105 protein-coding genes, 2 pseudogenes and 2 riboswitches (2 of these 109 only partly in view) are annotated in these 112,545 nt (G+C 69.6%); of the genes and pseudogenes, 39 read left to right on the forward strand and 68 right to left on the reverse strand.

Annotation, left to right across the window (positions count from 1 at the left end; translation table 11 throughout):
* The 5 genes from ACWDX9_RS00540 to ACWDX9_RS00560 form a co-directional block, all read left to right on the forward strand.
* On the forward strand, window positions 1-66 hold the 3' portion of the coding sequence (locus ACWDX9_RS00540) for a transglycosylase domain-containing protein (RefSeq protein WP_449947292.1). 2,076 nt of this gene lie to the left of the window's left edge; only the last 66 of its 2,142 coding nucleotides appear in the window; its start codon lies off the left edge, out of view; its stop codon occupies window positions 64-66.
* Window positions 67-268: 202 nt separating this feature from the next.
* On the forward strand, window positions 269-1,240 hold the full coding sequence (locus ACWDX9_RS00545; protein WP_449947295.1) for a LacI family DNA-binding transcriptional regulator: 972 nt from the start codon (window positions 269-271) through the stop codon (window positions 1,238-1,240).
* Window positions 1,227-2,489 carry a serine/threonine-protein kinase gene (locus ACWDX9_RS00550; protein WP_449947298.1) on the forward strand — a complete coding sequence of 421 codons (1,263 nt, stop codon included), beginning with the start codon at window positions 1,227-1,229 and terminating at the stop codon, window positions 2,487-2,489. The genes ACWDX9_RS00545 and ACWDX9_RS00550 overlap by 14 nt, the downstream gene beginning before the upstream one ends.
* A gap of 241 nt (window positions 2,490-2,730) precedes the next feature.
* A complete protein-coding gene (locus ACWDX9_RS00555) occupies window positions 2,731-3,798 on the forward strand; it encodes a lytic polysaccharide monooxygenase (RefSeq protein WP_449947300.1) in 1,068 nt (355 codons plus the stop codon).
* Complete coding sequence (locus ACWDX9_RS00560; protein ID WP_449947303.1) at window positions 3,795-4,322, forward strand: hypothetical protein; 528 nt, start codon at window positions 3,795-3,797, stop codon at window positions 4,320-4,322. The genes ACWDX9_RS00555 and ACWDX9_RS00560 overlap by 4 nt, the downstream gene beginning before the upstream one ends.
* Before the next feature lie 121 nt (window positions 4,323-4,443).
* On the opposite strand, the gene ACWDX9_RS00565 is transcribed toward ACWDX9_RS00560, so the two are convergent.
* From ACWDX9_RS00565 to ACWDX9_RS00575, 3 genes are all read right to left on the reverse strand, one after another.
* Window positions 4,444-6,027 carry a cellulase family glycosylhydrolase gene (locus tag ACWDX9_RS00565; RefSeq protein WP_449947306.1) on the reverse strand — a complete coding sequence of 528 codons (1,584 nt, stop codon included), beginning with the start codon at window positions 6,025-6,027 and terminating at the stop codon, window positions 4,444-4,446.
* Between the two features lie 65 nt (window positions 6,028-6,092).
* Window positions 6,093-8,657 carry a glycoside hydrolase family 9 protein gene (locus tag ACWDX9_RS00570; protein ID WP_449947724.1) on the reverse strand — a complete coding sequence of 855 codons (2,565 nt, stop codon included), beginning with the start codon at window positions 8,655-8,657 and terminating at the stop codon, window positions 6,093-6,095.
* A complete protein-coding gene (locus tag ACWDX9_RS00575; RefSeq protein WP_449947309.1) occupies window positions 8,600-11,473 on the reverse strand; it encodes a glycoside hydrolase family 48 protein in 2,874 nt (957 codons plus the stop codon). The genes ACWDX9_RS00570 and ACWDX9_RS00575 overlap by 58 nt, the downstream gene beginning before the upstream one ends.
* A 339-nt stretch (window positions 11,474-11,812) precedes the next feature.
* Here ACWDX9_RS00575 and ACWDX9_RS00580 point away from each other — a divergent pair, with 339 nt between their 5' ends.
* Window positions 11,813-14,167, forward strand: coding sequence for a glycoside hydrolase family 6 protein (locus ACWDX9_RS00580; RefSeq protein ID WP_449947311.1), 2,355 nt, complete (start codon window positions 11,813-11,815; stop codon window positions 14,165-14,167).
* Window positions 14,168-14,298: 131 nt separating this feature from the next.
* Here ACWDX9_RS00580 and ACWDX9_RS00585 read toward each other — a convergent pair whose 3' ends face one another.
* The 5 genes from ACWDX9_RS00585 to ACWDX9_RS00605 form a co-directional block, all read right to left on the reverse strand.
* On the reverse strand, window positions 14,299-14,694 hold the full coding sequence (locus ACWDX9_RS00585; protein WP_449947314.1) for a DnaJ family domain-containing protein: 396 nt from the start codon (window positions 14,692-14,694) through the stop codon (window positions 14,299-14,301).
* A gap of 10 nt (window positions 14,695-14,704) precedes the next feature.
* Complete coding sequence (folP, locus tag ACWDX9_RS00590; RefSeq protein ID WP_449947317.1) at window positions 14,705-15,604, reverse strand: dihydropteroate synthase; 900 nt, start codon at window positions 15,602-15,604, stop codon at window positions 14,705-14,707.
* 45 nt (window positions 15,605-15,649) lie between these two features.
* The gene (locus tag ACWDX9_RS00595) at window positions 15,650-16,120 is read right to left on the reverse strand and encodes an ATP-binding protein (protein WP_449947320.1); all 471 of its coding nucleotides are present in this window, start codon (window positions 16,118-16,120) and stop codon (window positions 15,650-15,652) included.
* Window positions 16,121-16,202: 82 nt separating this feature from the next.
* Entirely contained in the window at window positions 16,203-17,258 is a 1,056-nt protein-coding gene (locus ACWDX9_RS00600) for an NAD-dependent epimerase/dehydratase family protein (RefSeq protein ID WP_449947323.1), read from the reverse strand.
* A 52-nt stretch (window positions 17,259-17,310) separates the two neighbouring features.
* Entirely contained in the window at window positions 17,311-18,492 is a 1,182-nt protein-coding gene (locus ACWDX9_RS00605) for a zinc-dependent alcohol dehydrogenase (RefSeq protein ID WP_449947325.1), read from the reverse strand.
* 195 nt (window positions 18,493-18,687) lie between these two features.
* Between ACWDX9_RS00605 and ACWDX9_RS00610 the strand changes: the two genes are divergently transcribed.
* The 4 genes and pseudogenes from ACWDX9_RS00610 to ACWDX9_RS00625 all read left to right on the forward strand — a co-directional run bounded on the left by ACWDX9_RS00610 (window position 18,688) and on the right by ACWDX9_RS00625 (window position 24,357).
* Window positions 18,688-19,737, forward strand: coding sequence for a polyprenyl synthetase family protein (locus ACWDX9_RS00610; protein WP_364245343.1), 1,050 nt, complete (start codon window positions 18,688-18,690; stop codon window positions 19,735-19,737).
* Between the two features lie 7 nt (window positions 19,738-19,744).
* Window positions 19,745-20,692, forward strand: a pseudogene (locus ACWDX9_RS00615) (4-hydroxy-3-methylbut-2-enyl diphosphate reductase); the annotation flags it as partial.
* A 30-nt stretch (window positions 20,693-20,722) separates the two neighbouring features.
* Window positions 20,723-22,141, forward strand: a complete 1,419-nt coding sequence (locus tag ACWDX9_RS00620; RefSeq protein ID WP_449947329.1) for a family 2B encapsulin nanocompartment shell protein — start codon at window positions 20,723-20,725, stop codon at window positions 22,139-22,141.
* A 68-nt stretch (window positions 22,142-22,209) separates the two neighbouring features.
* Complete coding sequence (locus ACWDX9_RS00625) at window positions 22,210-24,357, forward strand: terpene synthase family protein (protein ID WP_449947332.1); 2,148 nt, start codon at window positions 22,210-22,212, stop codon at window positions 24,355-24,357.
* On the opposite strand, the gene ACWDX9_RS00630 is transcribed toward ACWDX9_RS00625, so the two are convergent.
* Together ACWDX9_RS00630 and ACWDX9_RS00635 are read right to left on the reverse strand one after the other, a co-directional pair.
* Window positions 24,342-24,683: an STAS domain-containing protein gene (locus ACWDX9_RS00630; protein WP_449947333.1), complete on the reverse strand. Its 342-nt coding sequence runs from the start codon at window positions 24,681-24,683 to the stop codon at window positions 24,342-24,344. The two genes, ACWDX9_RS00625 and ACWDX9_RS00630, sit on opposite strands and share 16 nt — an antisense overlap.
* 299 nt (window positions 24,684-24,982) lie before the next feature.
* Window positions 24,983-25,249, reverse strand: a complete 267-nt coding sequence (locus ACWDX9_RS00635; RefSeq protein ID WP_363977835.1) for a hypothetical protein — start codon at window positions 25,247-25,249, stop codon at window positions 24,983-24,985.
* 427 nt (window positions 25,250-25,676) lie between these two features.
* Between ACWDX9_RS00635 and ACWDX9_RS00640 the strand changes: the two genes are divergently transcribed.
* On the forward strand, window positions 25,677-26,198 hold the full coding sequence (locus ACWDX9_RS00640) for a C40 family peptidase (protein WP_449947336.1): 522 nt from the start codon (window positions 25,677-25,679) through the stop codon (window positions 26,196-26,198).
* A 178-nt stretch (window positions 26,199-26,376) separates the two neighbouring features.
* Here ACWDX9_RS00640 and ACWDX9_RS00645 read toward each other — a convergent pair whose 3' ends face one another.
* A complete protein-coding gene (locus tag ACWDX9_RS00645; protein ID WP_350723666.1) occupies window positions 26,377-26,643 on the reverse strand; it encodes a hypothetical protein in 267 nt (88 codons plus the stop codon).
* Between the two features lie 405 nt (window positions 26,644-27,048).
* Between ACWDX9_RS00645 and ACWDX9_RS00650 the strand changes: the two genes are divergently transcribed.
* A complete protein-coding gene (locus tag ACWDX9_RS00650; protein WP_397368520.1) occupies window positions 27,049-27,513 on the forward strand; it encodes a hypothetical protein in 465 nt (154 codons plus the stop codon).
* A 229-nt stretch (window positions 27,514-27,742) separates the two neighbouring features.
* Here the strand turns inward: ACWDX9_RS00650 and ACWDX9_RS00655 are convergent, their stop codons facing one another.
* Both ACWDX9_RS00655 and ACWDX9_RS00660 read right to left on the reverse strand, forming a co-directional pair.
* On the reverse strand, window positions 27,743-28,189 hold the full coding sequence (locus tag ACWDX9_RS00655) for a MarR family winged helix-turn-helix transcriptional regulator (protein ID WP_449947339.1): 447 nt from the start codon (window positions 28,187-28,189) through the stop codon (window positions 27,743-27,745).
* On the reverse strand, window positions 28,186-28,803 hold the full coding sequence (locus tag ACWDX9_RS00660) for a type 1 glutamine amidotransferase family protein (protein ID WP_449947340.1): 618 nt from the start codon (window positions 28,801-28,803) through the stop codon (window positions 28,186-28,188). Before ACWDX9_RS00660 ends, ACWDX9_RS00655 begins: the two co-directional genes overlap by 4 nt.
* 61 nt (window positions 28,804-28,864) lie before the next feature.
* On the opposite strand from ACWDX9_RS00660, the gene mads6 reads away from it, so the two are divergent.
* Complete coding sequence (gene mads6 / locus ACWDX9_RS00665) at window positions 28,865-30,211, forward strand: methylation-associated defense system protein kinase MAD6 (RefSeq protein WP_364245366.1); 1,347 nt, start codon at window positions 28,865-28,867, stop codon at window positions 30,209-30,211.
* Complete coding sequence (locus tag ACWDX9_RS00670; RefSeq protein ID WP_449947345.1) at window positions 30,208-30,726, forward strand: GNAT family N-acetyltransferase; 519 nt, start codon at window positions 30,208-30,210, stop codon at window positions 30,724-30,726. Before mads6 ends, ACWDX9_RS00670 begins: the two co-directional genes overlap by 4 nt.
* On the opposite strand, the gene ACWDX9_RS00675 is transcribed toward ACWDX9_RS00670, so the two are convergent.
* On the reverse strand, window positions 30,723-33,401 hold the full coding sequence (locus ACWDX9_RS00675; protein WP_449947348.1) for a BTAD domain-containing putative transcriptional regulator: 2,679 nt from the start codon (window positions 33,399-33,401) through the stop codon (window positions 30,723-30,725). The genes ACWDX9_RS00670 and ACWDX9_RS00675 overlap by 4 nt on opposite strands.
* Before the next feature lie 107 nt (window positions 33,402-33,508).
* Between ACWDX9_RS00675 and ACWDX9_RS00680 the strand changes: the two genes are divergently transcribed.
* Window positions 33,509-34,405 carry a M23 family metallopeptidase gene (locus ACWDX9_RS00680; protein WP_449947351.1) on the forward strand — a complete coding sequence of 299 codons (897 nt, stop codon included), beginning with the start codon at window positions 33,509-33,511 and terminating at the stop codon, window positions 34,403-34,405.
* A 38-nt stretch (window positions 34,406-34,443) separates the two neighbouring features.
* On the opposite strand, the gene ACWDX9_RS00685 is transcribed toward ACWDX9_RS00680, so the two are convergent.
* Window positions 34,444-35,250 carry an FKBP-type peptidyl-prolyl cis-trans isomerase gene (locus ACWDX9_RS00685; RefSeq protein WP_449947354.1) on the reverse strand — a complete coding sequence of 269 codons (807 nt, stop codon included), beginning with the start codon at window positions 35,248-35,250 and terminating at the stop codon, window positions 34,444-34,446.
* A gap of 114 nt (window positions 35,251-35,364) precedes the next feature.
* Between ACWDX9_RS00685 and ACWDX9_RS00690 the strand changes: the two genes are divergently transcribed.
* Both ACWDX9_RS00690 and ACWDX9_RS00695 read left to right on the forward strand, forming a co-directional pair.
* On the forward strand, window positions 35,365-36,396 hold the full coding sequence (locus tag ACWDX9_RS00690) for a DUF2293 domain-containing protein (RefSeq protein ID WP_449947357.1): 1,032 nt from the start codon (window positions 35,365-35,367) through the stop codon (window positions 36,394-36,396).
* On the forward strand, window positions 36,393-36,773 hold the full coding sequence (locus ACWDX9_RS00695; protein ID WP_350723684.1) for an MmcQ/YjbR family DNA-binding protein: 381 nt from the start codon (window positions 36,393-36,395) through the stop codon (window positions 36,771-36,773). The genes ACWDX9_RS00690 and ACWDX9_RS00695 overlap by 4 nt, the downstream gene beginning before the upstream one ends.
* On the opposite strand, the gene kynU is transcribed toward ACWDX9_RS00695, so the two are convergent.
* From kynU to ACWDX9_RS00720, 5 genes are read right to left on the reverse strand one after another with little or no spacing between them, the layout of a single operon-like run.
* Window positions 36,766-37,962: a kynureninase gene (gene kynU / locus ACWDX9_RS00700; RefSeq protein ID WP_449947726.1), complete on the reverse strand. Its 1,197-nt coding sequence runs from the start codon at window positions 37,960-37,962 to the stop codon at window positions 36,766-36,768. The two genes, ACWDX9_RS00695 and kynU, sit on opposite strands and share 8 nt — an antisense overlap.
* Entirely contained in the window at window positions 37,963-39,051 is a 1,089-nt protein-coding gene (locus ACWDX9_RS00705; RefSeq protein WP_449947360.1) for an ABC transporter substrate-binding protein, read from the reverse strand.
* Window positions 39,052-39,068: 17 nt separating this feature from the next.
* Window positions 39,069-39,500, reverse strand: coding sequence for a RidA family protein (locus ACWDX9_RS00710; protein ID WP_355193617.1), 432 nt, complete (start codon window positions 39,498-39,500; stop codon window positions 39,069-39,071).
* A complete protein-coding gene (locus ACWDX9_RS00715) occupies window positions 39,497-40,294 on the reverse strand; it encodes a 2-keto-4-pentenoate hydratase (RefSeq protein WP_449947362.1) in 798 nt (265 codons plus the stop codon). The genes ACWDX9_RS00710 and ACWDX9_RS00715 overlap by 4 nt, the downstream gene beginning before the upstream one ends.
* A complete protein-coding gene (locus ACWDX9_RS00720) occupies window positions 40,287-41,696 on the reverse strand; it encodes an aldehyde dehydrogenase family protein (protein ID WP_449947365.1) in 1,410 nt (469 codons plus the stop codon). The genes ACWDX9_RS00715 and ACWDX9_RS00720 overlap by 8 nt, the downstream gene beginning before the upstream one ends.
* A gap of 124 nt (window positions 41,697-41,820) precedes the next feature.
* Between ACWDX9_RS00720 and ACWDX9_RS00725 the strand changes: the two genes are divergently transcribed.
* The 3 genes from ACWDX9_RS00725 to ACWDX9_RS00735 all read left to right on the forward strand — a co-directional run bounded on the left by ACWDX9_RS00725 (window position 41,821) and on the right by ACWDX9_RS00735 (window position 44,022).
* The gene (locus tag ACWDX9_RS00725; protein ID WP_449947367.1) at window positions 41,821-42,534 is read left to right on the forward strand and encodes a dienelactone hydrolase family protein; all 714 of its coding nucleotides are present in this window, start codon (window positions 41,821-41,823) and stop codon (window positions 42,532-42,534) included.
* 40 nt (window positions 42,535-42,574) lie between these two features.
* Entirely contained in the window at window positions 42,575-43,117 is a 543-nt protein-coding gene (locus ACWDX9_RS00730) for a VanZ family protein (protein WP_449947369.1), read from the forward strand.
* A gap of 152 nt (window positions 43,118-43,269) precedes the next feature.
* The gene (locus ACWDX9_RS00735; protein WP_449947372.1) at window positions 43,270-44,022 is read left to right on the forward strand and encodes a GntR family transcriptional regulator; all 753 of its coding nucleotides are present in this window, start codon (window positions 43,270-43,272) and stop codon (window positions 44,020-44,022) included.
* A gap of 634 nt (window positions 44,023-44,656) precedes the next feature.
* Here the strand turns inward: ACWDX9_RS00735 and ACWDX9_RS00740 are convergent.
* Entirely contained in the window at window positions 44,657-45,619 is a 963-nt protein-coding gene (locus ACWDX9_RS00740) for a hypothetical protein (protein WP_397372027.1), read from the reverse strand.
* A gap of 149 nt (window positions 45,620-45,768) precedes the next feature.
* Here ACWDX9_RS00740 and ACWDX9_RS00745 point away from each other — a divergent pair, with 149 nt between their 5' ends.
* Window positions 45,769-46,290, forward strand: a complete 522-nt coding sequence (locus ACWDX9_RS00745) for a gamma carbonic anhydrase family protein (RefSeq protein ID WP_185069301.1) — start codon at window positions 45,769-45,771, stop codon at window positions 46,288-46,290.
* Here the strand turns inward: ACWDX9_RS00745 and ACWDX9_RS00750 are convergent.
* A complete protein-coding gene (locus tag ACWDX9_RS00750) occupies window positions 46,262-47,164 on the reverse strand; it encodes a hypothetical protein (protein WP_449947374.1) in 903 nt (300 codons plus the stop codon). The two genes, ACWDX9_RS00745 and ACWDX9_RS00750, sit on opposite strands and share 29 nt — an antisense overlap.
* A 53-nt stretch (window positions 47,165-47,217) precedes the next feature.
* On the opposite strand from ACWDX9_RS00750, the gene ACWDX9_RS00755 reads away from it, so the two are divergent.
* The gene (locus tag ACWDX9_RS00755; RefSeq protein ID WP_449947376.1) at window positions 47,218-48,543 is read left to right on the forward strand and encodes a hypothetical protein; all 1,326 of its coding nucleotides are present in this window, start codon (window positions 47,218-47,220) and stop codon (window positions 48,541-48,543) included.
* A 483-nt stretch (window positions 48,544-49,026) separates the two neighbouring features.
* Here ACWDX9_RS00755 and ACWDX9_RS00760 read toward each other — a convergent pair whose 3' ends face one another.
* From ACWDX9_RS00760 to ACWDX9_RS00790, 7 genes are all read right to left on the reverse strand, one after another.
* The gene (locus ACWDX9_RS00760) at window positions 49,027-49,308 is read right to left on the reverse strand and encodes a metal-sensitive transcriptional regulator (RefSeq protein ID WP_138670633.1); all 282 of its coding nucleotides are present in this window, start codon (window positions 49,306-49,308) and stop codon (window positions 49,027-49,029) included.
* Between the two features lie 42 nt (window positions 49,309-49,350).
* A complete protein-coding gene (locus tag ACWDX9_RS00765) occupies window positions 49,351-50,418 on the reverse strand; it encodes a glycosyltransferase (RefSeq protein ID WP_350723706.1) in 1,068 nt (355 codons plus the stop codon).
* Window positions 50,415-51,221 (reverse strand): hypothetical protein, encoded by an 807-nt coding sequence (locus ACWDX9_RS00770; RefSeq protein WP_449947729.1) that lies wholly within the window; start codon window positions 51,219-51,221, stop codon window positions 50,415-50,417. Before ACWDX9_RS00770 ends, ACWDX9_RS00765 begins: the two co-directional genes overlap by 4 nt.
* A 147-nt stretch (window positions 51,222-51,368) precedes the next feature.
* On the reverse strand, window positions 51,369-53,474 hold the full coding sequence (locus tag ACWDX9_RS00775) for a (Fe-S)-binding protein (protein WP_449947379.1): 2,106 nt from the start codon (window positions 53,472-53,474) through the stop codon (window positions 51,369-51,371).
* A gap of 138 nt (window positions 53,475-53,612) precedes the next feature.
* On the reverse strand, window positions 53,613-54,197 hold the full coding sequence (locus tag ACWDX9_RS00780) for a TetR/AcrR family transcriptional regulator (protein WP_449947381.1): 585 nt from the start codon (window positions 54,195-54,197) through the stop codon (window positions 53,613-53,615).
* Window positions 54,198-54,309: 112 nt separating this feature from the next.
* Entirely contained in the window at window positions 54,310-55,080 is a 771-nt protein-coding gene (locus ACWDX9_RS00785) for a class I SAM-dependent methyltransferase (RefSeq protein WP_449947384.1), read from the reverse strand.
* Window positions 55,077-55,886, reverse strand: a complete 810-nt coding sequence (locus ACWDX9_RS00790; protein WP_449947387.1) for a sugar phosphate isomerase/epimerase family protein — start codon at window positions 55,884-55,886, stop codon at window positions 55,077-55,079. The genes ACWDX9_RS00785 and ACWDX9_RS00790 overlap by 4 nt, the downstream gene beginning before the upstream one ends.
* An 84-nt stretch (window positions 55,887-55,970) precedes the next feature.
* Between ACWDX9_RS00790 and ACWDX9_RS00795 the strand changes: the two genes are divergently transcribed.
* The 5 genes from ACWDX9_RS00795 to disA all read left to right on the forward strand — a co-directional run bounded on the left by ACWDX9_RS00795 (window position 55,971) and on the right by disA (window position 60,111).
* The gene (locus ACWDX9_RS00795; RefSeq protein WP_449947390.1) at window positions 55,971-56,669 is read left to right on the forward strand and encodes a class I SAM-dependent methyltransferase; all 699 of its coding nucleotides are present in this window, start codon (window positions 55,971-55,973) and stop codon (window positions 56,667-56,669) included.
* Window positions 56,670-56,850: 181 nt separating this feature from the next.
* A complete protein-coding gene (locus ACWDX9_RS00800; RefSeq protein WP_350723717.1) occupies window positions 56,851-57,219 on the forward strand; it encodes a MerR family transcriptional regulator in 369 nt (122 codons plus the stop codon).
* Window positions 57,220-57,221: 2 nt separating this feature from the next.
* A complete protein-coding gene (gene trxA, locus ACWDX9_RS00805) occupies window positions 57,222-57,527 on the forward strand; it encodes a thioredoxin (RefSeq protein ID WP_357738041.1) in 306 nt (101 codons plus the stop codon).
* A gap of 60 nt (window positions 57,528-57,587) precedes the next feature.
* Window positions 57,588-58,994, forward strand: a complete 1,407-nt coding sequence (radA, locus tag ACWDX9_RS00810; RefSeq protein ID WP_449897365.1) for a DNA repair protein RadA — start codon at window positions 57,588-57,590, stop codon at window positions 58,992-58,994.
* Window positions 58,995-59,034: 40 nt separating this feature from the next.
* Complete coding sequence (gene disA / locus ACWDX9_RS00815; RefSeq protein ID WP_364245427.1) at window positions 59,035-60,111, forward strand: DNA integrity scanning diadenylate cyclase DisA; 1,077 nt, start codon at window positions 59,035-59,037, stop codon at window positions 60,109-60,111.
* A 2-nt stretch (window positions 60,112-60,113) separates the two neighbouring features.
* Here disA and ACWDX9_RS00820 read toward each other — a convergent pair.
* The 5 genes and pseudogenes from ACWDX9_RS00820 to ACWDX9_RS00840 all read right to left on the reverse strand — a co-directional run.
* A pseudogene (locus tag ACWDX9_RS00820) lies at window positions 60,114-60,662 on the reverse strand (IS701 family transposase); the annotation flags it as partial.
* Window positions 60,663-60,806: 144 nt separating this feature from the next.
* Window positions 60,807-61,031, reverse strand: a complete 225-nt coding sequence (locus ACWDX9_RS00825) for a hypothetical protein (protein ID WP_449947393.1) — start codon at window positions 61,029-61,031, stop codon at window positions 60,807-60,809.
* Window positions 61,032-61,083: 52 nt separating this feature from the next.
* Complete coding sequence (locus ACWDX9_RS00830) at window positions 61,084-61,848, reverse strand: MerR family transcriptional regulator (RefSeq protein ID WP_449947395.1); 765 nt, start codon at window positions 61,846-61,848, stop codon at window positions 61,084-61,086.
* 120 nt (window positions 61,849-61,968) lie between these two features.
* Window positions 61,969-62,484, reverse strand: coding sequence for a hypothetical protein (locus tag ACWDX9_RS00835; protein ID WP_449947398.1), 516 nt, complete (start codon window positions 62,482-62,484; stop codon window positions 61,969-61,971).
* 87 nt (window positions 62,485-62,571) lie between these two features.
* Complete coding sequence (locus tag ACWDX9_RS00840; protein ID WP_449947400.1) at window positions 62,572-63,246, reverse strand: hypothetical protein; 675 nt, start codon at window positions 63,244-63,246, stop codon at window positions 62,572-62,574.
* Window positions 63,247-63,325: 79 nt separating this feature from the next.
* Here ACWDX9_RS00840 and ACWDX9_RS00845 point away from each other — a divergent pair, with 79 nt between their 5' ends.
* Entirely contained in the window at window positions 63,326-64,207 is an 882-nt protein-coding gene (locus ACWDX9_RS00845) for an A/G-specific adenine glycosylase (protein ID WP_449947403.1), read from the forward strand.
* On the opposite strand, the gene ACWDX9_RS00850 is transcribed toward ACWDX9_RS00845, so the two are convergent.
* A complete protein-coding gene (locus ACWDX9_RS00850; RefSeq protein WP_449947405.1) occupies window positions 64,200-64,619 on the reverse strand; it encodes a cupin domain-containing protein in 420 nt (139 codons plus the stop codon). The genes ACWDX9_RS00845 and ACWDX9_RS00850 overlap by 8 nt on opposite strands.
* Before the next feature lie 60 nt (window positions 64,620-64,679).
* On the opposite strand from ACWDX9_RS00850, the gene ACWDX9_RS00855 reads away from it, so the two are divergent.
* Window positions 64,680-65,144 carry a MarR family winged helix-turn-helix transcriptional regulator gene (locus ACWDX9_RS00855; RefSeq protein WP_449947408.1) on the forward strand — a complete coding sequence of 155 codons (465 nt, stop codon included), beginning with the start codon at window positions 64,680-64,682 and terminating at the stop codon, window positions 65,142-65,144.
* 485 nt (window positions 65,145-65,629) lie between these two features.
* Here the strand turns inward: ACWDX9_RS00855 and ACWDX9_RS00860 are convergent, their stop codons facing one another.
* The 6 genes from ACWDX9_RS00860 to ACWDX9_RS00885 form a co-directional block, all read right to left on the reverse strand.
* Window positions 65,630-66,568 carry a TIM barrel protein gene (locus ACWDX9_RS00860; protein WP_355193579.1) on the reverse strand — a complete coding sequence of 313 codons (939 nt, stop codon included), beginning with the start codon at window positions 66,566-66,568 and terminating at the stop codon, window positions 65,630-65,632.
* A 679-nt stretch (window positions 66,569-67,247) separates the two neighbouring features.
* Complete coding sequence (locus ACWDX9_RS00865; RefSeq protein ID WP_350723733.1) at window positions 67,248-69,749, reverse strand: ATP-dependent Clp protease ATP-binding subunit; 2,502 nt, start codon at window positions 69,747-69,749, stop codon at window positions 67,248-67,250.
* A 1,083-nt stretch (window positions 69,750-70,832) separates the two neighbouring features.
* A complete protein-coding gene (locus ACWDX9_RS00870; RefSeq protein ID WP_319714331.1) occupies window positions 70,833-71,165 on the reverse strand; it encodes a histone-like nucleoid-structuring protein Lsr2 in 333 nt (110 codons plus the stop codon).
* Between the two features lie 516 nt (window positions 71,166-71,681).
* On the reverse strand, window positions 71,682-72,170 hold the full coding sequence (locus tag ACWDX9_RS00875; protein WP_363977735.1) for an RDD family protein: 489 nt from the start codon (window positions 72,168-72,170) through the stop codon (window positions 71,682-71,684).
* A gap of 110 nt (window positions 72,171-72,280) precedes the next feature.
* A complete protein-coding gene (locus tag ACWDX9_RS00880; protein WP_449947411.1) occupies window positions 72,281-73,666 on the reverse strand; it encodes an RDD family protein in 1,386 nt (461 codons plus the stop codon).
* Window positions 73,667-73,751: 85 nt separating this feature from the next.
* Window positions 73,752-74,321 carry an amino-acid N-acetyltransferase gene (locus ACWDX9_RS00885; protein WP_449947414.1) on the reverse strand — a complete coding sequence of 190 codons (570 nt, stop codon included), beginning with the start codon at window positions 74,319-74,321 and terminating at the stop codon, window positions 73,752-73,754.
* Between the two features lie 276 nt (window positions 74,322-74,597).
* Window positions 74,598-74,746: riboswitch (cyclic di-AMP (ydaO/yuaA leader) on the forward strand.
* 95 nt (window positions 74,747-74,841) lie between these two features.
* Between ACWDX9_RS00885 and ACWDX9_RS00890 the strand changes: the two genes are divergently transcribed.
* On the forward strand, window positions 74,842-75,792 hold the full coding sequence (locus tag ACWDX9_RS00890; protein ID WP_449947417.1) for a C40 family peptidase: 951 nt from the start codon (window positions 74,842-74,844) through the stop codon (window positions 75,790-75,792).
* A 26-nt stretch (window positions 75,793-75,818) separates the two neighbouring features.
* On the opposite strand, the gene ACWDX9_RS00895 is transcribed toward ACWDX9_RS00890, so the two are convergent.
* The 3 genes from ACWDX9_RS00895 to lysX all read right to left on the reverse strand — a co-directional run bounded on the left by ACWDX9_RS00895 (window position 75,819) and on the right by lysX (window position 78,641).
* Window positions 75,819-76,031 (reverse strand): LuxR C-terminal-related transcriptional regulator, encoded by a 213-nt coding sequence (locus tag ACWDX9_RS00895; protein ID WP_043615366.1) that lies wholly within the window; start codon window positions 76,029-76,031, stop codon window positions 75,819-75,821.
* A gap of 642 nt (window positions 76,032-76,673) precedes the next feature.
* Window positions 76,674-77,075, reverse strand: a complete 402-nt coding sequence (locus ACWDX9_RS00900; protein WP_449947420.1) for a winged helix-turn-helix transcriptional regulator — start codon at window positions 77,073-77,075, stop codon at window positions 76,674-76,676.
* Window positions 77,076-77,159: 84 nt separating this feature from the next.
* A complete protein-coding gene (gene lysX / locus ACWDX9_RS00905; protein ID WP_449947423.1) occupies window positions 77,160-78,641 on the reverse strand; it encodes a bifunctional lysylphosphatidylglycerol synthetase/lysine--tRNA ligase LysX in 1,482 nt (493 codons plus the stop codon).
* A 146-nt stretch (window positions 78,642-78,787) separates the two neighbouring features.
* Between lysX and ACWDX9_RS00910 the strand changes: the two genes are divergently transcribed.
* A complete protein-coding gene (locus ACWDX9_RS00910; protein ID WP_449947426.1) occupies window positions 78,788-79,279 on the forward strand; it encodes a hypothetical protein in 492 nt (163 codons plus the stop codon).
* 66 nt (window positions 79,280-79,345) lie between these two features.
* Here the strand turns inward: ACWDX9_RS00910 and ACWDX9_RS00915 are convergent, their stop codons facing one another.
* From ACWDX9_RS00915 to ACWDX9_RS00935, 5 genes are all read right to left on the reverse strand, one after another.
* Window positions 79,346-80,128, reverse strand: a complete 783-nt coding sequence (locus ACWDX9_RS00915) for a type III pantothenate kinase (protein ID WP_364245461.1) — start codon at window positions 80,126-80,128, stop codon at window positions 79,346-79,348.
* Between the two features lie 3 nt (window positions 80,129-80,131).
* Window positions 80,132-82,657 carry an L-aspartate oxidase gene (locus tag ACWDX9_RS00920; protein WP_449947430.1) on the reverse strand — a complete coding sequence of 842 codons (2,526 nt, stop codon included), beginning with the start codon at window positions 82,655-82,657 and terminating at the stop codon, window positions 80,132-80,134.
* A 458-nt stretch (window positions 82,658-83,115) separates the two neighbouring features.
* Complete coding sequence (gene panC / locus ACWDX9_RS00925; RefSeq protein ID WP_449947433.1) at window positions 83,116-83,952, reverse strand: pantoate--beta-alanine ligase; 837 nt, start codon at window positions 83,950-83,952, stop codon at window positions 83,116-83,118.
* Window positions 83,953-83,968: 16 nt separating this feature from the next.
* Window positions 83,969-84,859, reverse strand: coding sequence for a Rossmann-like and DUF2520 domain-containing protein (locus ACWDX9_RS00930; protein ID WP_350723753.1), 891 nt, complete (start codon window positions 84,857-84,859; stop codon window positions 83,969-83,971).
* Between the two features lie 442 nt (window positions 84,860-85,301).
* Entirely contained in the window at window positions 85,302-85,529 is a 228-nt protein-coding gene (locus tag ACWDX9_RS00935) for a chaplin family protein (protein ID WP_350723755.1), read from the reverse strand.
* A gap of 186 nt (window positions 85,530-85,715) precedes the next feature.
* Here ACWDX9_RS00935 and ACWDX9_RS00940 point away from each other — a divergent pair, with 186 nt between their 5' ends.
* On the forward strand, window positions 85,716-86,678 hold the full coding sequence (locus ACWDX9_RS00940) for an SAM-dependent methyltransferase (RefSeq protein ID WP_449947436.1): 963 nt from the start codon (window positions 85,716-85,718) through the stop codon (window positions 86,676-86,678).
* Here the strand turns inward: ACWDX9_RS00940 and ACWDX9_RS00945 are convergent.
* Together ACWDX9_RS00945 and ACWDX9_RS00950 are read right to left on the reverse strand one after the other, a co-directional pair.
* Window positions 86,662-87,855 (reverse strand): cytochrome P450, encoded by a 1,194-nt coding sequence (locus ACWDX9_RS00945; RefSeq protein WP_449947439.1) that lies wholly within the window; start codon window positions 87,853-87,855, stop codon window positions 86,662-86,664. The genes ACWDX9_RS00940 and ACWDX9_RS00945 overlap by 17 nt on opposite strands.
* Before the next feature lie 9 nt (window positions 87,856-87,864).
* Window positions 87,865-88,602 carry a TerC family protein gene (locus ACWDX9_RS00950; protein WP_449947441.1) on the reverse strand — a complete coding sequence of 246 codons (738 nt, stop codon included), beginning with the start codon at window positions 88,600-88,602 and terminating at the stop codon, window positions 87,865-87,867.
* 112 nt (window positions 88,603-88,714) lie between these two features.
* Window positions 88,715-88,830, forward strand: a riboswitch (SAM riboswitch).
* A 45-nt stretch (window positions 88,831-88,875) separates the two neighbouring features.
* On the opposite strand from ACWDX9_RS00950, the gene ACWDX9_RS00955 reads away from it, so the two are divergent.
* Window positions 88,876-90,168 (forward strand): aminotransferase class V-fold PLP-dependent enzyme, encoded by a 1,293-nt coding sequence (locus ACWDX9_RS00955; RefSeq protein ID WP_449947444.1) that lies wholly within the window; start codon window positions 88,876-88,878, stop codon window positions 90,166-90,168.
* 8 nt (window positions 90,169-90,176) lie between these two features.
* Here ACWDX9_RS00955 and ACWDX9_RS00960 read toward each other — a convergent pair whose 3' ends face one another.
* Window positions 90,177-90,827 carry a DoxX family protein gene (locus tag ACWDX9_RS00960; protein ID WP_449947447.1) on the reverse strand — a complete coding sequence of 217 codons (651 nt, stop codon included), beginning with the start codon at window positions 90,825-90,827 and terminating at the stop codon, window positions 90,177-90,179.
* A 123-nt stretch (window positions 90,828-90,950) separates the two neighbouring features.
* Here ACWDX9_RS00960 and ACWDX9_RS00965 point away from each other — a divergent pair, with 123 nt between their 5' ends.
* Both ACWDX9_RS00965 and ACWDX9_RS00970 read left to right on the forward strand, forming a co-directional pair.
* Window positions 90,951-92,096 (forward strand): NADH-quinone oxidoreductase subunit D, encoded by a 1,146-nt coding sequence (locus ACWDX9_RS00965; RefSeq protein WP_449947450.1) that lies wholly within the window; start codon window positions 90,951-90,953, stop codon window positions 92,094-92,096.
* Window positions 92,093-93,169, forward strand: coding sequence for an acyltransferase family protein (locus ACWDX9_RS00970; protein ID WP_449947452.1), 1,077 nt, complete (start codon window positions 92,093-92,095; stop codon window positions 93,167-93,169). Before ACWDX9_RS00965 ends, ACWDX9_RS00970 begins: the two co-directional genes overlap by 4 nt.
* Before the next feature lie 102 nt (window positions 93,170-93,271).
* On the opposite strand, the gene ACWDX9_RS00975 is transcribed toward ACWDX9_RS00970, so the two are convergent.
* From ACWDX9_RS00975 to dacB, 11 genes are all read right to left on the reverse strand, one after another.
* Entirely contained in the window at window positions 93,272-93,727 is a 456-nt protein-coding gene (locus ACWDX9_RS00975) for a DUF3180 domain-containing protein (RefSeq protein WP_350723765.1), read from the reverse strand.
* Window positions 93,724-94,227: a 2-amino-4-hydroxy-6-hydroxymethyldihydropteridine diphosphokinase gene (folK, locus tag ACWDX9_RS00980; RefSeq protein ID WP_449947455.1), complete on the reverse strand. Its 504-nt coding sequence runs from the start codon at window positions 94,225-94,227 to the stop codon at window positions 93,724-93,726. The genes ACWDX9_RS00975 and folK overlap by 4 nt, the downstream gene beginning before the upstream one ends.
* Window positions 94,224-94,589, reverse strand: coding sequence for a dihydroneopterin aldolase (gene folB / locus ACWDX9_RS00985; protein WP_435054215.1), 366 nt, complete (start codon window positions 94,587-94,589; stop codon window positions 94,224-94,226). The genes folK and folB overlap by 4 nt, the downstream gene beginning before the upstream one ends.
* A complete protein-coding gene (locus ACWDX9_RS00990; protein WP_364245492.1) occupies window positions 94,579-95,025 on the reverse strand; it encodes a nuclear transport factor 2 family protein in 447 nt (148 codons plus the stop codon). Before ACWDX9_RS00990 ends, folB begins: the two co-directional genes overlap by 11 nt.
* Entirely contained in the window at window positions 95,022-95,828 is an 807-nt protein-coding gene (folP, locus tag ACWDX9_RS00995) for a dihydropteroate synthase (protein ID WP_364245495.1), read from the reverse strand. Before folP (ACWDX9_RS00995) ends, ACWDX9_RS00990 begins: the two co-directional genes overlap by 4 nt.
* 108 nt (window positions 95,829-95,936) lie before the next feature.
* Entirely contained in the window at window positions 95,937-96,515 is a 579-nt protein-coding gene (gene folE, locus ACWDX9_RS01000) for a GTP cyclohydrolase I FolE (RefSeq protein WP_357738099.1), read from the reverse strand.
* Window positions 96,512-98,506, reverse strand: a complete 1,995-nt coding sequence (gene ftsH, locus ACWDX9_RS01005; protein WP_449947461.1) for an ATP-dependent zinc metalloprotease FtsH — start codon at window positions 98,504-98,506, stop codon at window positions 96,512-96,514. Before ftsH ends, folE begins: the two co-directional genes overlap by 4 nt.
* 238 nt (window positions 98,507-98,744) lie before the next feature.
* Window positions 98,745-99,296 carry a hypoxanthine phosphoribosyltransferase gene (hpt, locus tag ACWDX9_RS01010; protein ID WP_350723776.1) on the reverse strand — a complete coding sequence of 184 codons (552 nt, stop codon included), beginning with the start codon at window positions 99,294-99,296 and terminating at the stop codon, window positions 98,745-98,747.
* Window positions 99,297-99,306: 10 nt separating this feature from the next.
* Window positions 99,307-100,311 carry a tRNA lysidine(34) synthetase TilS gene (tilS, locus tag ACWDX9_RS01015; protein WP_449947731.1) on the reverse strand — a complete coding sequence of 335 codons (1,005 nt, stop codon included), beginning with the start codon at window positions 100,309-100,311 and terminating at the stop codon, window positions 99,307-99,309.
* Between the two features lie 241 nt (window positions 100,312-100,552).
* Window positions 100,553-101,629 carry a zinc-dependent metalloprotease gene (locus ACWDX9_RS01020; RefSeq protein WP_449947464.1) on the reverse strand — a complete coding sequence of 359 codons (1,077 nt, stop codon included), beginning with the start codon at window positions 101,627-101,629 and terminating at the stop codon, window positions 100,553-100,555.
* Window positions 101,630-101,805: 176 nt separating this feature from the next.
* Window positions 101,806-103,203 (reverse strand): D-alanyl-D-alanine carboxypeptidase/D-alanyl-D-alanine endopeptidase, encoded by a 1,398-nt coding sequence (gene dacB / locus ACWDX9_RS01025; RefSeq protein WP_449947733.1) that lies wholly within the window; start codon window positions 103,201-103,203, stop codon window positions 101,806-101,808.
* Between the two features lie 161 nt (window positions 103,204-103,364).
* Here dacB and ACWDX9_RS01030 point away from each other — a divergent pair, with 161 nt between their 5' ends.
* Window positions 103,365-103,856, forward strand: coding sequence for an inorganic diphosphatase (locus ACWDX9_RS01030; RefSeq protein ID WP_364245509.1), 492 nt, complete (start codon window positions 103,365-103,367; stop codon window positions 103,854-103,856).
* Window positions 103,857-103,861: 5 nt separating this feature from the next.
* On the opposite strand, the gene ACWDX9_RS01035 is transcribed toward ACWDX9_RS01030, so the two are convergent.
* The 5 genes from ACWDX9_RS01035 to ACWDX9_RS01055 form a co-directional block, all read right to left on the reverse strand.
* Entirely contained in the window at window positions 103,862-104,965 is a 1,104-nt protein-coding gene (locus ACWDX9_RS01035) for an NlpC/P60 family protein (RefSeq protein WP_449947467.1), read from the reverse strand.
* A gap of 97 nt (window positions 104,966-105,062) precedes the next feature.
* A complete protein-coding gene (locus tag ACWDX9_RS01040; protein WP_449947470.1) occupies window positions 105,063-106,472 on the reverse strand; it encodes a hypothetical protein in 1,410 nt (469 codons plus the stop codon).
* An 84-nt stretch (window positions 106,473-106,556) separates the two neighbouring features.
* Window positions 106,557-107,276 (reverse strand): hypothetical protein, encoded by a 720-nt coding sequence (locus ACWDX9_RS01045; RefSeq protein WP_350723786.1) that lies wholly within the window; start codon window positions 107,274-107,276, stop codon window positions 106,557-106,559.
* 154 nt (window positions 107,277-107,430) lie between these two features.
* Window positions 107,431-109,041 (reverse strand): ABC-F family ATP-binding cassette domain-containing protein, encoded by a 1,611-nt coding sequence (locus ACWDX9_RS01050; protein ID WP_449947473.1) that lies wholly within the window; start codon window positions 109,039-109,041, stop codon window positions 107,431-107,433.
* Window positions 109,042-109,193: 152 nt separating this feature from the next.
* The gene (locus ACWDX9_RS01055) at window positions 109,194-110,153 is read right to left on the reverse strand and encodes a phage baseplate protein (RefSeq protein WP_449947475.1); all 960 of its coding nucleotides are present in this window, start codon (window positions 110,151-110,153) and stop codon (window positions 109,194-109,196) included.
* 175 nt (window positions 110,154-110,328) lie between these two features.
* Here ACWDX9_RS01055 and ACWDX9_RS01060 point away from each other — a divergent pair, with 175 nt between their 5' ends.
* The 3 genes in view from ACWDX9_RS01060 to ACWDX9_RS01070 are tightly spaced (each overlapping or abutting the next) and all read left to right on the forward strand, a layout consistent with a single transcriptional unit that may run on beyond the window.
* Window positions 110,329-111,498 carry a DUF4185 domain-containing protein gene (locus tag ACWDX9_RS01060; RefSeq protein WP_449947478.1) on the forward strand — a complete coding sequence of 390 codons (1,170 nt, stop codon included), beginning with the start codon at window positions 110,329-110,331 and terminating at the stop codon, window positions 111,496-111,498.
* On the forward strand, window positions 111,495-112,505 hold the full coding sequence (locus ACWDX9_RS01065) for a DUF4432 family protein (RefSeq protein WP_449947480.1): 1,011 nt from the start codon (window positions 111,495-111,497) through the stop codon (window positions 112,503-112,505). The genes ACWDX9_RS01060 and ACWDX9_RS01065 overlap by 4 nt, the downstream gene beginning before the upstream one ends.
* A protein-coding gene (locus ACWDX9_RS01070; RefSeq protein ID WP_364245533.1) for an SDR family NAD(P)-dependent oxidoreductase crosses the window boundary here: on the forward strand, window positions 112,502-112,545 show its 5' portion. It continues 727 nt past the right edge of the window; the window shows 44 of its 771 coding nt (coding positions 1-44); the start codon lies at window positions 112,502-112,504; its stop codon lies beyond the right edge, outside the window. The genes ACWDX9_RS01065 and ACWDX9_RS01070 overlap by 4 nt, the downstream gene beginning before the upstream one ends.

Consider the following 112,545-nt stretch of genomic DNA (forward strand, 5'->3'; position numbering starts at 1 on the left):
CCCCAGCCGGACGACACGGACGGCGGACTCGACGAGGCACAGATCGACACAACGGTGACCCACTGACCGGATACGGCGAAATCAGACACGCAAATATTGCGCGATCAACGTTCGGCACAAAAACAACTGTCGGTTATCAGGGCCTCTAGCTGAGCAAATTCGGAGTGCGTCCGCACAGTGGGACGCACTCCCAGCAAAGGCCCTATTAACAGCGACGAAACATTGGTAACGTGGGAGCGCTCCCAGGATCTTTTCCGCGAGGTGCTCCATGACCGAGCAGCCCACACTGGCACAGGTGGCGGCCGCTGCAGGGGTTTCCCCCGCGACCGCATCTCGAGTCCTCACGGGCTCGGTGCGGGTCAGTACCTCGACCCGCCGGCAAGTCTACGACGCCGTGTCCCGCATGGGATACGTCCGCCAACGAGCCCCCCGGGGAACGGCCGCCAAGACCATGGCCGACGGCGTCACGGCGGTGATCTGCGACCACCTCCCACGCCTGTTCTCCGAACCCTACTACGCACGGCTCCTGTCCGCCGCAGGGGCCGTGATCGCCGAACACGGCACCCATCTCATGGTGACCACCGTCACGCCCACGTCGTCCGTACTGCCGGTGCTGTCCGGCGCGGTGCTGATCGTGGGCGCGCGCGAGCGCCACCCCCTGGCGATCAAGTTGTCCACCTCGGGCGTCCCTGTCCGCAACATCGGCCGCCCGCCACACGATCTCAAACTCCCGTACGCCGACGTGGACAACCTCGACGGCGGCCGCCAGGCGGCGGAGCACTTCCTGTTATCCGGCCGCCGCAACGTCGCCGCCATCGGCGGACCACCGTCCTTACCCGGCGCGCGCGACCGATTAGAGGGCCTGGTACGCACCCTGCAGGCGGCGGGCGCACCCGACGTTCCCGTGGCCTACGGGGACTTCACCGCGGCCTCCGGCACCCACGCCATGCAGTGGCTGTTACGCCACGCCCCAGGTCTGGACGCCGTCTTCGTCGCCTCGGACCTGATGGCGGCAGGCGCGATCCAGGCACTGCGCAGGGCCGGGCGCAAGGTGCCGGCGGACGTGGCGGTGATCGGGTTCGATGACGCCCCGGTCGCCAGGCACACCGTCCCGGCCCTGACCACCATCCGCCAGCCCGTCGAGGAGCTCGCCACCGTCGCCACCCGGCTGCTCCTGTCGGGGGCCGCGGGGATCGACCCCATACTCCCTACGGAACTGGTCGTCCGTGAGTCGGCTTGAGCCGGGGGACATACTGGCCCGCAGGTATCTGTTGCTGGATCCGCTGGCCCGCGGGGGCATGTCGGTCATCTGGCGTGCCTTCGACCAGTCGCTGCACCGGATGATCGCCGTCAAGGTGCTCACCGCCTCACTTCATGCCGGCGGCGGCGAGCGCATGAGCGCCCGCAGCGAGGCGCGCGCCGCCGCCCGGTTCATCCATCCCGACTCCATCGACATCTACGACTACGGCGAGACCGTCACCACGAACGGCGGCGTCGCCGCCTACGTGGTGATGCCGCTGCTCGACGGCACGCCGCTGGCCGAGCGCATCGAGCAGGGGCCGCTGCCGTGGACCGAGGCGGCGGCCATCGCGCTGCGGCTGGCCCGGGTCCTGATGGCCGGGCACGCCCGCGGCCTGGTCCACCGGGACGTCACGGCCGAGAACGTGCTGCTCACCGCAGACGGACCCAAGCTGCTCGACTTCGGCATCGCGGCCTGGGCCGGAGACCCCGACGACGACCGCGGCACCCCTCCCTACGTCGCCCCCGAACGGCTGCTCGGCGCGCCGACCCATCCCGCGGTCGACGTGTACGCCCTCGGCGTGCTGCTGCACACCATGCTCACCGGGCGGACGCCGTACCCGGAGACGACGTGGGAGGAGATCGAGGCCGCGCGCAGGACGTATCCCCCGCCCCGCGTCGCCGGCGTGCCGTACTCCGTGGCCACGCTCTGCCAGCGTTGCCTGGCGGACCGGCCGGACCGGCGGCCGACCGCGGCCGAGATCGTCTCGGCGCTGACCTCGGCGCTGAGTGCGGCGAGCCTCGGGCGGCACGTCAGGCGTGGCCTCACTGTCGCCGGTTCGGCGGCCGTCGCGCTCTCGGCCCTGCTGTGGTTCCAGCAGACGGGACTCCAGCAGCAACAGCAGGAGCAGCAGAAGCCGCAGCCGGAGGTGACGGTCAAGACGCTGCCGACCGCCAGGCTGATCGAGAGCATGCCGGCCACGGCCGCCACCGTCGAGCAGGCCGTGGACGGCTTCAACACGGTGCTGGAGGCCAGGACGCCGTGCGGCGCGACCGACGCGGACGTGGTGCTGGACCTCAAACAGGTGCTGCACGCCGCGGTGGGACCGCACGGCCCGTCGGTGTCGAGGACGGACAACCTGCGCCAGAAGCTGTCCGACCGCTTCGGCGAGGGGCGGCTCGCACCCGCCTGCCTGAGCGAGCTGCAGGCCAGGCTCGACGACATCGACGCCGCGCTGGATCGTGATTGAGGAGGGGTACGGCAGCACCCGCCGTACCCCTCCTACGCGGTCCGTACCCCTCGCAAAGCACGCCGCGTGCCACATCCCCTGATGGGAGCGCTCCCAGAGTAGCGCCTGCACCGGCCATGACCAAGATCGAATGAAACTTTCACAGCGCGTTGTCGAGGTCGTGCGCGGCGTGATTCAATGCGCTGGCCGGGCGGGCTGCTCGTGGGCAGGTTTCCTCATTCGTCAGCGCAAGGGAATCCCCATGAGGTTATTCAAGTCGGCGGCGATCACCGCCGTCATGGTTCTGATCACGACTGTTCTGATGGTGCCCACGCAGGCACTGGCGCACGGGGTGTCGATGTTCCCCGCGGCGAGGACGTTCCTGTGCTGGCAGGACGGCCTGCGGGAGAACGGCCAGATCACCCCCTACAACCCCGCGTGCGCGGCGGCCGTCGCGCAGAGCGGCACGACCCCGCTGTACAACTGGTTCGCGGTGCTGCGTTCCGACGGCGGGGGCCGGACCACCGGGTTCATCCCCGACGGGCAGCTCTGCAGCGGCGGCACCGGCGGTCCCTACGACTTCTCGGCCTACAACGCGGTGCGCAGCGACTGGCCGCTGACCCACCTGACCTCGGGCGCCACCATCCAGATGCGGCACAGCAACTGGGCCAAGCACCCCGGCGTCTTCAACTACTACGTCACCAAGAACGGCTGGAACCCCAACGGGCCGCTGAAGTGGTCCGACCTGGAGCCGTTCGGCAGCGCCACCAACCCGCCGGACACCGGCCCCGCCGGCGCGCTCAACTACTACTACTGGAACGCCCAGCTCCCGTCCGGCAAGACCGGCCGGCACATCATCTACACGATGTGGGTCCGCTCCGACAGCAACGAGAACTTCTACAGCTGCTCCGACGTCGTCTTCGACGGCGGCAAGGGCGAGGTCACCGGTGTCGGCCCGGGCCAGAGCACCCCCACCGCCACCCCGACGGTGACCCCGACGGTGACCCCGACGGCCAACCCGGGCGCCTGCACCGCCACGTGGAAGGCCACGGACACCGGCTGGGCCGGCCACTTCCAGGGCGAGGTGACCGTGAAGAACACGAGCATCTCGTCGATCAACGGCTGGACGGTCAAGTGGACCTACTCCGGCGGCCAGGGCTTCGACGGCTCGCCATGGAACGGCGTGCTGTCCGGGCAACCGCCCAACGTGGTGGTCAAGAACGCCACCTACAACGGGCAGCTCGCACCGAACGCGACCACCTCGTTCGGTTTCAACGCCACCGGTTCGATCCCCAACCCGGCCCCGGCCCTGACCTGCACCAGCCCGTGATCAAATCACGTCGCGGGCTTGCCGCGGCACTCGTCACCCTGGCCGGCCTGACCCTGGCCGGGGTGATGTTTTTCGCCGCCCGCCAGCCGTCCTCCCAGCTGAACCAGGAGCTCGCCGCCCAGGTGACGCTCATCCTCGAGCAGTCCTCGCCCGACGAGCACCACGCGCACGGCCACGACTTCGACTCGCGCGTCGTGTGCGCCGTGGAGCCCTTCGGGTTCGATCCGCCCGACGCGACCTCCCTCGTCGAGGTGAAGTGGGTCTACGCCCGCCACATGTGCGCGATCACCGGCGCGGGCACCGACTGGGCCACCTCCGTACGGGCCGCGGGCCCGATCGCGGTGCGCGTCGGCATCCCTCCCCTGGTCCGGGTGCCGGAGCCGGGCGTGGGCTATCCGGACCGCGTCAAGCGGCTCATCCCGGCCCGCTACCACGAGGCGGCCTTCGCCGAGTTCCAGGACGAGTCGGCGATCGACGCCGCCCGCGAGCGCTTCGCTGAAGCCGTCAAGACCCAAGCCAAGTAACACAACGGACGCGGCCGGCTGGAGGTACCGGCCGCGTCCGTCCCATCCGGGCGGGATGGTGTCGTGGGGCAGGGTGGATGTTTCGCCTCACCTCCTCATACGCAGCGGTACGACGGGCGGTTCAGTTGGCACACGTGTAGCCGGACGGCACGGACGTGTTGCCGCTGGGCCGGCTCGCCTGCACCCCGAAGCTCGTGCCGGCGTTGGGTGCGAGTGTGCCGTTGTAGCTCAGGTTCTTGGCCGTCACGGTCTGGCCGCTGACCGTCACCGCGGCGTTCCAGGAGCCGGTGAGCGTGTGGCCGGCCGGCAGCGTGAAGGTCACCGTCCAGCTCGACTTGGTCGAGGTGCTGGTGTTGGTCACGGTCACGGGCTGCACGACGTACCCGGTGCCCCACTGGCTCTGCACGGTGCCGGTGGCGGTGCAGCCGCCGCCGGTGCCGCCGCCGCTGAGCGTGGTGAACGACGCCGTCGGCGAGGCGGCGGACTGGTTGCCGGCCGCGTCCCTGGCCTTGACGTACACCTGGTACGTGGTCGCCGGCGACAGCCCGGTCAGCGTGATCGAGTTCGTCGCGGTCGAGCCGAGCGAGGTCCCGGTCGAGGTGTAGACGTCGTAGCCGGTCACGCCGACGTTGTCCGTGGAGGCCGTCCAGGACAGGTTCGCCCCCGACGAGGTGATGCCGGACGCCGACGGGGTGCCCGGCGTGCTCGGCGGGGTCGGGTCGGTGGTGCCGCCGCCGTAGATCGAGGCCTGCTTGGAGGTGGCGGCGATGCCGTTGGCGCCGTTGAACAGCCGCCGGCCCCAATCCGTGAGCTGGGTGACGTCGAAGTTGGTGACCTGGTCGAGGTATTCGACGCCGCCGCCGTTGCCGCTCCACGACCAGCCCAGGTAGCCGAGGCCGCGGCTCACGGACTGCGCCATGATCGTGTCCTCGTCCGGGTTGCCGTCGGAGTGGTTGAAGCCGAACTCGCCGACGACCAGCGGCAGCCCCGCGGTCTTGAACGCGTCCATGTACGCGTTGATCTCCGCGGCCGTGTCGAAGACGCCGTACATGTGGATGGAGAAGATCGTGTTCTTGTTCGGGTCGCTGTCGAAGACCGCCCGCGCGTTGTCGCGCATGCCGAACTGCCAGTCCTGACCCCAGTTGGGCGCGTCCACCATCAGCGCGTGCTGGAAGCCGTTGCTGCGCAGCTTCTGGATCGCGGCCGTGGTGGCGGCGGCCCAGCCCGGAGTGACGGCGTTGTTGCCGATCGGCTCGTTGCCGATGTTGACGATGACGTAGTCCTCCTGGCCGACCAGGGCGGACTTGACGCTGATCCAGTAGTTGGCGGCCTGGTCGAGGGTGTAGGCGCCGCTCTGCTCGCCGTACCCGGTGGTGTCGTGGTTCTCCAGCACGCAGATGAGCTTGTTCTGCTTGCAGAGGGAGACGACGTTGGCCACGTCGGAGACGCTGTTGGGGGTCCAGCGGCCGCCGCTCAGCACGACCCGCACGGTGTTGGCCTTCAGCGACTTGATGTCCGCGAACGCCTTGGTCTGCGTCGCGTACCACGTGTGCGCGTGGCTGGTGCCGCGCATGACGAACTCCTGGCCGTTGGCCTCGACGATCTTCGTACCGCTCACGTGAATGCCGACGGCGGCGTTCGCGGGGGCGACGGGGGCGACGAAGAAGGCGAGGAGGCAGGCCAGCGCGGTGATCACTGATCTCATGTGCTGCCTTTCACTGAGCTGTGGAACCGCCCCCGCCGCTACCGCGGCGGGGGCGGAGTCTTCACTCAGGCGGGAGTGCAGGTGATGGGGTCGGGGACGGTGGGTGTGCCGTTGGCGATGAAGCCGAACGTGGTGGTGGCGCCCGGCGCGAGCGCCCCGTTGTACGCCTCGTTCTTGACGGTGACGCCGGACCCCGACTGGGTGTGCCTGCCGCCCCAGAGCTGGGTGATCTGGTTCGCCGACGTCCAGGCGACCGTCCATCCGGTGGTCGCCGAGGTGCCGTTGTTCTTCACCGTCACCTCGGCCTGGAAGGCGCCGCCCCACGAGCTCGTCACCTTGTACGTCGCCGCGCACCCGCCGGTCGGCGGCGGCGTCGTGTTCGTCGTGGTGAACGAGGTGCCGTCGGACGACGCCGAGGCGTTGCCCGCCGCGTCCCGCGCCACCACGGAGGCGGTGTAGGAGGTGCTAGGGGTGAGCCCGCTCAGGTTGAAGGACGCGCTCGTGGCCGTGCCTACCTTTTGGGACCCCAGGTAGACGTCGTAGCCGCTCACGCCCACGTTGTCCGTGGAGGCGGTCCAGCTCAGCTTGGCCGTCGAGCCCGTGATCTCGGAGACCGCGGGCTTGCCCGGCTTGCTGGGCGCTGTCGTGTCCTGCTCCTCCGGACCCGGGGGCTCACCCCAGATCTTGGTCGCGCCGCTGTAGAGAGTGATGTTCCCGGTGCGCACCGGCGTCGCGCCGGGCGTGGTGGGGATGTTCCGGTACGACCAGTCGTTCGCCGCGTCCCACGTGCCCGCGCTGGTGATCCTGAACTGCACCTCTCTGCGGTGCTGCGACTGCCCGGCCGGGGCGATGGCCTGCCCGGAGCAGTCGATGTTCACGTAGTACGTGGTGCCGCTCGCGGTTTGATGCAGCGTGGGCGCCTTGCACTGCGTGTAAGCCGACGACACGGTGATCTGCGAGGCCGTCGTCGTGCCGTCGAGCGTGAAGTAGTAGCGGAACGAGCCGTCGGACAGGACCCTGGCGGGCCAGGCCGACTGGTTGCGGACGATGGCCTTGATCTCCGTGAAGCCGGCGCCCGAGGCGTTCACACCCGCCTCGACGAAGAGCTCGGGACCGTCCGGGGTCTCCGCCACCGGGAAGTTCGCCGCGGGAGCGCCGCCGTACTCCTTGTAGAGCCGGGCCAGCGCGCTGGTGAAGCCGGCGTTGTAGTCGGTGGCGACCTCGTTCATGACGTAGTCGTCGCGCTTGTCGGTGTAGGCGTCGTTCGGGTCGGGCGGTCCGCCGACGAGCGCGCCGTACAGGGTGTGGCGGGTCTGCTCGGGGTTGGTGATCTGGTCGGTCCACGAGCCGTGCGCCGTGCGGTGATGCGGGTTCTTGGGCGGGTTGGCGCCGAACCCGATCAGGTACGAGGAGTTGCGCGGGTTGTCACCGAGCGCGTAGTTGATCTGCCGCACCGCGAAGTCGTGGTAGCGGGCCTTGCGTGCGGCGTCGGTGATGGTGTCGCTGTGCACGAGCGCCGCGAACGAGGTGTTGGCCGCGTACCGCAGCGAGCCCCACCGGTCGAGCACGGCCTGGCCGCCCGGCGAGTACGCCACCTTCGCGCCGTTCACGCCGACGGTCCACCAGTCGAGCCAGCGGTTGGCGTCGTCCAGGTAGCGCTGCTTGCCGGTCAGCTTGTACAGCAGCACGTACGCGCCGTACGACTTGTCGTCCCACGCGATCGTCCACTTGTACGACTTGGTGGTGGTCTGCGGCTCGTTGCCGAGGTTGTCGTACCCGGTCTCGGCCTTGGCCAGGTAGGAGGCGTCGTTCGTGGCCCGGTAGAGCCAGATCGCACCCCACACCAGCTCGTCGTTGTAGCCGCTCCACGAGTTGTAGTAGCCCTGCGCGTCGGTGATGCAGTCGGTGTACTTCTTCCTGACCGTGTCGGCGAAGGAGTACAGCTGCTTGGCGTGCGTCAGGAGCGTGTCAGCATAAGTCGGATTTGTCGGGCGGAAGACGATCGAGGAGGCGGCCATCGCCGCCGCCGTCTCGCCCGCCAGGTCCGACCCGCCGCACGACGCGTCGATCTTGTACGCGGGCCGCGTCATCTGCATGGCCTCGGCCGGGCCCCACCAGGCGTGGTCCGTGCCGCCGTTGCCGACCTGCCCGTAGAGCACGTTCGCCGACGGGTGGGCCTTGATGAAGTAGTCGTTGACGAACTTGAGGTTGTCGAGCAGGTGCGTGAGCTGCCCGGAGTTCGCGTACGCGTCGCGGTACTCGACCGCGCCCCAGGCCAGCATGGTCGTGGAGAACGCCATCGGGAAGCCGAACTTGACGTGGTCGCCCGCGTCGTACCAGCCGCCCGTGAGGTCCACGCCCACGTCCTTGCCGTCGTTCATGCCGGAGTCGCCGCGCCAGCCGACGCGGTTCCAGCTCGGCAGGTCGCCCGACTGCTGGGCCTCGTAGAACCACAGCGCCTTCTGCAGCGCCTCACCGTACGCGAACGCCGGCGCGGCGGCGTGGGCCGCCGGCCCCGCCCCCATCGAAATGAGGGGCAGGACCAGCGACGCCACGGCGATCAGTGCTTTTCTCACGGGAAGAGCCGTCCGTACTCGCCCAGGGCGACGGCGACGTCCACCTGTGCCCAGAACCGGTGGTAGTTGAAGACCGGCGCGGGGCCCGTGCCCTTCAGGAAGGCGTCGACCTTCGGCCAGTCCGGGTCGTTCTTGTAGAAGGACCTGATCGAGATGAACGTCGAGCTGGAGTTGATGGCGTCGCCGTTGGGCATCTTGCCGCTCCAGCCGGACGGCACGTAGACCGGGTCGTCAATGCGGTTGTAGTCGGTCTTGGTCTCGGGGACCGACACGCCCTTGGCGTCGCGGTTCTTCCACACGCCGTCGAGCAGCGCCTTGGCCATGTTCTTGGCCGCCGTGTTGTTCGCCTTGGCCGCGTAGTACATGAGCGCCTTGGCGTACGCGCCGGCCACGCCCACGTCGTTCGTGTAGTCGGCGATCGTCACGTGCAGGCCGGGGTTGGCCGGAGGCATCCCGGAGTTGGCGGTGAAGTCACCCACGGGCTGACCGGTCCACCGCAGCGTGGACGGGATCTGGTAGGAGCCGTCCGCGTTGATGGTGGTGTTGTTCATGGCCCAGGTGACCCACTTGTCGAGCACTGCCTTGGCGTCGGCGTTGCCCGAGGCGTAGTAGAGCTCGGCCACCCGCTCCATCGTCCACGCCTGGAAGCCGAACCACTGGTTCGACGGCGGGTCGTGGTAGACGGGCTGCCAGTCGTAGGTCATGCCGTGGAACTTCGGCAGGCCGGCCGGCGGCGTCGCGTAGTGGCCCTCCCAGCTGTTGGTCGCGCCACCGGCGATGGCGCCCTCGGCCGACTGCAGCCAGCCGTAGAACTGCAGCTGCCGGGTGAGGCTGGTGCTCCAGTCGGCCACGCCGGTGCTGCTCTTGGGCTTCAGCTCGGTCACGTTCGCCAGCGCCCAGGCCGCGAGCGGGTTCTGGTAGCCGGAGTGGTTGTGGCTGGAGCCGATGCGCCATGCCCAGCCGGCGCTGGAGTCGGTCGCGCCGCCCCAGGCGTAGTACCAGCTCAGCAGGTAGTTGGAGGCGTCCTTGCCGGTGCCGGCCGCGCACTGCGGGCTCGTGCAGCCGGGCTTCTTGAAGTACTTGTCGTACATCGCGTAGCGCAGGTAGTCGCCCATCTTCGCGGCCTTGGCGACCGACCCGGAGATCTGCGACTCCTTGCCCTGCGCCTTGGCCCACGTCTGCGCCCAGTACGCGGCCTGCACGGCGCGCGCGTCGGCGTCGGGGGCGTTGGTGTACCTCCACTGCTTGGCGTAGGAGCTGTCCTTGATGAACAGGTCCAGGTAGCCGTTGGTGCCGCCGTGCTTGAAGGTGTCGCAGGACGGCTGCGGGATCGTCTCGAAGACCGACTCCTCCGGGCCGCGCTGGTAGGTGTTGATGTAGGCGGGCTTGGTGGTGCCGTCGCCGCAGCGGCCGAAGCCGTAGGTGTTGTCGACGTCGAGCAGCCAGTGCATGCCGTAGATGTCGCGGGTGCCGTACGCGCTCTGCAGCTCGCCCGCGATCGGGTCGACGCCGGGCGTGACGCTGGAGTCGAGCGGGCTCGGGTAGTTGCTGATCTGGTTCGACTCCGGCGCGTACGTGGCCGGCTTGTTCGGCGTGTAGAAGGAGTTCGTCGGCTGGTCGGCCGCGGCCGGGATGATGTACTTCTCCATCGAGGCCCAGGCGTTGTTGAACTTCGTCCAGTCGCCGGTGACCTGCCCGTAGACCGCCTCCAGCCACAGGTAGTAGCTGTAGGCCTCGGACGTGGTCTCGTGCCCGTGGTCCGGCGCCTCGACCATGAACGTCTCGATCGAGTGGTACGGCACGCCCTCGGGCGAGAAGTAGCCGTTCGCCGGGTCGTGGAGCTCGTTGTACATCTCCACGAAGCGCTGGACGTAGGTGTTGTTGCCGCCGACGTCGTCGTCCGCCTCGGTGGCGGTGACGTCGACCGCGGTGTAGCCGGTGGCGCTCACCCGGAACACGCCGGAGCCGGCGGTGGTGTCGCTGTCGTTGGCCGCCGCGAGCGTGACGTTCTGCGCGGTGTTCCAGTTGGACGGCGTGAAGGTCAGGCTGGCGCCGCCGGAGACGGTCAGGTCGGTGTCACCGCTGGCGCGTGAGGTGGTGACGGTCACGTTGGCCGAGGGCGCCTGCGACAGCTTCACGCTGAAGCTCGCGGTCCCCGCCTCCGGCACGGACAGGCTCGTCGGGCTCACCACGAGCGCGGGACCCGTGTTCTGCGAGACCGTGATCCCGACCGGCGCCGAGGTGGTGGTCGCGCCGCCGTTGTCGGTGGCCCGCGCGGTGATCGAGTAGCTGCCGGCCGCCACGTTCGTCCAGCTGTAGCTGTACGGCGCCGAGGTGTCGGTGCCCAGCAGCGTGGAGCCCTGGTAGAAGTCGACCTTCGAGACCGTGCCGTCGGAGTCGGACGCGTTCGCCGCGATCGGCACGGTGGCCGGGGCGGTGAACGTCTGCCCCGCGGTCGGCGAGGTCAGCGACACCGTGGGCGCGGCGTTGGCGCCGCCGCAGGTGACCCCGTTCACGGTGAACGTGGTCGGGTTCGGGTTGCTGCCGGTCCAGGTGCCGTTGAAGCCGATGGACACGGACGCGCCGGTGCCAAGGCTGCCGTTGTAGGGCATGTTGGTGCCCGTGACGCGCGTGCCCGACTGGCTCCAGTTGGCGCTCCAGCCCGTCGGGGTGTACTTCTGCCCCGTGGTGGGGAAGTCGAAGCCCAGGTTCCACGAGGTGATGGGGTCACCGGTGTTCTTCAACGTGATGCTCGCGGTGAAACCACCCTGACCGGGGCTGCTGGTCCACGAGTTGGCCGTGTACGTCACGTCGCACGCCACGGCCGCCTGCGCGGGTCCGGCCGACACGGCCGAGGTCACACCCGCCACAAGGACAAGCGTCGCGGCCACGGCCAGTCGCCGCGACAAGCGGGAGAGAAGGGGAGGAGGTCTGTACTTCACGGGGTCTCCATGGGAGTAGAGGAGTGGGAGCGCTCCCAAACGGGATTGTGGGTGACCCGACGCGTATGTCAACGGAATGGCGGTCCGGTAACCCCCGTGTTTCCTCTCACCAGGGTGCCCGGGATGAAAGTTTCATCCGCGTTCCGGGGCATTCAACGAGCATGCGGCGCGGCGGACACCTCCGCGAGCATCGCCCTCTGTACACGGATGGAACCAGGACAGACCATGGGAGCGCTCCCAGCCCTCTAACACTGGAGATGATCGCTCGTGAGACTCCAACGCGGCCTCCGCAAATGGGCCGTGACCGTGACCGCCGCGAGTGTCGCGGCCTTAGGGCTCGTCGTCGGCCAGAGCACGGCAGCCAACGCCGCCGTCGCCTGCGACGTGACCTACTCTGCCAACTCGTGGACCAGCAGCCCCGGCCAGGGCGGTTTCACCGCGAGCATCACGTTGAAGAACACCGGTGACCCCATCACCTCGTGGAACCTGGGCTTCGACTACCCGACCACGGGGCAGAAGTACACCCCGACGGGCTGGGGGGCCAACTGGAGCCAGTCGGGCACGCGGGTGACCGGGACGAACATGCCGTACAACGGCAGCCTGAGCACCGGCGGCTCGGTCTCCATCGGCTTCAACGGCACCTGGACCGGCAGCAACCCGAACCCGACCGCGTTCACCGTGAACGGGGTCACCTGCGGCGGCGGCGGGAACCCCACCACCCCGTCGGTGGTCACCTCGGCCAGCTCGGTCGCGGTGAACGAGGGCGGCACGGCCACGTTCACGGCCCGGCTCTCCTCGGCCCCGTCCGCCAACGTGACCGTCACCACCACCCGGACCAGCGGTGACACCGACTTGTCCGTCAGCTCGGGCGGCTCGCTGACCTTCACCCCGTCCAACTGGAACACCGCCCAGACCGTCACCCTGGCCGCGGCCCAGGACTCCGACACGACCGCGGGCACCGCCTCCTTCACCGTCGGCGGCACCGGCGTCACCCCGGCCACGGTCTCGGCCACCGAGGTGGACGACGACGCCGTGGTGGAGCAGTCGATCATCGTGACGCCGACCGCGGTGACCGTGCCCGAGGGCGCCACCGCCACGTACACCGTGCGCCTGGCCGCCGCGCCGACCTCGAACGTGACCGTCACCTCGACGGCGGGCAGCGGCGACACCAACATCACCGTCTCCAGTGGCGGCAGCCTCACGTTCACGCCGTCCAACTGGAACACCGCGCAGACGGTCACCCTGGCCGCCTCCGAGGACTCCGACACGGCCAACGGCAGCCGCACCATCACCGTCGCCTCGACCGGTCTGACCTCCAGGACGGTCACCGCCACCGAGGCCGACAACGACGGCGGCACCACCCCCGGCGGCCACGTCGAGAACCCGTACGCCGGCGCCACCGGCTACGTCAACCCCGACTGGAAGGCCAAGGCCCAGGCCGAGCCCGGCGGCTCCGCGGTGGCCAACACCTCCACCGCCGTCTGGATGGACCGCATCGCGGCCATCGCCGGCTCCTCCTCCGTCATGGGCCTGCGCGCCCACCTGGACGAGGCCGTCAGGCAGGACGCGGCCAACGGCTCGACGCCGCTGACCGTCCAGTTCGTCATCTACGACCTGCCCAACCGCGACTGCTCGGCGCTGGCCTCCAACGGCGAGCTGCTCGTCGCCGAGAACGGGCTCAACCGCTACAAGACCGAGTACATCGACCCGATCGCCGCGATCATGAGCGACTCCGCGTACGCGAACCTGCGCATCGTCACGGTCATCGAGCCGGACTCGCTGCCCAACCTGGTCACCAACCTCAGCTTCGCCAAGTGCGCCGAGGCCAACTCGTCCGGCGCCTACGTCGACGGCGTCCGCTACGCGCTCAACAAGCTGCACGCCATCACCAACGTCTACACCTACATCGACGCCGCCCACCACGCCTGGCTCGGCTGGGACTCGAACTTCAACCCGACGGTCAACCTCTTCTACAGCACCGTGGCCGGCGCCACCGCCGGTGTGGACAGCGTGGACGGCTTCATCGTCAACACCGCCAACTACGGCGCGACCACCGAGCCGTACTTCACGATCAACTCGTCCGTGAACGGCACGTCGATCCGGCAGTCCAAGTGGGTCGACTGGAACTGGTACGTCGACGAGCAGTCGTTCGCCGCCGCCCTGCGCAGCGCCCTCATCGCCAAGGGCTTCAAGAGCGGGCTCGGCATGCTGATCGACACCTCGCGCAACGGCTGGGGCGGCTCCGCCCGCCCGAGCGGGCCGAGCACCGCGACCAACGTGGACGACTTCGTCAACCAGTCGCGGACCGACCGCCGCATCCACGCCGGCAACTGGTGCAACCAGAGCGGTGCCGGTCTGGGCGCGCGGCCGACCGCCAGCCCGGCGGCCGGGTTCGACGCCTACGTCTGGATCAAGCCTCCGGGCGAGTCGGACGGCGCCAGCTCGGACATCCCGAACGACGAGGGCAAGAAGTTCGACCGGATGTGCGACCCGACCTACCACGGCAACAACCTCAACGGCAACAACCTGAGCGGCGCGCTGCCCAACTCGCCGCTGTCGGGGCGCTGGTTCTCGGCGCAGTTCCAGGAGCTGCTGAGGAACGCCTACCCGCCCGTCAACTGACGACCGTCAGGGCCGGGGGCCATCGCCCCCGGCATGAGCCCGAGAGACCCGCCTGACCCGGGTCTCTCGGAGGGACCCGCCTGACCCGGGTCCCTCGATTCACCCGAAGGGGCCCCGTCCACGGGGCCCCTTCACCTCTGCGCCCTGCGCCACTCCGAGACGATCTTGTCGACGTCGAAGGGCATCAGGTTGAGCGGCGGGCCCGACAGCCCCGTCCTGATCGCGTCGCGGATCTTCTGGTTGATCTCGTCGAGGATCCGCCGCACCTCGGTCTCCGACCGGGCCCCGCGCGCGTCGGCCAGCGCCTCCTCCGCCTGCTTGCGCAGCGCCAGCGTGGGCGGCAGGGGCATCGACAGCCCTTCGCTCTCGATCTTCTGCTTGATCCACCACATGTCGTCGTGCGGCCGGTCCGGCAGCGGCTTGCCGGCCCCGGGCAGGTCGTCGAACTCGCCGCGCTCCTGCGCCTCGCGGATCTGCCGGTCGATCCAGCTCTCGAACGGCATGCCCAGGGGTTTCCGCTCGGTCAAGACGGCCTCCTCAGGCCAGGTTGTGACTCGGGGTCAGCGGGCCACGCCAGCCGAGCATGGCCTCGGTCATGCGTACGGACGCGACCGTGGCGGCCACGTCGTGCACCCGCAGGATGCGGGCGCCCTTGACGATCGAGAAGACGTTGGCGGCGATCGTGCCCTCCCTCCGCTCCCCCTGGGGCCGGTCGAGCGTCTCGCCGATGAAGTCCTTGTTGGACAGGGCCACCAGCGTCGGGTAGCCGATCGCGGTGATCTCCTCCAGCCGCCGGGTGATCTCCAGGGAGTGGAAGGTGTTCTTGTTCAGGTCGTGGCCGGGGTCGATGATGATCCGGTCCGGGGCGATCCCGGCCTCCAGCGCGTACGCGACCCGCTCGCGCAGATAGCCGGCCACCTCGGCGACGACGTCCTGGTAGCTCGGCCGGAAGACGCGCCTGCCCGGGCCGCCGAGGCTGTGCGTCACGATCACGCTGACCCCCGACTTGGCGGCGAACTCCGCCATGCCGGGCTCGCGCAGGCCGTTGGTGTCGTTGATCACGTCCGCGCCCGCGTCGACGGCCGCCCGCGCCACGTCGGGCCGGTGGGTGTCGACGGAGATGACGGCGTCGGTGGCCTTCCTGACCTCGGCGATGACCGGGGCCACCCGGTCGATCTCCTCGTCCGCGCCGATCTGCGCCTGGGCCGCGCTGAAGGCGAACCCGCCGATGTCCACCCAGTCGGCCCCGTCGTCCACGGCCCGGCACGCGGCCGTCACGGCGTTGTCGAGCTCGAACGTGCTGCCCTGGTCGTGGAAGGAGTTGGGCGTCCTGTTGACGATGGCCATGACGGCGACCTGGCGCGCGAAATCGAACTCCCGCCGCCCGATGCGCCGGAGGGGCGAGATGATCCCCGGGGAAAGCGCTTCGCCGCTCACGTAGCGAGCCTACCTGGCCCCCGACCGCCCGGCGCGGAGCGGGGGTCAGGCCATGAACCGGCCGAAGGGGCGGCAGCCGGCCATCACGCGGATGCGTTTCATGACCTCGTGGGCCGCGCGCTCGGGCCCGCCCGGCAGCCGCATCGTGAGCAGGACCGTCGTCCCTCCTGGACCGGTGTCGAAGTCGGCCGTGTCGCACAGCCGGCGGATGAGGTAGATCCCCCTGCCGCCCTGCGCGAGTTCGAGCGGGGCGATGCTGCCGTTGACGTACCCGTCGGGGATGCCCGTCCCCTCGTCGGACGTCTCTGACCGGATGACGCCGTCCACCGTCCACAGCTTGAAGTACCCACGCCCACCCCCGTGCTCCACGGCGTTGACGACGCTCTCGTGCACGGCCAGGACGAAGTCGTCCAGCCGAGGGCTGCTCAGCCCGCAGCTCCTGGCGCACTCGGCCACGGCGCGGCGCAGCCTGGTGACGTCGTCGAGGGTGAAGGGCTGGGCCATCAGGGTCCGCATGCGCTCCCTCCGTGTCGTCCGACAGGGTAGCCTCGCGCTTCAGGACCTCGCGTCGTGTGTCACGTTCCCCGGAGGAGACGACTTACACCCCGGACGCCCCACCGACACCGGCGGCGAGCTCCTTGACGCGGCCGACGGGCCCGCCGTCGGGGGCCAGCGGCGCGGTGTCCATGCCGGCCCCGTCGTGCAGCCCCTCGAACAGCTCCCGCACGGCCTCCCACGACGGGTGCCGCGGCGTCCACCCCAGCACGTCCCTGGCGCGGTCGGTCTTCATGATCGGGGCCCGCAGGACCAGATCCAGCAGGCCGGGCGCGGCCGGCAGGAGCCGCAGGTGCCAGGCCGCCGACATGACCGTCCTGGCCACGGCGGGCGAGACCGGGACCGTACGGGTGCCGAGCAGCTTGGCCAGGTCGGGCGGGTCGAGCACGGGCGCGGCGGCGAGGTTGAACGCCCCCCGCACCTCCTTGGTGACGGCCAGCCGGTACGCCTCCGCCGCGTCCTCCGCGTGCAGCGCCTGCAGCCGCAGGCCCGGGATGTCCGGCACGAACGGGATCCGCCCCTCCTTGATCAGCCACCCGGGCACGAACGGCCCGCCGAACAGCCTGCGCTGCTCGGTGGCGGCCACCCGCTGGAAGACGAACCCCGGCCGCATCCGCACCACCCGGATGCTCGGGTGATCGTGCTCGAAGACGTCGAGCACCCGCTCGACGTACGCCTTCTCCCGCCCGTACGCGGCCCCAGGCCAGCCGTGCGTGGGCCAGCTCTCGTCCACCGGCCGGTCCTTGGGCCCGGGCGAGTACGCGCCCACGGACGAGGCGTGGACGAGCGCGGGCACCCCCGCCTCGGCGACGGCGCGGAAGACGCGCATGCTGCCCAGGACGTTGGCCCGCCAGGTCGTCGCCGGATCTCTGGTGGGCTGGAACAGCCACGCGAGATGGACGACCGCGTCCGCCCCGTCGAAGATCCGCGTCAGATCCGCGGTCGCGACGTCCGCCTGCCGCCAGTCGGTGCGGTCGATCCGCCATCCGGGCAGCCGACGGGCGACCCCGACGATCGAGGTCACGCCGTCGTCGGCGGCCAGCGCACGCACCAGGCTGGTGCCGACGTTGCCGGTCGCACCCACCACAACGACTCTCATGGGTGCTTCGCTGCCCGCCGATCGGGCAGCGAAACCCCTCTGACCTGCCAGATTATGGCTGGAGCAGGATCTTGACGGCTCCGTCGGACTTCTTCTGGAACATCTCGTACGCGAGGGGCGCCTGCTCCAGGGGCATCCGATGGGTGGCGAGGTCCATCACGCCGAGCGGATCCGACTCGTCGGTCACCAGCGGCATCAGCGCGTTGGTCCACCGCCGGACGTGGGCCTGCCCCATGCGCATCGTGATGCCCTTGTCGAACATGCGCAGCATGGGCATGGGGTCCGTCATGCCCCCGTAGACGCCGATGACGGAGATGACGCCGCCGCGCCGTACGGAGTCGATGGCGTGGTTGAGGGCGGCGAGGCGGTCCACGCCCGTGTGCGACATGAGCGGCGCGGCCACCGCGCCCGGCAGCATCGTGGTGAGCGTCTGGGCGAGTTTGGCGGCCGGGGAGCCGTGGGCCTCCATGCCGACCGCGTCGATGACGGAGTCCGTGCCGCGCCCGGAGGTCCGCTGCCGGACCTCCTCGGGGACGTCGGTGACCTCGCTCGCGTCGATGACCTCGATGCCGTGGCGGCGGGCCATCTCCAGCCGCTGCGTGACGCCGTCCACGCCGATCACCTGGTGGCCGAGGTGGCGGGCGATGCGGCAGCACATCTGGCCGATGGGGCCGAGGCCGAAGACGGTGACGCTGCCGCCCTCGGGGACGTCCGCGTACTCGACGGCCTGCCAGGCGGTCGGCAGCACGTCGGACAGGTAGATGAAGCGCTCGTCCGGCGGCCCCTCGGGCACCTTGAGCGGGCCGAACTGCGCCTCGGGCACCCGCAGGTACTGGGCCTGCCCGCCGGGCACCTGCCCGTAGAGCTTGGTGTAGCCGAACAGGGCTGCTCCCATGCCCTGCTCGCGCACCTGCGTGGTCTCGCACTGCGCGTAGAGCTGCATGCCGCACATGTGGCAGTGGCCGCAGGAGATGTTGAACGGGATGACCACGCGGTCACCGGGCTTGATGTTCTCGATCGCGGAGCCGACCTCCTCGACGATGCCCATGGGCTCGTGCCCGAGGATGTCGCCCTCGGCCATGAACGGCCCGAGCACTTCGTACAGGTGCAGGTCGGAGCCGCAGATCCCGGTGGTGGTGATTCTGATGACCGCGTCGTTGGGCTCCTTGATGGCGGGGTCGGGAACCTCCTCGACCCGGACGTCGCGCTTGCCGTGCCAGGTGACTGCCTTCATGGTGCCTCCTTACGGAATAGCCACAAATGCCGCATACCCGGACATATGCCATCAAATCGGCGATGGCTCCAGGCGGCCTCCCGACACGCCTGGATCTTGGTAAAGGGCGAACGCTCCGCGCCAAAACGCTTTACACGCTCTGTATTGGGTGAGTAACTATTGGTAGCTGACGCCCTGACAGAAGGAGCCGCGCGCATGCCGGTGAGCTTCACTCAGCACAACGTTGGATCACGCATCGACCGTCGCCTGGCCGGTTTCCTCGAGACCTGGCGAGCTCCCGTCGACGACCCCGACGTCGAGGCGGCGTACCAGTTGCTCACCGACTTCGTCCTCAACGGCGGCAAGCGCGTCAGGCCGCAGCTCTGCTACTGGGGCTGGCGGGGCGCCGGAGGGGGCGACGGCGACGAGATCATCACCGCCGCCGCGTCCCTGGAGCTCTGCCACGCGGGCCTGCTCATCCACGACGACATCATGGACGGCAGCGAGCTGCGGCGCGGCCGGGCCACCGTGCACAGGAGCCTGGCCGGGCTGCACCGCGGCCCGGGCTCGGACGCGTTCGGGCAGGCGGGCGGCATCCTGCTCGGCACGCTGAGCCTGGCCTGGTCCGACACCATGCTGTCGTCGTGCGGCGTGGAGCCGCACCGGCTGCGGGCCGCGCACCACGTGTTCGACACCATGCGCACCGAGGTCATCAGCGGCCAGTATCTCGACGTCCTGGCCCAGCTCCGCTCGGGCGCGAGCGTGGACGAGGCGCTCACGGTGATCCGGTTCAAGACCGCCAAGTACACCGTCGAGCGGCCGCTGCAGATCGGCGGCGCGCTGGCCGGGGCCTCGCTGGAGCTGCTGGAGTCCTACTCGCGCTTCGGCCTGCCGCTGGGCGAGGCCTTCCAGCTCCGCGACGACGTGCTCGGCACGTTCGGCCTGGAGTCGGAGACCGGCAAGTCGGCGCTGGACGACCTGCGCGAGGGCAAGCACACCGTGCTCGTCGCGCACGCCGTGCTGCGGGCCACCCCCGCCCAGCTCGCCCATCTCAAGAGCTGGCACGGCAACCCGGAGCTGACCGAGGAGCGCGCCGAGGAGCTGCGGCAGATCCTGCGCGACACCGGAGCGCTGGCCGAGGTCGAGGAAATGATCGAAGACCGTGTGCGCGAGGCCGTGACGGCACTGGCCGCGGCGCGGATGGAGCCGGAGGCCGCGAGAGCGCTGGCCGTGCTGGCCGACCAGCTCGCGCACCGTACCAAGTAGAGAGGTTCCCCAGATGGGACAGGTTCTTCTCGCGGCCCCGCGCGGCTTCTGCGCGGGTGTCGAGCGTGCGATCAGCACCGTCGAAGAGGCGTTGAGACGCTTCGGTCCGCCGGTCTACGTGCGCAAACAGATCGTGCACAACACGTACGTGGTCGACGACCTCACCCGGCGCGGCGCGATCTTCGTCGAGGAGCTCGACGAGGTCCCCGACGGCTCGCTGGTCGTCTTCTCCGCCCACGGCGTCGCGCCGGCGGTCAAGGACGAGGCGGGCCTGCGCGGCCTGCGGACGATCGACGCCACCTGCCCGCTGGTCACGAAGGTCCACAAAGAGGCCGTGCGCATGGCCGAGGCGGGCTACGAGATCGTGCTCATCGGCCACGCCGAGCACGAGGAGGTCGAGGGCACGTTCGGCGAGGCCCCCGAGCGCATCCACGTCGTGGACCCGGCCAGGCCCGACGAGCTGACGGCGGGCGGCTCGCGCCCGATGAGCTGGCTGTCGCAGACCACGCTGGCCGTGGACGAGACCATGCAGGCCGTCGCCGAGCTGCGCAAACGCTTCCCCCAGCTGGTCGACCCGCCCAGCGACGACATCTGCTACGCCAGCCAGAACCGCCAGGAGGCGATCATCAGGATCGCCCCGCGGTGCGAGCTGGTCATCGTCGTCGGCTCCGCCAACTCGTCGAACTCGCGGCGGCTGGTCGAAGTGGCCCTCAACGCGGGCGCGGGCGCGGCGTACCTGATCGACCGGGCCGCCGACGCCGACGAGCGCTGGCTCGACGGCGTGCGGACCGTCGGGGTCAGCTCCGGCGCCTCCGTCCCCGAGCGGCTGGTCGGGGAGTTACTCGGCTGGCTCGCCGCCCACGGATACGACGACGTGGAGCCGGTGACCGTGACCGAGGAGACCCTCACGTTCTCCCTGCCGCTCGAAATCCGATCCACCCGCAACCCCGGCTAGGTCCCAAACCCAGATTGGTGGTGCAGCACGATGACCGAAACGACCAACTCGCCCACACCTGAGGCCGCCAACGGCAACAGCCAGCTCAGCCTCAGCACCGAGGCCGCCAGACAGCTCGCGACCACGACCAAGACGGCGCCGCAGATGCAGGAGATCACCTCCCGCTGGCTGCTGCGGCTGTTGCCGTGGGTGCAGTGTTCGGGCGGTGTGTTCCGGGTCAACCGGCGGCTGACGTACGAGCTGGGTGACGGCCGCATCACGTTCAGCACGACCGGTTCGGACGTGCGGGTCATCCCTGCGGAGCTCACCGAGCTGCCCATGCTGCGCGGCTTCGACGATACGGAGGTGCTGGGGGCGCTGGCCGATCGTTTCGCCCAGCGTGAGGTGGAGGCGGGCGAGGAGATCGTCTCCGAGGGCCGCCCCGTTGACCGGCTCGTGCTGATCGCCCACGGCCGGGTGGCCAAGGTGAGCCGCGGCGCGTACGGCGACGAGCAGAACATCGGCGTCCTGGCCGACGGCGACTATCTCGGTGAGGCGACGCTGACGAGTGGCGGCAGTTTCGACTTCACCGCGCGGGCCAAGACCAAGACCACCGTGCTCACGCTGTCCCGGCAGGACTTCGAGCAGCTCGCCGACCAGTCTCCCGGCCTGCGCGAGCACCTGGACCGGTGGCTCTCGGCGAGCGGGGAGCACGCCCACAACGACTACGGCGAGGCGTCGATCGACCTGTCGGCCGGCCACAGCGGCGAGCCCGTGCTGCCCGGCACCTTCGTGGACTACGAGCTGAGCCCGCGCGAGTACGAGCTGAGCGTGGCGCAGACGGTCCTGCGGGTGCACACCCGGGTCTCCGACCTGTACAACCAGCCGATGAGCCAGCTCGACCAGCAGCTCCGCCTCACCATCGAGGCCCTGCGCGAGCGGCAGGAACACGAGATGATCAACAACAAGGAGTTCGGCCTGCTCAACAACGCCGACTTCAGCCAGCGCATCCGCACCCGCTCCGGCCGCCCCACCCCCGACGACCTCGACGACCTGCTGGCCACCGTGTGGAAGGACCCGGCGTTCTTCCTCGCGCACCCGCAGGCCATCGCGGCCTTCGGCCGGGAGTGCAGCAAGCGCGGCGTCTACCCGCAGTCCATCGAGGCCTTCGGGCACAAGGTGCCGGCCTGGCGGGGCGTCCCGATCTTCCCGTGCAACAAGATCCCGGTCTCCTCCACGTACACGACGTCGTTCCTGCTCATGCGTACCGGCCAGGAGAACCAGGGTGTCGTCGGCCTGCACCAGACCGGCATCCCCGACGAGTACCAGCCGAGCCTGTCGGTCCGGTTCATGAACATCAACGAGAAGGCGGTCATGTCCTACCTGGTGAGTGCGTACTACTCGCTGGCGGTGCTCGTGCCTGACGCGCTCGGCGTGCTGGAGGACGTCGAGGTCGGCAGGAACGGCTGAGCGAGGAACCGGACGGCCGGCACCGCCTGCGCGCGGTGCCGGCCGATCACTTACGTGGAGGAGTTGCCATGAGCCAGCCGTTCGAACTGCCGGACTTCTACATGCCGTACCCGGCGCGGCTGAACCCGCATCTCGAAGAGGCTCGCGCGCACTCCAGACAGTGGGCGCGCGACCTGGGCATGTCCGAAGGTTCCGGCATCTGGGAGGAGGCCGACCTCGACGCCCACGACTACGCGCTGCTGTGCTCGTACACGCATCCCGACTGCGACGCCGTCGAGCTCTGCCTGGTCACCGACTGGTACGTGTGGGTCTTCTTCTTCGACGACCACTTCCTGGAGGTGTTCAAGCGCACCGGCGACCTGGCGGGCAGCAAGGCGTACCTCGACCGGATCGCGCAGTTCATGCCGATGGGCGATGACCTGACCATGCCCGAGCCCACCAACCCCGTCGAGGCGGGCCTGGCCGACCTGTGGGTGCGTACGGTGCCCAGCAGGTCGGCGGACTGGCGGGCGCGCTTCGCCGAGAGCACCAGAAACCTGCTGAACGAGTCCCTCTGGGAGCTGGCCAACATCAACCGGGGGCGGGTGGCCAACCCGGTCGAGTACATCGAGATGCGCCGCAAGGTCGGCGGGGCTCCCTGGTCGGCGGGGCTCGTCGAGCACGCGGTGGGCGCCGAGGTGCCCGCCCGGCTGGCCGGGACCCGGCCGCTGCGGGTGCTGAAGGACGCCTTCGCGGACGCGGTCCACCTGCGCAACGACCTGTTCTCGTACGAGCGGGAGGTCGGGGACGAGGGTGAGCTGAGCAACGGCGTGCTGGTGCTGGAGAGGTTCCTGGGATGCGGCACGCAGGAGGCCGCGGACGCGGTCAACGACCTGCTGACCTCGCGGATGCAGCAGTTCGAGCACACGGCGCTGGGCGAGCTGGGCCCGCTGTTCGTGGAGTACGGCGTCGACCCGCTCACCGCGGCCGGCGTGCTGGCCTACGTCAAGGGGCTGCAGGACTGGCAGTCGGGCGGGCACGAGTGGCACCTGCGCTCCAGCCGGTACATGAACAAGCGGGTCGCCGCCCGCAAGCCGCTGGGCATGCCGTCGATCGTCAACATGCTGGGGGCGAAGCGGCTGCGTAACTTCACGTACGTGCCGTACCAGCGGGTGGGGCCCTCGCGGATCCCCGACCTGCCCATGCCGTTCCAGGTCCGGCTGTCGTCCCATCTCGACGCCGCCCGGCGCAACACCGTGGCCTGGTGCGGGGAGATGGGGATGCTCGACTCGACCCTGTGGGACGAGCAGCGGCTCGTCGACCTCGACCTGCCCCTGTGCACCGCGGGCCTGCATCCCGACGGCAGTCCCGAGGAGCTGGACCTGGCGTCGTACTGGATGGCGTGGGGAACGTACGCGGACGACTACTTCCCCGCCGTCTTCGGCCGGTCCCGCAACCTCGCGGCGGCCAGGATCGCGGTGGAGCGGTTCTCGGCGTTCATGCCGCTGGACGGCTCGCCCGCGCCGACGCCCGCGAGCGTGCTGGAGCGGGGCCTGGCCGACGTCTGGGCGCGTACGGTGGGGCCGATGCCGCCGGAGGGGCGCCGCGAGCTGCGCGCGGCGGTCGAGAGCACGTGTCTCGCCTGGCTGTGGGAGCTGGGCAACCAGTTCGCCAACCGCATCCCCGACCCCGTGGACTTCGTCGAGATGCGCCGGCAGGCCGCCGGCAGCGAGCTGACCATGAGCTTCAGCCGGATGCGGCACGGCCGGCGGCTCCCCCGTGAGCTGCGCGAGAGCGGGCCGATCCGGTCACTGGAGAACACCGCCGCCGACTGCGGGACGCTGATCAACGACGTCTTCTCCTACCAGAAGGAGATCGAGTTCGAGGGGGACCTGCACAACGGCATCCTGGTGGTGCAGCACTTCTTCGACTGCGACTACCCGACGGCGCTCGGCATCGTGACCGACCTGCTGGACTCGCGGGTGGGCCAGTTCCAGCACATCGTCGAGCACGAGCTGCCGGTCGTCGCGGACGACCTCGACCTCGACGCGGATGCCCGGCAGGACCTCGACGCGTTCGTGGACGGGCTGCGTAACTGGGTGGCCGGGGTGTTCCACTGGCACCACCACTGCTCCCGGTTCGACGAGGCCTCGCTGCTCCGCCACAACCGGGTGCCCGAGCGGCGGCTGGGCGGGCCGACGGGCCTCGGCACCTCGGCGGCCTACGCGGGCAGGTGATGGGTGCGGGGCTCGTAGAACCAGCCCATCATGCGGAGCAGTCGCCGCTGGTACGGCGTGACATTGTGCAGGCGGATCCACCGCTCCGCGGGCGGCAGCGTGGGCATGACGAGCACCCGCAGGCCGGAGACGTCGATGAAGGTCAGCTCTCCCGTGTCGACGACGATGTACGTACCCTGGCGGCACCCCGCCAGGGTGTCGGCCACCGCGGGGCTGTTGGAGGCGTCGATCTCGCCGACCAGCGCGACAGCCGGCGGTCCGGGCGCAGCGCGCACCGTGATCGTCAGCTGCCCATCCTGGTAGAGCAACCGCTCTTGGACGCTCACGCTCTTCGCCCCCCAACACGCACGCTCTGGGGGTGTAATCCGGTCTCCGGCAAATAACCAGAACCCAGGTTACACGAAGTATGTTTGGCTATGTAATTTTCGCCGGAAAATGACCGAATTACGGGGAAATTATGAAGGGCACGGCATGGCCGTGCCCTTGACTGCTGCGAAAGATCCGACTCGGATGGTGCCGCCCCGGCCCGGGGAGCGCTCCGGCAAGGTGCCGCCACTGGTGCCGCCACTGGTGCCGCCGCTGGGGGCCGTGGCTACCGGAGCGCTCTCACGTCAGGCGTACGCGCTCAGTTGTTGTCGCCCACGTGGGACTGGTTGTTGAGCAGGTTGATGTCGAGGTCCTGCAGGTGACCGATGGTCGCGGCGTCGATGTACTTCACGGAGTCGTTGAGGACGTCGTTGGCCAGCGTGAGGTCGTCGAGCAGGCTCAGCTGACTGAGGATCTGCTGCTTCTTGTTGAACGCGTTGGGGCCGACGTCGGCGGAGGCGCTCGTGGCCGAGAACCCGAGCAGGCAACCCGCGATCGCTGCACCAGCGAGAATGCGACGCATCATTTCTTGTTTCTCCTTCGTCGGAATTTGCGCGGGATGCGCGTCATCGTGAATCACTCGCACCGGGCTGCGAGATTCCAGGAATACCATTTCGCGGCGCCTCGACGGGCCGCAACCCGACTGTGCTAAGCCGGAGTCAAATGCGCGCACCAATTCCTTGATTGTTGATCATGGATCGTCCGGATATATACGACAAGCACGCATTTGCCCTGGGGTGGCGTGGGGGCAGTTTTTCAGCTTATGGCCATACGGACCTCCCGTATGACCAAAGTCCGTTTTATCGCTATACAGAAGGAGGAATGCTATCGGGGGAACGGGCCGGCAGAGGCGGATCGACGGGAGCGCTGAATATGTCATGAATGGAACACGGCGGCTGCTGCCAATAGCACTCGCACCGATGATTCTGTGCGCGGTTCCGGCCATTCCCGCGATGGCCCGGCGATCGGCGAGCGGGGCGATCGCGATGCGTGCGGCGATAGAGATGATCGGCGTCCCGTACTCGTGGGGCGGCGGCGGGGTGAACGGCCCCGGGTTCGGCACCGGAAGAGGTGCGAAGACGTGGGGATTCGACTGCTCGGGGCTCGCGGAATACGCGTGGGCGCGGGCGGGGGTGTCGATCGGCTCGACCACGCGGGAGCAGTGGCGCTCCGGGATCCGGATACCCAAGGAGCGGGCGGAGCCGGGGGATCTGGTCTTCTTCGACAGCGACTCTCACAGCCCCGGGCCCGAGCACGTCGGCATCGTCGTGGACGCGACGCGGATGGTGCACGCCCCGTACACCGGGCAGTCCGTCCGGGTGGACCCGCTCGGCAGGCGTACCTTCCTCGGCGTGGTCCGGCCGAGCGACACCTGGATGAACGGCCACGCGCTGAGGTCCGCGGCCTCGGACGGCGCCGACGCCCCGAGCTCTGCCGCCGTGAACGGCCACGCGGCCCAGGTCGTCCTGCAGTGATCGACCTGGGCCGCGGGACGGAGAGCTCGGTGCGCACCGGGCCCGTGCCGTGGGTTCGCGAACGTCCACGGCCCGTTTTCGCGGTTCACCTCAAGGCACCAGGAAGACGACCTTGGCCGGGCGGAATCCCTCCCGGGAACCGCCGATCGGCTTCCTGCCTACGCCACGAGAGGAGCCGTCAGTTGTTGTCGCCCGTGTTCTCCTGGTTGTTCAGGATGTTGGCATCGATGTCCTGCAGGTGGAGGAGGGTCAGGATGTCGACGTACTTCACGGAGTCGTTGAGGACGTCGTTGAGCGCGGTCAGGTCGTCCAGTGCGCTCAGCTGACTCAGGATGGATTGCCCGCTGTTGTGCGGGTTGGGGCCGACGCTGGCCGAGGCTCCCGTTGCGGAGAGACCGAACGCGGCGGCCGCGATTGCTGCACCGGCCAGAATGCGACGGATCATGTGTGGTTTCCTCCATGGAACGGCGCCGGAATTCAGCGCCTAGTCGTTTGTGCAGGGCTGTGAGGTGCCGGAAATAACCATCGCGGCAGGCGGCCGGAACTGCAACTCAAAAAGCCCACCTCGAGGTCAAGGCGGCACCTCGCTTTCTTGGCACGGAGTTTTCCCGACCGTCGCCGAAACGGGACTCGCGCGCAGGGTTCGGAGTCCTTTTGGCGGGATTTATTTTGGCCCGTCGCGCACCTGATGGGCCGAACCTGCACTGTCGTTTAGGAAACGATCACCCGAAACTTGAGAAGCGCTCCTACGCCTGCCGGCGTACCCGGAGAGCCCTCCGGAGGCTGACGTGCCGGGCGAACAAAGCGTCGATGATGGCCGGCGAGTTCACTCAATGCGGAGGTGAGATCGATGCGGCCGAGTATCCGCAAGACGGTCATGGTTATCCATGTCATCGCGTCCGTCGCGCTGGTCGGAGAGGTGTGGGGCCTGGTCGTGCTGAATACGGCGGCGGCCCTCACAAAGGACGCCGGACTGGCGCACGCGGCCTATCGGCTGATGCCCGCCTTGGTCTTCGCGGGCGGCATACCGCTCAGCCTCATCGCATTGATCAGCGGCATCACACTGGGGCTGACCAGCCATTGGGGGCTGTTTCGCTATTACTGGGTGGCGGCCAAGCTCGTACTCCTGGTGGCCGTGATCTGCGTGGGCATGTTCCTGTTCGACCCCGAGGGAATGGCGGCCGCCACCGAAGGCGGCGCTGCCGTCCCCGCCACTCGCCAGTGGGGACAGGTGGCCGCGCTGGGGACGCAGATCGCCATGCTGATGACCGCGACCACGCTCTCGGTCTTCAAACCCCGCCGCAAACTCCGGTGACGGCCGGGTGGGCGGCGGGATTCAAAAACGACCATGAATTCCACCCCACCGCACCTCGTCACCGCCGCCGCGGCGCTCCGAGGTGCCGGGCGCTGCCCGCGTGCGAGCGCCCCGCCCCAGGACACGCACCCGACGGACGCCCGCACGGACGACGCCGCCCACGGCCCGACGGACGCCCGCACGCCGCGCGACCCGCATCGCCAGGCGGCACCGGCCGAGGGCGGTGGGGTTAGGAGGGGGTGGTGAGGTGGTCGAGGGTGGTGGAGAGGAGGTGGAGGGCGGCGAGGCAGTCGCGGGCCGCGTCCACCCCCATCTCCTCCACCAGCCGATCGGCGAAGGCCTGGTGGCCGGGATTGATCTTGGCGACGGCCGCGCGCCCGGCGGCCGTGGGCTGGAGGAGCTTGGCGCGCCGGTGCGCCGGGTTGGGCTGGTATTCGGCCAGCCCCCGCTCCACCAGCAGGTCCGCGATCCGCTGCACCCCCTGCCTGGTCATCCCCATGACGCGGGCCACCCCCGCCACCGGGAGCGGCTCCCGCAGGACCGCCCCGAGCACCTGCCACCAGGCCGCCGTCATCCCCGCCGGGCGGGCCAGCCCCTCGGCCACCTGCAGGAACTGCCCGTTAAGCCGGAACGACCCCAGCGCCAGGCCCGAGACCAGCTCCCCCGTGTCGGTCATGCCGCCATCAACACCTCGAACGCCGCCGGGTCGCTGCTCGCGAACAGCCGGAACCACGCGTCCAGCACCTCAGGACGGTAGATGTCGAGCCGGCGGAAGATCTCCCGCGCGAACGCCACCGGCTCCGTGGGACCGGCCGTGATGAGGTCGCCCCCGAGCACCGCGTCCCGGTCGAGGTAGTGCCCGGCGCCGGCGTAGCCCTCCTGCGCCTCCAGATACTGCACCACCGCGCTCGTGTGGTCGCGCGAGTCCAGGAGCCCTTCGCGGGCGAGCCCGGCGGTGGCGCCGCAGATGGCCGCCACCGGCACCCCCGCGTCCAGGAACTCCCCGGCCTTGGCGGCGAACGGCGCCAGCGACGGGCCGGCGTCCCACAGGTCGGCCCCGGGCAGGATGAGCAGCGCGCTGGAGGCGGGCGAGAGCTGGTCGAGCGCCAGGTCCGGGGTGACGCGCAGCCCACCCATGCTGACGACGGGATCCGTGGTCAGCCCCACGGTGACGATCTCGAAGCCGCCCGGCTCGCGCTGGTAGCGCCCGTTGCGCAGGTGCGCGGTCACGTGACCGGTCTCCCAGTCGGCGAACGTGTCGTAAACGGCGTGGTGCACGATCTTCTTCATGACAGTATCTTGTCATTTCGACAACATGCTGTCAATGCGCAATCGTGGGAGGATACCTCTCATGGCAGAGATCGTCGGCGGGGGACGTCCGGTCAACGACGCCGAACGGCGGGTGATCGCTTATCTGCGCGACCAGGCGCCCGCCGACTGGCTGCTGCTGCACAACATCGAGGTTCCGCGCGGCCACGACGTCTTCGAGGTCGACCTGATCGTGCTGACCGGCCACTCGATCGTGGTCGTCGACGTCAAGGGCACCAGGGGCCGCATCGAGGTGTCGGGCACGCGCTGGTTCCCGCCGCGCAGGGAGGCGTTCGGCTCGCCCGTGGCCAAGCTGCGGGGCACCGCCAAGGCGCTGAAGGGCCTGCTGGTGTCCAAGGCCACCCAGCTGGAGCGGGTCTACGTCGACAGCCTGGTCGTGCTCTCCTCGCCCGACGCCGAGCTGATCGACCCGGCCGGGCGCGACGCGATCAACGTCACCGACCTGCCCCGCCTGCTCGCCACGCTGAGCGACGTCTCCAGGGTCAGGCGCGGCTGCAGCCCGGACACCAAGCCGTACCTCACCGCGATCCTCGACGCGCTCAACCAGAGCGTACGCCGCAGCACCGCGCCGCCGAGGTTCGGCAACTGGGAGGTCGAGGAGCAGCTCGGCGGCGACACCAAGATCACCGAATACCGCGCGTTCAACGCCACGCTGCCGGGCAGCGAGACCGTGCTGCTGCGGGTCTACCAGGCCGACCCGCTGGCCGACCACCACGCGCGGGCGGCCGAGCGGCAGCGCATCGCCAACGCGTACCAGACCCTGGCCAGGATCCCCCCGCACCCGTGCGTCGTGCGCTCGCGCGACTTCTTCGCCATCGACGACGAGAGCCGGTTCGTGCTGGTGCTGGACGACGTGCACGGCGAGACGCTGCAGCTGTCGCTGGGCAAGGGCGCCCGGCTGGGCGTGATCCAGGACCTGCTGCGCGGGCTGGCGCACGCCCACGCCCACGGCGTCGTCCACCGGGCGCTGACCCCCGCCTCCGTCCTGGTCACCGACGACGGGCACGCGGTGCTGACCGGGTTCGACTACGCCAAGCCGGGCCCGCGCAACTACACCGTCGCCCACGAGCTGGGCAACGTGCTCGACGCGCACTACGTGGCGCCCGAGTGCCAGGAGCGGCCCGACCTCATGACGACCGCCTCCGACGTCTACGCGGCCGGCGCCATCGCCTACCAGCTCCTCACCGGCCAGTTCCCGACCAGCGCCGACGCCCACGGTCCCGACGTGCCGGAGGTCGTGCGCAGGATGCTCGACCACTCCCCGGCCAAGCGCCCGACCGCCGCGGAGGCCCTCGACGCGCTTGAGAGCGCCCCGCTCCAGGAGTCCCGCCTCAAGCGACTGGTACGTCGTCTAGTGTCCCGATCATGACTGTTCGCCTGCGTCCTGTCGAAGAGGACGACCTGCCCTTCCTGTACCGGCTCACCAGCGATCCCGGCAGCTCGGGCGAGTTCCAGTGGTACGGCTTCCAGAACCCCCATCGCATGCGCACGCGCTGGCAGGAGAACGGCATGCTGAGCGACGACGGCAGCATCCTGATCATCGCGAACGGCGACGAGCAGGTCGGCTTCGTGTCGTGGAGCAAGCACGTCGCCAACCGCGCCAGCTACTACTGGGAGATGGGGCTGATCGTGGCGCCGGAGCACCGCGGCCAGGGCCACGGCACCGAGGCGCAGCGGCTGCTCGCGCGCTACCTGTTCGACCACTCGACGGCCAACCGGATCGAGGCGTCCACGGAGATCACCAACGTGGCCGAGCAGCGGGCGCTGGAGAAGGCGGGGTTCACCCGCGAGGGCGTCATCCGCGGCTCCGGCTTCCGGGCCGGGGAGTGGCACGACGGTGTGCGATACAGCATGATCCGCTCCGACCTCGGCGGAAGGTCCTAGACGGGGAGGCTGCGGCGCAGCGCGCTGGCGTGGCTGAGATAGGTGCGCGCCAGCCCCGTACGACCGGCCGACCGGTACAGCTCGCCCAGGAGCTGCGTGGAGGAGGCCGCGCCGCTGAGGTCGCCGAGCTCCTGGAAGATCTCCAGCGACCGCTCGAGCCCGCTGGAGGCCCGCGCCAGGTCGCCGCGCGCCGCCTGCAGCCCGGCCAGGCTCTGCAGCGCGTACGCCCCGCAGTGCCGGTCCCCCAGCGACTCGAAGATCTCCAGAGCGTGCTGGTGGAACGACATCGCCTGGTGCAGGTGCCCCATCTGGAGGCACACGCACCCCTCCCGATGCGCGTCCCCCAGCTCCTGGGCCAGCCGCATGGCCTGGCCGAGCGACTCCGACGCCTGCTCCAGGTCCCCCGACTTCAGGCAGGCCCGGCCGATGGCCTGGCGGGCGAACGCCTCGCCGTGCCGGTCGCCGGTGGCCACGAAGATGGCCAGCGCGTTCCTGAAGTGGATGAGCGAGCGCGCGGGCCGGCCTCTGAACTGGCTCACGGCCCCGAGCCCGCAGATGGAGGTGGCCTCGGCCCGCCGGTCGCCCAGGTCGCTGAATATCTGGCGGGAGCGGGTGAAGCCGTCGGCCGCCTCCTCGTAGCGGTCCTGGTAGAGGCTGACCTGCGCCAGGCCCCTGAGCATGGCGGCCTCGCCGTACCTGTCGCCGGCCGTCCGGGCGGCGGCCAGTGCGGCCGTGTGGGTGCGCCGCCAGGTGCCGAGATGGCAGTGCAGGTCGAGGTACGGGACCATGGCGGCGGCCAGGCCCCACGCCGACTCCGCGAGGCCCGACCCGGCCGCCAGGTCCACCGCCCCGGCCAGCGCCTCGTGCTCGGCCTCGAACCACGCGACCGGATCGGCCGTCAGCCGGTCGAGCATGCGGTCGGGCAGCCGCCAGCGCGGCGCCCGGGCGGCCGTGAGGCTGAACACGGTCGTCGGCAGCCGCGCCATGGCGTGCTCCGCGGTCGCCGTCCATGCCGCCAGCACCCTGCCCACCGCGTCCAGCCGGGGCCCTCCGAGAGGGCGTTCGAGCGCGTGGCGGCCGATGAGGTCGGGGACGCGGTAGCGCGGCTGGCCCACCGCGTCGGTGCCGACCAGGTCCAGCAGGCTGACGTCCACCAGCAGGTCGGTCACGTCGTCGGCCCCGTGCCGCCCGAGCGCCGCGTCGACCACCCAGCCGGGCTGCGCGGACGCGCCGAGCAGGCCGAACGTCGCGAGCGTGCGAGCGGCCTCGGCGGGCAGGCGCGCGTACCCGCCGTCGAAGCTGGTCCGCACGTCCCGTAACTCGCCGAGCCAGTCGTCCGCCAGCCGCTGCCTGAGCACCGACAGCGACCACCCGGGCCGGGCGGCCAGGCGCGTGCCCGCGTTCCTGACGGCCAGCGGCAGCCCGCCGCAGGCGGCCACGATGGCCAGCGCGGCCTCGCGCTCCCGGGCCACCCGGTCCCCGCCCGCGATGGAGCCGAGCAGGGACAGCGCCTCGTCGGGCGCCAGCGGTCCGAGCTGGACCAGCACCGCGCCGGGCAGCTCGGTGACGCGGCGCCGGCTGGTGACGATCACCGCGCTGCCGTCGCCGGGCAGCAGCGGGCGCACCTGGTCCGCGTCGCGGGCGTCGTCGAGCAGCACCAGCATCGGCCGTTCGGCCAGCAGCGACCTGAACAGCGCGGACCGCTCGCCCACGGTCGGCGGCACGCCGGGAACGCCGAGCCCTCGGAGCGCCTCGGCCAGCAGGTCACCCGGCTCCCGCAGGCCGAGCTCCAGGTGGAGCTGCCCGGCGGGGTAGGCGCCGCACAGCGCGTGCGCCGCGTGCACGGCCAGCGCCGACTTGCCCGAGCCCGGCGGCCCCGAGATCACCGCGACGGTGAACGGCCGGCCCAGCGCGGCCACCTCGCCGGCCCGGCCGGTGAAGTCGGGGAGGCGGGGCGGGAGCTGGCGGGGCACGGCGGGCAGCGCCTCGTCCGCCAGGATCAGCTCGTACGCCCCGCGCAGGTCGGCCCCCGGCTCGACGCCGAGCTCGTCCACGAGCTGGGCCCTGACCGTGGCGTAGGCGCGCAGGGCCTCGGCCTTCCTGCCGCCGCTGTGCAGGGTCAGCACCAGCCGCCCCCACAGGTCCTCGCGGTACGGGTGCTCGGCCAGCAGCCCGCGCAGCTCGGACACGGCCCCGTCGTGGTCCCCGCGCTGGATCCGCCGGTCGATCAGCGCCTCGGCGGCCCACAGGCGTACCCGGTGGAGGGGTTCGAGGCGGCGGTCCCAGACGGGGCTGCCGGGCAGGTCGGACAGCGGCGCCCCGCGCCACAGCGCGAGCGCCTCGGCGAACTCGCCCCGGTCGACCAGGGCCTCGAACTCCAGCAGATCAAGCGCGCCCGCCCCCACGTCGATCGCGTACCCGACCCCGTCCGCCCGGAGGAGCGCGGGCCCGAGGTCGGAGCGGAGCGAGCTGACGTACGTACGGAGGTTGGCCTGGGCAGAACGCGGCGGGCGGTGCGGCCAGAGCACGTCGGCGAGCCGATCGGCGCCGACCACGCGGCCCGCGTCGAGCAGCAGCGTCGCCAGCAGCATGCGGGGCTTCCTGCCGGAGATCCGGACGGGACGGCCATCGCGACGGACCTCCAGCGGCCCGAGCACATGGAAGGTGACCGGCACATCGGCTCCTCTACGGAGGTCTGACAGCTTCCTGTATCGGTTCTGGACGATTCCTGTGCGCTTTGTCCAGACCCTGGTCTCAGAGATCCCAGGGAAAGGATCACCCCATGAAGCTCGGCGCAGCAATGGTCGCGGGCCTCGCCTTGTTACTCAGCCTCGGTACGACGTCAGTCGCCGCGGCCGACCCCGTGCCGGGGGCGGACGCCCAGATCCTGGCCACGAACTTCCAGCTCCCGTTCCCCTGCAACCAGACGTGGACGGGCAACTCCAGCAACAGCAGCGCGCACCAGTCGTGGGAGATCGACTTCAACCGGGGCAGCACCGCGGACGCCGACCTCGGCGACACCGTGGTGGCGGCCGCGGCGGGAACCGTGGTGATCTCCGCGCACCAGGGCTCGACCAACGGGTACGGCAACCTCGTCAAGATCGACCACGGCGGCGGCTGGACCTCGTACTACGCCCACCTGAACTCCCGTACGGTCAGCGAGGGCCAGGCGGTGTCGCAGGGCCAGCAGATCGGCACGGTCGGCAACACCAGCAAGCCGGGCAACAACATCAGCCCCCACCTGCACTACGAGGTGCGGCTGGGCACCAACTACCCGGCCAACATCCAGAAGGCCGTCTTCAACGGCGTCACCTTCGGCTACCCGCAGCAGTCGGTGACCTCCAAGAACTGCGGCAACCCGCACACCCCGACGGAGGTCTGCGGCTCGGGCTACGACGTGATCGACTCGGCCACGCTCGGCAGTGACGGCGCCGTCTACCTGCTCTACAACTCCTCCAACGGCAACAACTGCGTGACGACGCTGAAGTACAAGAACGTCGGCACGGCCACCGCGACCACGGCCTACCTGGAAGTGGCGGGCAGTACGAGGAAGACGGACTCAGGCAACTTCGCCTACTACGCGGGACCGGTCGTCGCCTCGGCGGCCGGCAAGTGCGTCAAGTGGGGCGGCAAGGCCGGCGCCTCGACCTACGACAGCCCGCTCGAACACTGCGATTGACGATGCGGAGGGGTCGGGTGGAACGCGCCCGGCCCCTCTCACACGTGAACCGTGCCCAGCACGTCTATGACGTAGAGCGACGGCCGGTCACCGAGGCCGGAGACCGCCACCCGGCTCCCGACCTGCCGGCCCACGAGCGCGCCCAGCCAGCCGTCGGGGACGTCCCCCTCCTTCAGCGTGTACGCGCTCGGCCCGCCCCTCCGGTAGGACGAGTCCACGACCGTCCGCTCCGGCCATGACGCGGCCACGTACTGGACCACCACCTTCGAACCGGCCAGGACCTCCTCGCCGGAGCCGTCGATGAGCGTGCGGGGCGGCGAGCCCGGCCCGAGGGCCGCCGGGACCACCGGCAGGGCGCGCCCGACCAGCCGGGCGTCGGGCGGGTAGCCGCCCAGGACGTCGAAGATCAGCACCAGCGTGTCGGCGGGCGCGAGACCGGTCAGCGTGAGCGGCGCGTCCGGGCCGAGAGCCTCGCCAGCCTGGCTGACCAGCATGATCCGGCTGCCCGCCGACCGGCCGATGAGCACCTGCCGCCAGGTCTCCGTCACCCGCCTGCCGTCGAAGACGACCGAGGTGGGCTGGTGGCCGTCGTACGTGCTCAGGTACGGCTGGTTGCCCGACCACCGCCGGATGTCCACGTCGGCGAGCACCACGTCGCCCGGCAGCGTGCGCCGTCCGCTGCCCGTCGACAGCACGGTGATCCGCGGCGTGCGGCCCGGGCTGCCCTTGGGTATGGCCACGACCGGCTTGGTGCCGAACGCGCCCGTGACGACGGGCTGCGTGCCCTCCTCGGCCAGGCCGCACGAGGTGGCGAGCATGAGCACGGCCGGCAAGAACAGGCGCACGATATCCTCCATGGCCTCACGGCCGGTGGTCCGAACGTGTTACTTGCCGCATTGGGCAAAAGCAAAGCTGCCGGTCTCGCCATCTCACGACAAAGGCGCGGGAGACTTGAGGCCATGAGCAAGCCCAATCTGGCGCGCAGGGTCGCGGAGGCGGCCGAGATCGCGCTGACCACGCGGAAGTACGTGACGTTCATCGACGTGGTGACGGGCCTGCGCTGGCTGCACTCCAGGCACGTGGACACCTGGCGGCAGGGCCGGGCCGGCACGCTGGCCGAGCTCGCGGCCGTCGACGAGGACCGCCTGCTCGCGACGGCCGGCCTGCTGCGGGAGTGGGCGCTGGCCAAGGGGCTCAGGCCGGTGGACACGCCGTACGTGGCCGGCACCCGCGACCGCCGCGAGCTGCGCTTCACCTCCGGGGACGGGCAGGAGCCGTTCCGCGTGCACTGGCTCTCGCCCGACCTCAGCGAGACCAGGGTCCGCAAGCTGAGCGAGCCCAAGGTGCCCGACCTGGTGGCGGTGGCCCCGCTCGACGCCTGGACGTGCGCCTCCTGCGGCGACACCGGCCCCTACCTGATCATGGAGGAGGACCGGCCGCACTGCCTGACCTGCGCGGACATGGACCACCTGGTGTTCCTGCCGTCCGGAAACGCCGCGCTCAGCCGCCGCGCCAAGCAGGAGAGCGGCCTGTCGGCGGTGGTCGTCAGGTACAACCGGCGGCGCAAGGTCTACCAGCGCTTCGGCCTGCTGGTGGAGGAGGCCGCGCTGGCCGCCGCCGAGGAGCGGTGCCTGGCCGACGAGGAGGTACGCGAGCGCCGCCGCGAACGCGACCGCGACCGCAGGGCCGAGCAGGACGTCGACTTCCAGGCCAGGATGGCGGCCGAGATCGCCAGGCTGTTCCCCGGCTGCCCCCGGGACCGGGCCCAGGAGATCGCCGAGCACGCCGCCCAGCGCGGCAGCGGCCGGGTGGGCAGGACCGCGGCGGCCAAGGCGCTCGACGAGAACGCCATCACGCTGGCGGTCATCGCCTCCATCAGGCACCTCGACACCGACTACGACAGCCTGCTCATGTCGGGCGTGCCCAGGATGGAGGCCAGGGACAGAATCAGGGAACGCATCGAGCGCAAACTGGAGGAGTTCCGCGGATGAGCGACTGGCACGACGTACGGGAAGAGCTGCGCGCCTTCGCGCTCCGGCTGCCCGAGGCGCACGAGGACCACCCGTGGGGCGAGACCGTCATCAAGGCGAACAAGAAGGTCTTCCTCTTCCTCGGCATCGACGAGCAGACCGAGAAGTGGGACCCGATGTTCAGCGTGAAGCTGGTCTCGGAGGCGCACGGCCACGCGCTGACCGTCGAGGGGGCGGCGCCCACCGGCCACGGGCTCGGCCGGGCGGGGTGGGTGACGGTTCCGTTCCTGTCGGAGCTGCCCGAGACGGAGGTGCTGCTCGACTGGGTGGAGGAGAGCTACCGGGCCATCGCGCCCAAGCGGGCGGTCAAGCAGCTGGACGAGCACCCGGTCAGGTGACCGCCAGGCGCGTGGCGTACCGCTCGTCCCGCCACAGCTCCTTGTCCAGCACCTCGAGCAGCGTGGCCGCCGCGTCGTACACGTCGGCGTAGCCGATGTAGAGCGGCGCGAAGCCGAACCTGAGGACGTCCGGCGCGCGGAAGTCCCCGTGCACACCACGGTCGATCAGCGCCCGCATCACCGGGTAGCCGTGGGGGTGGCGGAAGCTGACCTGGCTGCCCCTGGCGGCGGCGTCGGCGGGCGAGACCAGCTCCAGCGCGTCGCCGACCAGGTCCACGAAGAGCGAGGTCAACGCCATGCTCTTGGCCCGCACCTGGTCCATCGGCACCCGCTCCCACACGTCGAGCGCCGCCTCCAGCGCCGCGAACGACAGCACGTGCGGGGTGCCCACCGCGAACCGCCGAATGCCCTCCGCCGGGCGGTAGCCGGCCTCGAACGCGAAGGGCTCGGCGTGCCCGTGCCAGCCGGACAGCACGTTCTCTGCGGCGGCGTGGTGGCGCGGGTTGACGTAGAGGAAGGCGGGCGCGCCGGGCCCCGCGTTGAGGTACTTGTACGTGCACCCCACCGCGAAGTCGGCCCCCGAGACGTCCACGTCCATGGCCCCCACGCTGTGGCACACGTCCCAGACCATCAGCGCGCCGGCCTCGTGCACCCGGGCGGTGACCGACGGCACGTCGTGGCGGGCGCCGGTGCGGTAGTCGACCTCCGACAGCAGCACCACGGCCGCGTCGTCGAACCGCCCCTGCGCGAAGTCGCGCACCTCGTAGCCGCCGAGCAGCCCGGCCAGGCCCTGGACCATGTAGTGGTCGGTGGGGAAGTTCCGGACGTCGGAGACGATCACCCGGCGGTCGGGACGCAGCCGCAGCGCCGCGGCCACCGCCTGGAAGACCGCGATCGAGGTGGTGTTGCCCACCACGACCTGCCCGGGGCCCGCGCCGATCAGCGGGGCCAGCCGGTCGCCCGCGGTCAGCGGCTGCGCGTACCAGCCGGCGTGGTTCCAGCCGCCGACGAGCTGCCTGCCCCACTCGTCCTCCACCGTCTGCCGCACCCGTTCGGCGGTGCGGCGGGGCAGCGCTCCGAGCGAGTTGCCGACGAGGTAGACGACCCCCTCCGGCAGCACGAACTCGTCCTTGAAAGCCCGCAGCGGGTCGTTCGCGTCGAGGGCCAGGCACTGGTCGCGGTCCACGATTCACTCCTGTCGCGGGGGGATGGTGGCGATTATCCGGTTCACGCCATTCTGGTACTCGCGGACGTACCAGTTCTGCACCGGGTTGTGGGTCGCGTCCAGCCGGAACGTCCCGCGCGGCCCGCCCAGCTCGCCCACCGCCGCCATGCCCCCGTTCGCGGACAGGCCCCGGTCGATGAGCCGCATGGCGTCCCAGCCCTGGAGCGCGACCGCGGACGGGTTCCTGCCGGTCCTGGCCCGCCACCGGGCCACGAACGCGGCGTTGTCCGGGTTGTACAGCGCGGGCGAGTACATGCCGACGGTGGTGATGCCCTCGGCCTCCCGGCCGACGGCCCGCAGCACGTCCTCGTCCGTGAGGTTCTGGCAGCCCAGTAACGCGATCTCGGAGGCGTGCTGGCGGTACCCCTTCAGGAACTCGACCGCCTCTCCCCCGGCGTAGAACGCGTACAGGAGCTTCGTCCCGGGCGGGATCCGCGCGAAGTACGGCTCCAGGTCGGTGACCCGGCCGTAGGGCGTCAGGATGCGTTTGAGGGGCTGCGCGCCGTATCCCTCGGCGAAGCCCCTGAGCGTTTCGACGCCCGCCGAGTAGTCGGAGGCCATGAGCACCACGCCTTCCTTGCCGTACCGCTCGGCGGCGTACCGGCCGGCCGCGTAGCCGTGGTCGCGGTTGGTGTACGACACGCGGAAGACGTTCGCTCCGCCGAGCGCGTCGGCGCCCGCGTTGGCGATCACCACGGGCGTGCGGCCCGCCACCTTGACCACCGACTCGGCGACGGGCGAGGAGAGCAGCCCGGTGATCACGTTCACGCCCTCGTCCTCGATGAGCCGCCTGGCCTGCTTCTGGCCCTCCTCCGGGTTGCCCGCGTCGTCGGCCACCACCAGCCCGGCCGGGCGCTCGCCCAGGCGTCCGCCGTGGTCGTCCAGGTAGAGGCGCATGGCGGCCTCCATGTCGTCGCCGAGCGCGGCGTACACGCCGGTCTGCGAGATGATCGCGCCGACCTTGACCGGGGGATCGCCCTCGGCCAGGAGCGGCGCCGTCCCGCCGCAACCGGCGGCCATCAGCACCACCAACCCCAGGACGGATACGCGCACGGCTCACCCCCGGCAGGTCATGGCCGCTCCTGCGGGCGGTAGGCGACCGCCTGCATCTCGATGAGCAGGTGGGGGTGCGGGAGCTGGTGCACCGCGACCGTGGCCCTCGTGGGCCCCTCCTCGTCGAAGAACTCGGCGTAGACCTCGTTGTAGCCCTTGAAGTCGTTCATGTTGACCAGATAGGTGGTGATCTGTACGAGGTCGCCGAGCGAGCCTCCGGCGGCCTTGAGGATGTCGCCGATGTTCTCGATGACCGCCCTGGTCTGATCGCGGATGTCCAGGTTCGTCGCACCGAACGTGTCCACTTCCACGCCCACGAAGGTGCCGTCCGCGCGCCGGCAGTTCGTGCCCGAGACGTACAGGAGGTCGCCTGCCCGCCTGACGTGCGGGAACCTGCCTCGGGGAGTGGCCTTGCCGGGCACCAGGAGCCCTTTGGTGCGTTCGATCACTTGGAGAACACCGCCCGGACGGAGCCCAGCCCCTCGATGCGCGCCTCGAACTCGTCCTGCGGGCCGACGGGCACGACCGGGCCGAGCGCGCCGGTCAGCACCACGTCTCCGGCGCGCAGCGCGTAGTCGGTGCGGCCGAGCCGGGAGGCGAGCCAGACGGCGGCGTTGAGCGGGTTGCCCATGACCAGCTCGCCGGAGCCGGTCGAGACCTCCTCGCCACCCCGGGTCATCGTCATCCGGGCCGCCCGCAGGTCGAGCCCGGCCGGCGGGACGGGCGTGCTGCCCAGCACGAACGCGCCGGCCGAGGCGTTGTCCGCGACCGTGTCGGCCAGCGTGATGTCCCAGTCGGCGATCCGCGAGTCGGCGATCTCGATGGCGGGCAGCGCGAACTCCACGGCCCTGAGCACGTCGGCGGCCGTGAAGGGCCCGCCGGCCAGGTCCTTGCCGAGCACCAGCGCGACCTCGGCCTCGGCCCGCGGCTGCAGGAAGGCGTCCACGGGCACGGGGAGCCCGTCGCAGTACGACATGTCCGCGAAGAGCATGCCGAAGTCCGGCTGGTCGATGCCGAACTGCCGCTGCAGCACGACGTTGGTCATGCCGATCTTCCTGCCCACCAGCCGCCGCCCCGCTCCGAGCGCCCGCCGCGTGTTGATCTCCTGGATGGCGTACGCCTCGGCCACCGTGCCGACCAGGTCCCTGATCGGCGGGCACGGTTTGCCGGAACTCGCGGCCTCCGCCAGCCGGTCGGCGACCTGGGACCGCGCGTCCACGGCCTCGGACCATTCGTCATGCATCGGGCTGCTCCAGTTTGATGGTGATCGTGGTGGGTTGAGAGTAGAAGTCGAGTGACTGGACGCCGCCCTCCCTGCCGATACCCGACAGCTTCATACCGCCGAACGGGGTACGCAGGTCACGCAGATACCAAGTGTTCACCCAGACGAGCCCGGCCTCCAATCGCTGCGCCACCCGGTGGGCGCGGTCGAGGTTACCCGTCCAGAGCGTGGCGGCCAGGCCGTACTCGCTGCCGTTGGCCAGATCGACCGCCTCGGCCTCGCTGTCGAAGGGGGCGACATGGCAGACGGGGCCGAAGATCTCTTCTCTGTTGAACCTCGACCACTCCGACAAGCCTGCCACCACCGTCGGTTCCACGAAATATCCGGAATCGCGGTTGTCGCCGAACGTGGGGACGCCACCCCCCGTGAGCACCTTGGCTCCCTCCGAGCGGGCCAAGGCGTAGTAGGAGAGCACCTTCTCGCGGTGCTCCTTCGAGATCATGGGCTGCGGCTCGAACTCCTGCGCGCGGGCCGCCAGCCGGGCGCTGAACTCCTCGAAGATCGACCGCTGCACGTAGACCCGCTCGGTGCACAGGCACACCTGCCCGCCATTGGTGAACACCGACTTCGCGGTCCCCTCCACGGCCCGGTCGAGCCGGCAGTCATCGAAGATCAGTCCCGCGTTCTTGCCGCCCAGCTCGAACGAGATCGGCTTGACCCGGTCGGCCGCCGTGTTCATGATCGCGGTGCCGGTCCTGGTGGAACCGGTGAACGACACGGCGTCCACCCCCGGGTGTTCGACCAGGAGGTGGCCGGAGGGGCCGTACCCGAAGATGATGTTGACGACGCCGGCGGGCAGCCCGGCGTCGGCGCAGATCTCGGCGAAGACCGCCGCCGAGCCCGGCGTGTGCTCCGACGGCTTGACCACCACGGTGTTGCCGGCGACGAGGGCGGGCGCGAGCTTCCAGGTCATCAGCAGGAACGGCAGGTTCCACGGGACGATCACCGCGACCACGCCGAGCGGCCGTCGCACGGTGTAGCTGAGCACCCCGGACAGGTGGAAGGCGTCGTCCGGGCGCTGGGCGGCGATCTCGGCGAACGCGCGGAAGTTGGCGATGCCGCGCGGGACGTCGAGCGTGCGGGTCTGCTCGATCGGCTTGCCCGTGTCGGCGATCTCCGCGTCCACCAGGTCGTCGAAGCGGGACTCGATGCCCTCGGCCAGGCGCCGCATCCACCCGGCGCGCTCGCCGACGGGCAGCGCCGCCCAGTCGCGGGCCGCCTCCCTGGCCGCGCGCACCGCCCGGTCCACCACTTCGGGGTCGGCCTCGTGCACCTGCCTGATCACCGCGCCCGTCACGGGGTCATGGACGGGGAACGTCTTACCCGCGCCCACCGGCTCGCCACCGATGAAATGCGTCAGCACCACACTCTCCTCTACTTCCCTGTATAGATCGCTGGTCGATCGGCGGACAACGGGTGCGTCGGGACCTTTCTGATCGCATCGTCTCCCCGGAACGCGGCCCGCGCCATGCGCGATGCTGTTGCACATGCGAACCAGAACCGATCAAGTGGCCGCCCACGACGGCGGCTTCGACGTCCATCTGTGGTTCCCCGACGCCGGGACGGGCCCCGGCATCCTGCTCGTCCAGGAGATCTACGGCGTGGGGCCGTACATCGAGAAGGTCGCCCTGGACCTGGCCTCGCGCGGCTACGTGGTGGCCGCGCCGGACCTGTTCTGGCGCCTGCACCCCGGCTGGCTGGGCGAGCACACCCCCGAGGGCACGGCGGCCGCGATCGAGCTGGCCGGCCGGTTCGACTTCGCGCAGGGGGTGGCCGACTGCGCGCTCACGGTGGCCCACCTGGGCGAGCTGCCCGAGGTGGCGGGCGGGGTCGGCGCGGTCGGGTTCTGCCTGGGCGGCTCGATCGACTACATGCTGGCCACGCAGGTGGAGCTGGCGGCGGTCCTGTCCTTCTACGGCTCCGCCGTGCCCGACACGACCGGGCTCATGGACCGCGTCACCGCGCCGCTCCTGCTGGTCTTCGGCGGCAGCGACCCGTTCATCCGGCGCGACCGGGTGGCCGTCGTCGAGCAGGCCGCGCAGGGCCGGCCGAACGTGGTCATGCACGTCGAGGAGGAGGCCGGGCACGCCTTCCACAACAGCGAGGCACCGATGTTCCACCACCCGGAGGCGGCCGCGCGCACCTGGGAGGTGGCGCTCACCTTCCTGTCCGAGCACCTGCCGGTGACCCTGTCCAGATAGACATCTTCCGGTACCCCTAGATCATCGCCATTATGGGCGGATGGCGCGGACGTGGGAATTGTGGGGAAACGTCATTATTGCTGGTACTTTTGCACTTCCCCTGGCCTTGCTAGCAATCTTGCTCCTCTCCCGTCACCGCGCCCGCGCCGGCCACCCGGCACCGCTGCGCACGTCGATCGCCGACGTCGGCATAGCGGTCGGCACGGCCCCGTGGATCTGGATGACCCTCACCCCGCGCAACGGTCAGACCGGAGTCAGTCTCGTCCCGTTCAAAGATCTTGCCGACCTGGTCAGCGCGCCGTGGGAGGCGGTGTTGGTGCAGGTCGGAGGCAACCTGCTGGTGTTCGCCGCGCCCGGCGCGCTGCTCCCGGTACGCAGCCGCGCGATGTCCTCTCTCGCGCGCGTTGCGGCGGTCGCGGCCGCATTTTCGGTCATCGTCGAGATCCTCCAGTACGCCTTGCGACTAGGCCGTTTCTCCTCCGTGGACGACGTGCTCATGAACACGGCAGGCGCCGTGATCTTCGCTTTGGTTACTCGGCGCTGGTGGGCCGATCGAATACCGGCCGGGATCGTTCCACGGTAACGGTCTGCTAAAACCCGCCGGAATTCACCACTCGGGCACGATCCGCTCAAAAGAAGGCCGCGACCAACCTTTCCATCTGTGCGATCGTGGACAAGACGGGGCAAGTTCTCTGGAGACGCCACAACCTGGTTGGTGACAGAGGGTGATCAAAGTTGTCTGAATCCCCGGTACCCCACGAGCCCCCTATCTATCGCCGCATCGCCGACGGCCTCCGCGCCCGGATTCTGTCCGGCGAACTGCGCGACGGGGACCGACTACCGGGCGAGAACGCGCTGATGGCCGAATACGCAATCGCACGAGCCACCGCCAGGCAGGCGCTTGCCGTACTGATCAACGAGGGGCTGGCGGTGCCCAAACGAGGTTCGGGGGTATACGTGCGGCTGTTCAAACCGATCCGCAGGCACGGCTCACGCCGCCTGTCGAGAGAGCAGTGGGGGCAGGGGCGGGCCATCTGGGACGCCGACACGCGTGGCCGGCCCTTCACGGTGGACGGGGTGGAAGTGGTGTTGGAGCGAGCCGGCGAGGAGGTGGCGGGCGTCCTCGAGAGCGGCGAGGTATGGGTACGTCGCCGCCGCTACTCGGTCGACACCAGACCCGTGCAGCTGGCCACCTCGTATTTCCCGGCGCACCTGGTCGAAGGCAGCGCGATCACCCTCGCGGACACCGGACCGGGTGGTGTCTACGCCAGGCTGAGCGACCTGGGCGTCTCCCCCGCCCACTTCACCGAGGAGGTGCGGGCCCGGATGCCGTCACCCCGCGAGATCGCGCTGCTGGACCTGCCGGGGGGCACGCCGGTGATCGTGATCGCCAGGACCGCCTACACGTCGGGTGGGGTGCCCGTCGAGCTCAACGAGATGGTGCTCGACTCCGCCGCGTACGTACTCCAGTACGACTTCGATGCCTAGTTTGTCAAGGAAGGTGACCCTGTCCGGCACGATCATTGTGTTCTCTAGAGAAGTGCCGCATCGTCGAAGGAGATGGAAACCTCGCCTGGGGCCGGGAAAGGCGAACAGCGATGTCCTTTGATCGGCATCTTGCCGAGATTGCCCGGGAGTACCCCCAATGGACCATCTGGCGGAGCGACGCGGGCCGCTGGTGGGCCACGAGACACCGTCCGCTCAACGCGGCGCAGCGCGATGCGGGATGTGCGATGACCATCGACGCGGACGACCCGGACGGCCTGCGCGGCCGGCTCCGGGACCAGGAGAAGCGGGCCGGCGGGCAGCACCCGCGGGCCGGCCCCGCACCTCCATGACGCCGGCCGTGGCGCGTCCCACGGCCGGCGCACAAGAGCAGCCCGGTGCCGTGTCCAGCGTCTCGGCGGCCCCGGCACCGGGCCACCAAGGCAGGAGGGGCCACTGACGCGGAAGCCTCCGACCCAATCGGGGGCGGGGGCTTCCGCTCCGTGGACCGCCTGCACCGCCGGGCCGCGCACCCCTTCCCCAATCGCGCGGCCCCGCGGCTCTCACCGCCCGCTCGGCTGTGGGGCGGTCCCAGCCGGGCGGGCACGCCTCCAGCCGTGCCCGCCCGGGGTGTGGACTACTTGTGCACCTCGGACAGCCGGACGACGTGGATGTCGGTGTCGTCGGAGACGCCCGCCTCCTCCAGGGGCTTCTTCTCCTCCTCGCTCTCGTCCACGATGACCCGCACGTCCTCCTGCGGCGAGACCGGGGACGCGACCGCGTCGGGGATCAGCGGCCCGGCCGCCGACTCGGTGCGCATGAGGTCGCCGAGCACGGAGCTGATCTCGGTCAGCCGCCGCACGACCTCCGAGTGCGTGTTGGTCAGATAGTCGACCCGCCGCCCCGTCTGCTCGTCGAGCGCGGCGGTGCGCTGCTGCGCGGAGGCCAGCATCGACTCCGAATCGTTCCGCGCGCCCGTCACCAGCTGCTCGGCCTGCGCGTTGGCGGCCTGCATGATCTGCTCCGACTCCGACTGGGCGGCCGTGACCAGCCGCTCGGACTCGGCGCGCGACTCGCGCAGCAGGTCCTCGGCCTCGGTGCGGGCGGCCGCGAGCTGCTCCTCCGCGTCCGAACCCGCCTGGGCCAGCATCCGCTCCGCCGCCTGAGTGGCCTCGTTCACGCGCCGCTCCGCCTCCGCCTGGGCGGAGGTGAGGATCTTGTCGGCGGTCTCGCGGGACGACGTCTGCAGCCGGTCGGCCTCCGACTTGGCCGCGTCGCGCACGCTGGCGGCCTCGGCCTCGGCGTCCTCCCGCTTGGCCGCGGCCTCCTCCTCGCCGAGCCGGAGGATCTGGGCGAGTCTCGGGCTGAGGTCGTCGTAGCTCTGCGGTGCCTCGACCATGCGCCGCCTGGCCTCCGCGAGCTCGATGCGGCCCTGCTCTGCCTGGTCGATGGCCCGGGCCAGCCGCTCTTCCAGATCCCTTACCTGGTTACGGGTACGGATCATGAAGTCGTGAACCTGACGGCGGTTGTAGCCGCGCATCACGACCTCGAAGGTGTCCTCTTGCATCAGATCGGGAATGCTCTCGTGCTGGTTCATCATGGGGGTACCTAAGGGTGGTTTGCGTGAGGCGGGGGAAAATTGCGGGTTGTGAGGGTCTGACAACGAGACGTCAGGAAACGACTTTCCTGCCATCTGCCCACGTCCGCAACCGGAACGCCACAGCCGGACGGGGAATTACGATGGCTCGGATGTACATCGCATCTTTGGATAACGGGGCAGTCCCGGACATACACCCTGAAGCCTTCATAGCCCCTGGCGCCGTCGTGGTCGGCAGCGTGCGGGTGGGCCGGGCGTCCAGCATCTGGTACGGCTCCGTTCTCCGGGGGGACGACGAGCGGATCGAGATCGGCGAGGAGTGCAACGTACAGGATCTGAGCTGCTTGCACGCCGATCCCGGCGAGCCGGCGATCCTGGAGGATCGGGTCAGCCTGGGCCACAAGGCCATGGTCCACGGCGCCCATGTGGAGACCGGCGCGCTGATCGGCATCGGCGCGATCGTGCTGGGCGGCGCCCGCATCGGTGCGGGCACCCTGGTGGCCGCCGGTGCGCTCGTCGGACCGGGCAAGAAGATCCCGTCCGGCGTGCTGGTGGCCGGTGTTCCCGGAAAAATCGTACGCGAACTCACCGACGACGACCGGGCGTCCTTCGCCCGCACGCCGGACAACTACATGGCCAAGGCGCTCAGGCACCGGCAGGCGTCATCGCTTTGATCAGGACTTCGTCCGACACCGAGGCGGTGTTGAGCGCGTCCGCGTACTCGGGCAGCTCGGGGCGTAAAAACCGGACGAAGTCGACGGTCATCTTCAGATCGGGCACGCCCTTGACCTGCTTGGCGTTGGCCTTGGTCGCGTCCTTCTTGAGCAGGTTGTAGCTGTCCCAGTCGGTGTAGGCGGTGATGCCCCACTGGAGCACGTCGGGGAGGTTGGACGGCCAGCGCCGGCCGACCTTCCACTTGCCGCCGTCCTCCCGGTAGAGCGCGACGAAGACGCGGCCCACCCGGCCGAGCGCCAGGTCCACCCAGCCGCTCTTGACGGTCAGCTCCTGAGGTTTGGAGCTGCCGTCCTGGGTGTACTTCACCTCGACCTGGCCGCTCTGGTCGGCCGTGCCGGTGGTGACCGACACCCAGTTGGGCTTGGCGTACGAGCCGGGCTGGCGGGCCATCAGGCCCCCGAGCGAGAACTTCCGCTTGGGCTGCCCGCCCTTCAGGCCCTCGACCTTGACCCTGGCGTACATGAGGACGTCGCCCGCCAGCTCCTGGTACACGTAGGGGCCGCGGAAGCCGTCGAACCACGTCGAGGTCCTGGGCTCCAGATACAGGGAGCCCTTCACGGTCTTGTTGATGTCGAGCTTGCCGATCCGGTCGACGTCCTTCTCCGTCTCGCTCAGCTTGGTCCACATGGACATGTCCGTCGCGTTCTGGAACTCCGTGGACGCCTCGCCCACCTCGCCGCCGGGCTCCGGCGCCGTGGCCTTGTCCAGCGTGAGCACGCCGGGCCCCGTCGGGGACGGCTGCGCCGTCGTGGTCGTACCGCATCCGGAGAGCGCGCCGACCACCGCCAGCACCCCTGCCACCTTCGCCCTCATAACGGTCATTCTGCCGTGAAATGCCGATGGATGATTTGGGCGCTCCCAGTACGATGGCGCCCGTGCGACCCTGGGATGCGTTCACCTCCGCCGAGGCGGAGGTCCGCGCGATGGTCGCGGACCCGCGCTGGCAAGGGCTTTCCGTCCCCGATCGGGCCCACGTGCTGGCCGCCAGAATACTTGTGACCCCAGATGGCGACAGATGGCTCTTCGGGGTGCACGCGCGCTGGCATCTGCACGATCCGGCCGACGGCCGCTGGCGTCTCGCGCCGCCGCCGAGGGGCACCCGGGCGCGCCAGGTGCAGCATCCCGCGGCGGTGCTGCCGGAGGACGTGATCCCGTACGGGCCCGACTTCCACGCCGAGCCCGGCTCCACCCAGGCGTTCATCGGCCCGGACGTCTCCGAGGGCCTCACCGAGCGGCTCAGGGTGCTGCTGCGGTCCAGCGGGCTCAAGTCGGAGCTGGACTACCCGCTGACGGCGTTCGACGAGATCTTCGGCTCCGACGTGCCGAGCACGGTGGCGGCCGTCTGGGGCACGATCATGTGGTGCGCGTACGCGCCCGCGTTCGACGGCAACGAGCGGCTGATCACGGTGTTCGGCGAATACCTGCGCCGCCCGCTGCCCGGCGACGAGTGGGTGCGCTGGCTGCCCGCGCCGCCGCTGCTCGACCTGGCCACGCTCGTCGCCGAGCGGCAGCGGGCCGGGCAGCCGCGGGCCGCGCTCAGGCTCGCCGCCACGATGGCGGACGCGGCCCAGATCCTGATGTCCGACACCCGCTTCAGGCCGCGGGCGCTCGCCCTGCTGACGATGGTCGAGCCCATGCTGCGCCGGCAGGGGCTCGACGACTCCCACACAGACGCCGAGGCCCTGCGCGCGGCCTGGCTGGAGCATTGCCCGCGGCGGCTGTGCCGGGCCCTGCTCGTCGAGACCGACCTGGAGGCGGACTTCTCGCACGCCGTCTACGACCTGGTCGAGGCGCTGGCCTTCATGCCCGACCCGCGCATGGCCGCCGCCACGTTCCTGGCCGACCTGTCGGACTCCAAGGGGCGGTTGCCGGCCCGGCTGGACCACCGGCTCAGGCGCGCGTACGAGGAGCTGGAGCGCGCCGGGCTGACCGGGACCTCAGCGAGCGAGTCGACCGAGCCGGACGGCTTCCCCGTGCCCGGTCAGGTGCTGACCAAGCCCGCGGCGGTGCTGGAGGTCTCGCCGCCGGACCGGGCGAGCACCGCGGCCGTGCTCGGGGCCGCGTACGCGACGGGACTGGCGTGGGGCCGGCTGACGGGGGCCAGGGTGCCGGAGCGGGGGCTGGCCGGGCAGACCGCGCTCGTGCACAGACTCATCCACGAACGCGACGACAACCACACAGACCACACCTAAACCACAAATATCGTTATTTAACCCTTACTTCGCCTATATGGTTCTAACGCTCAGGTAACAGGCAATTCTCCGAATTGTGATCTCCGATTCGGGAAATGATCGTTCCCGGGCCCCGCAGTTCGGAAAGGAATGACTCCGATGGGCCATGTTGCCAGAAGGGTCTCCGCCGTAACCTCGTAGAGGGTGTGGGCTGCGGAAGGAAGGACGACGCGGTGGGGCACGATGACCTGGACTCTCGGGTCCACGACCGTGTCGCGTTGGACGAGATTGCGCTCTACGCCGAGGTGCTCACGGCCGTGGCTGTCAGCGAGCGGCGGCTGACCTTGGACGAACTCGACGACGCGCTCGGATTGCGGACTTCGGCGAGCCGCTGAAGGATCAACTCGATTACTAGCCCCGGAGACCTAGTTAGAAGGTTTCCGGGGTTTCTCATAACTAGTTAATCCCTCGGAACGTCCTCCTTCCGGAGGATGACCGCCGCGCCTATGAGCGGACGAGGCGCGCGATGGCCGCCGAGGCCTCCTTGACCTTCGCGTCGGCCTCCGGCCCGCCACTGTTGATCGCGTCCGCCACGCAGTGGGAGATGTGCTCCTCCAGCAGCCCCAGCGCCACCGCCTGGAGCGCCCGCGTGGCCGCGGAGACCTGAGTGAGCACGTCGATGCAGTAGGCGTCGTCATCGACCATGCGCTGCAGGCCCCTGATCTGGCCCTCGATCCGCCTGAGACGCGTCAGATACGCCTGCTTGTCTCCGCTGTACCCATGCATGCTTCTAAGGTACCCGTAACCGGTTGGGGGTGCCCGGGTCGTTCAGCGGAGGTCGCCGATGAGCTTCTCCCACTGCTCGGCCACCTCACCGGCCGCGTGGCGCACCGCGGTGTCCAGGGCGCCAGCCGCGAGCGAGCGCCGCCTGCGCTCGTCGTCGATCAGCGCCAGCAGGGCCGCCGCGAACAGCTCCAGGCCGCCCTCGTTCTCCGGCACCAGCACCCCGTTGTAGCCCGTCGCCACGAACTCCCTCGGCCCCCTGGCCCCGTCGAAGGCCACCACGGGCACCCCGCAGCCCATGGCCTCCAGCACCGCCATGCCGAGGTCCTCGGTGAGCGAGGTGCTGGCCACGATCGACGCCTTGGCGAACTCGCCCGCCAGGTCGGGCGTCGTGCCCATGAAGTAGACGTGGTTGTGCAGGCTGAGCTCGCGGACCAGCGCGCGCAGCCGCCGCTCCTCCGGCCCGCCGCCGTACAGGCGCAGCCGCCAGTCGGGGCGCTTGTCCGCCACGATCGCGAACGCCTTGATCAGCCGGTCGTACGCCTTGACCGGCACCCACCGGCCGCCGGCGGCCACGATCCGGTTGTCCATCCGCGAGCGCGGCCACGGCCCGTCGGGCAGCGCGTCCAGCACAGAGGTCACAGGGGGCCCGTCGGTGAGGAGCTTGCTCCACTCCTCCTGGGCCGACTCCGTGGCCGTCACGACGGCGTTCAGGCGCGGATAGAACCGTTTCACCGGCCCGGGGACGGCCGGCCGCCCCCACTCCCTGGCGATCTTCAGGGTCTCGCGCGGCGCGTGCCTCGCGGCCTGGACGCCGAGCCCCGGCCGGGTCGTGATCAGCACGTCGGACTTGAGGTTGCGCAGCAGCCGCCACAGCGCCACCTCCGCGCGGACCTGCCCGCGCGGGAACAGGTGCCGGACGCCCGGCCTGGCGTCGATCAGGCTGCGCATGGTCACGTTGGGCCCGACGGGGAAGAACGGCTTCTCCTTCTGCCGCCTGACACTGACCACCTCGACGTCGTGCCGGTCGGACAGGGCGGTGGCGAGGTTCAGCATGGCGCGGACGTCGCCCCTCATCGCGTACGCGGAGGCGAGGACCAGGCTGACCTTCATCCGCCCACCTCGATCCGCAGCTCGTCGTCGGCGGTGTAGCAGGGTCTGATGGGCACGCCGTCCACCGTGGCCGAGGGATAGTGCAGCCGGCGTCTCTTGCCGTCGACGTCGTCGAGCCGCGAGCCCAGCTTGAGCGGCGTGGACACGCCCTCGACCTCCAGCGCGGGCTCCCAGGTGCCGGAGCTCGCCACGGCGTCGGGATCGGCGCCCACCACGTCCACGAGCGACACGGCGGCGTGGAAGCGCACGCCCTGCACGGTGGCGGTGGCCGAGAGCCGCGCGTTGGTCTGCCTGCGGTCCAGTCTCAGCACGGCCTCATGGCGGGAGTCGTCGTCCTCGAGCCCGGTGTACGCCAGCAGGCCCATCACCTCGAAGCGCCCCTCCCTGAACCAGATCGAGCGGACCTCGGCCACCGGCTCGGCGTCGGAGATCTTCAGCGCCAGGAACCCGTTGCGCGTGCGGTACGAGCGGTAGGCGAGGGTCCGCCTGCACAGCGCGTACGCGTCGAGGTGGTCGAGCGAGAAGCCCGGGTCGACGCTGCGCAGCCTGCTGCGCTTGCCGCCCACCCCCCGCAGGTAGGCGTCCCAGCGCCCGGCGCTGAGCTCCAGCGGCGCGAGCGAGACCGTGACCGTGGCCTCGCGCGCCCGAGCGCCTGGCGTGCCGAGCCGCACGTCGCGTTCCACCCCCGTGGTGCGATGCCTGAGCACGAGTTCGGTGCCGTCTTCCAGTGGTGCGTCGATGGCGAGCCGGAGGGCGAGGACGTCGGCCAGAGTGACTTCGGCGTCCGTGACGACGACGCCCATCACGAGCCCCCTCCCCGTCGAATAGAGCCATGCGACGTTGAGGTTACCGTGATTTTCCCGTTATGTGGATGCTGGATTTCTTGCACTTGACCCGCTGACGTGCGGAACTCCTCCACAGAAGCTGTGAAGGAGTCCGACAATCCTCGGTCAGGAAGCGCCCTTGACCGATTTGATCAACAGCTGGGCGACGTCCACGACTTCGAGCGATTCCTTGGCCTCGCCGTTGTTCTTCTTCTCGTTGATCGCGTCGCCGAGCATGACCATGCAGAACGGGCAGGCGGTGGAGACGGTGTCGGGATCGGTGGTCAGCGCCTCGTCCACGCGTTCGGTGTTGATGCGCTTGCCGATGCGCTCCTCCATCCACATGCGCGCGCCGCCGGCGCCGCAGCAGAACCCGCGGTCCTTGTGGCGGTGCATCTCCTGGGTCTGCACGCCCGGCACCTTGGACATGATGTCGCGGGGCTGGGAGTAGACCTTGTTGTGGCGGCCCAGGAAGCACGGGTCGTGGTAGGTGATCTTCTCCTCGATCGGGGTGATCGGGGTGAGCAGGCCCTCGTCCACGAGCTTCGCCAGCAGCTGCGTGTGGTGCACGACCTCGTACGTGCCGCCGAGCTGCGGATATTCGTTGGCCAGGGTGTTGAAGCAGTGGGGGCAGGTGGCGACGATCTTCTTGACGCCGGCCTCGTTGAGGGTCTCGATGTTCTGCTGGGCGAGCATGTTGAACAGGTACTCCATGCCCAGGCGGCGGGCCGGGTCACCGGTGCACGCCTCCATCGGGCCGAGCACCGCGAACTTCACGCCCGCGATGTGCAGCAGCTCCGCCACGGCCTTGGTGGTCTTCTTGGCCCGGTCCTCGAGCGCGCCCGCGCAGCCCACCCAGAACAGGTATTCGGCGTCCTCGGGCATCTTGTCCTCGACGAGCTCGACCTCGAAGTCGAGCTCCTCGATCCAGTCGGCCCGCTTCATCTCGGACATGCCCCACGGGTTGCCCTTGTTCTCCAGGTTCTTCACCATCACCCCCGCCTCGGACGGGAACGACGACTCCACCATCACCTGGTAGCGGCGCATGTCGAGGATGTGGTCGATGTGCTCGATGTCCACCGGGCACTGCTCGACGCAGGCGCCGCAGTTGGTGCACGACCAGAGCACGTCGGGGTGGATCACGCCGTCCTCGCCGACCAGCGGCTTGTCCAGCAGCGCGAGCACGTCGGTGTCCTTGTGCTCGACACCTTGCTGGGCGGCCAGCAGGTACGGGGCCACCTTGAAGGCGTGGTCACGCTGGTCGAGGATGAGCATCTTCGGCGACAGCGGCTTGTCGGTGTTCCACGCCGGGCACTGCGACTGGCAGCGGCCGCACTCCGTACAGGAGTAGAAGTCCAGGAAGCCCTTCCACGTGGTGTCGGCGATCTTGCCGCGGCCGAGCTTCTCCGGGTCGAGGTCCTCGTCCTCGAAGTCGACGACCTTGCCGGCCACCCGCATCTCCGGCGCGCCGCCCAGGCCGTCGGGACGGCGCGAGAAGAGCACGTTGAGGGGCGCGGTGAAGATGTGCAGGTGCTTGGAGTTCACCACGATGACCAGGAACACCAGCATGAAGCCGATGTGCAGCAGCAGCGCGATCTCCTCCAGCAGCGCGCTGTCCGGCAGCACGTCGCCGAGCGCGAGCGAGACGAACGCGCCGGAGGAGTAGGGGAAGTTGCCGTTGGCCGCCGACGCGCCCCTGGCCAGGAACAGCGTCCAGATGATGTTGAAGATCATGAACAGGACGAGCCACGCGCCGCCGAGGTGGGAGCCGGAGAAGCGGGAGCGGCGGCCGAGCTTGTCGGGCGAGTTCTTGAGCCGGATGACCGCGAAGGCGATCAGGCCGAGCACGCAGGCGACCGCGATGAAGTCCTGCAGGAAGCCGAGCACGGCCCAGGTGCCGATCAGCGGGATGTGGAAGTCGGGCGTGCCGGTGATCGCACCCTGGATGATCGCGCCGTACGCCTCGATGTAGACGGTCAGCAGGATGAAGAACGCCCACATGACGAAGAAGTGCGCGACGCCGGACGGCGTCCACTTCAGCAGCTTCTTCTGCCCGAACACCTCGACGAGCTGCGCCTTCGCCTCATCTGCCGCATGAGTCTTGGCGTAGTCGATCCGCTCGGGCGCGGGCGGCCCCACGGTCGCCAGCTTGAACAGGAACAACGCCCTGCGGCCGGCGACGGCCACCGCGAGGACGGTCATCACGAGCCCGATGATGGCTACCCAGAGCACAGGGTCCTCCCACAGACGACGTTGGCTGTCAGCGTACGGTCACCCGTCGCTCAGACCGCTACCCGGATCCTACCCGCGAGTAACATTTCCGGCGTACGCGACATACCCTATGGTCATCGACTTTGGCAGAACAATGCTCTAGCCGGTGAAGTACCTCTGGATGGTCGGCGCGAGCACCTCCACGAGCTCATCGTGGCCGGCGCTCGCCAGCGGCTCCAGCCCGATCACGTAACGGGCCATGACGATGCCGAACATCTGCGCGAACGCCGCCTCGATCCGCAGGTGCGGCACCTCCATCCGGTCGGCCACCTGGAAGAGCAGCGCGTTCGTGAAGAACTCGCGGACCATCGTGACGGCCTGCTCGTTGGTCATGGCCGAGCGGATCAGCGCCAGCATCGGCTCGCGCGTCTCCGGGGAGGCGGTGACCTGCAGGATCATGCGTACGAGCCGCTCGCCGACCTCCTCGCGCGGGCCCTCGACCAGCACCTTGACGATGGTCTCGGGAGAGAACGGCAGCCGCATGGCCGCCGCGAACATGCCCTCCTTCGTCTCGAAGTAGTGGTGCACGAGGGCGGGGTCGACGTTGGCCTCGCGGGCGATGCCGCGCACGGTCGCCTTGTCGAACCCCTTCTCCGCGAACACCTTCCTGGCCGCGGCAAGGATCTCACCCCGCGTGTCAGCCGACCCCGGCCGACGCCCCGGCCGCTTCTTGTCCGTGCTCATGGCCTCCGCTCCGCAGAGGCGGCTCGGTCGCCGGGGAACCGCCGACTTCCCTCGTCGGTCTGGTCGCTCCGCTCCCGCCGCTCCTCAGTCCAGGCGACGGCGCTCCCTCGCGTCACCGGCCCACCGCCAGGTACACCCGCATGGGGACGGACAGCACCCCTTCGGGGAACTCCTCGCGCAGCGAGACGCGCTGCCGCTCCACCAGCTCGTCGGCGGCCTCCGGCGGCAGGGCCGCCATGTAGGAGTGGGAGCGCAGGTCGAGCAGGAAGTCCTCGATGCCGACCAGCCGGGTCCAGGGGATCCAGCGCTCCTCGACGACCTCGAAGGCCGCGGCGATCGGCGGCGCCGACCACTGCTCGACCGCCGGCCCGTAGTAGGTCGGCACCGCCTCCGCCAGGCGGGCCTCGTAGGCGGCCAGCCATTCGGCCTGGGCCGCGTGGTTGAAGTTCCAGCAGCCCACGATGGCCCCCTCGGGCCGCAGCACCCGCCGGGCCTCGGCGATCGACGCCACAGGGTCGAGCCAGTGCCACGACTGCGCGTACGTCACCAGGTCGGCCACGCCGTCGGCCAGCGGCAGCGCGTTGCCGTCGGCCAGCACGGCCGCGACGGAGGGCGTCCCGCTCTCCGACCGGGAGACCAGGCGGGCCAGCATCTCCGCGCCCGGGTCGACCGCGATGACATGGGAGCCGCGCGCCCTGAGCGCGCGCGTCATGATGCCGGTGCCCGCGCCGACGTCCACCGTGGTGGCGCCGTCGAGGTCGACGCCGGTCACCTCGGTCAGGGCCCGGTACATCTCGTCGGGATAGTGCGGCCGGCCCGCGTCGTACGCGTCGGCCACCCGCTCGAACATCCTGCCCAGACCCCTGATCGGCCCTATGTTCATGAGGTGGCCGCCAGGTGCAGCCGGGCGAACGCCAGCGCCTCCGCCAGGTCGTCGATCCGCTCGGTGCGGCTGGCCGCCTTGCGGGTGTTGATCTCCAGCACCACCAGCCCCGAATAGCCGGTGTTGGCCAGGCGCTCCAGCATCGGGGCGCACGGCTGGTTGCCCCTGCCGGGCACGAGGTGCTCGTCCTTGTTGGTCACCCCGAGGCCGTCGGCCAGGTGGAGGTGGGCCAGCCGGTCGCCGAGCTTGACGGCCATCTCCATGGCGTCGGAGCCCGACACGGCCGTGTGCGACAGGTCGAGCGTGACCTGCGGGAAGTCGTAGTCGATCGGATTCCAGTCGGGCGAGTAGGGCACCACGTCGTTGCCCCTGGCCTTCAGGGGGAACATGTTCTCGACGGCGAACGTGACGTCGGTCTCGTCACGCATCCTGGCCAGCCCCGTCTCGAACTCGCGGGCGTACTCCCGCTGCCAGCGGAACGGCGGGTGGACCACGACCGTCGCGGCGCCCAGCCGTTCGGCGGCCTTCTGCGCCTTGACCAGCTTGGCCCAGGGGTCGCGGCCCCAGACGCGCTGGGTGACCAGCAGACAGGGCGCGTGGATGGCCAGGACGGGGATCTTGTAGTGGTCGGACAGCCGCTCGATCACGTCGATGTCCTGACTCACGGGGTCTGCGCCCACCATGATCTCGACACCGTCGTAACCCAGGCGCGCTGCCAGCTCGAACGCGTCGGGAGTGCGTTCCGGATATACCGAAGCAGTGGACAATGCGATCTTCGCATTGGGCACGCGGATGACATCAGCCACGCTGCCAGCCTAAGCCGGTGGAGCCGATCTGGCGCGAAAGCCCCTTTGGTGAGCCGCGCCTGGCGGCTGGCTTAACTTTGGGGCATGCCACGGATAGCGAAAGGTGCGATCCCCAGCCCGAACATCTGGAACACGCCCCAGATCTACGAGCTGGAGAACCGCGCCGTCGACCCCGAGGGCGCGGCCGACGCGGCGATGCGCGCCCTGCGCGCCTGGAACGGCGGCACCGTGCTCGACATCGGCTGCGGCACCGGGTTCCACCTGCCCGCGCTCGCGTCCGAGGCCGCGCGGGTGGTCGGCGTGGAGCCGCACGGCGACCTGGCCGCGGTCGCCGTACGCCGCTGCACCGAGCTGGCCAACGTGGCCGTCCACGCCGCCACGGCCCAGAACCTGCCGCTGCCCGACGCGAGCGTGGACGTGGCCATCGCGCGCTGGGCGTACTTCTTCGGCCCCGGCTGCGAGCCGGGGCTGCGCGAGCTGACCCGGGTGGTACGCCGCGGCGGCGCGGCCTTCGTCCTCGACCTCGACGCCACGCGGGGGGCGTTCGGCCGCTGGTTCTCGCGTACGGTGCCGACGTACTCCGTCCGGGAGGTCGAGTCGTTCTGGGATCGCCAGGGCTGGCAGCGGCGGCCTCTGGACCTCAGGATGGCCTTCGAGCGGCGGGCGGACCTGGAGGCGGTGCTGCGCATCGAGTTCACACCGGAGGTGGCCGAACAGGCCATCGCCGAGACGCCCGGCCTGGAGCTTCCCTACCCGAACGTGCTGCGCTGGCGCTACTACTGAGTTCGCGGCGGTGCTCCCTGCGTGTTCATGGCCTCCGCTCCGCGGAGGCGGCTCGGTCGCTGGAGAGCCGCCGCCTTCCCTCGTCGCTCTGGTCGCTGCGCTCCCGGCGCTCCTCAGTCCAGGCGGCGGCGCTCCCTCGCGGCTTGACATTGACGTCGGTGTCAACGTTTACCGTGAAGGCATGCGCATCGGAGAGCTGGCGGAACGTACGGGGGTGAGCACCCGCTCACTTCGCTATTACGAGCAGCACGGCCTGCTCAGAGCCCGTCGCGGGTCCAACGGCTACCGTGACTACAGCGAGGACGACGTCAGGCTGGTGTCCGAGATCCGTGCGCTGCTCAGCATCGGGTTCACGCTGGAGGACACCCGGCCGTTCATCGACTGCCTGCGCCGGGGGCACAGCTCGGGAGGCTCGTGCGCGGAGTCGGTCGAGGTCTACGAGCGCAAGCTCAACGAGATCGACGAGGAGATCCGCGTCCTGCTCGCCCGCCGTGCCGAGGTCGCCGCCCAGCTCGCGCAATCATGCCCAGGTTGCTTCGTAAGGGGATAGACATGATCACGTTGACCACCGAGAACTTCGAGGAGCAGGTGCTCAAGAGCGACAAGCCGGTGCTGGTCGAGTTCTGGGCCGAGTGGTGCGGGCCGTGCCGCATGGTGGCGCCGGTGCTGGACCAGATCGAGGCGGAGCACGGGCTGACCATCGGCAAGCTCAACACCGACGAGAACCCCGAGACCATGGCCCGTTACGGCGTGATGGGCATTCCGACGATGCTGCTGTTCGAGAACGGCGAGCCGGTCAAGCAGATCGTCGGGGCCAAGCCCAAGCGCATGCTGGTCTCCGAGCTGGGCCTGGCTTAACACGGGGCTCCGCCTCTCACCTGTCGAGGATTGTCGGCACGTCCCGCTAGCCTGCTCGACATGGCCAAGACTGCCCAGAAGCCCGGATACCGCTGCGCCGAGTGCGGGTGGCGCACCACCAAGTGGGTGGGCAGGTGCGGTGAGTGCCAGGCGTGGGGCACGGTCGAGGAGGAGGGCGCGCGGGCCGGCGCCAATGTCGTCCAGGCGGGCGCCACCACCGCGCCCGCGGTGCCGATCGGGCAGGTCAAGGCCGAGATCGCGGCCGCGCGCACGACCGGCGTGGGCGAGCTCGACCGGGTGCTCGGCGGCGGCCTGGTGCCGGGGGCGGTGGTGCTGCTCGCGGGCGAGCCGGGCATCGGCAAGTCCACGCTCCTGCTCGAGGCCGCGGCCAGCATGGCCGAGCGCGAGAAGGTCCTCTACGTGACGGGCGAGGAGTCGGCGGCCCAGGTGCGGCTGCGGGCCGACCGCATCGGCGCGATCCGCGACCACCTCTACCTCGCGGCCGAGACCGAGCTGTCGGCCCTGATCACCCACGTGGAGAAGGTCGAGCCCACGTTGCTGGTGGTCGACTCGGTGCAGACGATCGGCTCGGCGCAGGCCACCGGCGTGCCCGGCGGGGTGACGCAGGTGCGCGAGGTGGCCGCAAACCTGGTCCGCCTGGCCAAGGAGCGCAACATGGCCACCGTGCTGGTCGGCCATGTCACCAAGGACGGCTCGATCGCGGGCCCGCGCACGCTGGAGCACCTGGTCGACGTCGTGCTCAACTTCGAGGGCGACCGCCACTCCAGGCTGCGCATGGTGCGCGCGATCAAAAACCGCTTCGGGCCGACCGACGAGGTCGGCTGCTTCGACCTGCACGAGCGCGGCATCGAGGGCATCACCGACCCGAGCGGCCTGTTCGTCTCGCGGCGCAGCGAGCCGGTGCCCGGCACCTGCGTCACCGTCACGGTCGAGGGCACCCGCCCGCTTCCCGCCGAGGTCCAGGCCCTGGTCGCCCGCACCGAGGCGCAGCAGCCCAGGCGCACGTCGTCGGGGCTCGACACCTACCGCGTGCAGATGATCCTCGCGGTGCTGGAGCGCCGGCTCAACGCCCGGCTCGGCGGCTGCGACGTGTTCACCGCCACCGTGGGCGGCATCAAGCTGGCCGACCCGGCCGTCGACCTGTCGGTCATGCTCGCCGTCGCCAGCGCCGCCGGCGACAAACCGCTGCCGCCGGGCCTGGTCGCGCTCGGCGAGGTGGGTCTGGCCGGGGAGCTGCGCCCGGTCAAGGACGTACGCAGGAGGCTGACGGAGGCGGCCAGGCTCGGTTTCAAGCGGGCCCTCGTGCCGACCGGATCGCTCGAAGAAGCCGGCCGCAAGCGTAACGGACAGCGTGCTCTGGTGCCGGTGGGGCCGGTGGCGTTCGCGCCGGGGTTCGAGGTGGTGCAGGCGGAGAACGTCTGGGACGCCCTCACGCACGTGACCTAGCGCGGCTAAGCTGAGCGTGACCGATCGACACGGGGGTCAGGTGGATAGGAGTCTGGACGACCGTCGTCGCGAGGCCTTGGCCGCGGTGGCCCCGGGCACACCTCTGCGCGACGGCCTGGAGCGGATCCTGCGCGGGCAGACCGGCGGGCTGATCGTGCTCGGCTACAACAGGGTCGTCGAGGAGCTGTGCAGCGGCGGTTTCGAGCTCGACGTCGACTTCTCCGCCACCAGGCTGCGCGAGCTGGCCAAGATGGACGGCGCCATCGTGCTGAGCGGCGACCACAAGATCGTACGCGCCGCCGTGCACCTGGTGCCCGACCCGTCCATCCCCACCGACGAGTCCGGCACCCGCCACCGCACCGCCCAGCGCGTGGCCCGGCAGACCGGCCTGCCCATCATCGCCATCAGCAAGTCGATGCGCATCATCGCCCTCTACCTCGACGGCATCCGCTACGTCCTGGAGGAGTCGGCGGCCATCCTCTCCAAGGCCAACCAGGCCCTGGCCACCCTAGAGCGCTACAAGCACCGCCTCGACGAGGTCTCCGGCACCCTGTCGGCGCTGGAGATCGAGGACCTGGTCACGGTCAGAGACGTGTCCGCGGTGGCCCAGCGGCTGGAGATGGTCCGCCGGATCTCCGACGAGATCAAGGGCTACGTGGTGGAGCTGGGCACGGACGGCCGCCTGCTGTCCCTGCAGCTGGACGAGCTGGTGGCCGGGGTCGACTCGGAGCGGGAGCTGGTCATCCGCGACTACCTCCCCGCCCCCTCGGGCCGCCGCCAGCGCCGCCTGGTCGAGGCGATGCACGACCTGGACAAGCTGTCGGGCAGCGAGCTGCTCGACCTCTCGGCCGTCGCCCACGTCCTGGGCCACACCGGCGCCGACAAGCTGGAGAGCCCGGTCAGCCCCCGCGGCTTCCGCCTCCTGGCCAAGGTCCCCCGCCTCCCGGCCACGGTGGTCGACCGCCTGGTCAACCATTTCGGCGGCCTGCAGAAGCTGCTGGCGGCGAGCATCGACGACCTGCAGGCGGTGGGCGGGGTCGGGGAGTCCCGCGCCCGCAGCGTCCGAGAGGGCCTCTCCCGCCTGGCCGAATCCTCCATCCTGGAGCGCTACGTCTAAAGCACTCGGGTGTTGCAGGCGACGGCCAGGACGTAGCCGATCCGGCGGGACTCCGACAGGGCACGCAGGTCGGGGTCTTGGCCGTATGCCTCGTCTGCGGCCACCCAGGAGGCGCTGATCCCGGCGTCCGGTGCCTGCGCGATCATCTGCCCGGCCGGCGTGGGCTTGGTCGCGAACTCCACTTGGTCGGGGATCCCGGCTCGGGTGCGGCGTTCGGTGTCCTGGCACCAGGAGTGTTCGGGCAGATGGAGCCGGCGGTCGATCAGTGCCCGGCCTCTGCTGGAGGCGTAGGCGAGAACCACGCCGACCTGGGTGTTCTCGATCCGGCCGGCGGTGCCGGTGTACTGGCGCTGCACGCCCACCGAGGCGGAGCCCTTCTTCAGGAAACCGGTCTCGTCCACGATCAGCACACCGTCATCGGTGCCGAGGTGCTCGAAGACGTAGGCGCGGACATCGTCGCGGACCTCGTCAGCATCCCAGCGGGCGCTTCGCAGGAGGCGTTGCATCGGCCCGCGATCCGGGCCATGGCCTGGTCGAACATCGCCCGCCAACGGGCTGCGTCCATGCTGTGGCCTGCGGCCATCGCGTGATCTTCAGGAGTCCACACAACCCCCGATGATCACGCGGTGGCCGTTCCAGTTCCAGCACGGGCCCAGCGCGAGATCGCGAAGTCGCCCTGGAGTGGCGGTGCCGCGTCAGACGGTGTTCGCCCCGTCGTCCTGCCGCATCGCACCATCCGTGATGCGTCGGAGCCGGATGAACGTGACGAACGCCTGGACGGCAAGTGCCAGAAGGATGGCAGGGAGAACGGTCCACGGCACTACCCCGCCGATCGCCAGAGCCGTGAAGACGACCAGAGCTGTGATGAGAGTGGGCAGGGCGGCGGACACGGAGATACCGATTCGAAGATGGCGGGTCATGAGCACTCCTCTGGGAACGACCGAACGGGGCAAGGACTACCGGAATGAGCGGTCACGCGGTGGAGCGGGCGCGTTCGAGGTAGGCGGTCAGGTCGTGCCAGGCGCCGGCCGGAGCCGTCGGGTCGCCGGACATCGCGGCCGGCTCGTGCTGCCAGGCGGACCGCACCGCGGCCGAGACGCCGCTGTCACCCCCGGTGAACAGCGAGCCCAGCTCATCCATGCGTTCCACCAGCTTCCTCACCTGGGGTGCTGCCGGCTCTACCCCGGCGGTACGCAGCGCCTCGGCCCTGCGGTACAGCTCCGGCCATTCGACCTCCAGCAGGTAGTGGGCGGCGGGACCCAGCCCTGCCACCCGGTCATGCAGAGTCCGTATCTGGTCGTTGTCGAGGTGGCGCCGCAGCGCCTGCTTGCTCTCCGGTCCCGCGCCGCCCATCGTCTGGAGCGCGCCGATCAAGGAGGAGATCTCCGGTGCTCGGTCGGAGACCAGCTCGCCGTGGATGTGGGCCAGCCGTTGCCTCAGGGCTTCCAGGGATGCGATGGAGGCTTCGACGCCGGCCAGGTGCTCGCTCACCAGCCGAACCGGGTCGACTCCGACGTCCAGGCACGTGGCGATGCTCTCCAGCCCCAGCCCGAGACGACGCAGCGCGAGTACCTGATACAGGCGGATCACATCCTGCTCGGTGTACTCGCGGTGTCCGGCGGCCGTACGCCTGGACGGACTGAGAAGCCCGATCTGGTCCCAGTGATGCAGGGTACGAACAGTCAGCCCGCTCGCTTCAGCGAGCGTTCCGACCTTCCATGTCTGGTCGATGCTCATGCATCTACGATGCTTCCTGACGTCGCGTGAGGTGCAAGCCCGCTGGGCTTCGTCGCCCGCGCCACAGGTTCCGACCAACGTTGCGCGATGCGGCACAGATCACGAAGTCACACCGGAGTACTAGTTGACCCTGAGGCAGTCCTGCTTGGTCAGCACCAGGCTCATCTCGACCACTTCTCCCTTGCGCTCGTTGAAGAGGTAGTACGCCTTCCTGTTGCCCGGCACGGTGGCAGCCGGGTAGCCTCCCGGGCCGCGCCTCAGATTGGGATAGGCGGCCTTGAGCTGCGTGCTGGTGGAGCCGATGCCGATGCCCTTGGGGGTCCTGGCGCCGGGGGGCGCGACGATCACGGCCACGCCCAGCTTCTTCGAGATGTACATCCCCACGCGGTACTCGTTGTACCGGCTCTCCTTGAGGTCATACGTCGTGCACCTGGCGGAGTCTCCGTCGGGCTTGCGGACGATCCTCCCGGTGGCCCTGGCCTTCGCGGCGGTCATCCCGAGCTTCAGGTTGCCGTACCCGAGGGGCCCGAAGGCCGGCCTCTGCACGGCGGCGGACGCCGAGGATGCGACGCCGACCGGCACCAGGCCCGCCGCCAGCGCCACCACCAGAACCGAACGGCCAATCGTCTGCCTCATAACGACTCCTCCATGATCACATGAACGGGTCACTCTACTGTGAGTCCAGATCACGGATGGAGAAATCACGACATATGCGCAGGCTCCTCAGCGGAGGTGGAAGACGCCCTTGACGGTGCGGAGCTGGCCCATGCGCACGGTGGCCACGTACGTGCCGGGCAGCGCGGCGGCCGGGGTGGAGCGGCAGTCGGTGCTGGAGCGGTGCCGGTTCCACACCAGGGACCGGACGTACGGCACCCCGCGCTGCAGTTCCTTGACCTCCGAGCCCGCCCCGCTGACGCAGTCGGCGGTGGACCAGATGCGGTCGGCCCCCGAGGTGATGCGGATCTCCATGGCGCGCGGCCCCACGTCGGCGGTGCACATCACGGAGCCCGTGTTCACCAGGGTGACCAGGAACGTGGGCTGGCTCTCGCCCGTGTAGATCGGCTCCCTGCCGCCCTGCATGCTGAGCACCAGGTCCTGTTCGGTGCAGGGGTCGCCGGGGTGCCTGGGGAGCGCCGGGGGAGTCGGCCTGGGGGCGGAGGGGGACGGGGACGGGCTGGCCGTGCCCATCGCGAGCGTACGCAGGCCCGCCAGCAGGGGATCGACGGCGGGGGTCGCACTCGGTGACGATTTCGCGCTGGATGTGCGTTCCGGCCCGCTGCCCCCGCTGGAACACGCCCACGCCACGACGGCCACCACGACGAGCACCGCCACCAGCACGCTCATCCGGCGCCGCCAGTAGACGTCACCGCCGTCGCCGCGCATAGTATCCGGATCCATAGGCACAGGATGGTAGCCATGCGGCTACAACGAGTGACGACACGCCGAGGGGCCCTCTTCTCCGAATACGCTTGACCCCGTGGTTGAGCCGAACCTCCTGCACATCCCCGTTCTGGACTGGTACGAGGACAACGCCCGAGACCTCCCGTGGCGCGCCGCCGACGCCACCCCGTGGGGTGTGCTGGTGAGCGAGATCATGCTCCAGCAGACCCCGGTCGTACGCGTGCTGCCCATCTGGCACGAGTGGATGGAGCGCTGGCCCACCCCCGGGGCGCTGGCCGCCGAGCAGCCGGGAGAGGCCGTACGCCATTGGGGGCGGCTCGGTTACCCGCGCCGGGCGCTGCGCCTGCACGCCTGCGCCAGGGCCATCACCGACGAGCACGGCGGCGAGGTCCCGTCCGATCACGACACCCTGCTCTCCCTGCCCGGCATCGGCGAATACACCGCCGCCGCGGTCGCCAGCTTCGCCTACGGCGGCCGCCACGCCGTCCTGGACACCAATGTCCGGCGGGTCTTCGCCAGGGCGGTACGCGCGGAGGAATACCCTCCCACGGCCACCTCAGCGTCCGAGCGGCGGCTGGCGGAGACCCTCCTGCCCGAGTTGGGCGCGCCCCGCTGGGGCGTGGCCGTGATGGAGCTGGGCGCCCTCGTCTGCACGGCCCGCGCCCCGCGCTGCGCCGACTGCCCGATCAGCCAGGTGTGCGCCTGGCGTCTGGCGGGCAAGCCGCCGCACGCCGGCCCCGCGCGCAAGGGCCAGACGTACGCGGGCACCGACCGGCAGTGCCGGGGCCGCCTGCTGGAGGTGCTGCGGAAGGCCCACGGCCCCGTCCCCAAGGCGGCGCTGGACGTGGTGTGGGACGACGCCGTCCAGCGCGAGCGCGCCCTCGACGGCCTGATCACCGACGGCCTGGCCGAGCACCTGGACGACGGCACCTACCGCCTCCCCCACGCGACTACCTGACCCAGAGCGGCACGATGCGCTCCACGTCCTTGGGCGCGAGGTCGCAGGCGTCCGGCTCCGACACCCCGCTCGGGTTGTAGGCCCGCGCCCCGGCGGGGGCGACCACGATGGACACGAACCCGCGCTCCTGGCCCGCGAACATCTGGCGGCTCACGTCGGCCGGAAGCACCATGGTGTCTCCCGGACCCACCTCGAACCGCTCGCCGCCCAGCTCGACGACGGCGGACCCGTCGAGCCAGGTCCACACCAGCTCGACGTCGAACGCGTGCACCGGCCCGACCATGCCCGGCTTGGCGTCCACCCGCCACATGGCCTGCCCCACCGCCCCGCCCTGGGTCGGGGAGGCGAGGGTGGTCATGACGCCGTTGGGCGTCTCGGTCTTCCGGGAATCGGCGGCCATGACAACAGACATCGATGAACTCCTTTAAGATAGGCAACTACGTTGTCTATATAGTTAACCAGGTTGTCTATCATGTCAAGTCCAGGCTTCGAACTTCCGCTGCGCCTGCTGCTCGCGTTCAGGGTGCTGATCGACGAGCTCCACGCCGAGCTCGCCCGGCAGGGGCATCCGGCCATACGGCCCATGCACGGGTTCGTCATGCAGGCGATCGGCCCGAACGGCACCACGGCCGTCGAACTGGGCCGCACGCTCGGGGTGTCCAAACAGGCGGCGGGCAAGACCATCGACACCCTGGAACGCATCGGCTACGTGGAACGGACCGCCGACCCCCACGACACCAGACGCAAGATCGTCCGGCTCACTTCGTACGGGATAGACGCTCTGGACCGGTCGGCCCGCATCTTCGACACACTGCGCGCCCGCTGGGCCGCCGAACTCGGAGAGGACCGCCTACAGGCCCTGGAATCGGACCTGCGCAGGATGACCCCGGCCAACCTCTGGCGCCTCGACACCCCGGGCTGGTTCGGCAGCCTGTGACGCGCCCCCGCCCCAGTCGACGCGTCAGCCCCGCGACCCGCGCCGGTCGGAGACTGCCCTGCGACGCCCGCTGCCTCCGACGGGCTCGACCGCTGTCGTACGGACCCCGCCCGGGCTCATTCGACGCCGCTGGGGGCAGGGCTCAGGTGGACGCCGCCCAGGCGCCGGGCGTAGGCACCGGGTGCAGGCGCCGGGTGTAGGCGCCGGACGCAGACGGCGGGCGCTCAGGCGCGGCGCTGAGACGGGCTACGCCCAGTCGGGCGACGCTGGGCGGGCGACGCTGGGCGGGAGGCGCTTGGGCGGGAGGCGCTTGGGCGGGAGGCGCCCAGACGGAGGGTGTTTGGGCGGGCGATGGCCTGCCCGGGCGGACGGTGCTCAGCCCGGGCAACGCTTGGCCCGGCAGCACTCAGCCCGAACAGTGCTCGGCCCAGGCAACGCTCGGCCCGGGCAGCGCTCGGCCCGGGCGATGCTCAGGCAGGCCGTGCTCAGGCGGCCAGCTGGAGGCCCAGGCTGGTCAGGTTCGTACGGGCCCAGGCCAGCTCTTCGGCCAGCAGCGACACCAGGGCACCCGGCCCCTTGGCGCGCCCCGGCACGGTCAGGTTGTGCGTCTCGACCTCGATGTGCGCGCTGCCGCTCACCGCGCCCGACAGCATGGCCATCAGCGTGTCATGCAGTACGGCCCCCGTGCTCGGCGTCTCCCCCGTGTGGTTGTGCACGTGCCCCAGCTTGACCACCGGCGAGCCGGCCGCAGCCAGCCCCTTCAGGGCCGCGCCCGGCTCCTCGGCTCCGCAGGCGAGGTGGCAGGCGTCCAGGCACACGCCCAGGTGCTCGGAGTCGATGCCGCCGACCCGCTCAAGGGCCTGCTCGGTGGTCTCCAGCACGCACCCGGGCCACGGCTCGAACCCGACCCTGATGGTCTTCCCCGTCACGCTGTAGATGCCGCGCAGCTCGCGCGCCAGGCGCTCCAGCCGGCGGGTGGCGATCGAGTGCAGGTCGGCGGGCCAGTCGCGGCGCCACCCGATCGGGATCGTCGAGATGCTCCCGAACCGCACGTCCTCCGGCAGCAAGAACGCCAGGATCTTGGCCAGGGCCATGGTGTAGCGGTAGCGCTCGGGCTTGGCCCAGTCGGGGCCGGGGACCTCCTGGTTACGGCCGCCGGTGCCATTGAGGCTCACGACCTCCAGGCCGCGCTCCTCCAGGGAGCGGCGCAGCCGTACGAGCTCGATACGGTCGGCCGTGAGGTGGTCGGCGACGCTCGGCGAGAGCCACAACCCGATGCCCATCCGCTCCACGCCCAGCCGCTTGCGCACCGGAACCGCGTAGCGGGTCAGGTGGGCGATCAGGTTCTCGAGGTCCTCGGCAGGGTGGATTCCCGCGTTGTAGGCGAGGTGAACGAGCGTTCCGTCATTGTGACGCAGGCGCATCGGTTTCCTCCACGGCTTGCTCTTGTGTTCCGTCGCCCGCCCTGGACGATGCTGACCCTTGAGAGCATGGCTGCTCGTTCGGTGGTCACGCGTCCGCCCCGAGTTGATTTCGCGCTACTCCCCAAGGAGCAGGCCTCAGCCTAGGAACACGATCTTGTGATTCGCTTGGATGCGACTTGGCGGTGCTCTACGCAGTGTAGTACTACTCGCGGTGGCGGCACACCCGGTATCCCAACAATTACGCAACGACCGACTGTGCCCACCTCACAACCCGCCACGCCACGGCCCCGGACGGGTGCAGCATCGAAGGAGCGGCATCGGCATCGCTCGAGCGACGGGTGCGCGATGAGGCAAGAGTCGAGGCCGCACCCCAGCGGTGGAATGCGCGACGAGCCAAGAACCACTGCCGACACCACCCCACCGGCGTGGAGCGTGGCGCGGTGAGTGCCACGGTCGGGCACCACCCCAGCGGCGAGTCCGCGGTGCGTACCACAGTCGGGCACCAGCCCAGCGGCGAGTCCGTGGCGCGGCGGGGGTCACGATCAGCAGCACCCCGGCGGCCGGAGCACGGTCGCTCACCCCGTGACGGACGCGAGGGCCACCCCCGAGGCGTGGGGCGCAGGAGGCGGAAATGGAAAACCCCGTGTGAAGGGATTCACACGGGGGTTTTCGGGATCCGTCAGTGCTGGATCGGAGCCGCGATGGCGGCGGCCGAGTCGGGGACCTTGGAGGCGGACTCGCCCTTGAAGATGAACTTGGCGTTGTCGCCTTCACCCTCGATGGTCACCTTGACGACCTGCCCCGGCCGGAGCTCGCCGTACAGGATCTTCTCCGACAGCGAGTCTTCGAGCTCGCGCTGGATCGTCCGGCGCAGCGGACGGGCGCCCATGACCGGGTCGTAGCCCCGGTCGGCCAGCAGCTGCTTGGCCTCGGGCGAGACGTCGAGCCCCATGTCGCGGTCCTTGAGCCGAGCGTCCACCTGGGCGAGCATCAGATCCACGATCTGGATGATCTCCTTCGGCGTGAGCTGGTGGAAGACCACGATGTCGTCGACACGGTTGAGGAACTCGGGCCGGAAGTGCTGCTTGAGCTCCTCCTGCACCTTGGACTTCATCCGGTCGTAGTTGGAGTCGGCGTCGTTCGACTTCGCGAACCCGACCCCGATGCCCTTGGAGATGTCGCGGGTGCCGAGGTTGGTGGTCATGATGATGACCGTGTTCTTGAAGTCGACCACGCGGCCCTGGGCGTCGGTCAGGCGACCGTCTTCCAGGATCTGCAGCAGCGAGTTGAAGATGTCGGGGTGGGCCTTCTCGATCTCGTCGAAGAGGACCACGGAGAACGGCTTGCGCCGCACCTTCTCGGTGAGCTGGCCGCCCTCCTCGTAGCCGACGTAGCCGGGAGGCGAGCCGAACAGCCTGGAGACGGTGTGCTTCTCCATGAACTCCGACATGTCCAGGCTGATGAGAGCGTCTTCGTCGCCGAAGAGGAACTCCGCCAGAGCCTTGGACAGCTCGGTCTTACCGACACCGGAGGGGCCCGCGAAGATGAACGAGCCACCGGGACGGCGCGGGTCCTTCAGACCGGCGCGGGTGCGCCGGATGGAGCGCGACAGGCCCTTGATGGCGTCGTCCTGGCCGATGATCCGCTTGTGGAGCTCGTCCTCCATGCGGAGCAGGCGCTGCGACTCCTCCTCGGTCAGCTTGAAGACCGGGATGCCGGTGGCGGTCGCCAGGACCTCGGCGATGAGCTCCTGAGTGACCTCGGCCACGACGTCCATGTCGCCGGCCTTCCACTCCTTCTCCCGCCGCTCGCGCTTGAGCTGGAGCTGCTTCTCCTGGTCACGGAGGGCAGCCGCCTTCTCGAAGTCCTGCGCGTCGATCGCGGACTCCTTGTCGCGGCGGACGTTGGCGATCTTCTCGTCGTACTCGCGCAGGTCCGGCGGAGCGGTCATCCTGCGGATGCGCATCCGGGAACCGGCCTCGTCGATGAGGTCGATGGCCTTGTCGGGAAGGTAGCGGTCGCTGATGTAGCGGTCGGCCAGCTGCGCGGCGGCCACCAGCGCGTCGTCGGTGATGGACACGCGGTGGTGCGCCTCGTAGCGGTCGCGCAGACCCTTGAGGATCTCGATCGTGTGGCTGAGCGAGGGCTCGGCCACCTGGATCGGCTGGAACCGGCGCTCCAGCGCCGCGTCCTTCTCGAGGTACTTGCGGTACTCGTCGAGCGTGGTCGCGCCGATCGTCTGCAGCTCGCCGCGCGCCAGCATGGGCTTGAGGATGCTGGCCGCGTCGATCGCGCCCTCCGCGGCGCCCGCGCCGACGAGCGTGTGCAGCTCGTCGATGAACAGGATGATGTCGCCGCGCGTGCGGATCTCCTTGAGCACCTTCTTCAGGCGCTCCTCGAAGTCACCGCGGTAGCGGGAGCCGGCGACCAGGGCGCCGAGGTCAAGCGTGTAGAGCTGCTTGTCCTTCAGCGTCTCGGGCACCTCGCCCCTGACGATCTTCTGCGACAGGCCCTCGACGACGGCGGTCTTGCCGACGCCGGGCTCGCCGATGAGCACCGGGTTGTTCTTGGTCCTCCGGGAGAGGACCTGCATGACCCGCTCGATCTCCTTCTCGCGGCCGATGACCGGATCCAGCTTGCCCTCGCGGGCCGCCTGGGTCAGGTTGCGGCCGAACTGGTCGAGCACCAAAGAGGTCGACGGGGCCGACTCCTGCGGGCCGCCTGCCGCGGCCGGCTCCTTGCCCTGGTAACCGTGGAGCAACTGGATGACCTGCTGCCGGACACGGTTGAGATCAGCCCCAAGCTTGACCAGCACCTGGGCGGCCACACCCTCACCCTCGCGGATGAGCCCGAGCAGGATGTGCTCGGTGCCGATGTAGTTGTGGCCCAGCTGCAAAGCCTCACGGAGCGACAGCTCGAGGACCTTCTTGGCCCGCGGGGTGAACGGAATGTGCCCCGACGGAGCCGACTGGCCCTGGCCGATGATCTCCTCGACCTGCTGGCGCACACCCTCAAGGCTGATCCCGAGGCTCTCCAGAGCCTTGGCGGCCACGCCCTCACCTTCGTGGATCAAACCAAGAAGTATGTGCTCAGTGCCGATGTAGTTGTGGTTGAGCATCCTGGCCTCTTCTTGGGCCAAGACGACAACACGCCTCGCTCGGTCGGTGAACCTCTCGAACATCTCGTCGCTCCTCACAGAGCGGTCAGTCAGGTCCGGTAAATCCGGGCCCGTCATCCCGCATGCTAGCCCTGGCTCGGCGAACCGTGCCCACTGCCACTGACACGCTCTATAGCAGAGACGTTCCCCGAGAGCAGGGCGTTCACCCTCCATCCAACTACTGTTCGGGGGTGACGTGTTCCCGATACGCCGCAAGCGAACGATGTTTAGGACGCTTCGCGGAAGCGTCAAAAAATTGCCCTCTGCGGCGCACGCGGTACACACGGATCGGCCATCGGACGCGCTGGGGCGGAGTCAGCGTTGGGGCGCCACTTCGCCCGCACATCTCAGATGCCGCGTCCGTATCGTTACCTAATCATCCTACGTAGCGGAGGGCCGCCGTCCAAACGACCGCTCTACGCCCTGAGCACAACGCCGCACGGGCGGCACACCAAGGGAATCTTGCATCCGGTCAGCCCGGTTACCAACTTCATCTCGCATGATGAGACCACGTCTCGCTCGATGCCCCGGATTCGCGGCACTTCCGCGCAGTTGAGAAGGCACGGCATTGTGTGTAGATGCCGGGGAACGGGGATTGTCCGAGCCCTGCTCGGGTTCGCGGGTTTTGCCCGCCGGCGGGGATCCCGGCGCCCGCGGTATTGCCCGCCGCCACGCATCCCGCCCGGCACGCTTTACCTTCGCGCCGGTCGCGGGTTTACGCTCAGTGAGATCGCCCGTATACACCCGCCGCCGCCCCGTAGATCGCTTCCGGGCTATACGGCGCCGGGTTTTCCGTCATGGCGCGTTCCATGAGCGCGGAGATCGCTCATGACGTACGGACGCGAGCGTACGTTGAATGAGGTATGGCCGCCCCACACGGCTTTCGGCGCGCGACTCCGACGCCACCACATATGTGGACGACCGCCGGTGAAACAGCGCCACGGGCGAAGCCGAACACGCAGCCAAAACGCCCGCATATGTGCACATGGAAGATCAAGTCCGGGCGTCCGGCTTTCGAGTTCCGGCCCCGGATAACGATCATGCGCTTATGGCGGCCGCCGGGGTCCTAGGCGAACGGCATAAGCGCATGGTCGATCGTCGGCTTGCTCAGTGGGCCGCTTCGTACTTCTCGACGACCGTGGAGGCGATCCGCCCGCGCTCGCTGACCGGCAGGCCGTGAGCCTTGGCCCACTGCCGGATCTCCGAGCTCTTCTCGCGGCTCATCGCCCTGCTGCCGCCGCGACCGCGGCGACGTGCGGTGACGGCGCCTGCCCTGCGCGCATGCTGCACGAAAGGCGTGAGCGCGTCCCTCAGCTTCTTCGCGTTAAGGTCGCTGAGGTCAATCTCATAGGACGAGCCGTCAATAGCGAAGCTGACCGTCTCATTGGCCTCGCCCCCATCGAGGTCATCGATGAGAATCTCCTGGATCTGCTTGGCCATCTACGCAATCCTTTCGCGGAGCATTGTTTCATTCGCCTGCCCAAACATATACCCGGAAAGGCGTGGAGACAATTCAGCGCAGCGGGGATTCGGCTGACTGGCCGATCAGTTCTGCCCGTCGACCGGATCCTCGCGGTTTCGGCGGCCTCCCAGGGCCTCGGACCGGACCAACTTCACTACGCCAAAGATGAAGGCGCCCCCGACCACCACCGGGGGGATGAGCGCTGACAATACGTCTGTTAGGGCTTCCATTCGTCCTCGCCTCCACGGCTTGCGGGGTTTCAGGGGCGCATTATGCGGATGGGAGCGCGCCCAGGAGGGGCGTTGCGGCCCTCACGACGCGCCAGGTGACTACCGTTCGCACCCGACCATAGCGGCGCACAGATGCCCTGCGCCTCGCAGGGCACCAACATCCGGCGACCCGGATGCCCCATAGCCTAATGCCAGTCTCTCCAGGCTCCTTACCGGATCAAGAGAAAATTTTTGGAATTGGCTTCCTGCCAGGCACGGGATGGGTCAGCGAAGATCTTTTACCACACGCGTTCCGGCCAGTCTGTCATGCGGCCCGCGTTCCAGGGGCTTGTCGATCAGGATGAGCAGCCCCACGCAGAACAGGAGCATTCCGGCCACCAGATTGGCCACGGGAATGCCCATCAGCATGACGGGGCCCGGATAGACCAGAGCCCGTTTGAGCAGCGCCCTGGAGGCCACGTGGGGCGGCGCCAGGCGAATCCCCATGATCGCCTTGCCGAACGTCCTGCCGCGCCGGTAATGGGCCCACCAGTCGTAGCCGGTATAAGCCAGCCCCGCCGCCAGCCACGCGAACACACCGGGCAGCCGGCCCTCGAACGCCTCCAGCATCCCTACAGTCCGGAAGACGCCCCACAGCGCGATGAACAGAATGTAATAGAGCACCCCGAAGACGAACGCCTCAATCGCCCGGGCGGCGAGCCGTTCCCACCATTCCGCGGGCGGCGCGTCCGCCCGCGGCGGCGACCCGGCCATAACCCCCACCTCGCGTCATCAGCGGCTCAGGTTCCCCATTTTGGTACGGCCTGTGCACACAAAACAGGGGCCGACGCGAAGCCGGCCCCTGCTTTTACCTGACGCTTGGACTACTTGATCTTCACCACCACGGTGTTGGAGAACTTGTCCGCGAACGTCTGCTGCAGCGGCTTGTCCCAGAGCTGGGAGGCGCCGTTGACGCCCACGGCCGCGTAGGCGAGCAGCGTGGCGATGAAGCTCAGCGGGAGGGCGCCGAGCACATAGCCGCCCCAGGTGATGCCGGCGCGCTTGAGCGCCACATCGGTCGGCAGGCCGCCAGGCGGTATGCCCTGGCCCACGGGAACGACCTTGATGCCCATGACCATCTTGCCGACGGTCTGCCCCTTCGCCTTCAGCAGGAAGAAGTCGTAGAGGACCCATATGACGGTCACGATGATCGATATCAGGATGCCCACGACAATGCTCGACATGAAGCCGCTGCTGCTGCCGCTGCTCGAGACGTAGCTGGCCACGAGCAGCGCCGTCAGGATGCCGCTGACGACGAGGTTCACGATGAAGAGGATGACTCCGTCGATGAGCCTCGCCACCAGGCGCTGCCACCACTCCGCCAGCGGTGCCGGCGCGCCGGGCGGCTGCACGCCCACGGGCCCGGGCTGGCCGTAGGCCTGGCCGTAGCCGGGCTGGCCGTACTGCTGCGCCTGCCCGTAACCCTGCTGCCCGTACTGCTGCTGGCCGTACTGCTGGTCGCCGTAGCCCTGCTGTGCGTAGCCGGGCTGGGACTGCTGCTGCTGGCCGTAGCCCTGCTGGCCGTACTGCTGCTGGCCGTAGTCGGGCTGCGACTGGGGCTGCTGCCCGTACTGCTGCTGGCCGTAGTCAGGCTGGGACTGCTGCTGCTGCCCGTACTGCTGCTGGCCGTAGTCGGGCTGCGACTGGGGTTGCTGGCCGTACTGCTGGCCGTAGCCCTGCTGACCCGACTGCGGCTGCTGCCCGTAACCCGGCTGGGACTGGGCCTGCTGGCCGTAGCCGGGCTGGGACTGCTGCTGCTGGCCGTACTGCTGGCCGTAGCCCTGCTGACCAGACTGCGGCTGCTGGCCATAGCCCTGCTGGCCGTACTGCTGCTGGCCGTAGTCCGGCTGGGACTGCTGCTGGCCGTAGCCCTGCTGCCCGTAGCCCTGCTGGGACTGGGCCTGCTGGCCGTAGTCAGGCTGGGACTGCTGCTGCTGGCCGTACTGGGGTTGCTGGCCGTACTGCTGCTGTCCGTACTGGGGTTGCTGCTGACCGTACTGCTGTTGCTGTCCGTACTGCTGTTGCTGGCCATAGCCCTGCTGACCGTACGGGGGCTGCTGCCCATAGGCGTCGTCCGCCCGGTAGCCGATCACAGTCGCGTCCGGGTCGGGCTCGCCGGGGTGGCGGCCCTGGTTCTGCTGCCCGTAATAGGGAGGCGCAGAGTTGTCTCCGGATTCGTCCTGTGGATACGGCGGCTGTCCGGTGCTCACCGTGTCACCTCGCTTCGAGTGCGCATGTGGCACGTGTCAGGACACATGCCTGTGCTGCCCAACGTATCGACATAGGTATCAACAATCACCTTTCCATCTGGTCAAGGTCCACGTCACCCGATGTCAGGTGGAGCAGCATGCGGGTGTTTCCCAGCGTGTTCGGCTTGACGTGTTCAAGATCCAAAAACTCGGCAACACCCTCGTCGTACGAGGCCAGCAGTTCGGCGTAGACCTCAGGTGAGACCGGTGTGCCCTGAATCGGGCGGAACCCGAGTCGCGCGAAGAAGTCGACCTCAAAAGTAAGACAGAATACACGTCGCAGACTCAAATCCTTAGCCTGCTGGATCAGCGCGGAGACGATCCGGTGGCCGACGCCCATCCCCCGGCACTCGGGATCCACCGCCACCGTGCGGACCTCGGCGAGGTCCTCCCAGAGCACGTGGAGCGCGCCGCAGCCGACGACCTGTCCGCCTCGCTCGGCCACCCAGAACTCCTGTACGTCCTCGTACAGGGTCACCGTGGCCTTCTCCAGGAGCCGCGGCCCCGCCCCCGCGTAGGTGTCCACCAGGCGTCTGACCATGCGCACATCGGGCGTGCGGGCACGCCGGACCACCACCGCGGTCTCGGGCACTGTCAGCTCGGCCACCTGCTCCATGGTTCTCCAGGGTACAGATCTCATTACGGCTCAGCCCTAACTCCCATGTCTCGGCCCATCTTGTTACATCTCGTGGTCAGATCGGCACGGGACCGCGCGGCCAGCTCGCGCCCGCCGAAAGCGCGGACAAATAGGGCGTAGGGCCTCTTCTGCACGGGTGCCCACGAGATCACCTTGTGACCCTTCGGTTGTGAAACCTCTACAGACTTGGCAGTTCTGGTTGAGCACGAACCCGGAGTGCATTAGTGTCCAGCGACAATGTTTCCCGCGTGTCGCGCGGGAGGCACGCCCAATTCTCGCAAGAGAAGCCGGGGAACCGCCGGTGGCGACCTCCGACGCCACCACGGGGTGAATCCGAGTCTTTCGGTAGGGCTGCTCCGGCCCGAACCCGTCAGCTAACCCGGTAGGCGTCGACGAGAGGAGCTGGTTGGTGAAGCCCACGCTCAGCGGTGGGGGGAAGTCGGCGGGCAAGCACGCCCGCCCTCCGGAACGGGCCCGGCGAGCACGCCGCGTAGGTGTGGTGAGTCTCACAGTCGCCGCGCTGCTGTTCGCCATCCCCGTCGGTTCGGCGTCCGCGGATCCCGAGCCCTCGCTGAAAGAGCTCGCCGACCAGGCCACGAAGCTGCACACCGACATCGAGACGCTGACCGAGCAGTACAACGGCCAGCGGGAGAAGCTCAAGACCGCCAAGAAGGCCGCCGAGGCCGCGGAGAAGACGCTGACGAGCAGCGAGACGGATCTCGCCGCCAAGCGCTCGAAGGCTGTCGCGCTGGCCCAGAACGCCTACATCACCGGCGGCCTGAAGACCCTCGCCTTCGCCACCTCCGACGACCCCGAGGGCTTCCTCAACCGCGCGGCGACCTCGTACGCGCTGCAGACCGAGCAGGGCGAGGAGATCAACCAGCTCACCAAGGCGATGGACACGGCCACCCGCGCCAAGGAGAGCGCCACGGCCCGCATCGACGAGGTCCAGAAGCTCGTCACGGACCTCGAGGCCAAGCGCAGCAAGATCACCAAGCTGGTGACGAAGGTCGAGAGCAGCCTGTTCAGCCGGGCCCTGGGCGAGGCCGGGCGGCCCGGCACGCGGGCCGTGCGCGTCAACCTGCCGATCCCGGGCTCGGGCAAGGCCGCGGAGGCCGCGCGCTGGGCGCTCACGCAGCAGCTCAAGCCGTACGTCTGGGGCGCCGAGGGTCCCGGCTCGTACGACTGCTCCGGGCTCGTCATGGCGGCGTTCCAGCGGGTGGGCATCTCGCTGCCGCACTACACCGGCGACCAGTGGACGGCCGGCCGGCACGTCTCGCGCGAGGAACTCCGGCCGGGCGACCTGGTGTTCTTCTACAGCGACCTGCACCACGTGGGCATCTACATCGGCGGCGGCATGATGGTGCACGCCCCGCAGACAGGTGACGTCGTACGGATCGCGTCGATCGCGAGGCGGCCGTTCGCCGGCGCGGTGCGCATCGCCGACTGAGCCCGCACCCCGGCGGTCCGCCGCGGCTAGATCAGCTGGCGGCGGGCTGCCCAGGCCACGGCCTCGATGGCCGTGGCCACGCCTATGCGGTCGCAGATGCCGCGCAATCTTCGTCGTACCGTGCGCCCGCTGATATCCAGCCGCCGCCCAACCCGATCGACCGTGACTCCCTTGGCCAACTCCGCCAGCAGCGCCAAATCAGCATGGCTGAGCTCAACGCCTTCAGTGAGCACATCCATCGGGAGCCCTCCCCCCAACAGCAGAACTTGGACCTCACAGACGGGCCAAAGCCGCTCCTCGCAGACGGTAAACGCATCGTGGAAAGGTCGTCAAGCATGACAATCGCCGCACTTGACGAGCGCTATTGACATGATCCGCTATATATGACGCACTCGCGATATGTCAGAACGTAGAGTGATCACATTGGGGCTTCCGGAATGGCCCTGACCAGCGTTCCAGTTTTCGATCAGTTCGCCATGGATATTCCGCATGATCGATACCCGCGTTATCGCGGGACACGCGTCCGTGGCGCGATCTTTCCGGCCCACGGCAAGCCACCAATCGCTCGCTTTGTACTGCGCTCCCACCCGATCCGACAACCCAGGTCAGGCAGTTGATTAAGGCAATTGGATCAATCCGCTATGGCAATTGCCGCCACGGGTGCAGGTCGGCGGCCCGCCGCGTGGCGGGCGTCCTGCTCTGACCGCCGGGCCGGGCGGCCTCGTTTCCGGGTGCGCGTGCCCAGCGGGATCACAGGGGTGGCCGGGGCACCGCGGACGCTCCCTGACCCGCGCCTCCGCGACCTTGACGCGATGCTTACAAGCGGCTTCGGATCGGAAACCGGCCGGTCCGGAAGCCGGATTCGCGACGGCGGTGATCGCTCAGGCGCCGGCGGTGTCGTAGCGGTCCCTGGCGGCCTCGACGTCCTCCATGTGCGCCTCGGCCCAGCTCTTGATCGCGGCCACCAACGGCATCAGGCTCTCGCCCAGCGGGGTGAGCGTGTAGTCCACCCGTACCGGCACAGAAGGGGTGAGCGTGCGCGAGACCAGGCCGTCACGCTCCAGGCCGCGCAGGGTCTGCGTGAGCATCTTCTGGCTGACGCCCGCGATGCGCCGGGACAGGTCGCTGTAGCGGCGCGGGCCCTGCGACAGCGCGGTCAGCAGGAGGGTGACCCATTTGTCGCTGAGGGTGCCGAGCAGCTTCCTGGAGGGGCACTCGGCGAAGTACGCGTCGAAGACCTGCCTGGCCTCGTCCCGCTGCTCCGCCGCCGTCTTCGTGGCCATCCGCGCACCCCTTCCCGATCGCTGCTTACCAGGAGAGGGTAGAGCGCCCGGGGCGGGCGCTCCACGACGGCGGCAGGACGCGGCTCAGTGGGTGGGCTTGACCAGCGGGAACAGGATGGTCTCGCGGATGTTCTTGCCGGTGAAGGCCATGATCATCCGGTCGATCCCCGCGCCCATGCCCCCCGTGGGCGGCATCGCGTACTCGAGGGCCTGCAGGAAGTCCTCGTCCAGCTGCATCGCCTCGAGGTCGCCCCCGGCGGCCAGGAGGGACTGCTCCACCAGGCGGCGGCGCTGCTCGATCGGGTCGATCAGCTCGGAGTAGGCCGTGCCCAGCTCCGTGCCGAAGCCGATCAGGTCCCACTTCTCGGTCAGCAGCGGGTTGTCCCGGTGCTGACGGGTCAGCGGCGAGGTCTCCAGCGGGTAGTCCATCACGAACGTGGGCTGGACGAGCTTGTGCTCCACCAGGGCCTCGAAGAGCTCCTGCACCAGCTTGCCCTGGCCCCACTTCGGGTCCCAGTGGATCTCGCGCCGATCGGCGATCTTGCGGAGCTCCTCCAGGCCGGTCGCGGTGGTGATCTCCTCGCCCACGGCCTCCGACACCGCGCCGTACAGGGTGATGCGCGGCCACCGGGCGATCCCGAGGTCGACCTCCACCCCGTCGTGGACGACCACCGTGGTGTCCAGGGCGGCCACCACGGCCTTCTGGTACATCCGCTGGGTCAGGTCGGCCATGTCGTTGTAGTCGAGGTAGGTGCCGTAGGCCTCGAGCATCGTGAACTCGGGGTTGTGCGTGGAGTCGGCGCCTTCGTTGCGGAAGTTGCGGTTGATCTCGAAGACCTTCTCGATGCCCCCGACCACGAGCCGCTTGAGGTAGAGCTCGATCGCGATGCGAAGGTAGAGCTCCATGTCGTAGGCGTTGATGTGGGTCTTGAAGGGCCGGGCCGCCGCGCCGCCGTGGATGGGCTGCAGCATGGGCGTCTCGACCTCGAGGTAGCCCTCCTCGTGCCAGAAGTCGCGCACCGCGCGCACCGTGGCGCTGCGCAGGCGGGCCATCTTCCGCGACTCGTCGTTGACGATGAGGTCGACGTAGCGCTGGCGGACGCGCGCCTCCGGGTCGGTGAGCCCGACGTGCTTCTCCGGCAGCGGACGCAGGCACTTGGCGGTGATCTGCCAGCTGTCGGCGAGGATGGACAGCTCGCCGCGCCGCGAGGTGATGACCTCGCCGGTCACGCCCACGTGGTCGCCCAGGTCGACGTCGCGCTTCCACGCGGCCAGCGAGTCCTCGCCCACCTTGTCGAGCGAGATCATGACCTGGAGGTCGGCGCCGCCGTCGCGGAGCGTGGCGAAGCAGAGCTTGCCGCCCACGCGGTTGAGCATGACGCGCCCCGCGACCGCGACCGTGTCGCCGGTGGCGGTGTCGGCCTCCAGGCCCTGGTATTTCTCCCGGACCTCGGCGTTGGTGGCCGTACGGGGGAAATTCACCGGGTAAGGGTCGACGCCTTCGCTGCGAAGGCGGTCGAGCTTCTCCCTCCGGATGCGCATCTGCTCGGGAAGTTCGTCGCTCACAAGAACAAAGGGTAGGGGATATGGCGACCTGCAAGGGTTCGTCGGCACGCTGCAGGACCGCTGCAAGAGCCCTCTTCTATCAATGTCTCACGAGCTCAGGGGGGAACCGGTAGGGAGCCGGTCCAAGGGGAGCTCAAGGAGAGAAGATGTTGAAGAAGATCGCGACAGGCTTCCTCGCCGTCGCCGCCACCAGCGCTCTGGCCCTGTCGCTGCCTTCCGCCGCCTACGCCGCCACGGCCGGCGCCCCGAGCCACGACGACGACTACTCCGACTACTGGGGCCCCGTCTACGCCAAGAACAGCCTCGCGAAGTCGCAGGGCTGGATCGGCGTCAGCTGGGACGAGGACGGCGAGTCGAACGAGGTCACCGTCAAGGGCCGGCTCTACGACCTGGACAACCGCGACGAGGACGAGGGCGGCAAGTGCGCATTCGTGAAGTTCGAGGCCAGCGACTTCGACCACGACTGGTCGCCGGTCTACTCCAAGAAGTACTGCGGCTTCCCCGGCTACAAGAAGTTCACCTTCTCGGAGAACGACGTCTTCAGCGTGCGGGTGAAGGTCTGCCAGATCGGCCAGTACAGCAACTACCCCACGAAGTGCGGCCCCTGGAGCTACATCTACACCGCCGAGAGCGAGTGACGAGTAGTCCCCGGACGTGCGAGCGGCCTCCCACCCGGGCGGGAGGCCGCTTTTTCCTGTTGAGGCTCAGGCCGTGTTCCGCTTGTAGATCAGGCGCAGGCCCATGAGCGTCAGCCACGGCTCGTGCACGTCGATGGAGCGTGACTCGCCCACCACCAGCGCCGCGTGCCCGCCCGTGGCCACCACCGTCACCTCGTCGGGGTCGTCGGCCAGCTCGGCCGCCATCCGCTCCACGATCCCGTCCACCTGGCCCGCGAAGCCGTAGATGATGCCGGCCTGCAGGGCCTCCACGGTGTTCTTGGCGATCACCGAGCGCGGCCTGACCAGCTCCACCTTGTGCAGCTGGGCTCCGGCGGCGGCCAGCGCGTCGACCGAGATCTCGATGCCGGGAGCGGTCACCGCGCCGACGTACTCACCCTTGGCCGACACCGCGTCGAACGAGGTCGCGGTGCCGAAGTCGACGATGACGCAGGGGCCGCCGTACTGGTCGATGGCCGCCAGCGCGTTCACGATGCGGTCGCTGCCGACCTCTTTGGGGTTGTCCATGCGTACGGGCACCCCGGTGCGGATGCCCGGCTCCACGATCACCGCCGTCACGTCGCCGTAGTAGCGGCGGCACATCTCACGCATCTCGTTGAGCACGCTCGGAACGGTCGAACAGATGGCGATGCCGTCAATGTCGGCCCCTTTGAGCAGCGGCGACTGTGCCAGCAGCCCCTGGAGGACGACGGCGATCTCGTCGGCGGTGCGGCGGGCGTCGGTGGCCAGCCGCCAATGCTCGATGACGTCCTCGCCCTCGAACAGCCCGAGCACGGTGTGCGTGTTGCCGACGTCGATCGTGAGCAGCATCAATTACCCCCGCAGATCCAATGCGATGTCCAGAGCCGGCGCAGAGTGCGTCAGCGCTCCCACCGCCAGATAGTCAACGCCAGTTTCGGCCACGCGACGAGCCGATTCCAAGGTCAATCCCCCGCTGGCTTCGAGCGCAACCCTGTTCCCTGCCCGATTTTTCACGACATGTACGGCGCGGTCCGTGTCCTCGATCGTGAAGTTGTCCAGCAGGATCTCCTCGGCTCCCTCGTCCAATACGGCCTCCAGTTGATCGAGCCGGTCGATCTCCACCTCGATCGGCAGGTCGGGGTAGCGCTCCCTGACCGCCCTGAACGCCTCGGCCACCCCACCGGCCGCCACGACGTGGTTGTCCTTGATCAGCGCGGCGTCCGACAGCGACATCCGGTGGTTCACGCCGCCGCCGCAGCGCACCGCGTACTTCTCCAGCGCCCGCAGCCCCGGCAGCGTCTTGCGGCTGTCCCGCACGCGCGCCGCCGTGCCGCTGATCGCCTCCACCCACCTGCCGGTCAGCGTGGCCACTCCGGACAGGTGCGTGAGCAGGTTGAGCGCGGTGCGCTCGGCCGTCAGCAGGGCCCGTACCGGCCCCTCGACCGTCATCAGCACGTCTCCGGCCCGCACCCGCTCGCCGTCCTTGGCCCTTCTCTCGGTACGGGCGGCGCCCAGCCGGACGAACACCGCCTCCGCGACCGCCAGCCCGGCCACGACGCCGTCCTTGCGGGCCACCACGTCGGCCACCGAGCGCTGCTCGGCCGGGATCGTGGCCAGGCTCGTCACGTCGCCGGCCTCCTGGAGGTCCTCGGCCAGCGCCCGGTCGATCAGCGCGTCCACCTCGGCCGGGTCCAGCCCGGCGGCGGTGAGCTCCTGCGCCAGGCGCGCCGGCATCGCGTCGCGGTGGGGCGTGTACGTCATGCGGGGACCCTCCTCGGTCAGGCTCACGTCCAGGTGGCCCAGCCATTCGTTGTCGTCACGGGTGTCGTAGTCCTCGCGCCAGTGCGAGCCGCGGGTCTCGAGCCTGGCCGCCGCCGCGCCGGTGAGCACGGTGGCGACGGTGAGCAGGTTGGTGGCCTCCCAGGACTCGGTGCAGGCGGCCACCTCGACCGGCGTCCAGCGGGCGTCGCGCAGCGCCCTGGCCGTGGCCAGCAGCGACTCGCGGCTGCGCAGCACGCTCGCCCCGGTGCTCATGTGCGCCTGGATCCTGGGCCTGACCCTCGGGTCCACCAGGGCGGAGGCGGCGCCGCTCTCGACCGGCTCGCCCGGCGCGGGGCGTACCGCCTGGATGTCCTCGGCGATGCGCTCGGCGAAGACGAGGCCTTCGAGCAGGGAGTTGGAGGCCAGCCGGTTGGCGCCGTGCACGCCGGTGCAGGCCACCTCGCCGCACGCGTACAGGCCCTCGATCGAGGTACGGCCGCGCAGGTCCGTCATGACGCCGCCGCTCGCGTAATGGGCGGCCGGGGCCACGGGGATCGGCTCGGTGACCGGGTCGATGCCGTGCTCGCGGCAGACGGCGTAGATCGTGGGGAAGCGGGTCTCCCACTTCTCGCGGCCGAAGTGGCGGCCGTCGAGGTACACGTGGTCGCGGCCCGTCTCGCGCATCCTGCGCATGATCGCCTTGGCCACGATGTCGCGCGGCGCCAGGTCGGCCAGCTCGTGCGCGCCCTGCATGAATCTGACGTCCTCGTGGTCGACCAGGTACGCGCCCTCGCCCCTGACCGCCTCCGAGATCAGCGGCTGCTGGCCCGTCGAGCCCTCGCCGAGCCACAGCACGGTCGGATGGAACTGGACGAACTCGATGTCGCGCACCACGGCCCCGGCCCGCAGCGCGAGCGCGACCCCGTCGCCGGTGGAGACGGCGGGGTTGGTGGTGGCCGAGTAGACCTGGCCCATGCCGCCGGTGGCCAGCACCACCGCCCTGGCGCGCACCGCGCCCACCCCGTCGCGGGCGCCCTCGCCCATGACGTGCAGCGTCACTCCCCTGGCCCGGCCCTTCGCGTCCTTGAGCAGGTCGAGCACCAGCGCGTGCTCGATCACCTCGATCTCCGCGGCCCGCACGGCCTCGACGAGCGCCCGCTGCACCTCGGCGCCCGTTGCGTCGCCGCCCGCGTGCACGATCCGGTGCCGCCGGTGCCCGCCCTCCCTGGTGAGCTGGAGCTCCCCGTCGGGGGTGCGGTCGAAACGGGCGCCGCGGGCGATGAGCCGCCGCACCGCGCCGGGTCCCTCCGTGACGAGCGTGCGCACCGCCCGCACGTCGCACAGCCCGACCCCGGCGATCAACGTGTCGTTCAGGTGCTCGTCAGGGGTGTCGCGGGGGTCGAGCACGGCCGCGATGCCGCCCTGGGCCCACCGGGTGGAGCCCGCCGACAGCACGTCCTTGGTGACGACCAGCACCTTGGCGGACGGCTCCAGCTCCGCGTGGCGCAGCGCCACGGTCAGGCCCGCGATGCCGGAGCCGATGACGACCACGTCCGCCTCGACGGCCCAGCCGGCCGCGGGCGCGGTCAGCCGCAGGGGAATCGCCGGTGCACTCATCAGGGATCTCCTCACTGAGGGATTTCGTCAATATGACGATAACGCCTCGTGCGGAGTGAGATGTCAGCGGCCCTCTGTTTTCCGGATGAACGCCTCGTACTCGGCGAACGGCTCCAGCCCCACGGCCGCGCGGCGCTCGTCGAGCAGGCCGGGGTCCTCGATCGGCATGGGCTCCAGGCCGCCGGCGCCGTCGTGGAACTGCGTCCCGTAGAGCTACGGCCCGAGCGGACGCGTACCCGGTCCTCCAGGTACGCGAAGTCGCGCGGTGAGGCCTCCTCGCGCTCGACCGCGTCGGCCATCGCCTCGTGGAAGACCCCCCTGCGCCCGGCGGGAGGTGGCGTGCCGGGCCGGCAGCCAGGCCGCCCGTGCGGCCCGGTGCCCGACCTGCGAGACCAGCGGCGCGCCGGAGCAACTCGTCCCGCAGCTCCTCGTCGGTCATGACCCGACGGTAATCCGCCTCAGGCGGGATTCAAGGTGAGGGTGACGTTGTCGATCAGCCGGGTGGTGCCCACCGTGGCGGCGACCGCGAGCACGGCCATCCCTGCGTACGACTCGTCCACCTCGACGAACGTCGCCGGATCGACCAGCGCCAGATAGTCGGTCGTGAGCCGGGGCCCGGCCGCGTCCAGCACCTCCTGGGCCACCGTGCGGACCCGGGCCGGGGTGAGCTCGGCCGCGCCCGCCCGCAGCGCGCGGGAGAGCGCCAGCGCCACCTGGCGGTCGTCGTCGGACAGGTAGCGGTTGCGGCTCGACAGGGCCAGGCCGTCGGGCTCGCGTACGGTCGGCGCCCCCAGGATCTCGATGGGCAGGTCGAGGTCGGCGACCATGCGGCGGATGAGGGCGAGCTGCTGGGCGTCCTTCTGCCCGAAGACCGCCAGGTCGGGCTGGACCAGGTTGAACAGCTTGAGCACGACCGTCAGCACGCCGTCGAAGTGGCCGGGCCGGAAGGCGCCCTCGACGATCGAGCCCATGTGGCCCGCGGAGACGCTCACCTGGCGGTCGGACGCGTACATCTCCGCGGCGTCCGGATGGAAGACGACGTCCACGCCCTCGGCCCGGCACACGTCCAGGTCGGCGTCGAATGTACGGGGATAGCGTGAAAAATCCTCGCTTGGGCCGAATTGCAGGGGGTTGACGAAGATGCTGACCACGACCTGATCGGCGCGGACGCGGGCCTGCCTGATCAGCGACCTGTGCCCCTCGTGCAGCGCACCCATGGTGGGCACCAGAGCCACCGCACCACCTCGACGCGCCTTGACCAGGTCTTCCCGGCCCCTGGCGACGATCAACTCCATAAGATGCCCCTTACCGTCAGGTCCATATGTTGCCCCCCAGCGCGTCGAGGAGCCGCTCCGCCTCCTCCGGTTTGAGCAGCCCCGCGGCCAGCGCGCGGTCGGCCGTGAGGCGGGCCAGCGCGATGTAGGCGTCCGCCGCCTCGGGCGCCGCCAGGATCAGCGCGTCCACGTGCCTGCGCACGGTGCCGGCGTCGCCGCGGACGACCGGGCCGGTCAGCCCCGTGATGCCCAGCCGCAGCACGTTGTCGAGCGCGGCCCCGAGCAGCGGGCCCAGCATCCGCCCCGGGTGCTCGACGCCGATGCGCCCCAGCAGCTCCTGCGACTCGGCGATGAGGGTGACCATGTGGTTGGCGGCCCCGGCCAGCGCCGCGTGGTAGAGCGCGCGGTCGGCGTCGGCGATCCAGACCGGCTCGCCGCCCATCTCGATCACCAGGGCCTCGGCGATGGGCCGCAGCACGTCGGGGGCGGTCACGCCGTACGAGATGCCGGTGAGCTTGTTGAGGTCGTCGTCCCTGCCCGTGAAGGTCATCACCGGGTGCAGCGCGAGCGGCAGCGCGCCGGCCTTGGCCGCCGGCTCCAGCACGGACAGACCGTACGCCCCGCTGGTGTGGACCAGCAGCTTGCCGTGGAGGTCGGCGCCCGTCGTGGCCAGCCCGTTGACGAGGTCGGGCAGCGCGTCGTCGGGCACGGTGAGCAGGATGAGCTGGGCCTGCGCGACCACCTCGTCGGGCCTGGACGGCTTGACGCCGAGCCGGTCGGCCGCCCATCGCTGTGAATTGTCCGAAACGCCGCTCGCGGCCGCGATCCGGTGGCCCGCCTGAGCCAGTGCGGCACCGAGGGCCGAGCCGACCTTGCCCGCCCCGAGTACGCCGACAGTCAGCCGTGCCGGGCGATCCCCTGCGTCCATGACGTCACACCCCTGTCGACCTGCTGATGAGAAGCCTGCCGGCCGGACTGCCGCCCTGGCCTCAACCAGGCACGACGAGCAGGACTCCGGTCCGACGAGCAGGCTTCTGTTGTGGCACTGCCGACCAGCGTAACGGCCTCTCAAGGGCTGCGGACTGTCGGGCGCGTCTCGCGACTCGCCCGAGGGCTCCTACGTGACCGCGGTTTTGCCGCCCGTTGAGTTAACGACAAAAGCGACAAGGGCATACAAAACGTGCACCCCTGTCGGAAGAGATGAGGAGAGGGGTTTCATCGCATGGCAGCGGGCGCCGAGTCCCCTCATCCAGGACCCGACGCCCGCAGGATGTGACCTCTTGGAGGTGCGACCGGCCGGCCGCTCGCCGACCGACCAGCCGGAGTCGGAGCCCGGGCCGGACGAGTGCCGGCCCGGGCTCTCTCTTCTTTCAGTGGTGGCTCGGCACGTAGGCGGTGGCACCGCCCTGGCAGCCGGCGAACGCGGCGCCGATGACGGCCACGGCGTTGCCACAGATGTTGATCGGGATCGCGATCGGAAGGTGCAGCTGGTTGCCGCCGAGCACACTGCCGTTGCCGCTGGTCGTGTCGGCGTGCGCCGGGGCCGCGAGCGACAGCATGGCGACGGCTCCTGTGACGACCATGACCTTCTTCAGCACGAGGGCTCCTCTCGGTTTCGCGGCCTGGGGCCGCTGGTGCTTGCTCGGGAGCGGTCGGTCGCGCCAAATGGGCGTGACGCAGAGCGAACGCTCGATGACATTAGGTAAACGTACCGCAAGTCGGCGACAATGAGTAGCCAAATGATGACGATGCGTGTCACCCGAAAGTCATGAGATAGTCCAGACATGTGGCTCACCTGGCGCGCCGCAATGGAGCGCGCGCTGTATGGCGAGGAGGGCTTCTACCTTCGCGAACGCCCTTCAGGCCACTTCCGGACCTCGGTCAGCGCCTCCCCGGCGTTCGCCGACGCGGTGCTGGCGTTGCTGTCGGAGGTGGACGCCGAGCTCGGCGGTCCTGACGTGCTCGACCTGGTCGACATCGGCGCGGGCGAGGGCACGCTGCTCGCCCAGGTGCTGGAGGCCGCCGAGCCCGCGCTGCGCGACCGGCTCCGCGTCACCGCCGTCGACCTCTCCCCCAGGCCGGACGGCCTGCCCGAGCGGATCGCCTGGCGACCGAGCGTGCCCACCGGCATCACGGGCCTGGCCATCGCCAACGAGTGGCTCGACAACGTGCCGCTCGACGTGGTGGAGCAGACCTCCGCCGGACCACGCCTCATCATGGTGAACGTCCGCACCGGCGAGGAGCGCCTCGGCGGGCCACCGCGACCTGACGACTGCGCCTGGCTCGACCGGTGGTGGCCGCTGACCCGGGTGGGCTCGCGCGCGGAGATCGGCCGCCCCCGCGACGAGGCGTGGGCCTCCGTCCTGGGACGCCTCACAAGGGGCCGAGCGATTGCCGTGGATTATGCACACCCTGTGGATAACCGGCCGCTCTGTGGCACGTTGACCGGTTACCGCGACGGCGCGGTCGTTGCCCCGATCCCCGATGGGACCTGCGATATCACGGCTCATGTCGCGCTTGACGCGTGCGCCGAGGCCGGGCGCCAGGCCGGCGCGATATCCACAGCCTTGTCCACACAGCGCGACGCGCTGAGGGCTTTGGGGATCACCGGCACCAGGCCCCCGATCGACCTGGCCCGCACCGAGCCGCGCACTTACATCCGGGCGCTGGCCAGGGCGTCGGAGGAGGGTGAGCTGATCGACCCGGCGGGGCTCGGCGGGTTCGGCTGGCTCAGCCAGCGGCGGTGACCTCCAGCGACCGCAGCCCCCTGATGATGTAGCCGGGCCTCCAGCTCGGCTCCTCCCGCAGCTCGAGCTTGGCCGCCCGGTCCAGGAGCGCGCCGTACGACTCGATGAGCTCGATGCGGGCCAGCGGCGCGCCCAGGCAGAAGTGGATCCCGGCCCCGAACGAGATGTGCGGATTGTCGGCCCGCCCCACGTCGAGCCGGTCCGGGTCCTCGAAGACCGCCGGGTCGCGGTTGGCCGAGCCGAACAGCAACGCCACCTCCGACCCGCGCGGGATCTCCACCCCGTGCACCTCGATGTCCTCCAGCACCCAGCGTTCGAACATCTGCAGCGGCGTGTCCCAGCGCATCACCTCCTCGACGGCCGTGGGCAGCAGCGAGCGGTCCTCGCGCAGCCGGGCCAGTTCGGAGGGGTTGCGGAACAGGGACCACCAGCCGTTGCCCGTCACGTTCACGGTGGCCTCGTGGCCGGCGTTGAGCAGCAGCACGCACGTGCCGACCAGCTCGTCCTCGGTCAGCTCGTCGATCTGCGCCAGCGCGCTGATCAGGTCGTCGCCGGGAGCCCGGCGGCGCTCCGCGGCCAGGGTCTTGAGGTAGTCGGCGAACTGCGACGCCGCCCGTACCGCCGTGTGCTGGGCTTCAAGGCTCGGGTTGAGCTCGTACATGCCGCAGATCTCCGCCGACCAGGGGCGCAGCAGGTGACGGTCGGCGTGGGGGATGCCGAGCATCTCCGCGATCACCGTCACCGGGAGCGGCTCGGCTACCTCGGCGAGCAGGTCGCCGCCGCCCTTCTCCACGAACGCGTCCACCAGGCCCGCGGCGATGGCGCGTACCCGGGGACGCAGCGACTCGACCATCCGCGGCGTGAACGCCTTGGAGACCAGCCGGCGCAGCCTGGTGTGCACCGGCGGCTCCACGTCGAGCATGCCCGCCCTGATCACCCGCCAGAACGGCTCCTGGAACTCCGGCTCCGCCGGCCTCCCGAACTCCTCGTTGGTGGCCACGTGGAGGTGGGACCGCCCCAGGCGGCGGTCCCTGAGCAGGGCGTTCACGTCGGCATGACGTGAGATCAGCCACTGGTTCGTCGGCTCGAAGTAGCTGACCGGCGCCTCGCGCCTCAGCTCGTCGTACACCCGGTACGGATGCGCCACGAAATCCGGATCCCAAGGGTCAAATCGCACTATTTCATCTTATGGAGTGGGATCCTCCTGTGGCACCGCCCGCTTGCTCCGCATCCGGATGTTCAGCAGCTCGACGACCAGCGAGAACGCCATCGCGAAGTAGATGTAGCCCTTGGGGATGTGCTGGCCGAAGCCCTCGGCGATGAGCACCACGCCGATCAGCACGAGGAACGACAGCGCCAGCATCTTGATGCTCGGGTGCCGGTCCACGAACCTGCTGATCGGTCCCGAGGCGAACAGCATCACCAGCACCGCCACCACGACCGCCGCGATCATCACGCCGAGCGTGTCGACCATGCCGACGGCGGTGATGACGGAGTCGAGCGAGAACACGATGTCCAGCACCATGATCTGGATGATCACCGAGGCGAAGGAGGCGGCCGCGGCCTTCTTGCCGTCCTTGCCCACGGGGCCGTCCATGCTGTGGCCGATCTCGGTGACGCTCTTGCCCAGCAGGAACAGGCCGCCGAGCAGCAGGATCAGGTCGCGTCCCGATATTTCGTGACCGAAGACGGCGAACAGCGGCTCGGTGAGCTGCACCACCCACGACAGGGCGAGCAGCAGGAGCAGCCGGGTGATCAGGGCCGCCCCCAGACCCAGCACCCGGGCTCTGTCCCGTTGTTCGGGAGGTAGTTTCCCGGCCAGGATGGAGATGAAGATGATGTTGTCGATCCCCAGCACGATCTCCAGGGCGACCAGGGTGAAGAAACCGATCCAGATCTGCGGGTCGGTTACCCAGTCCAACATTTACGCACCTCCATGACACATGAGCGGGATTTCCGGTAGCAACGAGTCAGCCGCCGGATAAGTTCACCGACTTGCGATCGATGGAGGGGATTGGGTTATAGTCTCCGCCGTAGGTCATGAGTGCCAGCGACAAGCCCCGGCTAGCTGGCCGGCAACCCTCGCGTCCGCGGCGGGGTGCCCCGGGTGAAGACCTGGTCCGTCACGAAGTGTGGCGGGCAAGCGCGGGCTCCGTGGCTGCTTCCAGGGGTCCGATGACCCTGAGGGAGATGTGCCGTGTCCACGTTGACGATCTTCAGCTCCGTCCCCGCTCGCGCCGCCGAGGCCGAGGCCGTTCCGGTCGCCACGAGCAGGCCGATCCCCGCCGTGCTCGGTGCCGATCTCGAGGTGCCGGTCAAGGGCGGCAGGCTCGTCGGCTACGCCAACCTCGACTACGCCGCCAGCGCCCCCTGTCTCGAGCCGGTCAGCGCCGCCGTCACCGCCGCGCTCCCGGCCTACTCCAGCGTCCACCGGGGCGCGGGCTACGCCTCGCAGCTCACCACCGCCCGCTACGAGCAGGCCCGCCACACGGTGCGGGCGTTCGTCGGGGCCCGCCCGGACGACGCCGTGATCTTCACCCGCAACACCACCGACGCCACGAACCTCCTGGCCCGCTGCCTGCCCGCCGGCACGACCACCGTGGTCTTCGACACCGAGCACCACGCCTCTCTCCTCCCCTGGGAGAAGTCCGTACGGCTGGCGCCGCCCGCCTTCCCCGGCGAGGCCGTCCGCGCCGCCGACGCGGCCCTGGCCGGCATCGACGGCCCCAAGCTGCTCGTGGTCACCGCCGCCTCCAACGTCACCGGCGAGCTCTGGCCCATCGCCGCCCTGGCCCACGTCGCGCACCGGCACGGCGCCCGCATCCTGGTGGACGCCGCCCAGCTCGTACCGCACCGGCGGCTCAACCTGACCGCGCTCGACCTGGACTACGTGGCCTTCTCCGGGCACAAGCTGTACGCGCCGTTCGGCGCCGGGGTGCTGGTCGGGCGGCGGGACTGGCTCGCGGACGGCGAGCCGTACCTCAAGGGCGGCGGCGCGGTGCGCTCCGTGGGCGACGACACCGAGTGGCACGACGACCCGGAGCCGCGGCACGAGGCGGGCACCCCGAACGTGCTGGGCGCCATCGCCCTGGCCGCCGCCTGCGACGCGCTGACGGCCACCGGCTGGACCGCGCTGGTGCGGGAGGAGGAGCGGCTGATCGCGCGCCTGCGGTCGGGGCTGGCCTCGATCGAGGGCGTACGGGAGCTGTCGCTGTGGGGGGACGACCACCCGCGCGTCGGCATCGTGTCGTTCACCGTGGCCGGCTACTCGGCCCGCGAGGTGGCCGAGGCGCTGTCCGGCGAGTACGGCATCGGGGTGCGCGACGGCAAGTTCTGCGCGCACCCGTTCGTCCGGCACCTTCTTGGCGAGGCCGACGGCGGATGTGAGGACGGCACCGCCTCCGCGGTGCGGGCCTCCATCGGCATCGGCTCCACGCAGGAGCACGTGGACCGGTTGGTCGAGGCCGTGCGGGACCTCGTGAATCGCTGAGTCGGCCGCTAGACGGCGTCGGAGCGGTTCGGCGGCTTGCGGTGCGGCGGCGGCTCGTCGGAGACCAGGGCGTCGATGTCCCTCATGTCGTCGTCGTTGACCCCGCCGGCCCGGTGCTCGGTCGGCTGCCTGGGCACCCGAGGCGCCTCGGCGGGCGTCGTGAGGCCGGCGGGCCTGGTCGTGACGTTCGACGGCTCCGGACGCTGTGGCCGCGCGGCGCTTTCCTCCTCGGCGGCCCGGCGTTCCGAGCGCCGGCGGAACATCGCGGCGAAGATCCCGTCGATCCCGATCCGGCCGCCCCCCAGCGCCAGGAACAACAGGGCCAGTGACCCGAGCGCGCCGGGCAGCTCCCAGCCGCCGGCGCTGGACAGCACCCCGTGCCCCGCGTGCACGTACGTGATGGCGCCCAGCATGTTGATCAGCAACACCAGCCCCACCAGGCGCACCAGCAGGCCCAGGATCAGGAAAATGCCGCCCGCCATCTCGACGACGGTCGCGAACATGGCGGCGAGCTCCGGCATCGGGATCCCCATCCCCTTGAACGCCTGCCCCGTGGCCGCAAGGCCGCCCTCCCACTTCTGCGCGCCGTGGACCAAGAAGATCACGCCGGTCACCACCCGTGCGATCAACGCCGCGACATCAAACACAACTCTCTTCATGGTGTTATCTCCCCCCGGTTCCTTGTATTCCTCCCCGTGTCCGAGTTAGGGATGCGTTTCCGTACCATTCCTTGACCCGGCCCCGCCCTGGCCCAGCAACCGGCGCGGTGGCAGCATTGCCATATGACGGAACGTGTGGTCGGGATCGGCGCGGGTGCAAAAGAGCTGGCCACCGAGGACATGATCCTCAACATCGGCCCGCAGCACCCGTCGACCCACGGGGTGCTCCGGCTCAGGCTGACGCTCGACGGCGAACGCATCACCGCCGCCGAGCCGATCATCGGCTACATGCACCGGGGCGCGGAGAAGCTGTTCGAGGTCCGCGACTACCGTCAGATCATCATGCTGGCCAACAGGCACGACTGGCTGTCGGGGTTCGCGAACGAGCTGGGCGTGGTGCTGGCCGCCGAACGCCTGCTCGGCATGGAGCCCCCGGTCCGGGCCGTGTGGGCGCGCACGCTGCTGGCCGAGCTCAACCGGGTGCTCAACCACCTGATGTTCCTCGGCTCCTATCCGCTGGAGCTCGGCGCGATCACGCCGCTGTTCTACTCGTTCAACGAGCGCGAGCGCATCCAGGCGGTCATGGAGGAGATCTCCGGCGGCCGCATGCACTACATGTTCAACCGGGTCGGGGGCCTCAAGGAGGACCTGCCGCTCGGCTGGCTCGACCGGGTGTCGGAGGCCGTCGCGGAGACCCGCCGCCGGGTGCCCGACATCGAGAACCTCATCCTGCACAACGAGATCTTCATCGCCCGCACCAGGGGCGTCGGCGTGCTCTCCCGCGAGCAGATCATGCAGTACGGCGTCAGCGGCCCCATCGCCAGGGCCTCCGGCGTGGACTTCGACCTGCGCCGCGACGACCCGTACCTCGCCTACCCCGAGCTGCCCGTGAAGGTCGTCACGCGGCAGGCCGGCGACTGCCACTCCCGGTTCGAGGTGCTGTTCGACCAGCTCAAGGTCTCGCTCGACCTGGCCGACGCCTGCGTCTCGCGGCTGCGCTCGCTGCCACCCGGGCCGATCAACCAGCGCCTGCCGAAGGTGCTCAAGGTGCCGGAGGGCCACACGTACGCGTGGACCGAGAACCCTCTCGGCATCAACGGCTACTACCTGGTCTCCAAGGGCGACAAGACCCCGTGGCGGCTCAAGCTGCGCTCGGCCTCGTACAGCAACGTCCAGGTGCTGCGGGAGATGCTGCCCGGCCACCTGGTCGCCGACATGGTGGCCATCCTCGGCTCGATGTTCTTCGTCGTGGGTGACATCGACAAGTGAAAGTCGAGCGCGACAAGTACGTCGACTGGCTCCGCGCCCTGAGCCTGTGCGTCGTGGTGGTCTGGCACTGGGCGTTCACCATCCTGGAGTGGAAGCCGAGCGGCCCCGAGCCCACCAGCCCGCTGGGCTTCACCTCGGGGCTGTGGATCCTGACCTGGCTGCTGCAGGTGCTGCCGCTGTTCTTCTACGTCGGCGGCCACGTGCACCTGCTGTCCTGGGAGCGGGCCAAGGAACGCGGCGTCGGCATCGGCTCGTTCGTCTGGCGGCGCATCCGCGCGCTGGCATTACCCGCCCTGTTCCTTTCCGGGGTGTGGATCGCCATCGGGGCGGTCGTGACGTACACGTTCCAGGTCGACTGGATGTGGCGGGTGGTGCTGCTGGTGCTCAGCCCGCTGTGGTTCCTGGGCGTCTACCTCGTCCTGATCGCGCTGCTGCCCGTGGCGCTCTGGCTGCACCGCCGCTACGACGTGCTGACGCTGATCTGGCTCGGCGGCGCGTCGCTGGTGGTGGACGTGGTGCGCTTCCGGTACGGGGTCGACTGGGTCGGCTGGCTCAACATGATCATCGTCTGGGGGCTCGCCCACCAGGCCGGGTTCTTCTACGACCGGATCGTCATCCTGCCCAGGCGTTATGACATCGCGGTGCTCTGGACGGGGCTGTTCGCCCTGTTCGGCCTCGTCTATTCGGGCATCTACCCGGGCTCGATGGTGGGCGTTCCGGGCGACAAGTGGTCGAACATGGCGCCGCCCACGTTCGTGATCGTCGCCCTGCTGCTGTTCCAGGTCGGGCTGGTGGAGGTGCTGCGGCCGTCGATGGAGCGGGTGCTGGAGCGTCCGGGCTGGCGACGGGTGAACGAGTTCATCAACCGGTACTCGCTGCCGCTCTTCCTCTTCCACACGACCGGGATGGCCATCGCGCTGGGCCTGTCGTGGTGGCTCTTCGGCAGCCTGGGCACCGAGATCCCGCCGGACCTGAAATGGTGGCTGGAGCGCCCGATCGCCATCCTCGGCCCGCTGATCTGCACCGCCCCGGTCATCTACCTCTTCGCGAGGGAGCGCCGTCGCCCGGACTGAGGAGCGCCGGAAGCGCAGCGACCAGAGCGACGAGGGAAGGCGCTCCAAGGCGACCGAGCCGCCTCCGCCAAGTGGAGGCCATAAGCGCGGCAGGCGCTCGTCTTAGTCCGGTTTGTGCTCGTCCTGGTCCTTGGGGATCCGGCAGGCGTGCTCCAGGTAGAGGGCGGCGCAGATCAGCGCCACGCAGGCCACGAACGACCCCGCCGCGACGAAGAACTCCGCCCGTGGCGTCTCCCGGTCCAGGATCTGCACCGTGTAGAGCCCGAACCCGGCGAACAACCCGCCGAACACCGCCCCCGCGTACGCCGACGCCTTGGCCAGCGCGGCCAGCCGGGCCACCGACAGCGGCTCCACCGGCTTGGTGCCCGGCTTCCTGGCGATCCTGGCCTTGGTCACCCAGGCGCTGTAACCCTCGCCGATGGCCAGCAGCAGCACGGTCGGGATCGCCGTCCACGGCATCAGGGGCAGGTCTGAATAGAAGGGCCTGACCGCCGCCCACGCGATCAGCGCGACAACAGCGATGATGCCGACCAGGCGGCCCGGATGGGTGGGCTTCAATCGGGCCTCTGCAGCTTCAGGTCGTCGCGCAGGCGTACCCCCTGCTGGTCGATGCCCGCCAGCAGCTCCGCCACCCGGCCGCGCCCGGGCACCACCGCGTCGGGGTCGGCCTTCGCCCACGGCACGAGCACGAACGCGCGCTCGTGAGCGAGCGGATGCGGCAGCGTCAGCTCCGGCTCGTCGCAGATCGTGTCGCCCACCACGATCAGGTCGACGTCGAGCGTACGCGGCCCCCAGCGCTCGGCGCGCACCCGCCCGAAGGCGTTCTCCACGCTCTGTGCCCGCTCCAGGAGCGTGCGCGGCTGCAGGCTGGTCTCCGCGATCACGATCGCGTTGAGATACGGCTTCTGTCCCGGCGGACCGCCCACAGGGTCGGTCTCGTAGACCGGCGACGCCTGGACGAACTCCAGCCCTGGGGCGTCGAACAGGGTGTCCACGGCGCCTTGCAACGTCTGGAACCGGGGCCCCAGATTGCTGCCGAGAGCGAGGACGACTTTCATACGCGGCTCCGCTCAATGGTCACGACCACGTCGTCGAACGGCAGCGGGATGGGCGCCGCCGGTTTGTGCACGCTCACCTCGACCCTACGCACCAGCTCACTGGCCAGGCACACGTCGGCCAGCCGCTGCGCGAGCGTCTCTATCAACGCGACCGGCTCGCCCTCCACGACCTTGACCAGCGCCTCGGCCAGCTCTCCGTAATGGACGGTCTTGGTGAGGTCGTCGCCGGCCGCGGCCGGCGCGGTGTCGAGGAACAACGTCGCGTCCACGACGAACTCCTGCCCGAGCTCCCGCTCGGCAGGGAGCACGCCGTGCCTCCCCCTGGCCCGCAGGCCCTTGAGAGCGATGCGATCAGGGCTCAAGCTCGCCTTCCTCCTCCTCGTCGTCATCTCCCTGGAGCACCGGCGAACCGTGGTGCATCCACAGCCGCCAGCCCTGCGAGGTGCGGATGTAGACGTTACTGGCCACCACCTTGCCCGCGGCGAAGCTGGACTCACCCTCCTCGCCGGCGGTGAGGATGTTCTCGACGCAGGTGAGCACGGCCACATCGCCCAGCACGGTCGTGTCGACGTCGGTCAGCACGAACTGGATATAGGTGGTGTTGGCCATGATCAGGGCCCACGACCGCAGCACCTCGGACCTGCCGCTGAGCAGGGTCCAGCCCGGGTGCACGCAGCTCACCTGGTCGTCGGCGGTGTCCTCGGCCCAGATCTCGGTCATCTTGTCGAGATCCGCGTTCTCGATCGCGGCGTAGAACTCCTGGTTGATCGTCTCGATCGCGACGGTGTCGACGCTCATGTGTTGGCTCCGGCTCTCTTCCATGCGGCTGCCACGCGTACGGCATCGGCGTTGGGACCCACCTCGTGGACGCGTACGCACCAGGCGCCCGCCTGGGCGGCCAGTGCGGTCACGGCCAGCGTCGCGGCGTCGCTGCGGCTGAACGGCCGGGGTGTGCCGTCAGGACCCGCCAGCAGGCGCCCGAGGAAGCGCTTGCGCGACGCTCCGATGAGCAATGGGTAGCCGAGCTCGGCCAGCTGGGGGATCCCGGCCAGCAGTGCCCAGTTGTGCTCGGCGTTCTTGGCGAAGCCCAGGCCGGGGTCGAGCACGATCTGCTGCTCCGTGACGCCTTCGGCCAGGACCAGGTCGACCCGCTTGCCGAGCTCCTCGCGGACCTCGGTGACCACGTCGGCGTAGACCGCGCGGTTGTCCATGTCATGACTGTGGCCGCGCCAGTGCATCACGACGTACGGGACGCCGGTCGCGGCCACCACGCGCGGCATCTCCGGGTCGGCGAGACCACCGCTCACGTCGTTGACCAGCCGCGCCCCCGCCTCGACCGCGGCCTTGGCCACCTCGGCCCGCATCGTGTCGACGCTGACCGCCACTCCCTCGGCGTGGAGTGCCCTGATCACGGGGACGACCCTGGCCAGCTCCTCCTCCAGGGACACCCTGGCCGCGCCCGGACGGGTGGACTCGCCGCCCACGTCGACCAGGTCGGCCCCCTCCTGAACCAGCTCAAGGCCATGCTGGATGGCGGCCGCCTCGTCGAACCACAGGCCGCCGTCGGAGAACGAATCGGGGGTCACATTGACCACACCCATGACAAGGCACCGATCCGCACCTCCCGGCACGCTGATGGGCACGCTAGTCATGGGCCAAGCCTAGGCGCTCCCCCACACATGTTGACATCGTGGGTCCCCGTTCGGTCATCAACGACCCAGGATCAGCGCCATCGCCTCAGATCGGGTCTTGTCGCTCGTGCGGAAATCGCCGCGAACCGCCGAGGTGACGGTCTTGGCGCCCGGTTTGCGTACGCCGCGCATCGTCATGCACAGATGCTCGGCCTCGACCACCACGATGACTCCGCGCGGCTCCAGAACCCGCATGAGAGCGTCGGCGATCTGGGACGTCATGCGCTCCTGGACCTGAGGGCGGCGGGCGAACACGTCGACCAGCCGGGCCAGCTTCGACAGGCCCGTCACCTGGCCGCGGTCGTTGGGGATGTAGCCCACGTGGGCCACACCGTGGAACGGGACCAGGTGGTGCTCGCAGGTCGAGTAGACCTCGATGTCCCGGACGAGCACCATCTCGTCGTGATCGACGTCGAAGACCTTGGTCAGGACGTCTTCGGGCGTCTGGCCGAGCCCTGAGTACTGCTCGGCCATGGCGCGGGCGACCCGGGCCGGCGTGTCGAGGAGGCCGTCACGGTCGGGATCCTCGCCGATGGCGTAGAGGATCTCGCGTACGGCCTTCTCGATCCGGCCCAGGTCGACGTCGTACTGAGTCACACACTGTCCCCGGACGGGAGGGCGTCCTGGTGGCCCGCGGTGAGCGAGCCGTTGGCCGACTGCTCCTTGGGGGTCAGGATCGGCGGACGGTCGGAGGGGAGCCGCTTGCCGTAGCCCGCGTAGGACGGGCGGTGCGCCCTGACCACGACCGAGGCGAAGATCTGCAGCACCTGCTCGCGGGAGAGCGTCTCCTTCTCCATGAGCTCGAGCACCAGGTTGTCGAGCACGTCGCGGTATTCGACCAGGATGTCCCACGCCTGGTCGTGCGCCGTCTCGATCATCCGGCGGACCTCCTCGTCGATCGTGGAGGCGATCTTCTCGGAGTAGTCGCGCTCGTGGCCCATCTCGCGGCCCAGGAACACCTCGGCCTGGCCGGTGCCGAACTTACGGGCGCCGAGCTGCTCGCTCATGCCGTACTCGGTCACCATGCGGCGGGCGACCGCCGTGGCCTTCTCGATGTCGTTGGAGGCGCCGGTGGTGGGCTCGTGGAAGACGAGCTCCTCCGCCGCGCGGCCGCCGAGCAGCATCGCGAGCTGGTCCATCATCTCCGACCTGGTGGCCAGGAACTTGTCCTCCATCGGCAGCGTCATCGTGTAACCGAGGGCGCGGCCGCGGGACAGGATCGTGATCTTGTGGACCGGGTCGGAGTTGGGCAGCGCGTGCGCCACCAGCGCGTGACCGCCCTCGTGGTAGGCGATCATCTTCTTTTCCTTGTCGGACATGACCCGCGACTTGCGCTCGGGCCCTGCCATGACGCGGTCGATCGACTCCTCGAGGACGTCCATCGTGATCAGCTTCTGGTCGGCCCGCGCGGTGAGCAGGGCGGCCTCGTTGATCACGTTGGCCAGGTCGGCGCCGGTGAACCCGGGGGTGCGGCGCGCGATGACGTCGAGGTCGACGTTGGGGGCGAACGGCTTGCCGCGGCCGTGGACCTTGAGGATGCCCTTGCGGCCCTCGAGGTCGGGGCGGTCGACGGTGACCTGCCGGTCGAAACGGCCCGGGCGCAGCAGCGCCGGGTCGAGGATGTCGGGCCGGTTGGTCGCGGCGATGAGGATCACGCCGCCCTTGACGTCGAAGCCGTCCATCTCGACGAGCAGCTGGTTGAGCGTCTGCTCGCGCTCGTCGTGACCGCCGCCCAGGCCGGCGCCGCGGTGGCGGCCGACGGCGTCGATCTCGTCGATGAAGATGATCGCCGGGGCGTTGGCCTTCGCCTGCTCGAACAGGTCGCGCACACGCGAGGCGCCGACACCGACGAACATCTCGACGAAGTCGGAACCGGAGATCGAGTAGAACGGCACACCCGCCTCACCGGCCACGGCACGGGCCAGCAGGGTCTTACCGGTGCCGGGCGGGCCGTACAGCAGCACGCCCTTGGGGATCTTGGCGCCGATCGCCTGGAACTTGGCCGGGGCCTGCAGGAACTCCTTGATCTCCTGGAGCTCCTCGATGGCCTCGTCGGCGCCTGCGACGTCGGCGAAAGTCGTCTTGGGGGTGTCTTTGGTGATGAGCTTGGCCTTCGACTTGCCGAAGTTCATCACCCGGGAGCCGCCACCCTGCATCTGGTTCATGATGAACAGGAAGATCAGCACGATGAAGACGATCGGCAGGAAGCTCACCAGGATGCTGACCAGGAAGTTCTCCTGGGGCACCTCGGTGGTGAAGCTCTTGGTCTTGCCGGCCTCGTACTGAGCCTGGAGTTCGTCGGTCAGCTTGCTGCCGTAACCGGTGACCCAGTTGGACTGGATCAGCTTCGTCGGGGCGTCGCCGGCCTTGACCGTGATGGGGTTGGTCAGCGTCACCTCGATCCGGTTGTCCTTGTCGACAATCTTGGCGTTGCTGACGTTTCCGGCGCGAATCTGCTGGAGAACCAGTGACGTGTCGGCCTGCTTGTAATTACCGCCGCCACTCCAAAGCTGAGTGACGAGTAGGAGCAGCACGACGATGCCCAGGATCCACAGCAGTGGCCCACGTGTAAATCGCTTGAGATCCATCCGATGCGGAACCCCTTGCGGGCCCGTCCCTTCCTGACCATGGCCTGGAACCCCGGGCTGGCCCGGGGCCGCGGCATCCGGCACCGCGACTTCTGACTACCCGAGGGGGACACGCGGTCACCCTCCAGGAGTCTGAAGGTACACCGGCAGAGCGCACGGGGGGACCCGCCCGCTGCACCGGCCTTGCCCTATCAACGTACGTCACGGTGCGCGGTGTTCCCGGCCGAGGTCCAGATTGCTACTTGTAAACGTGTGGGGCCAGTGTGCCGATGAACGGCAGATTCCGGTATCGCTCGGCGTAGTCGAGGCCGTAACCGATGACGAACTCGTTGGGAATGTCGAACCCCACGTATTTCACATCGATCGGCACCTTCACCGCGTCGGGTTTCCGCAGCGCGGTGCAGATCTCAAGTGAGGCGGGATTACGCGACTTCAGGTTTTCCAACAGCCAGTGCAGGGTCAGGCCGGAGTCGATGATGTCCTCGACTATCAGCACGTCGCGGCCCAAGATGTCGGTGTCGAGGTCTTTCAGCACGCGTACGACGCCGGATGACTTCGTGCCCGCGCCGTACGACGACACCGCCATCCAATCCATTTGCACGGGCACGTGCAGGGATCTGGCCAGGTCGGCCATCACCATGACGGCGCCCTTCAGCACGCCCACGAGCAGCAAGTCTTTACCCGCGTAGTCCTCGTCGATCCGCCCGGCAAGCTCTTTGATCTTGGCCTGGAGCTTGTCCTCGGGAATGAGGACATTTTCCAGGTCATGGCCCATGTCGGCAGCGTCCACCTGTGGTTCCTTATGCGATGGGACTGATGGCGAGTATCAGGGTGCCATACCGCCGGACAGCGGACAGACCCCCGGGCAGGTCCACGGCCTTCTGCCCGCGCCAGCTCGTGACCAGCCGATCCACGGCCTGCACGTGCGTGGCCGAGAGGGCCCCTGACGGCGCTCCCGCCGCAATGGCCGCCCGCCGCAGCACCCGCCGCCTGACGGCGTCGGGGAGCTTCTCCAGCTCTGGCAAGGCCAGTGTCACCGATCCCGGAATATCGCTAAGAGCGCAATTTTGGTACGCCGATTCGGCCCATTGATCGAGAGCGTCGGCATCCTCCCGCGCCATCCCAGCGGTCCTCGCGAGCGCCTCGGCCACCCCCGGGCCCAATTCCGCCTCGAGGACGGGCAGGACCCTCCTTCGCACGCGGACCCTCGTGTAGCGGGGGTCCTCGTTGTGGGGGTCGTCCCAGGGGTCGAGCCCCATGGCCGCGCAGGCCTTGACGGTGGTGGCCCTGGGGATGTTCAGGAACGGCCTGCGGTAGCGCCTGCTGCGTGCCGCCATCCCGGACAGGGACCTGACGCCGCTCCCCCTGGCCAGGCCCAGGAGCACCGTCTCCGCCTGGTCGTCGCGGGTGTGCCCGAGCAGGACCGCCTCCGCCTGGAGCCGATCGGCCGCCTGGGCCAGCGCGGCGTACCTCGCGTCCCGAGCCGCCGCCTCGGGGCCGCCCTCGGTGCCGACCGTGACGGTGAGAACCTCGGCCGGGCTCAGGTCCAGCCGGCGGACCCCTATGTCCGCGACCGTCCGGGCCCGCTCGGCCGAGCCGGGCTGGAGCTGGTGATCCACGGTGAGCAGCCCTGCGCTGAGGCCCGTCCGGGGCGCCACGAACGCCAGCGCCGCCGCCAGCGCGAGGGAGTCGGCCCCGCCGCTGCAGGCGGCCAGCACGAGCGCGCCTTCCTCGACGTCGGCCAGCGCCTCACGCACTGCCCGGCGCACGTCGGCTACGGCTGGATGTGGACCCACGGGTGCCATTCTCACCCCAACACCACCCACACCACACCAGGCCACCAACCGCCCGCCGCCTACGCCATGCCGCCCGCCGTCGCAGTGCGCCGAACTCCGCCGCACCGCGCCTTATCGACGCGGCACCCCAGGGGGACGGAACGTCGGCCTCACGCACCTGCATCACGAGGCACCTGCGCCACCCGCCCACCGCCGGCCGCCTTCGCAGCCCGCTGGGCGGACGCTGGCGTAAGGGGCCGGGGTGGGAGGGTCAGGCCGGGAGGGCTGGGGTGCCGATGACTCGGCTGATCCAGGCGTCCGGGTCGGAGATCTCCGGCGTCGTCGGAAGCGTCTCGGGAGAGGTCCAGATCTTGTTGAAGCCATCCATCCCCACCCGGTCCACCACCTTCCGCACGAACGCCGACCCCTCCGCGTACTGCTTCATCTTGAGGTCGATCCCCAGCAGCCGCCGCACCGTACGGTCGAGGCGGGAGCCGCCCTCCCGGCGCTGGGCGAACTTGGCGCGGATGTCGCCCACCGAGGGCACCACGGACGGGCCCACCGCGTCCATGACGTAGTCGCCGTGCCCCTCCACCAGGGTCATCACGGCCGTCAGGCGGTCGAGGATCTCCTTCTGCCCCGGCGACTGGATGGCGTCGATGAGGTTGCCCTCCCCGCCGCGCACCACGTCGGCCACCGTGTCGGCGGCGCTGCGGAGGCGTTCGAGCAGCGTGGGCAGGTCGAGGTCGGAGGCGAGCAGGAACTCGGTCATCTGCGACCGGACGTATTCGCGCAGCCACGGCACGCCCGTGAACTGCACCCGGTGCGTCTCCTCGTGCAGGCACACCCACAGGCGGAAGTCGTGCGGGTCGACGCCCATCTCGCGCTCGGCGTGGACGATGTTGGGGGCGACGAGCGTCAGCCGGCCCGCGGGCTCCTGGCCCGTGGGGTCGGGCGGGAGGAACAGCTCGTACTGCCCGAGGACCCGCGAGGCGAGGAAGGCCAGGACGGCCCCGACCTCGACGCCCGTGATGCGGGAGCCCACGGCGGTGACGATGGCGGGCGGCTGGTTGTCGCCGCTGCCCATGCGCTCCGTCAACGGCTCGAGCACCACGCGGAAGCCCTCGACGTTCGCCTTGATCCAGCCGGGCCGGTCGACGATGGTCGCGGCCTGTGGCGCGGCCTCCGCGTGGATCTTGGTGAACTCGCGCACGTGGCCCTCGGCCTCACGCGACAGGGTACGGAGCTCGGTGACGGCCTGCCTGGCCTCCTCCCGGCTCACTTGAGGACCGGGGCGCACCAGGCGCGTGCCGGTCGAGACAGCCAGATCCCAGTCGATCACCTGCATACCGTCCACCGTACGTGCTCGATGCCCAACCTGCGAAGGAGCGCCGGTGTCTGGACTGAGGAGGGAGGGAGCGAAGCGACCGAGCGACGAGGGAAGACACCGGACCCCAGCGACTGAGCCGCGATCCGAAGGATCGCCATAAGCACGCGAAGGAGCGACCATCCCAGGGAGCGCGATCAGGACCTTGCCACGGTGGCGGCGAGGCGGTCGAGTACGGGTTCGGCCGTGACAGGGACGCGGTCCGCCATGAACGCGAAGGTCACCAGCCGCCCGTCCTTCGTGGTCGCCATGCCCGCCAGCGTGTTGACGTTGTTCAGCGTGCCGGTCTTGGCGCGTACGAGCCCCACCTGCCCCCTGCTGTCGCTGCCCGTGAACCGCCGGCCGTTCCCCAGCGTGCCGGAGAAGCCCGCGATCGGCATGCCGGAGGCGATGGCGTGCAGGTTGGGCTGGCTCGTGGAGCCGGCCATGGCGATCAGCTTGGCCAGGGCGCTGGGGCTGATGCGGTTGCGGGTGGACAGGCCGCTGCCGTCGGAGAGCGAGATCCCCTGCGCGGCCCCGAGCCGCTGGAGCACCGCCACAACCGCCTTGTTGCCCCCTTCGAACGACGCCTCCTGGCCTTCCTTGATGGCCACGTGCCTGGCCAGGGCCTCGGCCATGTCGTTGTCACTTCGGGTGAGCGTGTGCTCGACGAGGGAGTAGATCGGGGCGGAGTCCACCCGGCCCAGCTCGGGGGCGCCCGCCGGGGCCTTGTCGGGCTTCACGGACCTGGCGACCGTGATCCCCTGCCTGGCCAGCAACTTGGCGAAGGCCACGGCGGCGTACTGGGGCGGGTTGGAGACCCGGGGCTGATGGAAACGGGGATTCTGGCGGCCTTCGTCGATGGTCAAGGCGTAGACGGGCGCGACCTCGCCGTCCGGGACGTAGTTCGGCTTCCAGCCGGGCGCGATCGGTGAACCGACGAACAACGAGGTGTCGTACGAAAGGGTGATTTTTCGAACGTTTTGCGACTTGAGGGTGGCGGCCGTGCGGGCCGCCAGGGTGGCCAGGCTGGCCTGCTTCGGGTACGTCGGTTTCGCCGACGGGCCGGCCAGCATCGGGTCGCCGCCTCCGACCAGGATGGCCGTGCCCGGCTTCGCACCCTGGACGACCCTGGTGGACAGACGCGTGTCCGGGCCGAGGGAGGCGAGGGCCGCGGAGCACGTGACGATCTTCGTGGTCGAGGCCGGGACGATGGGGACGTCGGCGTTGGCGGCGAAAATCCGTTCGCCGGTGGCCGCGTCGAGCACCACCGCGCCCACATGAGAGCCGAGCGCTTCGTCACCCAGGGCACTGGTGAGCTGGCGCGTCAAAGTACCCTTAGTCGGGAGAGGTCCGCCCCCTGACTTCACCGAAAGCTGGGCCAGCACAGGCCCTGAGGTGACCACGGGGACGGAGGAAGACCCTTCCGGCGGGGACGCCGTCGGCTTGGTCGGTGGAGGCTGCCTCGTCAACGCGCCCAGGCTGAAGTCGGTGGTCATCGCGTAAACGCCGATGACGATCGTCAGGGCCTGCAGCACGGCGAGAGTGGTCAACATCACCCACCGGTCGTGCCGCGCCACGTCGTCTGCCTCTCTCCTGTGTTCGCCTACGAGACATTAACGCCCAACCGGGGGTCCCCGGGGGCTTGAGTGCGGGAGACGAAGCCGAACCAGGCACTGCCCGGTGAAGCGGAATCGGCCCATGAGAAAGGACCGCGGTGGAGTTCGACGTCGTCGTTGAGATTCCGAAGGGGAATCGGAACAAGTACGAAGTGGACCACGAGACCGGGAAGATCAGGCTCGACAGGCTCCTGTTCACCTCCACGCAGTACCCCGCCGACTACGGCTTCATCGAGCACACCCTCGGCGAGGACGGCGACCCGCTGGACGCGCTGGTGCTGCTGCAGGAGCCGACCTTCCCCGGGTGCTACATCACCTGCCGGGCGGTCGGCATGTTCAGGATGACGGACGAGAAGGGCGGGGACGACAAGGTCCTCTGCGTCCCCTCGACCGACCCGCGGATGCACCACATCCAGGACATCCATCACGTGTCGGAGTTCGACCGCCTGGAGATCCAGCACTTCTTCGAGGTCTACAAGGACCTGGAGCCGGGCAAGTCCGTCGAGGGCGCCAACTGGGTCGGCCGCATCGAGGCCGAGGCCGAGATCGAGCGTTCCTTCCGCCGGGCCAAGGAGGAGGGTCACCACTGACCCCCTCAGCGGGGCCTGGTGGCGCCCACCAGGTCCCCGCGCCAGATCGAGGCGACCCGTACGACGTCGCCGGTCTGCGGCGCGTGCACCATCTGACCGTTGCCGACGTAGATCCCGACGTGGTGGATGGTGCCCGGGTCGCTGCTGACGTAGCCGAAGAACAGCAGGTCGCCCCGTCTGAGCTGGTCCAGCGGCACGTGCGGGCCCGACGTCCACTGGGTGCCCGTCCAGTGGTCCAGCCGTATGCCCACCTTCTCCCAGGCCCGCATCACGAGCCCTGAGCAGTCGTACGTGTCCGGGCCGGCGGCCGCCCACACGTACGCCTTGCCCAGCTGGGTCAGCGCCCAGTCGGCCGCCACGTCCCCCATGGCCGAGCCCCCGGTGGCCATGCTCTGCAGTGCCGCGGCCCGCTGCCTGGCCAGCAGCTCCGCGCGGGTGCGGGCCGCGTCCACCCGGCGCTGGAGGACCACCGTACGGGCCTGCAGCTCCGTCGTCTCCTGCCGCTGCCGGGCCACCGCCTGCTCGGCCACGGTCTTGGCCAGCGCGACCCGCTCCGAGAGGACCCGGTGGGCGGCGTAGGCGTTCGCGGCCTGCGTACGCAGGATGGCGGCCACCTCCTGCGCGTCGCGCACACTGCCGAGGATCGCCGACTGTTCGCTCCTCATCTGCGCCAGCAGGCCCGCTCTGCGCAGGACGCCCTCCCTGTCGCCCTGATCGACGATCATGCTGACGACCGGGGTCATCAGCCCCAGCCCGCCGTAGCTCTGCGCCGCCAGCAGCGCGACGGCCTGCCTGGCCCGCTCCACCTCCGCGTCCGCCGACGCCAGCCGCGCTCTGGCCTGCGCATAGGTCTGGTCGGCCTGCCGCAGCCTGACCAGCTCGCCGTTGTACGCCTCCACCAGTCGCTCCACCGCGGCCGCCATCCCGTCCAACCGCGCCTGCGCGGTGGCCAGGTGGGCGCTGGCCGCCCCCAGCTGCCGCGAACGGTCCTGCGCGGCCTGCCGGGCCTTGCGCACCTCCCGCGAGGAGGGGACGGGGTCGGCCACGACAGGCGGGCACAGAGCGACGACCAGGCAGCACACGAGGAGCCCGGCCCGGAATGCGCGCATTGGTCCCCCCAGAAACACATGGTTACTCTATGCACACAGTTCCCGGCAATTCACTTACGTAACGTGATCGCCGCTCACGGATTCAGGCGATGGCCGGTCAGCCGGTGGTGGTGGGTGAGGGGGCTTCGGTGGGGGTGGTCGTGGTGGGTGGGGTGGGGGTCTGGGTGGGGGTTTGGACCGGGGTGGTGGTCGGGGTGGGGCAAGGGGTGCGGGTGCCGGGGGCGGAGGGTGGCGGGTCGTCCTCATGGGGCGGGCCGCCCGCCGGTGGCCGGTGCGTCGGCGGGGACGGTGGAAGCTGGGGGACGTACGTCGGGGGCTGCCAGTCCGACGGCTGAGGAGGGTCGGAGGGGTCGTGGAACGCGGGCACGTCGGCCTCCGACGAAGAGCGTACGGAGTCGCGGACCGGCGCGACGGACGGCACCAGCATCGGGACGCCGGTGACGCCGATCGGACGGGTGGTCCTGCTGTCCAGGACGGGATCGCCCGTCACCGCCACGTCCGGGGGGTCGGAGGAGCGCCAGGGCAGGCGGATGGCGGGCGGCTCGCCCGTGGCCGGGAACGCGGCCGTCGCCACCCCCGACACCCCGCCCTCCTCGGTCTCGAGCTGATGGAAGATCAGCGCTATCGCCACCACGGCCGCGACCGCCGCCAGCGCGCCTGCCAGCGCCTTAGGCCACCCTCGAGCGTTCCTGTCCGCGGGAACGGGAAATCCGGCGGCGCCCAGGTTGCCCGTACGCCTGGCGACGTAACGGCGGTACGGCAGGAGTTCGGGGTCGACGAAGCAGCTCATCACCCGCAGGCGGAGCGTGTCGGGCAGGGTCTGCTGGGGCAGCAGCCCGAGGACCTTGGCGGGCGACACCTCGCGGGTGCGGTGCGGCGCACAGGTCTCGCAGCGCCGCAGGTGCCGGACCAGGCGTTCGCGCATCTCCTGGGTCAGCTCGCCGGAGAACCCGGCCAGGATCGCGGCCCGCTGCGGGCAGTCGTACGGGCCCTTCAAGGCGAGGATCTCGGCGGTGATCGCGTCGCGCAGCCGCTCGCGCGCCCCCTCCAGGACCTGCTCGACCTGCCGCGTCCCCAGCACCTGGGCCAGCTCCGGCGCGGGCAGCGAGTGCCGGTACGTGAGCTCCAGGGCCTCGCGGTCGGCGACGGGCAGGCTCTGGACGGCGTTCCAGGCCATGACCCGCAGGTCGGCGTCGGCCGCGTCGTGCGGCGGCGGGGCCTTGGCCAGGGCCTCGGCGGACCCCGGCGGCGCGGCGGCCCGGCGGCGCAGGCATTCGGCGCGGGCCAGCGCGTACAGCCAGGTGCGCAGCCTGTCCGGGTCGGCCAGCGCGCCCGCGTGCGCCTCCGCCGCGATGAGGGTGTCGCGGAGCGCCACCTGGGCGCTGTCCGCGTTCAGCAGGAGGGACCAGCAGTAGCGGTAGACGCTCTCCGCGTACGTGTCATAGAGCGCGGCGAGCGCGCCCGGGTCACGGGCGCGGAGTGCTTCGACCAGGACGCGGTCATTCATATGACCGAAGGTAATTGATTGGTAACTAGTAGTTCTACCGCTTTCGGGGTGTCGGTATAACAACGCCTTTGGATTTTACCCAATTCATTGTTTATGCTCCGACACGACCTGTGTGCTCCGATCTACCGAGAACGGCTCGGTCACCGGCTTGACGGTATGGACCGGCGCGGCTCCGGCGAGCGCCAGTTCCTCGTAGGGACGGCCGGTCGAGCCCCAGGTCCGGGCCGTGATGTCAGTCCTCGCGACCTTTGTCCCTTGGGGCAGCCCTGACACGGTGAGGATGAATCGCGGCGGACTTCCGGTTTTGACGTCGTCCACGAATGTGCTCCCGCCGCCGAGGAGTTTGCCCGCTTTGTCGCGCAGCAACGCGTTCACGACGAGACTGCTGGCCGACATTTGATAGGGATTGCCGACATATCCAGTAATAAGGTATGAGCCGTCTTTCTGGGGCAATGTCTGGACTCGGCTGACAGGGAACCGCTGGAACGCGGAGGGAATCCGCGCCGCCGCCCGCCAGCGCGCGGGACGGTACTGGATCGTCACCTTCGCCGGCTTCTCGGATGCGGTGGCCTGGCCGGTGAAGGCCAGCGAACCGCCCGGCGGCACGGCGTCGAGCGGCTGGTCCATCCTGACCACCTCGGTGCCCTTGGCGTCGTGTCCGACGATCGTGGCCACCACGTGCTCTCCGAAGTGCCACGGGTTGGCGTTGCTGAGCACACCCGCCCAGGTGACGGCGTACCCGTCGGCGGATTTGACGATATTGGAGACCTGCTCCTTGAGCGCAAGGGGCTTGAGCTCTTGCACGGGTCGCTTCTCGCTCGCGCACCCGGAGAGGCAGATCGCCCCGAGTGCGCAGAGTGCGAGCAGGCTGACGGTTCGACTGCGCGGGATCACTTTGCCGTGATAACCCGTGCATGGGCACGGCTGGCAGAGGACACGCGCCAGGCGTACCAACTCTTTAACGGGGACGTACGACCCTGGCCTCGTCCCAAACCGGCTCGGACGACTCGTAGACCGTGCCGTCGGAGCCGAAGACCAGGTAGCGGTCGAAGTCGGCGGCGAACCAGCGGTCGTGGGTGACCGCCACGACCGTGCCGTCGAACGCGTCGAGGCCGGCCTGCAGCGCCTCCGCGCTGGCCAGGTCGAGGTTGTCGGTCGGCTCGTCGAGCAGCAGCAACGTGGCCCCGGACAGTTCGAGCAGCAGGATCTGCAGCCGGGCCTGCTGCCCGCCGGAGAGCGTGTCGAACCGCTGCTCGGCGATCAGCCCCGCCAGCTCGTAGCGGGCCAGCGTCTTCATGGCCTCGTTCTTGAGCTTGGCGTGCTCGGTCATGACGATCTCGACCGGGGTGCGGCCGAGCAGGTCGGGCCTGGCGTGCGTCTGGGCGAAGTGGCCGGGGACCACGCGGGCGCCGAGCTTGGCGACCCCCTCGTGGTTGACCGGCTCTCCGGCCAGCAGGCGCAGGAAGTGGGACTTGCCCGAGCCGTTGGAGCCGAGGACCGCGACGCGCTCGCCGTACCAGACCTCCAGGTCGAACGGGCTCATGAGACCGGTGAGCTCGAGCACCTCGCAGGTGATCGCGCGCTTGCCGGTGCGGCCGCCCCTGAGGCGCATCTTGATGTTCTGGTCGTTGGGAGGCGTCTCCGGCGGGCCCGCCTCCACGAACTTGCGCAGCCGGGTCTGGGCGGCGTGGTACGGGGCGGCCATGCCGTCGTTGTATCTCGCCTTGTTCTTGAGCATGTTGACCAGGGCCTTGAGCTTGGCGTGCTCTTCGTCCCAGCGCCTGCGCAGCTCGTCGAGGCGCTCGTTGCGGGCCTTGCGGGCCTCGGTGTACGTGCCGAACCCGCCGCCGTGGATCCAGATGTTGCCGGACTCGACGGTCACGATGCGGTCGGCCGCGTTCGCCAGGAGCTGGCGGTCGTGGCTGACCAGCAGCACGGTCTTGGGTGTCTCCCTGAGCTGCTGCTCCAGCCACTCCTTGCCGGGGACGTCGAGGTAGTTGTCGGGCTCGTCGAGCAGCAGCGTCTGGTCGGGGCCGCGCAGCAGCGCCTCCAGGACGAGCCGCTTCTGCTCGCCGCCGGACAGCGTGGACACGTCCCGATATTTCACCCTTTCGTACGGGACGCCGAGCGCGGCCACCGTACACGTGTCCCACAACACCTCGATGTCGTAGCCACCCGCGTCGGTGTAGTCGCTGATGGCCTGCGCGTAACGCATCTGCGTCTTCTCGTCGTCGCGCTCCATCATGACCAGCTCGGCCGCGTCGAGCCGCTCGGCCGCCTTGCGCACGGCCGGTGGGGCGACGCCGAGCAGCAGGTCGCGCACGTTGCTCCCGTCGCGCACGCTGCCGATGAACTGGCGCATCACGCCCAGCCCGCCGGAGCTCGCCACGCTGCCGTCGACCGGCTGGAGGTCACCGGCGATCAGCCGCATGAGCGTGGTCTTGCCCGCGCCGTTCGGCCCGACGAGCGCCGCTTTGACGCCTTCGCCGATCCGGAAGGACACGTCGTTGAGCAGGGGCCGCCCGTCGGGCAGCACGTACGTGAGATGTCCTACTTCGACGTGGCCCATCCCGGCAGGCTACCGGGCCCCTTCCGGCGCGGTCACCACATTTTCCGCCGATCAGCCGGTCCACACCTGTCACACCGCGCATCCCGCCCCGGATCCGCTCCAAGGCCGCGCCCGCCTGGATCCGGCGTCCGGCCGCGGACGCGGTCTGTTGCTCAGACGAGGGCGGACTTGTAGAAGATGCTGGCCTTGCGGGCTCCCGCGGCGCCCGAGGCGAGGCCGAGGCACAGCCTGGGCCGTCCCGACACGATCTGGATCGCCATGCCCTCCGGCTCGCGGTAGTCCAGGGACTTGCCCGCCTGGCTGAGCGAGCGCTGGACTTTGGCGCCCGTGCGCAGGTCGACGCAGGTGATGTACGTGTTGCCCGGCGCGGGGTTGGAGGAGCCGTACGCCGTGCCGTCGAGCAGGTAGAGGTAGTTGCCGTAAGCCGTGTAGCCCTGGAAGACGCCCAGACCGGACGGCTGCGCGACGTCGTACAGCTTCTTGGCCGTGCCCGCCTTGACCGCCGCCAGCGAGTACGCCACGAACCGCGCCTGGCCGCCGACCCGGCAGCGCATGATCAGCCGGTTGGTGGACGGGTCGATGGCGCAGGTGGTGCTGGTCGCGCCCGAGATCAGGGTGTACTTGGTGAGCGCCGAGGACGACGGCGTGAGCGTCTGGCCGTTGACGAACTTGAACCTCGCCAGCCGCCGCCCCCACGCGTTCCCCGAGCCGTCGGCGACCGCGTCGGTCTCCGTCCACAGGTAGGCGGAGCTGCCTGACGGCTCGACGCCGATCTGCACGCCGTGGCCGAAGCCCATGAGGTACATGTGGCCGAGCACCGATCCGGACAGGCTCAGCTTGGTCACGCAGAGATCTCCGGCCGCCGCCGAGCCTGAGCCGTTCTTCAGCTGGGCCAGGTAGATGTGCCCGTTGGTGTTGTCGAAGGCGAACGACTGCAGCACGGTCTCGTCGTACAGCGCCTTCTTCCAGATCAGCTGGTCGGCGGGCGCCGCCAGGTCGAACCGGCCCGCTGCGGAGGCGGAGGCGGTCGCCGCCGCCGTCTCCGTGCCCGCCAGGGCCGCCGCCGCGGCTCCGGCGCCGACCTTGAGCAGATCTCGGCGAGTGACCGGCATATGGCCTCCATAACGGATATATACGGATATTTCAGGAAGCCATCACCCTAGTGCAGCCTGCTGAGGATCACCTCCGAACTCCAACGATCCAATTCGGCCGAGTGTGAGAGGGCCCTAGACAGTAAGTGATCTAATGACTAGAACTGTAGGGAACTTCCCTCCCCAAGGACGAGTGATGACGCGATTCCGCTCCGCCTTAGCACCCCTCGCCATCGCGTTGGCCGGCCTGACGGCCGTACCGCAGCAAGCCTGGGCCGCCCCGCCCAAACCCGTCCCCTCGGTGGCCCAGCAACAGCAGTCGCCGGCCACCCAGAAGGCCGCGTGTGGCCCGACTGTCAAGGCAACCACCACCGACGCCCGCCTGACCAGCCTTTTCACCAACTACGGCAATGACAACAGCCGGCTGGACGACTGGACGGGCGCCGACGGCACCTACTCGGTCAAGCTGCCGAACGGCAAGGAGCTGTGGATCTTCTCCGACACGTTCCTCGGCCGGGTGAACACCGACGGCTCGCGCCCGCCCGTGGTCGGGGAGGGCGGGGACACGGTCTTCCTGAACAACTCCTTCGCCGTCGAGCGCGACGGCAAGCTGTCCACGATCCACGACGGCACCGCCGCCGCGCCGACCGCCGTCATGCCTCCGCGTGACCAGAACCACTGGTACTGGGCCGGCGACGCGACGGTGGCCGGCGGGCTCGTGGAGGTCACCTACCAGGAGTACGAGCGCTACGGCACCGGCGCGTGGGACTGGCGCTGGCACCGGAACGTGGTGGCCAGGTTCGCCCCGGGCCGGCTGAACGCGCCCGTCAGCGTCACCGACCTGCCGTCCGGGCACGGCGTGGCGTGGGCCTCCGCGATCCTCAAGGACGGCGGATACACCTACGTGTACGGCGTCGAGGACCTCGGCTCCCCCAAGTACATGCACGTCGCCAGGGTCAGCGGGCAGAGCCTGCTGGGCACGTGGGAGTTCCTGAAGGCGGACGGCACCTGGTCACCGAACGAGGCCGACTCGGCGCGCGTCATGAGCGGCGTCGCGAACGAGTACAGCGTCACCAAGGTCGGATCCGGATATGTCCTGATCACGCATGACACGACCGAAGTGCTGAGCCCCAACATCGTGGCCTACACCTCGTGCTCCCCGTTCGGCCCGTTCACCGGCAAGCAGCACGTCTACACGACCCCCGAGACCAAGGGGAACATCTTCACCTACAACGCCCACGCTCATCCCGAGGTCGCGGGCAACGGTCTCGTGATCTCCTATAACGTCAACAGCTTCGTGAACACCGACCACTACCGGGACGTGACCATCTACCGGCCGAGATTCCTGGATGTGACCTTCCAGTGAGGCGTAACTGGGCGGCCCGCCTACGGCCCGTCACGATCGACGGGCTGCGGGCGGTCGTGCTGGAGAACGAGCGGCTGCGCGTGACCGTCCTGCCGGACAAAGGCGGCGACGTGCTGGAATTTCTGCACAAGCCCACCGACACGGACTTCGTCTGGCTCTCCCCGCAGGGCCTGCGCAACCCGCACGACCACCTCCAGGGCGCGGCCGACGACGTCGCCCAGTTCATCGACCACTACGAGGGCGGCTGGCAGGAGGTCTTCCCGAACGGCGGCGCGCCCAGCGAGTATCGGGGCGCGCGGCTGGCGCAGCACGGGGAGGTCTCCGGGCTGCCGTGGCGCTGCGAGGTCGTGGCCGACTCCGAGGAGGAGGTCGCGGTACGGCTCAGCGTACGGACGCGGCGGCTGCCGTACCGGATGGAGAAGGTCTTCAGGCTCAGGTCGGGCACGGCGGCGCTGGAGATCGAGGGCCGGGCCACCAACGAGGCCGAGCTCCCGCTGCACGCCATGTGGGGGCAGCACATCGTGTACGGCCTGCCGTTCCTGCGTCCCGGCGCCCGGATCAGGCTGCCGGAAGGCGTTAAGGTGATCCCCCACGAAAGCGCGATAAATCCGGCGGGCCGCCGGGTCCGGGCGGGCGGGCCATGGGAGTGGCCCGTCGTCCCGGCCGACGGCGGCGGCGAGACCGACCTGAGCGTGGTGCAGGAGCCGGGGTCGCCGAGCGACATCGTCTACCTGACAGGCTTCGACGAGGGTTGGTACGAAATTTCGGGGGATATCGGTATGCGGGTGGAGTGGGATGCGACTCTCCTGCCGTACCTGTGGATGTGGCAGGAGCTCGGCGCGTCCACCGGCTACCCCTGGTGGGGACGGGCGTACACGCTGGGGCTCGAACCGTTCTCCAGCATGCCGACCGACGGCCTGGCCGCCGCGGTGGACAACGGCACGGCCCTCGTCCTGGGCCCGCACGAGACGAAGGTGTTGAGGTTGCGCGCGGAGGTTCTGGCATGAGCGAGTTCAGCGGGAAGGTCGCGCTGGTCACGGGCGGTTC

The organism is Nonomuraea sp. NPDC003201 (assembly GCF_053590415.1).

Coding starts and splice junctions, on each gene's coding strand:
- radA (WP_449897365.1), top strand. CDS start 57,588: ATGGCCAAGACTGCCCAGAAGCCCGGATACCGCTGCGCCGAGTGCGGG.
- ACWDX9_RS00930 (WP_350723753.1), bottom strand. CDS start 84,859: ATGGACGCAGGGGATCGCCCGGCACGGCTGACTGTCGGCGTACTCGGG.
- ACWDX9_RS00965 (WP_449947450.1), top strand. CDS start 90,951: ATGACGGAACGTGTGGTCGGGATCGGCGCGGGTGCAAAAGAGCTGGCC.
- ACWDX9_RS00950 (WP_449947441.1), bottom strand. CDS start 88,602: ATGTTGGACTGGGTAACCGACCCGCAGATCTGGATCGGTTTCTTCACC.
- ACWDX9_RS00780 (WP_449947381.1), bottom strand. CDS start 54,197: ATGAGCACGGACAAGAAGCGGCCGGGGCGTCGGCCGGGGTCGGCTGAC.
- ACWDX9_RS00730 (WP_449947369.1), top strand. CDS start 42,575: ATGGCGCGGACGTGGGAATTGTGGGGAAACGTCATTATTGCTGGTACT.
- ACWDX9_RS00800 (WP_350723717.1), top strand. CDS start 56,851: ATGCGCATCGGAGAGCTGGCGGAACGTACGGGGGTGAGCACCCGCTCA.
- ACWDX9_RS00595 (WP_449947320.1), bottom strand. CDS start 16,120: ATGCGGACCCTGATGGCCCAGCCCTTCACCCTCGACGACGTCACCAGG.
- ACWDX9_RS00870 (WP_319714331.1), bottom strand. CDS start 71,165: ATGGCCAAGCAGATCCAGGAGATTCTCATCGATGACCTCGATGGGGGC.
- ACWDX9_RS00645 (WP_350723666.1), bottom strand. CDS start 26,643: ATGATCCGTCGCATTCTGGCCGGTGCAGCAATCGCGGCCGCCGCGTTC.
- ACWDX9_RS00680 (WP_449947351.1), top strand. CDS start 33,509: ATGAAGCTCGGCGCAGCAATGGTCGCGGGCCTCGCCTTGTTACTCAGC.
- ACWDX9_RS00900 (WP_449947420.1), bottom strand. CDS start 77,075: ATGGCCACGAAGACGGCGGCGGAGCAGCGGGACGAGGCCAGGCAGGTC.
- ACWDX9_RS00545 (WP_449947295.1), top strand. CDS start 269: ATGACCGAGCAGCCCACACTGGCACAGGTGGCGGCCGCTGCAGGGGTT.
- ACWDX9_RS00940 (WP_449947436.1), top strand. CDS start 85,716: ATGTGGCTCACCTGGCGCGCCGCAATGGAGCGCGCGCTGTATGGCGAG.
- ACWDX9_RS00745 (WP_185069301.1), top strand. CDS start 45,769: ATGTACATCGCATCTTTGGATAACGGGGCAGTCCCGGACATACACCCT.
- ACWDX9_RS00620 (WP_449947329.1), top strand. CDS start 20,723: ATGACCGAAACGACCAACTCGCCCACACCTGAGGCCGCCAACGGCAAC.
- ACWDX9_RS00695 (WP_350723684.1), top strand. CDS start 36,393: ATGAGCGACTGGCACGACGTACGGGAAGAGCTGCGCGCCTTCGCGCTC.
- ACWDX9_RS00895 (WP_043615366.1), bottom strand. CDS start 76,031: ATGGATGTGCTCACTGAAGGCGTTGAGCTCAGCCATGCTGATTTGGCG.
- ACWDX9_RS00865 (WP_350723733.1), bottom strand. CDS start 69,749: ATGTTCGAGAGGTTCACCGACCGAGCGAGGCGTGTTGTCGTCTTGGCC.
- folP (WP_364245495.1), bottom strand. CDS start 95,828: ATGGGTGTGGTCAATGTGACCCCCGATTCGTTCTCCGACGGCGGCCTG.
- ACWDX9_RS00565 (WP_449947306.1), bottom strand. CDS start 6,027: ATGAGATCAGTGATCACCGCGCTGGCCTGCCTCCTCGCCTTCTTCGTC.
- ACWDX9_RS00915 (WP_364245461.1), bottom strand. CDS start 80,128: ATGCTGCTCACGATCGACGTCGGCAACACGCACACCGTGCTCGGGCTG.
- ACWDX9_RS00875 (WP_363977735.1), bottom strand. CDS start 72,170: ATGGCCGGGTCGCCGCCGCGGGCGGACGCGCCGCCCGCGGAATGGTGG.
- ACWDX9_RS00765 (WP_350723706.1), bottom strand. CDS start 50,418: ATGAAGGTCAGCCTGGTCCTCGCCTCCGCGTACGCGATGAGGGGCGAC.
- ACWDX9_RS01035 (WP_449947467.1), bottom strand. CDS start 104,965: ATGCGCGCATTCCGGGCCGGGCTCCTCGTGTGCTGCCTGGTCGTCGCT.
- ACWDX9_RS00625 (WP_449947332.1), top strand. CDS start 22,210: ATGAGCCAGCCGTTCGAACTGCCGGACTTCTACATGCCGTACCCGGCG.
- ACWDX9_RS00600 (WP_449947323.1), bottom strand. CDS start 17,258: ATGAGAGTCGTTGTGGTGGGTGCGACCGGCAACGTCGGCACCAGCCTG.
- ACWDX9_RS00690 (WP_449947357.1), top strand. CDS start 35,365: ATGAGCAAGCCCAATCTGGCGCGCAGGGTCGCGGAGGCGGCCGAGATC.
- ACWDX9_RS00830 (WP_449947395.1), bottom strand. CDS start 61,848: ATGAGCATCGACCAGACATGGAAGGTCGGAACGCTCGCTGAAGCGAGC.
- panC (WP_449947433.1), bottom strand. CDS start 83,952: ATGGAGTTGATCGTCGCCAGGGGCCGGGAAGACCTGGTCAAGGCGCGT.
- ACWDX9_RS00825 (WP_449947393.1), bottom strand. CDS start 61,031: ATGACCCGCCATCTTCGAATCGGTATCTCCGTGTCCGCCGCCCTGCCC.
- folK (WP_449947455.1), bottom strand. CDS start 94,227: ATGAAAGTCGTCCTCGCTCTCGGCAGCAATCTGGGGCCCCGGTTCCAG.
- ACWDX9_RS00760 (WP_138670633.1), bottom strand. CDS start 49,308: ATGCATGGGTACAGCGGAGACAAGCAGGCGTATCTGACGCGTCTCAGG.
- ACWDX9_RS01060 (WP_449947478.1), top strand. CDS start 110,329: ATGACGCGATTCCGCTCCGCCTTAGCACCCCTCGCCATCGCGTTGGCC.
- ACWDX9_RS00655 (WP_449947339.1), bottom strand. CDS start 28,189: ATGACCGACACGGGGGAGCTGGTCTCGGGCCTGGCGCTGGGGTCGTTC.
- ACWDX9_RS00885 (WP_449947414.1), bottom strand. CDS start 74,321: ATGGAGCAGGTGGCCGAGCTGACAGTGCCCGAGACCGCGGTGGTGGTC.
- ftsH (WP_449947461.1), bottom strand. CDS start 98,506: ATGGATCTCAAGCGATTTACACGTGGGCCACTGCTGTGGATCCTGGGC.
- ACWDX9_RS00660 (WP_449947340.1), bottom strand. CDS start 28,803: ATGAAGAAGATCGTGCACCACGCCGTTTACGACACGTTCGCCGACTGG.
- ACWDX9_RS00725 (WP_449947367.1), top strand. CDS start 41,821: ATGCGAACCAGAACCGATCAAGTGGCCGCCCACGACGGCGGCTTCGAC.
- ACWDX9_RS01055 (WP_449947475.1), bottom strand. CDS start 110,153: ATGCCGGTCACTCGCCGAGATCTGCTCAAGGTCGGCGCCGGAGCCGCG.
- ACWDX9_RS00920 (WP_449947430.1), bottom strand. CDS start 82,657: ATGAGTGCACCGGCGATTCCCCTGCGGCTGACCGCGCCCGCGGCCGGC.
- ACWDX9_RS00770 (WP_449947729.1), bottom strand. CDS start 51,221: ATGGGCGTCGTCGTCACGGACGCCGAAGTCACTCTGGCCGACGTCCTC.
- ACWDX9_RS00755 (WP_449947376.1), top strand. CDS start 47,218: ATGGCGCCCGTGCGACCCTGGGATGCGTTCACCTCCGCCGAGGCGGAG.
- ACWDX9_RS00610 (WP_364245343.1), top strand. CDS start 18,688: ATGCCGGTGAGCTTCACTCAGCACAACGTTGGATCACGCATCGACCGT.
- ACWDX9_RS01020 (WP_449947464.1), bottom strand. CDS start 101,629: ATGCAGGTGATCGACTGGGATCTGGCTGTCTCGACCGGCACGCGCCTG.
- ACWDX9_RS00795 (WP_449947390.1), top strand. CDS start 55,971: ATGCCACGGATAGCGAAAGGTGCGATCCCCAGCCCGAACATCTGGAAC.
- ACWDX9_RS00650 (WP_397368520.1), top strand. CDS start 27,049: ATGCGGCCGAGTATCCGCAAGACGGTCATGGTTATCCATGTCATCGCG.
- ACWDX9_RS00605 (WP_449947325.1), bottom strand. CDS start 18,492: ATGAAGGCAGTCACCTGGCACGGCAAGCGCGACGTCCGGGTCGAGGAG.
- ACWDX9_RS00855 (WP_449947408.1), top strand. CDS start 64,680: ATGTCAAGTCCAGGCTTCGAACTTCCGCTGCGCCTGCTGCTCGCGTTC.
- tilS (WP_449947731.1), bottom strand. CDS start 100,311: ATGGCACCCGTGGGTCCACATCCAGCCGTAGCCGACGTGCGCCGGGCA.
- ACWDX9_RS00640 (WP_449947336.1), top strand. CDS start 25,677: ATGGCCCGGCGATCGGCGAGCGGGGCGATCGCGATGCGTGCGGCGATA.
- mads6 (WP_364245366.1), top strand. CDS start 28,865: ATGGCAGAGATCGTCGGCGGGGGACGTCCGGTCAACGACGCCGAACGG.
- ACWDX9_RS00835 (WP_449947398.1), bottom strand. CDS start 62,484: ATGAGGCAGACGATTGGCCGTTCGGTTCTGGTGGTGGCGCTGGCGGCG.
- ACWDX9_RS00850 (WP_449947405.1), bottom strand. CDS start 64,619: ATGTCTGTTGTCATGGCCGCCGATTCCCGGAAGACCGAGACGCCCAAC.
- ACWDX9_RS00910 (WP_449947426.1), top strand. CDS start 78,788: ATGTTGAAGAAGATCGCGACAGGCTTCCTCGCCGTCGCCGCCACCAGC.
- ACWDX9_RS00840 (WP_449947400.1), bottom strand. CDS start 63,246: ATGGATCCGGATACTATGCGCGGCGACGGCGGTGACGTCTACTGGCGG.
- ACWDX9_RS00740 (WP_397372027.1), bottom strand. CDS start 45,619: ATGATGAACCAGCACGAGAGCATTCCCGATCTGATGCAAGAGGACACC.
- ACWDX9_RS01050 (WP_449947473.1), bottom strand. CDS start 109,041: ATGGGCCACGTCGAAGTAGGACATCTCACGTACGTGCTGCCCGACGGG.
- ACWDX9_RS00715 (WP_449947362.1), bottom strand. CDS start 40,294: ATGCATGACGAATGGTCCGAGGCCGTGGACGCGCGGTCCCAGGTCGCC.
- dacB (WP_449947733.1), bottom strand. CDS start 103,203: ATGTTGACCACTCTCGCCGTGCTGCAGGCCCTGACGATCGTCATCGGC.
- ACWDX9_RS01040 (WP_449947470.1), bottom strand. CDS start 106,472: ATGAATGACCGCGTCCTGGTCGAAGCACTCCGCGCCCGTGACCCGGGC.
- ACWDX9_RS00750 (WP_449947374.1), bottom strand. CDS start 47,164: ATGAGGGCGAAGGTGGCAGGGGTGCTGGCGGTGGTCGGCGCGCTCTCC.
- ACWDX9_RS00860 (WP_355193579.1), bottom strand. CDS start 66,568: ATGCGCCTGCGTCACAATGACGGAACGCTCGTTCACCTCGCCTACAAC.
- ACWDX9_RS00670 (WP_449947345.1), top strand. CDS start 30,208: ATGACTGTTCGCCTGCGTCCTGTCGAAGAGGACGACCTGCCCTTCCTG.
- ACWDX9_RS00555 (WP_449947300.1), top strand. CDS start 2,731: ATGAGGTTATTCAAGTCGGCGGCGATCACCGCCGTCATGGTTCTGATC.
- ACWDX9_RS00960 (WP_449947447.1), bottom strand. CDS start 90,827: ATGAAGAGAGTTGTGTTTGATGTCGCGGCGTTGATCGCACGGGTGGTG.
- ACWDX9_RS00990 (WP_364245492.1), bottom strand. CDS start 95,025: ATGAGCGTCGACACCGTCGCGATCGAGACGATCAACCAGGAGTTCTAC.
- ACWDX9_RS00785 (WP_449947384.1), bottom strand. CDS start 55,080: ATGAACATAGGGCCGATCAGGGGTCTGGGCAGGATGTTCGAGCGGGTG.
- trxA (WP_357738041.1), top strand. CDS start 57,222: ATGATCACGTTGACCACCGAGAACTTCGAGGAGCAGGTGCTCAAGAGC.
- ACWDX9_RS00635 (WP_363977835.1), bottom strand. CDS start 25,249: ATGATGCGTCGCATTCTCGCTGGTGCAGCGATCGCGGGTTGCCTGCTC.